The organism is Shumkonia mesophila, assembly GCF_026163695.1.
GTDB classification, from domain to species: domain Bacteria; phylum Pseudomonadota; class Alphaproteobacteria; order Rhodospirillales; family Shumkoniaceae; genus Shumkonia; species Shumkonia mesophila.
The window spans coordinates 1-111,512 of sequence record NZ_JAOTID010000015.1 but is presented as its reverse complement, the minus strand read 5'-3'; the positions used below and the strand labels follow the sequence as shown (position 1 = coordinate 111,512).

Genomic DNA, 111,512 nt, shown 5'->3' with positions numbered 1-111,512 from the left:
CCTCGGTGGTTACCGCATCGTCGGTGGCGTCGCGGTGCGGCAGGCCGAGGTCGTAATAAAGCAGGTTCACGTCGAGGTAGGGAAGAACCAGCGTCTCCTTGATCCAGCCCCACACCACGCGGGCCATCTCGTCGCCGTCCAGTTCGACGATCGGGTTTTCAACCTTGATGCGCTTCATGCGGCCCTCTTCCCCTCCGTGACCCGGGCGGCCGGTCGGTCGCCCGGGGGTGTGCCCGGCATCGGCGGCGGCGCCCTTCCTCAGGCGTCCTCCTCGGCAATCGGGTTGCGCATGACGCCCAGATCGCCGATCTCGGTCTCCATCACGTCGCCCGGCTCCATGAAGGTCGGCGGATTGCGGTCCTTGGCAAGCCCCCCGGGGGTTCCCGTCGCCACCACGTCGCCCGGCTCCAGCGTGAAGACCTGCGAGCAGAACGACAGCAGTTGCGGCACGTTGTGGACCAGCTCGCGGGTGTTCGAGCTTTGCAGCACCCGGCCGTTGACGCGAAGCTCGACCTTGAGGTCGTGCGGATCGGCCACCTCGTCGGCGGTGACCAGGCAGGGCCCCATCGGGGCGAAAGTGTCGAAGCCCTTGCCGCGGGTGTTCTGGACGTCGGACTTGGTGCAGTCGCTGGCGCTGATGTCGTTGAACGTCATATAGCCGGCGATGACATCGTAGGCCTTCTCCTCGGGCACGTTCTTGCAGCGCTTGCCGATGACGAAGGCCAATTCCGCCTCGTAGCCCAGCTGCCGGCTCATCTTCGGGCGGATGACGGGGTCGTCCCACGCGCACACCGCGTTGGCGAACTTCGAGAAGATGCGCGGAATCGGGTGCGGCTTCATCCCCAGCTCCTTGAGGAAGTCGTGGTAGTTGTGGGCCACGCAGATGATCTTCTCGGGCTTCATGACCGGCGCCAGCAGCTTGACGTCCTTCAGCGGCCGCACCACCGGCGTGTTCCTGACCTTCAGCATGGCGCCGTTCCGCGCCGCCGCCCACGTCAGCGCGGCCTGCGCCGCCGCCAGCGAATCGTCGCCGCCGCGCAGGAAGGCGACGGTTTCGGCCGGGACCACGGCATCGGCCTTGGCGCGCGCCCGAAGGTCGCCCTTGGCGGTCAGCATCGCTTCGTAGGCCAGGTTGAGGTCGACGACGGCCTCCCCCTCAACGGCGCCCAGCCGCGGGTCGCCCTGACCCTGGAACATGGCAAGTCTCATTCGCTTTTCCTCGCTCTTTCTGATCTGCGGGCGCCGTCAGGCCACCGGGTTTTCCAAAACGCCCAGGCCGGTGATGGCGATGCGCACGACATCGCCCTTCTTCAGGAACTTGGGCGGCGTGAAGCCGATGCCGACGCCGGCCGGCGTGCCGGTGGCGATGACGTCGCCGGGCTCCAGCGTCATGGTCCGGGAAATCGTCTCGATGATGGTGGGAATGTCGAAGATGAGGTCGGAGACCACACCCTTCTGGCGCTCCTCTCCGTTGACCTCGGTGGTCAGTACCAGCTTGGTCACGTCGCCCACCTCGTCGGCGGTCACCAGATAGGGACCCATCGGGCAGAAGCCGTCGACGCTTTTGCCCAGGAACCACTGCTTGTGCTGGCTTTGCAGCTTGCGCGCGGTGACGTCGTTGAGGATGACGTAGCCGAAGACGTGGCCATATGCCGCCGCCTTGGCGATGCCGCGCCCGCCGCGCCCGATGACAACGCCAAGCTCGCCCTCGTAGTCGGTCGACTGGCTGGGATCGAGATAGGACGGAATCTCGGCGCCGGGGGCGGAGACGGAAGACGGCGCCTTGGTGAAGATCACCGGCGCGTCGGGAACGGCCTGGCCGCCCGAGGTCGAATCGAAGCCGCTCTTCTCGAACTCCTTGGAATGTTCGAAGTAGTTCTTGCCGACGCACATGATGTTGCGCCGGGGCCTGGGGATCGGCGCGCCGAGCGCGGCCTCGGCCAGCGGCACCTTCCGCTTGGGCTGCTCGAGTGCCCGGCGGGCGGTTTGAAGCCCGGCCTCGCCCTGCAGGATGAGGGCGTTGAGGTCGGCAATCCCTTCCTCGCCGAGATCGACGATGGTCTGGCCGGCGGCATCGATGACGCCCGGCCGGTTTTTTGCCCCCGCATGGGAGAAAGTCACGAAACGCATGGTTCATCCTTCCGTCAGACAACCAAGAAAAGCTATACCAATGAAATATTGGTGTCAACCGGCGACGGCGGACCCGATCCGGCGATCTTTCGCCGCCGCATCGTCGGCGGCGCGGCCAGGGGTGGAGCCTCGCACCCCTTTCGCCGAAACGGCCGTGATGACCGGCTATATGCATCATAGATGTTGTATTTACAACGGGTTAAAAACATGCAAAAGTTGTCATATCGGATCGAAGGCAGGTATTTCCTGGTGCCTTCTGGAACCATCACGCCTCGACCAACATCTTTTCCACCGCCGGAACCGGCGATGGAAATACAAACCAAGTGTCAGATTGGTTTTGATTGCAGACCAATTATGGGATTGGTTTAATAGGACGATGACCCGCACGGACGATCTGCTGAACCGCCTGAACGAGCTTCTCGACTCGGGGCGCTTTCCCGCCCAGTCCCGCCTGCCGCCGGAACGCGAGCTGGCGGCCGAGCTGGGAACGACCCGGACCAACCTGCGTCAGGCCCTGGCCGTGCTGGAGGCCGAGGGCAAGATCTGGCGCCACGTCGGTCAGGGCACCTTCGTCGGCCATCGCTCGCCGGCCGAGGCGCCGGCGCTTTCGCTGCTGATGAAGGCGACCAACCCGAACGAGATCATGGAAACCCGCCTTATCATCGAGCCCAAGGTGGCCGGACTGGCCGCCCTGCGCGCCACCGCCGGCGACATCGCGCATCTCCAGCGCTGCCTGGAAAAGGGCGCCGCCGCCCTCGACCTCAAGACCTACGAACTGTGGGACGGCACCCTGCACGAGGCGGTCGCCGAGGCCTCGCACAGCGCGGTGCTGAACGCCATGCTGAAGGCCCTGACGGCACTGCGCGAAGACAAGCTGTGGGGCCGGCTCAAGGAGGCCTCGCTCACCCGCGAGCGCCAGAAGATCTATAACGGCCAGCACGCGCGCTGCGTCGAAACCATCGCCAACCGCGATCGCGCAGGGGCCGAGGCGGCCATGCGCGAACACCTCGATACCGTGCAGATGGACCTCTTCGGCCGCCCGTCGGACATCACCGAATGACCCCGAGACCGCCCGGGGTGTGGCTTGAAAAGTGCGCCAAATCTGGTATCTTGGCAGCCATGTTGAAGATGATCGCCCGTCGTGCGCAGCTCCTTCGCCATGGCCAACTCAAAGTTGGCCAGTGGCCCCGGGTCGATCTGTCGCCGCGTTCATAAGGCGACACCGGCCCGGGGAACCGGGCGGTATCAATCCGTCATCCTCGTCTGATGCCCATTGTTCGGAGTAGCGCTCCGATAGTCTGTGTGCGGCCATGGCGCCCACGGTGCCGCCGCCTGTTTGAGGATTGGAACATGCCACACGCTCTTCCACCCATCGTCATGACTTGGCACGAGCACGCCCGCCTGTCCAACCTTGCTCGCATCGTATGGTCGAGCTTCCCGGACTCCAGCGAGTACCTGGAGCGGGAACTGGATCGCGCCAAGCTCGTTGCCCCGGATCAGATCGCCCCCAATACGATCACCATGGGAAGCCGGGTCGAGTTCGCCTATGCCCATTCCGGCATCCGGCAGGTCGTTACCCTGGTCTACCCCCGCTACGAGGACATCGCCGCCGGCAAGATATCCGTTCTTTCGCCGGTCGGCGCCGCCCTGATCGGCCTCACCGAAGGGCAGTCGATAGATTTCCGCACGCTGCGCGGCGAGCAGAGGACGATCACCATACTCAAGGTTAATCGTTCAGTGGACGACAATGCGGCCGAGTAGTCCTCGGGCGCGGCCCCGGCATAGGCGCGCGCGATGGGAAAAATGCACCCAGATCGAACAGGCCGCCCAGCACCGGCCGGCAACCCTTCTGAGAGGTAGAGAATCATGACAGCGTCTCGCCGCCTCTATCGCCGGAAAGGAGCGCCCCGGGAGGCACTTCGCCAAGCCGGGCGGGGGCCTGCGCTCAATGGCCCCCAGCCCGGAGACGAATCGTAACCCTTCGGTCCATTCGATCTCCCGCCCGGAAGCGAGTGTCGTGAGCCTGTTTTCGCTTCCCCGGTATCGTACCCGCTGCGGCTGGCGGGACGAGCCCGAGGGCATGTTCCGATGGCGGGGCAAGGGCAGCCTTCGGGCTCCTCAGCCGTCGGCCATCTCCAGGGAATAGCCGGCCGAGCGGACGGTGCGGATGGGATCGGGTTCGCCGTCGATGTTGAGCGCCTTGCGCAGGCGCCGGATATGGACGTCGACGGTGCGCTCCTCGACATAGATGTCGCGGCCCCACACGGCGTCCAGCAGGTGCTCGCGCGACAGCACGCGACCGGCGTGCTCCAGGAAATAGCGCAGCAGGCGGAACTCGGTGGGCCCCAGTTTCAGCGAGCGGCCGCTGCGCCACACCTTGTGGGCGGCCAGATCCATCACCAGGTCGCCGCAGTTCAGCGTCTCGTGGGCCGAGGACGGCCTGGCCCGGCGCAAAAGCGCCCGGATGCGGGCCATCAGTTCGCTGGGCGAGAACGGCTTGGTCACGTAGTCGTCGGCGCCGGTGTCCAGGCCGCGCACGCGATCGGCCTCCTCGCCGCGCGCCGTCAGCATGATCACCGGCACGTCGCGCGTTTCGGGCCGGCGCCGGATGCGCCGGCAGACCTCGATGCCCGAGAGGCGGGGCAGCATCCAGTCGAGCAGGATGAGGTCGGGCGCCGCCTCCTCGACCTTGAGCAGCCCCTCCTCGCCGTCGGCCGCCTCTTCGACCTGGTAGCCTTCCTTTTCCAGGTTGTAGCGCAGCATGGCGACCAGCGCCGGCTCGTCCTCGACGATCAGAATTTGCGATGTCATGATCACAGCGGCCCCTCTCACTGCTCGAAGGAGTAGTCGCCCTTGGCGGCCTTCGGCCGCTTGCCGGCCGGCAACACGCCCAGCACCAGGAAGTGGACGTTCTCGGCGATGTTGGTGGCGAAATCGCCGACCCGCTCGATGTTCTTGGCGATGAACAGCAGGTGCATGCAGGCGTTGATGTTCTTCGGGTCCTCGGCCATCGCCGTCAAAAGCTCGCGGAAGAAGCTGGCGTACAGTTGGTCGAGATCCTGGTCGCGCCGCCAGACGGAAAGGGCCAGTTCGGGATCGCGCCTTGCATAGGCGCCAAGCACGTCGCCGATCAGGTCGCGCACCATCTTGCCCATGCGCCCGATCACCGCGACCCCGGGGGTTTCGCGGTCCTGCGCCAGCATGACGGCGCGCTTTCCGACGTGGGCCGCATAGTCGCCGACCCGCTCCAGGATGCCGACGATCTTGAGCGCCGCCAGAACCTGGCGAAGGTCGTCGGCCATCGGCTGGCGGCGGGCCAGCAGGCGCACCACCGCCTCGTCGATCTCGCGCTCCATGGCGTCGACCTGGGCGTCGCGCTGGTCGGTCTGGGCGCCAAGCTGGGCGTTGCGCTTGACCACCGCCTCGATGGCGTCGGCGAGCTGGGCCTCGACCAGACCGCCCATCTCGATGATGCGGGTACTGATGGACTGGAGCTCCTCGTCGTAGGACTTCACGATGTGCTGGGTCTCGCGCATGGACGACGCTCTGCCTCCTAGCCGAACCGGCCGGTGATGTAGTCCCGCGTCCGTTCGGCCCGCGGGTTGGTGAAGATCTGGTCGGTATCGCCGAATTCGATCAGCTTGCCGAGATGGAAGAAGGCGGTGCGCTGCGACACGCGGGCGGCCTGCTGCATGTTATGGGTGACGATGACGATGGTGTAGTTGGTCCGAAGCTCGTCGATCAGTTCCTCGATCCTGGCGGTGGCGATGGGGTCCAAGGCCGAGCACGGCTCGTCCATCAGGATCACCTCGGGCTCGACCGCAATGGCGCGCGCGATGCACAACCGCTGCTGCTGGCCGCCGGAAAGTCCGGTCCCCGGCTCGTGCAGGCGGTCCTTCACCTCCTCCCACAGGCCGGCCCGCTCCAGGCTGGTGCGCACGACCTCGTCCATGTCGGCCGGCGACGCCGCCAGGCCGTGGATGCGCGGCCCGTAGGCGACGTTCTCGTAGACCGACTTGGGGAACGGATTGGGCTTCTGGAATACCATGCCGACCCGCGCCCTGAGATGGACGACGTCGATGGCCCGGGCATAAACGTCTTCGCCGTCCAGAAGGATGCTGCCCGAAACCCGGCAGCCCTCAATGATGTCGTTCATGCGGTTGAGGCATCGCAGAAAGGTCGACTTGCCGCAGCCCGAGGGGCCGATCAGCGCCGTCACCTCGTTGGGCATGATGTCGATGTCGATCCCAAACAGCGCCTGCTTGGCGCCGTAAAACACGTCGACGCCGCGCGATACAAACTTGGCCGGCGGCTCGGCGCCGGCAATGCCGTCGGGGGTCTGCCCAAGGGGCTCGGAATCGTCGGTGCCGAAGCTCAAGCCACCCTCCCCATCCATGCCGATCATCGTCTGTTCCATCATACCGCCTCGCGTCACCACCGCACTTCAAACTTCTTCCGCAGATAGACCGCCGCCGCGTTCATGACGATCAGGAAGGCCAGCAGCACCATGATCGCCGCCGAGGTCTTCTCGACGAAGGCGCGCTCGGGGCTGTCGGCCCACAGATAGACCTGCACCGGCAGCACCGTGGAAGGGTCCCGGAAACCGTGCGGAATGTCGACGATGAAGGCGACCATGCCGATCATCAAAAGCGGCGCGGTTTCGCCGAGCGCGCGTGCCATGCCGATGATGGCGCCGGTCAGCATGCCGGGCATGGCCAGCGGCAGCACGTGATGGAACACCGCCTGCACCGGCGAGGCGCCCAACCCGTAGGCCGCTTCGCGGATGGAGGGCGGCACGCTGGTCAGCGCGGCGCGCCCGGCGATGATGATGGTGGGCAGCGTCATGATGGCCAGCACCAGGCCGCCGACCAGCGGCGCCGAGCGGGGCAGGCCGAAAAAGTTGAGGAAGACGGCGAGCCCCAGCAGCCCGAAGACGATGGAGGGCACCGCCGCCAGGTTGTTGATGTTGACCTCGATCAGGTCGGTCCAGCGGTTCTTGCGGGCGAATTCTTCCAGGTAGACGGCGCTCGCCACCCCCAGCGGGAAGGAGATGGCGATGGTGACCAGCATGGTCATGAGGGAACCCACCGTGGCGCCCCAGATGCCGGCCAGCTCGGGCTCGCGCGAATCGCCGCTGGTGAAGAAGCGGACGTTGAACTTCCTCTCCACCTCGCCCTGGGCGGCCAGATCGTCCAGCCAGGCGATCTCCTGGTCCGAAACCCGGCGGTTGGCCTGCGGGACGTCGCGGGGAATATGGCCCTTGATCAGCATGTCGGCGTCGTCCGACAGCGGCAGCCAGACGGAAATCGTGCGCCCGACCAGGCTGGGGTCATTCGTCACCATGCGGGCCAGGTCGTAGGCGCCGCCCTGGCTGACCAGCCCGGAAAGCTTGCGCCTGGCGTCGCGGCCGGAGACACCGGGAAAGCGCTCGCCGAGCGCCCCTTTGATGAGGCCGGCATAGTCGGCGGTGGCCAGTTTCTCCGGAGCACGGGTGCCGTCGGGATCGACGGTGGTGGCATCGAGCGTGACGTCGAGGCGCACGTTGGCCTGCCAGAAGGCGGAATACCCGTTGCCGATGATGCTGGTGAACAGCACGACAAGAAAGCCGAGGGCGACGGCGATGGCCACGATGCCATAGGCGCGGAAGCGGCGCTCCGCCCGGTAGCGCCGGGCCAAGCTGGCCTTGACCCGCGCGGAGGTCGGCGTCGGCGCCACCCCGCGGGGAAGGACGGCGGAGGGGACGGCGTTACTCATATTGCTCCCGGTATTTCTTGACGACGGTCAGCGCCACGATGTTGAGCGCCAGGGTGACGAAGAAGAGGACGAGGCCGAGGGCGAAGGCGGCCAGCGTCTTGGCGCTGTCGAATTCCTGGTCGCCGACCAGCAGCGTCACGATCTGCACGGTCACCGTGGTCACCGCCTGCAGGGGGTTGACCGTCAGGTTGGCGGACAACCCCGCCGCCATGACGACGATCATGGTTTCGCCGATGGCGCGCGACACCGCCAGCAGGATGCCGCCGACGATGCCCGGCAGGGCGGCCGGGATGATCACGCGGCGGATGGTCTCGGACTTGGTGGCGCCAAGGCCCAGCGAGCCTTCGCGCATCGACTGCGGCACCGCCGTGATGACGTCGTCGGAGATCGAGGAGATGAAGGGAATGATCATGATGCCCATCACCAGGCCGGCCGCCAGCGCGCTTTCCGACGAGATGTTGAGGCCGATCTGGCTGCCCCAGTCGCGCAGGAACGGCGCCACGGTCAGCGCCGCGAAGAAGCCGTAGACGACGGTGGGGATGCCGGCCAGGATTTCGAGGGCCGGTTTGACGGCGGAGCGCACCCGGGGCGGCGCGTATTCCGCCATGTAGATGGCCGACAGCAGGCCGACCGGCACCGCCACGCACATGGCGATGAAGGAAATCAGCGCGGTGCCCACCAGCAGCGGGATCGAGCCGAAGCTGCCGGAACTGCCCACCTGGTCGGCGCGCAGCGCCGTCTGCGGGCTCCATTCGAGGCCGAACAGGAATTCCACCGGCGACACCCGCTGGAAGAAGCGGAGGGCCTCGAAGAGCAGCGACAGCACGATGCCGATGGTGACCAGGATGGCGACGGTCGAGCTGATGATCAGGAAAACCATCAGCACGCCCTCGACCCGGTTACGGGCCCGGAGATCCGGGTGGATGGCGCGCCGGCTGTATGCCAGCCCGCCGGCGGCGATGGCGAGCGCGGCCACCGCCATCGCGGCGAAGCCGGCGTCGCGCATGAAGGCGTAGTATTCGGCGGCGGCCAGCAATTCGGGGTCGACGTCGCGGCTGACGATGTTGCCGCCGGCCAGGTTGCGGATGTCGTTCAGCATCAGCGCCATGGTGCTGTCCGACCAGGTGCCGGTGACGTCGGGCAGGGCGGCGACCAGCAAGGCCTTGATGATCTCGGGTTCCAGCGTCAGCCACAGCACGACGACGGAAACCGCAGGGATGCCGCACCAGGCGGCGACGTAGAGGCCGTAATAGCCGGGCAGCGAATTGAGGTGGCGCGTGCCGTGACCGCCCACCGCCACCGCCCGCGACCGCCCCATGTAGTACCCGGCGACGGTGAGGCCGATGAGGGTGGCGAGGAGAACGACGATCGGCATGGGGGGCCTTGCTGCGCGGCTCGGAAGCGGGAAAGGGAACGCCCGGGGGCGGCAGGCCCCCGGGCGCCGGTGGGATCGGTCTTACATCATCACGTTGTTGGCGAGGCTCGCGGCCGCGTCGTGGAACTTCTTACGCTCGGCGTCGGGCATCGGGATCAGGCCCTTGTCGGCCAGATAGCCGTCCATGCCCCAGGCCTTCTCGCTGGTGAATTCGGTCACGAACTCCTTCATGCCGGGGATGGTCCCGACGTGGGCCTTCTTGACGTAGAAGAACAGCGGCCGGGACACCGGATAGGATCCCTTGGCGATGTTCTCGAAGGCCGGCTCGACGCCCTCGACGAGGGAGCCCTGGATCTTGTCGGCGTTCTGGTCGAGGAAGCTGAAGCCGAAGACGCCGAAGGCGTTCTTGTTGGCTTCGAGCTTGCGCACGATCAGCACGTCGTTCTCGCCCGCCTCGACATAGCCGCCGTCTTCGCGGATGGCGCCGCAAGCCTTGCCCGTCAGGCCGGCTTCCTTGGCGCCCTTGATCTTGGCGCAACCCTCGTCCATGACCAGTTCGACGAAGGCGTCGCGGGTACCGGAGGTGGGCGGCGGGCCCAACACCTCGATCTTGATGTCGGGCAGGCTCTTCTCGATGTCGCTCCACTTCTGGTAGGGGTTGGCGACCATCTTGCCGTCCACCACCACGTTCTTGGCCAGCGCCAGGAAGATCTGCTCGCGGGTCAGCTTGGCCTGCGGGGCGGCCTTGGAGTTGGCGACGACGATGCCGTCATAGCCGATCTTGACCTCGGTGATGTCGGTGACGCCGTTCTTCTGGCAGGTCTCGAGTTCGGATTTCTTGATGGCGCGCGACGCGTTCGTCACGTCGGGGTGCTCGACGCCGACGCCGGCGCAGAACAGCTTGAAGCCGCCGCCGGTCCCCGTGCTCTCGATGACCGGGGTCTTGAACTTGGCGGTCTTGCCGAACTGCTCGGCCACCACGGTGGTGAAGGGGTACACGGTCGACGACCCGACGATGCGGATCTGATCGCGCGCTTCCGCCGTACCGGTGACCGCGAGGGCGGCGAGGACGGCGAGCGCTAGCGTCTTTTGCATGATGAAACTCTCCTGAAGCAAGGGCTCAACAAAGCGCAGAGGCAGGGGGTCGGTCCCAAGTGTCCCCCTTGCGTCGGCTCGCCGACTCTATGACCGGGACACGACGGTTATATGACTATTAGATTGCCGTTTTATGACAACGACGCCTGATTCTCAGTCGCGCGCGATGCCTTCGCGCTTAACCGGCAGCGACACCGTGAAGGTGCTGCCGACGCCGATCTCGCTCTCGATCGCGAGGCGTCCCTGGTGACGGGTGACGATATGCTTGACGATGGCCAGGCCGAGGCCGGTGCCCCCCAGGGATCGGCTGCGCGCCTTGTCGACCCGATAGAAACGCTCGGTCAGGCGCGGCAGGTGCTGCTCGGGGATGCCCTCGCCCTGGTCGATCACCGAAACGGCGATGCCGTCCCCGCCTTCCCGGCGGGCGACCACGCGAATGACGCTGCCGTCGCGCCCGTACTTGACGGCGTTGTGCATGAGGTTCTGGAAGGCCTGCTGGAGCTGGTCGGCATCGCCCAGTACCGCCGGCAGGTCGGAGTCCGCCTCGATGGCGAACGCGACCTTCTTCTTCTCGGCATGCGGTTCCAGCATCCGGGCCACCGTCGGCAGAATGTCCTGGATGCGCACCGAGTCGGTCGGGCGCGTGTGCTCGTTGGCCTGGATCTGCGACAGCGACAGCAGGTCGCCGACCAGACGGGTCATGCGGCTGCCCTGCTCTTCCATCATTGCGAGGAAGCGCTCGCGGGCCTCCGCGTCCTTCTTGGCCGGGCCGCGCAGGGTTTCGATCATGCCGACGATGGCGGTCAACGGCGTACGCAGTTCGTGGCTGACGTTGGCGACGAAGTCGGCGCGCATTTCCATGGCCTTGCGGATGAGCGTCAGGTCGTGCAGCACGAGAACCGCCGCCGGCCCGTCGGTGCGGCCTTTCGGCAGGCCGACCAAACGGGCGACCAAAGACTGTTCGATGGCGCCGCCGCGCTGGAATTCGATGGTCCGCGCCTCGACCTGCCCGGCCAGCACGGCCGCGGTCGCGGCGATCACTTCGGGATGGCGGATCGCCGCCGTCAGGTCGGCGTCGATGGGGTCGTGGCCGAGCAGATCGACGATGGCCCGATTGGCGTGCAACACGCGCCGGTCGCGCCTCAGCACCAGCAGCGGCTCGGGGATGGCATCGAGGATCATCTCGTAGGACTCGGCCAGCCGCGACTGACGCACGAACTCTTCGTGCAGTTCGGCCTCGTTCAGGCTTTCGATTTGCCTGGCCTCGGCCAGCCGCCCGCGCAGCCTGGCCACCCCCAGGGCGATGCCGCCCAAGGCCGAAAGGGCGCCGATCGCCGCCGGGCCGGCGGCCAGCGCGTCGGTCCCGACAAGGATGGCGAGCACGGCCGGAACCGGCAGCAACAACAGGCCGATGGCAGTCCGATCTAAAGGGGACATCCTTTACATACCGTCCGTCTGGGATCGCCTTCGGAAGTTAGCCGTGATCCCCGGCCGGACGTCAAGGGAAGCCGGGAAGGGGGGGCTGGTCCGGCAGATTCTCCATCTCCATCCCCGCCCCCTTAAGCATATGTAATATTCCACAGCATAAGTTCTGCTTTTTTGACGAACATGTTACACTTTTGTGACACACGGAGAGTAATCCCAGCGTGCATTGCTGCCGATTACCGGCCAAAAGCCGACCGCGGCGCGCCTACGGTCGGGATAGTGGGCGAGGCGTGGGTTGCAGCGACCGTTTGACTTCGCGGCCAATCCAAGATTTACTTGCCCCCGCAACAGCCAGAAAGCCGCAACCATGAACGCCGACAAAACCGCTTCCAAGGAAAAGGTCAAACCCGAGAAGGAAATCCGCGATATCCTCAAGCGCATCAACCCGGATTTGAAGCGGCTTCTCGAATTGACCGAGGACCCTGGGGACACGGAATCGGTTCTTTACGAATCCATCCGTTCGGGGGCGCGCAGCCTGCGGATCGCCCGGCGGATCGTCAAGAAGGACGACTGACGGCCGGTTCCGCGCCGTCCCTGCCGCCGCACGGCGGAACGGGTTTCCCTTTTCCCGACGGAAGCCGGCATCGACTATTCATGTAAAACAACTCAAATAGTGTTGACACCCCCTCCCCCGCTTTCTACCGTTTTTTTTCAAGGTGGGCGGAGCCCGCTTACCAGGGCCGGCGGCTTCACAAGGACGCCCCGGCCACCTGTTTATTTGGGCCCCGCAAGCCGGACACGACGTCGCACCGGGCCAATCGTTTCCTGACGGTGTTGCGCCCTCCTGGGGAAAATTGCTTGGGGAAGAGGTGTTGTCGATGGCATTGAGCTCAAAAACCGCCCTGTTCGGCCGGACACGGGCGCTGGAGCGCCAGATCGAGGAGTTCCTCGATTCCGTGTCGGAAGCCGGCCTGCTGTTCCTGCGCGGGCTCAAGATCTACATGACCGACGGCGTTTCGGAGGAATTCGCGGAGACCGTGCGGGATGTCAGCGAAACCGAATCGCGGGGCGACGAACTCCGGCGCACCGTCGAAGCCGAGCTCTACGAGCAGACGCTGATTCCGGATCTTCGGGCCGATGTGCTGAGCCTGCTCGAACACATGGACCGGATTACCGGTACCTTCCAGGCCAACTGCTACCGCTTTTCCATCGAGAAGCCCGACATTCCCGAGGAGTTCAAGCGCGATTTCATCAGCCTCGGCGAAACGGCCGTCGTCTGCACCGACTCCCTGGTGATGGCGGCGCGCGCCTTCTTCCGCAACATCGAGGCGGTGCGCGACCACAACCACAAGGTCCTCTTCTACGAGGGCGAGTGCGACAAGATCAGCACCAAGCTGAAGACCGCCATCTTCGACTCGGACCTGCCGCTCGACCGCAAGCTGCACCTGCGCTACTTCACCGAGCGGGTCGACGCCGCCGCCAACGAAGCCGAGGACGTGGCCGACGAACTGGCCATCTTCACCATCAAGCGGAGCCTCTAGGGCAGCGCGGCTCGGCCGATGGAAATTTCGGTCCCTCTGTTTCTGATCAGCGGCCTGTTCCTCGGCTGGGCGCTGGGCGCCAACCACTTGGCCAACGTGTTCGGCACCGCCATCGGCACGCGGATGATCACGTGGATGACGGCGGCCCTGACGTGCGGCGTCTTCGTCGTGCTGGGCGCCGTGATCAGCGGGGCCGGCCCCTCGGGCACCCTGGGCAAGCTGGGCGCCGTCAATGCCATCGGCGGCGCCTTCATGGTGGCGCTGGCCGCCGGCATCGCGGTGTTCTGGATGACCCGGCTGGGATTGCCCGTGTCGACGACCCAGGCCATCGTCGGGGCGATCGTCGGCTGGAACGTCTTTACCGCGTCGGTGACCGATCCCGGAACCCTGACCCACATCCTGGGTGCCTGGATCGCCGGCCCGGTTATCGCCGCCGGCTTCGCCATCCTGCTTCTGAAGCTGGTTTCCAAGGTGAAGCGCCACTACCGCCCGCACCTGCTGCGCGCCGACGCCTACACGCGGGCCGGGCTGTGGGTGGCCGGCGCCTTCGGCGCCTACAGCCTGGGCGCCAACAACATCGCCAACGTCATGGGCGTGTTCGTGCCGGTGTCGCCCTTCACCACCCTCTCGATGGGCGGGCTGTTTTCCCTGAGCCCGGTCGAGCAGCTGTTCCTCCTGGGCGGCATCGCCATGGCCGTCGGCGTGCTGACCTATTCGCGCCGGGTCGTCCATACCGTCGGCTCCGAGCTGCTCGACATGTCGCCGACCGCAGCGTGGATCGTCGTCATGGCGCATTCCCTGGTTCTATTGATGTTTTCCTCGGAAGGCCTGGAGCACTTCCTGGCCAGCCATGGGCTGCCCACCCTGCCCCTGGTGCCGGTCTCCAGTTCCGAGGTGGTGGTGGGCGCCGTGATCGGCATCGGCCTTTATCATTCGGGCCGCCAGATCCGCTGGCGCTCGATCGGCCGCATCGCCGCCGGGTGGGTGATGAGCCCGCTCATTTCGGGGACCATCTGCCTGCTCGGCCTTTTCGTGCTGCAGAACCTTTTCCACGTCCCCGTTTATCGGGAAATCTCGTTCGCCATCACCCCGCCGGTCGAGGCGCGGATGGTCACGGCCGGCCTGCCGACGGCGCCACTGGCCGACCTGCAGGAAAAGACGTTTTCCTCCTCGGTGCGTTTTCGTGACGCCCTGCGCGCCCGGGTGAACCTGACCGGGGAACAGGAGGGAGAGGTGCTGCGCCTAGCCGAGATCAACCCCATCCACTTCGACCCGCAGAAGGTCGAGACCCTGTCGATCTCGTGGCTGACCCCCGCCCAGCAAAAGGCCATCCAGCAGTTATCCGGAAGACGCTTTCCAAGCAAATGGGCTGTCGCCGAGGCGCTGGCCGGCCTGACCGAGGACTGGAAGCCGCTGCCCCGCACCACGGTGAACAAGCTTCACAACCGGCAGATCGAGGAGGGGCTCGCCATCGTCTACCAAACCTTCGCCGCGCCCACGCCCGCCCAAATGCCCAACGCCTGCCCGTGCACGCCCGAATTGGGCCCCCGCCCACCGGGGCCACGCGGATAATCCGCCGGCGGCGCAACCGGTTGAACAGTCGGAGTCCGAACCCGTGGACGTCACCGTTCTTCTGTTCCTGACCAGCGGCCTGTTCCTGGGCTGGTCGCTTGGCGCCAACGACGCCGCCAACATCTTCGGCACCGCGGTGGGCACCGGCATGGTGCGTTTCACCCAGGCCGCCATCGTGTGCAGCATCTTCGTCATCCTGGGCGCCGTGATCAGCGGCGCCGGCGCCGCCCAGACCCTGGAGCGGCTGGGCGAAATCAACGCCCTGGCCGGCTCGTTCGCGGCGGCCCTGGCGGCGGCGATCACCGTCTATTGGATGACCGTCGCCGGCCTGCCGGTATCCACGTCTCAGGCCATCGTAGGCGCCATCATCGGCTGGAACTGGTTCACCGAATCGGTCACCGACGCCGCCGCGCTGACCAAGATTCTGTCCACCTGGGTGCTCTGCCCCCTGCTGGCCGGGCTGGTCGCCGCGCTGCTCTTCAAGCTGGTTGCCTTCGTCCTCGGCCGCGTGCGGCTCCATCTGCTCAGGCTCGACGCCTACACCCGCCTCGCCCTGATCGTGGCCGGCGCCTTCGGCGCCTACAGCCTTGGCGCCAACAACATCGCCAACGTCATGGGCGTATTCGTGCCGGTGTCGCCGTTCACCGAATTCAGGGTCCAGGATCTCTTCACCGTCACCTCCGTCGAGCAGCTGTTCCTGCTGGGCGGCATCGCCATCGCCGTTGGCGTCTTCACGTACTCCAAGCGCGTGATGCTGACGGTGGGCGCCGAACTGGTGCCGCTGTCGCCGGTGGCGGCCTGGGTCGTCGTCGTCGCCCAATCCATCGTGCTGTTCCTGTTCGCCTCCGAAGGATTGGAGCACCTGTTGGCCACATCCGGCCTGCCGACCATTCCACTGGTGCCGGTCTCCAGTTCGCAGGCGGTGGTCGGCGCCGTGCTGGGCATCGGCCTGTTGCGCGGTGGCCGGAACATCCACTGGCGGGTCCTGGGCCACATCGGAATCGGCTGGGTAGCCACGCCGATCATTGCCGCCCTGATCTGCTTCGTCTCGCTCTTCTTCCTGCAGAACGTCTTCAACCAGAAGGTCCACACCGAGACCGGCTACAGCCTGTCGCGGACCGTGATCGATCACCTGGCGGCGCAGGGCATCGCGACAACTCCCCTCGACGACGTCGTCGGCGAGGAGTTCGCCTCGGCCGTCCGCCTGCGCGACGCCCTGCGCGCCCGGCGCGCCTTCACAGAGGGAGAGCAGGCCGCCGTGCTGGAGACCGCGCGCGTGTTCCGCATCTCCTTCGCCCCCCTCAGGCTGACCGCCTTCAGGGCCAACGGACTGAGCGACGGGCAGGCGGCGGCGGTGGCGGCGCTCGAAGGACGCAGCTTCCGCCACAAATGGCAGGTCGCCGAGGCCCTGGCCGGGCTCAGTCCGGAATGGCGGATCGTCGAGGAGACGAAGGTTACCAAGCTCGACAACAAGCGCATCCGCCAGCGGCTCGACCTCGTCTACCGGTCCTTCCACGTCGAATAGGGCCGGGCCACCAGGTTGGCGTTGAAATAGCGGGCCTCGCCGGTCACCTCGCGACCGATCCAGTCGGGCCGGTCGAAGGCTTGCCCCTCGTGGGTGAGCTCGAGCTCGGCGACGATCAGGCCGGCGTTGGCGCCGCCGAACTCGTCGACCTCCCAGGTCCGACCGGCGAAGGGAATGCGATAGCGGATCTTCTCGACGATCGGCCGTTCGCACAGGGCATCCAGCATCGCCTCGGCGTCGGCCGGCGGGATGGCGTATTCGAACTCGGCCCGCGTCGCCCCCACCGCCAGGCCCTTGACGGTGAGGAAGGCCTTCTCGCCCGCCACGCGCACGCGAACCGTCCGCTCCTTCACCGTCGACAGGTATCCCTGGCGGTAGCGGGTGCCGGGAACCAAGCCCCGCCAGGCGTCGCCGACCACCAGGAACTTCCGCTCGATTTCCTTGCCCATGGCACCCCGTCCGTCGCCAAGGCGCCCCGCCGGCGCCTGGCCGATCATGGGCAAAACATCCGCCGCCGTCAAACCGGCCGTCAGGCCGGCGCGCTCGGCTCGCCGACGGCCTTGACGGCCATCCGGAAGGTCGTCTCGCCCGGCCGGCTGGCCTGAAGGGCAAGCTGGCCGCCGAAGGATTCGGCGATCGAGCGGCAGATCGGCAGTCCCATGCCCATGCCGCTCGCCTTGGTGGTGAAGAACGGGTCGAAGATGCTCTTCTGCACGACGTCGTCGATGCCCGGTCCGCTGTCGGTCACCAGGATCTCGACCTGCTCCGGCGGGGAGAGGCGCGTGGCCAGGCGAAGCCGCCCCCCCTGTTCCGCCGTTTCGCCGATCGCCTCGATGGCATTGCGGGCGAGGTTGAGGATCACCTGCTGAAGTTGCACGGGATCGGCCTCGACCGCCGGCAGGCCGTCGGCAAGGTCGAGACGGATGTCCACGTCGTGGCGCAGCGCTTCGCCGCCGACCAGCCCGACCGCCTCGCGGATCGCCGCGTTGACGTCGATGGCGCGGATTTCCTGGGGCTCCTTCTGCACGAACCGGCGGATTCGCCGGATGATGTCGCCGGCGCGATGGGCCTGCGCCACGATCAGCTCGGTGACGCGCACGAAATCGTCTCCGGAGATGGCCCCCGAGCGGTGGCGGCGCAGGCAACCCTGGGCATAGTTGACGATGGCGGCCAGCGGCTGGTTGAGCTCGTGGGCGAATCCGGTCGCCATCTGTCCCATGGTGCTGACCCGCGTCACGTGGGCCAGTTCGTCCTGCAGTCGCTGGGTGGCCTCCTCGCGGGCCTTTATGGCGGTGATCTCGGTGGCGATCTGGGCGACGCCGCCGGCGGTGGTACGCTTTTCGATGAACCGCCACCAGCGCCCGTTCGGGAATATCCGTTCGATCGGTCCCCGCTCATTCCAGAAGATATCCATTCGCCAGCGCATCCAGCCATCCGGGTCGTCGGGGAAATCGTGGATCAGGCCCCGTCGGCCGCGTTCGCGCAGAATGTCTTCGTAGGTATCGCCTACACGAAGCAGGTCGGACGACTCCGCGAACAGGGTTTCCCAGGCCCGGTTGAAGGCGATCAGCCGGCCGCGGTCGTCGAACAGCGCGAAGGAGTCCGACAGGCTGGCCAGCGCGTCCTGCAGCAGGGCTTTGGAAGCCTCGGCCTCGGTTTTGGCCTCCGCCAGCGCCTTCTCGCGCGCCTTGATGGCGGTGATGTCGGTGGCAATCTGCGCGATGCCGCCGTTGGCGGTGCGCTGCTCGTTCACCTTCCACCAGGTGCCGCCGGGGAAGGCGCGCTCGATGGAGCCCGAGGCCCTGAGGAAGGTTTGAAGCCGCCACTGGACCCACGTCTCGCCGTCGCCCTCAAGGTCGGGGACCATGTTTTGCCGAAGGCGGTCGCGCAGGATCGTTTCGAAGCTGACGCCGGGCGTCAACAGTTCCGGCGAATGCCGGTATAGCTCCCGGTAGGCCCTGTTGAAGATCGCCAGCCGGCCCTCGCTGTCATAAAGGGCGAAGGCCTCGGTGGTGCTTTCCAGGGCATCCTGCAAAAGGGCTCGCGCCGCCTCGGCCTCGGTCTTCGCCGCCTCCAGGGCGGCGTTGATCCGCTGCAATTGGGTGACGTCGGCAAAGGTCAGCGCGGTCCCCCCGTCCGCCGTCCGGCTTTCCTTGATCAGCGATACCGAACCGTCGGCAAAGGTACGCAGGATCGACCCCTGCGGATTGCGGTGGCGTTCGAGCCGCTCCTCGATGAACGCTTCCTCCTGCCCCAACGCCTCCACCAGGCGGCCGGCCTCGACGTCGGCACGCAGCAGCGTCTCGTAGTCCCAACCCTCCCTGAGGGCCTGGTCGGCCGCCGGATGGCGGCGCCGAAAGGCGCTGTTGCACAGCACCAGGCGATCCTCGGCGTCGAACAGCGCGAATTCCTCCTGCAGGCTCTCCACCGCGCCCCGCAGCCGTTCGCCGCTGTCGCGCAGGGCTTTCTCGTGGCGGGCCCGGCGGATCGCGGTGCCCAGCGCGCCGGCTACCACCCGCAGCGCCTGGACGTCGATGTCGTTCCAGGTCCTCTCGCCGCGGGCATCGACGAAACCGATGGCGCCCCACCACGTCTCGTCGACCAGAATGGGCACCATGAGGATCGCCCGCACGTCGAGCGCCACGGCCAGCTCCCGCTCGGCCTCGGGCATCTCGCAGGCCCGCGCGTGCAGGGTCTCGCCGCTGCTCAGCGCCGTGACCCAGCGTTCGGTGGCGGGCGAGTCGAGCGGAAGTTCCCGCGCCAGCGCATTGCCCATCTGCGGCGCCACGCCGGAGGCCGTCCATTCGAACCGCAATCGGCCGGCCCAGCCACCGTTCGAGCCCCGGCCGGCTTCGTAGACATGGATGCGATCGGCGGCCACCACCTCGCCCATCGCATCGAGGACGTCGCCGACGATGGCCGTCCAGTCGGACGCCGCGAACAGCCGGACCGTCGTCTCGGTGAGCGTGCGCTGAACGGCGTCCCGCCGCCGCAGCTCGGCTTCGATCTCCCTGCGTTCGGCGACCTCGCGGGTCAGCGCGGCGGTCCGTTCCTCGACCCGGCGTTCGAGTTCGCCCACGTCCTCGGTCGTTCTCATCGCACGCCACCAGGCAATTGTCGCGTCCTCCGACAGACGGGCAACACACCACCCGCCACGGTTCGCACGCGCGCCGCACTGCCTCCCGAAGTCGTTATTCCCCCTCACGTACGGAAGCGATTCTACCAGGAAAGCGCGCGGGATCGAACCTGAAAGCGAAAGAGGCCGCCGCACGCATCCCCCGGAAGAGGAACGCCAAGACGTTTTCCGCCCCCCTCCGGCCGGTCCGGACTGCCCCCGACGGTCCGTTCGGCGTATAATGGCGTGCGAACAGATCCTGGCCAATGCAGCGATTGCGGGAGGATCGTCATGACCCATTATCTCATCCAATGGACCTACAAGGACCCCCAGGTCAAAGCCCTGGTCGACACGCCCCACGACCGGGCCGCCGAGCTGGACAAGGCGGTGGCGGCGTTCGGCGGACGGCTCGATGACTTCTATTACTCCATCGGCGAATTCGACGGCATGGCCGTCGTCGAGTTCCCCGACACCGAAAGCTGCGAGGCATGCCTGATGGTGCTGGCCAGCGAAGGCGCCAACACCCGCCTGAAGACCACCCTGCTGATCACCCGCGACGAGGGCGAACGGGCGATGGTGCGGGCGGGATCGGTGATGTCGGGCTATCGGCCGCCGGTCGGCTACGCCAGCTACGGCTGAGCGGCCGGGGCGACGAGTTGAGGTGCGACGACGAGGCGGCAGGGATGCGTCTGCTTCGGAGGCCGGTTAGGGGTGTGCGTAACGTGGGTGCCCCGCCTTCAGGCCGTCATCAGCCGCAGCGCGGCGGCGCTCACTACCGCGGCTCCGATGGCGATACAACCTTCGTCGAGATCGAAGTCGCTGCGGTGCAGCATGGTGTCCAGGCCGTCCCGTTTCGATCCCAGCCTCAGATGGGCGGCCGGTACCCGGCTTGAGTATTCGGCGAAATCCTCGCTGCCCATCGAACCCTGCGGCAGGCAGATGACCCGCTCCTCGCCCAGCCGGTCCTGCGCCGCCGCCAGTACGACGGGCAGCACGGCGGGATCGTTGCGCACCGCCGCAACGCCGGGAACGAACGTCACCTCACAGACGACGCGATGCCCCTCGGCGGTGCCGCGTGCGACGCGTTCAAGGGCCGCCATCACATGATCGCGCGTTTCCGGAAGCAGGGTCCGGATGGTCCCCTCGAGGTGGACCGAATCAGGGATCTGGTTGCGGGCGGTGCCGCCCTGGACCCGGCCGACCGTGACCACGGCCGCCGCCAACGGGGCAATCTCGCGGCTGACGATCATCTGGATCTCGTTGATGAAATGCGCCATGGCAACAACGGGATCGACGGCCAGATGGGGGTGGGCGCCGTGGCCCGACTTGCCGGTGATCGTCACGTCGAAACCGTCGGACGAGGCGAAGGCCACGTCGGGGTGCCAACCGACGGTGCCGGCGGGCAGAAGCGGCCAGTTGTGGTAGCCCAGCATGACGTCGGGCTTCGTGCCGTCGAACAGACCGTCGGCCAGCATCGCCCGGGCGCCGTTCAGGCTTTCCTCGGCCGGCTGGAAGATCATCATGGCCCGCCCCGGCAAGTCGTCGCCCAGACGGGCCATGACCGCGGCGACACCCAAGGCAATCGCCGTATGGGCATCGTGGCCGCAGGCATGCATGACGCCCGGCCGGCGCGACGCATAGGGCGCGCCAGAGCGCTCCTCGATGGGCAGGGCGTCCATGTCGCCGCGGATGCCGACAGTCCTGCCGGGACCGGAACCGACCAGGGCGGCGATGCCGGTCTTGCCGATACCGGCCCGATATTCGATGCCGAGATCGGCAAGAAACGAGGCCACCAGGGCGGCGGTTTCGTGCTCCGCGAACGCCAGTTCGGGATTGGCATGCAGGGTGCGGCGGATGGCGACGAGGCGGTCCTCGATTTCGGCCACGATCTCGCCCACGCGGCGTTCGAGGGCATCGATGGAACGGGTCATGGGAAACCTTCGAAAGAGAGATGGCGCAGGCACGGAGAGACGCTCCTCGCCCCTCCGTGCCCTTGAAACGGCGGGTTCAGAGGTCCTGTTGGCCGATCTTGACGATCTCGGCGTAGGCTTCCTTGCCCCACGACTTGAGGCCCAGTTCATCGCGCACCGATTGGGTCGCGGCGACGAACTCCTTCTTGTCGGGATAGGTGAAGGTGATGCCGGCCGCCTTCATCTCTTTGATGTACTGCTCCTGCTGCTTGGGCATCGCCGCCACGATCGCCACATTGGAAGCGTCGTTGGCGCGTTGCAGCAGCTTCTGGTCGTCCGCCGACAGGCTCGACCAGAACAGTTCGCTGATCACCACGTAGGCCGGTTTGTCGATGTAGTCGACCATGGCGATGCATTTCTGCACTTCGTAGAACTTCTGGGCGTAGATGGTCTCGATCGGATTTTCCTGGCCGTCCACGATGCCGGTCTGCAGGCCGGTGTACACCTCGCCGAAGGCCATCGGCGTCGGGTTGGCGCCGAGGGCGGCGAGCGACTTCACATAGTAGTCGCGCTCGGGCGAACGCAGCTTCAGCCCCTTGAGATCGGCCATTGTATTGATGACCTTGTTGGCGCTGATCTGGCGCGGGTTGCGCGGCATAAAGCCGAGGATGCGCAGCCGGCGCTCCTTGGTCAGCTTCTCGTTCAGCTTCTGGCCGTACGGCGTGTCCATGAAGGCCACATAATTCTTGATGCCCTTCATCAGATAGGGCAGCGCCAGGTATTCGATTTCCTTGAGCCCCGGATCGCCGCTGGCCGAGATCTGGGTGGTGTTGACAGCGAGTTGGGCGAACAGTTCGCGCGGCGTCCCCAACTGGTCGCCGGGATAGAGCGTCACCTTGAGGCGTCCCTTGGACCCTTCCTCGACGACGCGCTTGAATTCCACCGCGCCGTCGTACTGGGCCTCCCCCGGCTGTGCCCACAGGCTGTAGCGGATTTCCTGAGCCTGGGCCGGGGCCGAGACGGCGAAAGCGGCGACGGCGGCGAGCGCCGTAAGCGTGGCAATTCCCTTCATGTCAGAACTCCCCATTGCCGGTGGTTGGATCGATCGTCGCGAAATGGCGAACGAAGGCGGTGCAGTACTCGACGATGTAGTCGGTGATCTGGCGGCCGATTTCAGCGCTCGAACGGGTCGGATCGCCGCCGGCGATGCCATTGGTGCAGCGATCCGTAATGTCGACCGGCGCCGCCACCTCGACATCGCGAAAGCGCACGCCGGCCAAGCCGACGGTGGGCAGGCCGATCATTTTGCCCTTGCCCTCTTCTCGGGTGATGAGATCCATCCGCATCAGCTCGGGCACCAGATGCAGCGACACCGAGGTGATCGGATCGCCGCCGTGGGCGAAAGCGGCCGGGCCGAAATCGCCGTGCAGTTCGTGCCACATGGCCGGCGTCATCAGCCGCCACAGGTTGACGCAGGGCACGATGACGCCGCGCGTGCGCTTGACCTGGCGGATCGTCTGGTCGATCAACGGATAATTGCCGCTGTGGCCGTTGAGGATGACGAGTCGGTTCAAGTCGTGGTCGAGGAAATTTTCCAGGATGTCCATGAGCACGGCGCGGAACGTCTCGGGCTTCAACTGGATGCCGCCGGGTATCGGCCGGAAGTAGTCGGCATAGCCGAACGGCAGGATCGGCGCGGCAATCGCCTCGGCGGCCTCGGCGACGCGCCCGGCGATCGCCTGGGTCAGCATGAAATCGCCCATCGGCGCCATCGGCCCCTGCTCTTCCTGCGAACCGAGGGGGATCAGAATCACCGGGTCGCCGGCGATGCGCTCCCGGAACTCGACGAACGTCATCTCGGCCAGTTGATGCTTCTGCTTCGGCGAGGCGGCTTGGGATTTGTTCATGGCGTCATTCAGCCCTGTATCAGGATGGGGTGGGGTCAGGACCCGAACACGAGTCTGGGAAGGAAAAGGGTGATCTGCGGGAAGATGGCCAGGATGGCCAGCGCCCCGAACAGCGGGACGTAATAGGGCAGCATGGCCCTCACCATCTGCCCGTGCGAGATCTTGGCAATGTCCTGGGCGATGAACATCAGGATGCCGACCGGCGGCGTGCCGCCGCCGATGATCAGGGTGAACACCATCAGGATGCCGAAATGGACCGGGTCGATGCCGAACTGCACCACGACCGGCACCAGCAGCGGCGTCAGGACGATTTCCGCCGACGAGGCGACCATCAGCAGGCCGACCAGAACCAGCATGGCCAGGATGATCGCCAGCACCACGATGGGTTCGGTGGAAACCGTCGAAATCGCCGTGGCGACGGTATGCGGCACCTTCTCGCGCACCATGATCCAGCTGAAGGTCGAGGCGACGGCGATGATGAGCAGGATACGCGCCGTGCCGATGGCCACCGTTTCGATGGTCTTCCAGAATGTCCGGGCGCTGACGTTGCGATAGAGGACGCCCAGGATCAGGCCATAGAGGACGGCGACCGCCGCCGCCTCGGTCGGCGAAAAGATGCCGAGCAGAATGCCGCCGACGATGATGACCGGAAACAGGATCGCCGGACCGCCGCGCCACACCGCCACGCCCAACTCCGGCAGCGTCGCCCGCGTGTAGCGGGGAAATTTGCGGGCCCGGGCGACGAAATAGGTGAAGACCATCTGGGCGGCGATGATCACCAGCCCGGGCGCGACGCCGGCCAGCAGCAGGCGGCCGATCGACACGTTGGCCAGGGTGCCGTAGATGACCAGCGCCACGCTGGGCGGGATGATCGGCCCGACCATCGAGGAGGCCACCGTCACGGCGGCGCTGAAGGGGGCCGGATAGCCCTCGCGCTTCATCGCCGGAATGAGGACGGAGCCCAGCGCCGTGGCATCCGCCGTGGCCGAGCCGGACATCCCCGAGAAGATCATGCTGGCGAAGATGTTGACCTGGGCGAGGCCGCCGTGGATATGGCCGACGATGGCCTTCGACAAATCGACGATGCGGTCGGTCAGGCGGCAGGCGTTCATCAACTCGCCGGCCAGATAGAAGAACGGAATGGCGAGAATGAGGAAACTGTCGAGCGAGGCGGTCGAGCGTTGGGCCAGCAACCCCAGATCGATATGGGCGAAGTAGACGTAGACGGCCGAAACGGCGCCCATGGCGAAAACCAGCGGCATGCCGGCCAACAGCAGAACCAGAAGCAGGCAAAGAATGGCGGCGACCAGCATAGTGGTTCCTTCACATGGGATCGTTCAGCCCGAAATCGGGATCGCGACGGCGTTCGCAGCGAAAGCGGTAAAGCGCACGGGCGACGATGGCGATCGCCATCAGGGCGCCGCCAACTGTCGCCGCCAGCCGCACGACGCCGGCGGGCAAGGGCAGCACGCTCATGTCCTGGAAATTCTCGAACCGAACGATCGGGATGCTGGCATGGACCAGCACGCCGAGAAACGCCAAGGCGACGACGATGTTGAAGATCCGCACGACGTCGCGCAACCGGCGGGGAAAGCGGTTGAAGGCGACATCGACGTTGAGGTGGCGGCCATCCCAGCACACCACGGCGCCGCCGACGAAAGCGACCCAGACGATAAGAAGGCGGGAAAGTTCCTCGCTCCAGATCAAGGGCTGGCCGAGAACGTAGCGAAAAAACACCTGCGCCAGGGTGACGGCAAGAACCGCGAGAAAACCGAGCGTCACGACGATCCGCAGGGGACCGGCAAGATCAATGATCGGGGAGTCCGCGCGCTGGGGATCGTCGTTCATCGCAACCGCTGACTCCATTGCCCAAAAAACGCACAAATCCCCATGTCGCCCCCCACCTCAGGGCCGATAATGAACAATGCGCAGCCTCGATCATGTTGTCTAATATATTTATTTTGGATATTTATATGAAATGAATATCAATCAGATCGAGCTTCGCCACCTGCGCTATTTCACCCGTGTCGCCGCGGAAAGGCATTTCGGACGGGCGGCCGAACGCTTGGGCATCGCCCAACCGCCGCTCAGCCAGCAGATCCGGCAATTGGAGGAACGGCTGGGGGTTCGCCTTTTCGACCGGACCACCCGCACCGTGAAACTGACCGAAGCCGGCGAGGCCTTTCTGGAGCATGCGCTGGCCGCGCTGGCCAACGTCGGCGAGGGCGTGGTGGCCGCCCAGAACGCGGTCGGCAAGAACGCCGGCCGGCTGGTGATCGGCGCCGTCCATCTGGGACCGGTTCTGTTCCTGCCCGAGATCATCCGCCGTTTTCTGCGCCACTATCCCAATGTTTCCATCGACATCCGCATCCTGACCACCGACGAGCAGGTCGAGGCGCTGGCCGCGCGCAAGATGAACATCGGCTTCGTGCGCCCGCCCCGCAGCCTGGGCGGCCTGTCGATGGTGAAACTGTCGTCCGAGGGATTCGTGGCGGTACTGGCCAAGGACAATCCGCTGGCCGCCAAGAATGGCCTGACGCTGGGCGACCTGCGCGACGAGCCCTTTCTGGCGCTCTCGCCACTGGTCGGCGTCGGCTATCAGGACGTGACCATGCAGCATTGCCGGCTCCTGGGTTTTCATCCCCGCATCGTCCAGGAGGTCAGCCACAACCTGGCGATCGTCACGCTGGCCGCCGCCGGCATCGGGGTCGGCGTGGTCCCGGCCTGGGTCACCCGCATGCCTCATCCCGACGTCGCCTATCGGCCGCTTCCCGAACTGCCGGACGCTGTCGAACTGGCCCTTGTCTGGCCCGCCGACGATCTGTCGCCGTTCATCCGGCATTTCGTCGCCACCACGCGCGAGGTCGTGGCGGAAGGACAGCGGCCCTGATCGAAGCGGCGATCCCACCTGCGGACGGCAAACCGGTCGCATGACGGCCGAGATGAACCGAACCACGTTCGGCAACGGCGAGCGTCGGAAAGGAGCGAAAGAAGATGGTGCGGGCGGGATCGGGGATGTCGGGCTATCGGCCGCCGGTCGGCTGCGCCAGCTACGGCTGAGAGGCCAAGCGACAAAAAAAGTGCCCGTTAAGGACGCCTCGTAACCTATTGAAAAGAAATGGTGCCCAGGGGCGGCATGCGATAAATTTTCCAAGCGGTTGATCCACAAGGAAAACTTTTTGTCCCGGGCCCGGGTCAGCCGACAGAGATACCAATGCACCATCCTTGTGGCGCGGTTCGGGCCTTGTGGCGCGGTTCGGGTTCCAAATCGCCTCGTCAACCCGTTGGTAGGCTTCTTCCCGGAACTGCCGAACCCCTCAATGGGCTTCCGTCGGAGAATTTGCACCGGCGAATTTTTCAGGGGAGTTTGAAGCCTCGATCGCCGAGCCCGAGGGAGCGTCATATCGATCGATACGCCCGCATCGCATTTTCCCTCTTCGGTCAGGCATTGGCCTTTCGCTCCAGGCTCCGACAGCGCTCGATCAGCATTTCGAAAGCCTCCTCGTCGTTGAGCAGCAGCCCGTCATCGACCATGCGCCGATAGTCGTCGGCCAGCGCCTCTTGCGCGGCTCCTTCAGGAACGAGACAGATATTCCCGGTGACTGCCGCGGTGTAGTCGATGGCTCGGCCCTCGGCGTCCTTCTCCGCGAAAAACATCGCCTTGTGCCGCGCCACCGCCAGGGCGAGCTCGCGATCCCGCAACGCCGCGTCGGCGTAGCCGGCATCATCCAGGCGAACGAGGTCATGCCAGTGCCGGACGACCCGATCGCCTCGCAGCCGACGCTGGAGACAAAAGAGGAGACAAAAGACATGAACGGCCGTGGCCTTCTCCCAGAAGGTTCGCTCGGCGCGCATGACGCGCGGCGACGCCTCGGGGAAGGTCAGGGTCTTGAGGTGATCGGCGGCATCGCAGCCGATCCTGTGAACTTCGGCAGGCTCCCCCGTCGACCTCGCCCCGAATTCGAGCATGACCGACGGGCCGACATAACCCGAGCCGGCCGCCAACGGTTCATAGTCGATGAAGACCTTCTCTTCCTCGGAACGCACGGTCACAGGCAGATGTTCGCGCTCGATCGCCTTGTGCAGTTCGGGAACGATGGTCTCGGCGATCCATTGGGGGAGGCGGGCGCGCACTTCGCGGGTCCACCTCTTCTCCTGGCTTCGGTTGGGCGGGAGCGCCTCGGCGCGATCGACGACCAAGTCCGGGATCAGTTCTCGGATGTCGTAGGTGAGGTCGACGTCTTCGGAAAACCGGCGGATCGCCGCGTAAACCTTGGAGAGCGAGGTCCCGCCCTTGAAGACCAGATGCTCGGCGATCGGCGAGGAGAAGAGCGTGGCGAGCGCCCAGACGACCCAGACATCCTTCTCAAGCAGGTGCGCCGGCCGCCCGCTGGCCGACGCCGCAAACTCCAGCGCGTCCCGCCGGTCCCGAACGGAGAGCTGGAAGAACGCCTCAGCCATTCACGACGATCTTGCCGATCTGTTCGGCGAGCCGCGTGGGCAGGATGGATCGCACCGAGGCGATCTCCTCCAGCTCCGCCTTAGGCAGCTTGCGTTTGAGCATGGCAAGAGCCTCGCCGGCCCGTTCCGGCCCCAGCCACGCCAGGACGCGGAGAACTTCGCCGGCCCGGCGGCCGGCAAGCGCCAGCTGCCAACGCGGCGCATGGCGAAGCTCGACCGTCTGGGAGCCGACAGTCAGACGCCGGCTCGGCCCGGACGTGAGATAGACCGCGCGGATCGGCACCTGCGACGTCAGGCCGAGCCGGTTCGCGGCCGCGGCGCCGTGCGGAACAATCGTCTCGCCCTTGAGACCGGCAAAGGCCTCGATCACCTGCGAGGTCGATGGCGGGCGCGTGCCGAACCGACTCTCCACCGGCCGCACATAGACGCCACGCCCGACCCGCAGCAGATGCCCTCGCTTGACCAGGCGGGACAGCGCCTGGTCCACGGCGGCCCGGCTGCCCAGATGCAGCAACCCCTTGGCGCAGATCGGCGCCCCTTCCGGACGTTTCTCGGTGTGCGCGAGGATTGTCTTGGCCAGCGTGTTCATGATGAGTCTCCGATTGTCAGAAACATAAGCTAATTTCTGACATATTTCAACCGTCGGCAGGCTGCTTCGATAGGAACACCTCCGCGCTTGGCCGCAAAGGCGCGGCCGAACCGACGTTGGGAATTTGGCTCGCTCACTGATACAAGGCCTCGGAATACGGGACCCATAGCTCATGGATGGCGATGCGAGAGAAAATCAGGGGGATGGTCGAGAAGTTCTTTTACGACACGAAAGCTGGGCGCTGGTTGATGCTCCTCGGCATAGGCTTCTTCGCGATGCCCACCCATGTGGAAAGCGACCCACGCATCGCGAAGTTCGCGAACTACGTAATCCCACCTATTGCAGCCGCATGGTTATTTGCCCCTGCATTTGCAACCTTCGGGGAGGCCATACTCACCGCCGCAGCAGTGGGCGAGACCATGAGCAAGCAGGGCTATCACCACTTTTTGAAAGAAGTCTATACATGCAATTACATTGTCAGCTTTGTAATTTCCTTAATACTGATATACGCCATCTCCACCATCAGATGGATCGACCATCGTCTCTGGGTGTTAATTTTCCGCGCATTTGATCTTCCGACACGCGCAATAGTGCTGAGATACTTCATCCTGACGACAAGCTATCCAGCACTAATCATGGCTGTATTATTCTTTGTAGTGGCCATGCTCCTGCCGGCCTTCGTACAGCAGAACGGAGCGCCAATCTTCAACTTCATGGGCGAACACCCCGGACTAACTCTTGGGGCGATGGCTGCCGTGGGATTGCTTGGCAATCTGAAAGAACGGGTCGATGTCCTTAGGGACCGGCAGATGTACGGCTCGCCCTGGGCGGGTGTGGTCAAAAGGATGGTAACAACAGCGGCGCTTCTCGGGGCAATGTATGCCCTTCCCCGATTGCTTCTATAGCTGAGGCTGGAGCAACTCCTGTAACAGGAGCTTCTGCTTGCCGCCGAAGCGATACGCCAGGCGCCACAGGCGCCCGCCGGTCGGCTGGACCCAGAACTGGTGTCCACCCCCATCGGAAAGCTTGCGGAGCTTGGGGCCCGGCCGGGCATTCCGGCACGTCACATCCGAGAGCGGCATCGGTTCGATTCCATACCAACAAAAGTACCCACAGGAACCGCCGTTGGACCAACTGCGACCACCTGTCTCCGCCGATGCTCCAACGCGACGAACTGCCTGAAAATCAAGAAATTTCAGGCGGCTGTGGAGATCACAGCGAACGGGGTACGGCAGAAGGGAATGTAGGGAGGGAAGGGAATGGTGCCAGGGGCGGCATGCCATAAATTTTCCAACCGGTTGATCTATAAAGAAAATTTTTTGACCTCCGCCTGGGCACAACCAACAGAGATACCAACGCCCTCGTCTGGCGAGGTGGTCCGAAATCGCCGCAACCACCCAGTCCTATGGCTCCGGTCGGCAAGTGGCGAACGATTTCAGCCGCTATCTGCTTCTCGACAGGCCCACCACAATCTTGCTATCGGCCATCAGCAGGCGAGATGCTGATCACTGCGAAGCGGTTTGCCGCGCACTGTGCCAAATCCTCGTTTACCTGCTTACAAAAATGGCGCGCCTTGAATTAATGCGAAGGGTCGTCCTGCCTTGAGCTATCACATTCCAGCCTATTTGGCCGGTTCCAGGCAGGCCCGGCCCTCTCTGGCGATGTCTGCGACGCGGCGGTGATCGAGCAGGAGAACAACCTGATGCGGGTGACGGGCCTCCTCGCTCAGGGGACGGATGCGTTGCCCATAGGACTCGAGATCAGTGATCGCCTCCTTCAAGGCATGGAGCCGCTCGCCGCGTCCGTTTGTTGACGTGCGAGCGAGAAGGCAGACCCGGGCACATTTCTCGAAGCCTTCGACATAGGTGACGAACAGGTCAGCCTGCGCCACAAGCTGCTCGTGGAAATCGGGCGGAACCGATGGGTCACCGACGCGAACCCGCTCGGCGTAAGCATGGACCCGGGCCACCGCCTCCGCCTTCTCTGCGAGCATGGCGTGCAGCCGCTCCGGGCTCAGCCGCAGATCGTCTGCCCGAGAAGGATCCCAAGCGGAAAGGCTGTGCTTGGTTTCCATCGTCCACCACGCGCGCCCGATGCTGCGGGGGAAAAAACTGCTGTCTGCAAACATGAAGTCCTGGATGTACAAGGCGCGCCGGACGATCGGCCAGGCTTCCCGCAGGATCGTCGATAGCCATCCGGCACAGCCACGCGCCCAGCCATGGTCGTCCAGCCATCGCCGACACACTTCGTTGGTGTCTACCGCCTCTCCTCGCGCCATCAAGGCCGCGGCGATCAGATTGACCTCATTCAGAGTCCCCAGGCACCACCAGTCGTTCACCCGCTCCCATTCGGCACGGAAGACGGCCCCGGTCGCGCCTTTCGATCGGGCATGGTCGAGCCGACGCCGGAGATCGTCGTACACGAAGCAGGGCACGACGCCCAGACCGTAGAATTGCCCCATCACGTCGTATTCCACCCACTGTTCCCGGTCCAGGCGCCCGAACGCCGGATTGTCGGGGAAGGTCGGATAGAAATCGTGCGGCGTCGCCTTGATAGAGAAGATGATGTCACGCGGAGCCTTGCCGACGGCGGCAATCAGCGGTTCGTGGTCGGCGGGCTTATAGGCGAAGTCCCGGATGGCCAGACGTTTGCCGTGCCTTCCCACCGGTCTCCACATGGCCATGATCAACTGGTGGTACCAGTCTTCGAGCGAGGTCCTTTCGCACAAGGCACAGTGACACTTGTTCTGGGCGCGTGAGGCCCGCCCCTCCGGCGAGCCGGCGCTGACGATGAGCCCGGCGATATCAGGAAAGTCGGTGAAGAGCTCGTCGGTCAAGGTTCCGATAAACTCGCCCCAGAAGGGATCGGACGGGCAGATGTGGCCGTCCTTGATCAGATCGGGCCGCATTTCGACGACCTCGTCGGGAAAGCCCAATTCCTTGATCTCCAGCCAGACCGCGATGTGGCGGCTGCCGGCGAGTTTCAGGACATGGTCAAGATAGACACGGTTGTTCTGGATGGCGTTCTCGCCCCGCCGCGTCGGCGCACTTTTCCACTGCGCGTAGGGGTCGAAATAGGCCCGCGGAAAAAGAACCTCATGTAGGAGGTCGGTTTCATGCAGGATCAGGGCGTTCATCCCGTGACGCTCGATAAAGCCCAGCGCTTCGAGAATGCACTCCCTCTCCCACATGCGGCGGCCATGGAGTTCCAACCCGCGAAGAGCGAAGGTCATCGTCCCCCTCCTATTTCACGGCGCCTGCGGTCAGGCCCCGCAGCAGGAACTTGTGGAGAAGCAGCGAAAAAATCAGGATCGGCAGGATAGTCAGGAAGCCGCCGGTGGCGATGATGCCCCAGATGAGGGCTTCCTCGCTCTGCATGTAGGAAAGGATGGCGACCGGGGCGGTCACCGCGTCGAAATTGGTCAGCACGAGCGGCACCAGAAAGGCATTCCAGGTGTCGATGAACGTGATGATGCCGACCGCCACCAAGCCGGGGGCGACCAACGGCAGCACAATCTGGAAGAACGTGCGAGTGAGTGTGCAGCCGTCGAGCATGGCGGCTTCGACCAGTTCATTGGGGACATTGCGCAGGAAGCCGCGCATCACCCACACGACCAGCGGCAGGCGGACGGCCGCTTCGAAGAGCACCAGGGTGAAGATCTGATCCATCATGCCGAGAGCCCGCACGGCGAAAAATACCGGGATGATGGTTGTCACCGGCGGAAAACTGCGGGGCACCAGGATGAGGAAGAAGAGCAACTTGCGAAGGCGGAACTGCACGCGATTGAAGGCAAACGCCATCATCGTGCCAATGAACACGGCGATCAGCGACGACCAAAAGGCCACCTCGATGCTATTCAGGTAGTACCGCGAAAACTGACCATCGACCAGCAGTTGGACATAATTGTCCAGCGTCGGCGTGAACAGGAAACTGGGTGGTTCCGCCAAGAGGTCGGTCGATCCCTTGAGGGACGTCAGCAGCATGTAGTAGACCGGAAAGAGAGAGACGACGACCAAGGTCACGACCCCGGCAGCCACGCCCAACCGTCCGATCCAGCTTCGTTTGCGTATGGCCATTCGCCGCCTCAATCGAACTTGATGAACCGCCAGTAAAACGAGTAGACGGAAACCAGGATGGCGATGGAAATCACCACCATCGCGCCGGCGTATCCCATCTCGAAAAACAGGAACGCCGCCTTATAGATGTGAAGGCTGAGCGTCTCGGTGGCGTCGCCCGGCCCGCCACCGGTCATCACGAAGGGCTCAGCAAAGATCTCAAACGCCTCCATGGATCGCAGGATCACGGCCACCACCAAGGTATCGCGGATCATCGGCAGGGTGATGTGAACCAGCATCTGCCCGCGGGAGGCGCCGTCGACCTCGGCGCTCTCGTAAAGTTCCTCGGGGATCATCTGCATCGCCGACAGGCACAACAGGAACATGAACGGCGTCCAGTGCCAGACATCGGTGATGATGAGAGAAAGCAGGGCGACATTCGGATCGTTCAGCCATTCCACCGTGGGAAGACCCAATAGCGTCAGGAACCAATTCAGCGGTCCGATACGGGAATGGAAAAGTACGTACCAGATGACCCCGACGATGGCCGGCGTGATGACCATCGGCGTCAAAATGGAGGCGCGGACCGCGTTTTTGCCGAGGAAATCCCGGTGGACGAAAAGGGCGATCAGGAAGCCAAGAACAAGCTCGATTCCGGTTGCGGCCACGGTGAAGAACAAGGTCCGGCCCACCGAATACAGGAATGGCTGATCGTGCAGGATCTCAATGTAATTTCTGAGCCCGATGAATTCAGGCCCGCTCCTTTCGGTCAGATCCCAGCGAGTGAAACTCAGAAAGAAGGTAAAGAACGCCGGGACGATCCGAACGATAACGAGGTAAGCCATCCCCGGCAGCAGGAAGAAGAGCAGGAATATCCGGCGCTGTTGCGGAATGGTCATGACGATCTCTTGTGCTGTCTATACCGTTACCGACCGAGGATTCGCGGCCTTGGAAAGCCTCGCCTTGAGATCGTCGTGGAGGACTTCCAAGCGGTCGGGACCAAGCAGCAGGTAGGTCGTGTAGCGGGCATCCGAGACGTCGCGGAAGGCACGGAATTCCCTGGCCAGCGTGAGGAGGCCTTCAAGGCGGTCGGCCAGCATGCCTTCCGCTTCGGCTCGGTAGGTGGACGGCGACGGGTTCTCGACAATGTACTTGGTCAGGATGCAGGCATGACCGATCTCGCGGAAGCCCCGGACGTAGCGCTGGAAGACATCGATGCGCGCGGCGAATTCGCGGTATGACGCATCGGTCAGGGCGGCGGGCCGGCGCGCCAGGACCTCGCTCAGCGCCTCGACCCGCTGCACGGCCTCGTCCTTCTCGGCGAGGATGCGCCTGACGTTGGGTTCGTCGGCGTCCATGGCGTGTTGCTTGGTTGGATCCCAGTCCCTGAGGCTGTTCTTCTCCTCAGCCAGCCACCAGGCATGGTCCAGGCTGACCGGATAGGTGCTTGAGTCCGAGAACACGCAGTCGTTGGTATAAAGACTGCGCCGAATGATCTCCCAGGAATCGCCCAGAAGGTCGATGAACCACGCGACCGCCTCTTCGATGTCCTTTTCGCCGGCGTCGGCCTTCAGGTATCCCTGCTCGCTCAGCCACTCGCGATAGATCTTCTCCTTCCGCGCGGCGCGGTCGATCGACAACGCCGCCGCGGCATGAAGATTGAGCAGATTCGGCGTGTGGAAGCAGGAGTGGGATTCCAACGCCTCCCAATCCGTGCGGATAAGGACACCGTCGATCCCGTGGTCGCGGGCCACCCCCATACGGTAGCGCATGTCGTCCACCATATGGCTGGGTCCCACCCCCCAACCGAAATACTGGGCCATGGTGTCGAACTCGACCCACTGGCGGTGTTGTCCCACCTTACCGATGCGGGGATTGTCGGGAAATGTCGGGTAGTAGTCATGGGGCGTATTCTTCAGGGCGATCACGACGTCCTCGGGTTGCTGTTCCATCACCGCGGCGATCTCGGATTGGGTCTTGAGGTCAAAGACGAAGTCGCGGACGACCAACGTCTTTCCAGCGGCATGGATAGGCTCGTACATGGCCGACAGCAGGTTGCGATACCAATCCTGCGGAGCCATGGCGCGGCATATCTCGCAGGAGCAACGATGGCCGGAGATCGACAGCCGGCTTTCGCGCGTCGCTGGCGCCGTGATGATGCCGTCAATCCCGGAAATATCGGAGAACAGCTCGGTATATTTGGCGCGGATGAAATCCCACCACGCGGGTTCGCTAGGACATAGGGTGCCGTTCTTGAACACCTGCGGGTTGAATTCGACGAAGACGTCATGAAACCACAGTTCCTTGTTTTCTAACCACACCTCGGTTCCCTGACGGGCGGCGAGATCGATGACCCGGAGCATGTAGTCGCGGCGCTGGACGGGCGTACTGCGGCCATGAGCGACATATTTGTAGAGGTCCAGGTGGGTACCGCGGTAGCGATCGACGATATTCTTGAAGGTTTGCCCCCGCCCGAACACGGTCGCCGGATAGGTCAGCATATCCACGATGTCATTGCGGTGGAGGACGAGAGCCGTCATCCCATGGTCCTTGATGAAGGCGAGCGCCTTGCGGACCCAATCAAAATCCCATGCATAGCTGCTGTGGATCTCAAGCGCCCTGACGCGAAATTCAGGCATGGGCTTTCCTTTCCTGGAGACGAGAGGTCGTGGCGAACGGGCCTTCGCAGCGGCGTTCTGCCGCGGCAAAGGCCACGTCGGTGGGGTCAGTTTTTCTTCAGAGAGGCCAAAGCCCTATCGAGCTTTTCGTTGGCTTTGGTGAGTTCCGCCTTGACGCCGCCCCCGACCAGAATGGCCGAGATGGAGTCGCTGATCGCATCACCAATTTCCGACGATTTCAGGATGCAGGGATAGGGCATCAATTGGGCGTCGGAAAGTGCGTCGGCAGCACCGTTGGCGACATCGATAAGGTACTGGACGACGGGCATTTCCTTGGCCAGGTCCACCATCGTGGCCGTCCGGGTCGGCATGTAGCCCGGCTTCTTTCGCGCCATGTCGAGCTGGTTTTCGGCCGAAACCGCCGCCTCCAGCAGTTTGTAGGCGGCTTCCTTGTTCTTGGAGAGACTGTAGAGCGAGACCACCGCTGGACCCGAGCGGAACGGGTGCTTTACGCCCAACGGGTTGCCCTCGACCGTCGGCGGTACGACGTAGCCCACCTTCTCGGCGGTGATGGGGGTTTCCTTCTTACCTACCGTGAAGATGACGCGGTCGAAGTACTCGAACTGCATGGCGACGCGGCCGGTGGCGAACAACGTGGTCGCCTCGCCGCTACTCATGTTGATGTGGTTCGCCGGCCAGAAGGGAACCAGCGATTTGTAGTATTCGGCAGCCGCGATGCTGGCCGGGCTCATCAGGCCGGCCTTGAGCGTCTTGGGGTCGCAGGCGTGGGCGCCGAAGGCGATCAGCTGGTTCTCATAGTCGTGCCAAAGGAAGGTACCCTTCTTGTTGGAGTTGATGATGCCGTAGAAGTCGTTGTCCAACACCTGCCCGGCCAGTGTTTCGCCTTTCTTGCGGGTGAAGAACTGGGCGATGTCGTAATACTGCTTGTATGTTGCCGGCGGCATCAGGTCGTAGCCGTACTTGGCTTTGAACGCCGCCTTCTCGTCGGCGTTGTCGAAGACGTCCTTGCGGTAGGCGACCGCTTGGTCGCTGGTCGCCATCGCGATGCCCAGGATGTGCTTATCGAACGTCACGGCCCCACGGGCGGATTCGGTAAATCCTTGCCAGTCCAGAAGCGACTTGTCACCATGCTTCTCCATGTACGGGGCGAGATCGTCGATGATTCCCCCATCGAACCACTCGAAGGTCCTTTGGACGCCGCCTGTATAGACCAGATCCCACGTATCGGCCTTGCCGACGAAATCCAGAACCACCTTCTTCTGCAGTTCGTCGGTGGTCACCATGCGAACTTCGACTTTCATCCCCCATTCCTTACCGATTTCCTTGAGCTTGTCGGCGAAGGCTTCCTGGTGGACGTTGCTGGAACTCAAAAAACGGATGGTTTTTCCCTTGTAGGAACTGTCGGCCGCCTGCACGGCTGTCACGACGCCCCCTAGGAGGAAGAGGCCGGCCACGCCGGCCATCCATCCGCGTCGCATCATCATCTGCACGGACATGGCTGCTCTCCTATCGAAGCCTGTTGTTGTCGTTCGGGTTTTCCCTGTTCTTGGAGACGTTCACGGGTCGCACTGGGCCGTCGCGGCCTGAATTCACACCCGCCGCCCCGTCTGTTCGTCGAAAAGATGAACCGCCTGGGGCTCGAACCCGAACCAAACGTCATCCCCGGCCGTGACCTTGTTCGACCGATCAAGGATCGCGCAGACCTGCTGGCTACCGACCTTTGCAAACACCTGGAGATTGGCCCCGACCAGTTCGACAAGATCCACCCGCGTGCGCACGCTTCCCTTAGAACCCACCGCGACAGTCTCGGGACGCACGCCGTAAAGGACGGACTGGCCGTCGAGACCATCCGCTTGCGGCGATACGGGCAGGCGGAGATTTTGCCCCGTCTCGACCCAAGCTTGGCTTCCCGCCCGCCGCAGACGTCCAGGAATCATGTTGATGGAGGGCGAACCGATGAATTCGGCCACGAAGGTATTGGCGGGCTGGTCGTAAAGCTCGAGGGGCGTTCCGACCTGTTCGACGATCCCATCATGCATGACGGCGATGCGGTCGGCCATGGTCATGGCCTCGATCTGGTCATGCGTCACGTAGACAGTGGTAGTCCGCAATTGCTGGTGACGAAGCTTGATCTCGATCCGCATCTGCACGCGAAGACGGGCGTCAAGATTGGACAAGGGTTCGTCGAACAGGAACACCTGGGGCGCTCTGACGATGGCGCGGCCCATGGCGACCCTTTGCCGCTGACCTCCAGAGAGCTCTTTGGGGAGTCGCTGGAGGTAGTCCTGCAAGCCAAGAATGGAGGCCGCCCCATTTACCCGTTGATCGATCGTCGCTCTCGGGCTGCGCCGCATGCGTAGGCCGAACGCCATGTTGTCGAACACGTTTTTCAGTGGGTAGAGCGCATAGCTCTGGAACACCATTGCGACGTCGCGGTCCCGGGGCAACAGCTCGTCGACCCGCCGATCGCCTATGTGGATTTCTCCTGCCGTGACTTCCTCGAGCCCCGCAATCATCCGGAGAAGGGTTGACTTGCCACATCCCGATGGCCCCACGAGGACAACGAATTCGCCATCGGCGATGTCCAGCGACACGCCGTGGATGACCTTCACGGGGCCAAATGACTTGTGAACGTCGCGAATGCTGACCGTCGCCATCGACCTCTCCCTCTCGCGCCTTTCCTGCTGCTACGACGCGCAATTAGTGAGTCTTTTTTGGCAGACATCTCGCAATAGAGTGCTATCAAACATCCATCATTTCTAATAAGATTTCTTTCACCCCCCATAACCCCCATTTATGATGGGATGATGAATTTCCGCGAACTGGAGATATTCCGGGCCATCATGCGGGGCGGCACGATCACCGAAGCGGCCCGCATGCTGCGCATTTCCCAGCCGGCCGTCAGCACGGCCCTGCGCCATGCCGAAGATCAGCTTGGCATGAAGCTGTTCCGGCGCGAGCAGGGCCGGATTCACCCGACGGCCGAAGCGATAACCCTTTATCCCGAGGTCGAGAGCCTGTTCGAGAAGCTCGGCGCCATCCAGCGCTTCGCCGACGATCTGCGGACCGCCCATTCCGGATTGATCAGCATTGCGGCCACGCCGACCCTGACCTATGCCTTCCTGACGGATGCCATGAACCGGTTCCGTCAACGTCGACCCAACGTGCGCTTCCTGATCGATGTCACACATACTCAAAGAATTGTTGATCTTGCGGCTTCACGGCAGATTGACCTTGGTCTCATCTTCACGCCTTCGCAGAATCCGGGGCTCACCATTGAGGACCTGGGAGCTACGGAGCTGGTTTGCGTGATACGGAAGGATCACCCCTTACGCGACCTTCCCTTCATCGGCCCCACCGATATTGGCGATTTTCCACTCATTACCAATGCGCGAAACCCATTCTTCCATCGCATCGAGCAGGCGTTCCGTCGCTGCAGGATGGAACTCGACATCACGGTGGCCGTCAATCACACCATCACTTCCTATCTGCTGGTGAATGCTGGGGTCGGCATTGCCCTGGTCGATCCCTGGGTGCATCCCACCCTTTTTCCCGGATTGATTCGCAAACGCTTTCGACCGCGGGTCGAAATAAGGCCTCGGATTGTGTTCGCGCGTGCCCAACCTTTGTCCCGACTTGCCGCACTTTTTGTCGGCGATCTACGCGAGACCGCGGAAACCCTGTGGTCGGAGTTCGTCCCCGGCAGAGACTGAAGCCATCCGGCAAATAGGGAACGATGTTAGTGCCGGCGGTGCCGAGTTGTATTCCGAGGAAATCCCAGGACGATACGCCGAGTCTGCCGCCCGTCGTGGTATGAACTGGACGCGACATCCGCTCGCCTTCCTCCAGGCTGCCATTGACTGATCGACGTTTTACACCCTTGCCGACATCCCGTTGGCTCGCCTGCCACGAGCCGTTCGCCACACGCCCCAGGCCAGCAGCAAGAATGTGATGGTCATGATCGTGCCGCTGATCGGCCGTTCGATGAAGGTCGCAGGCTCGCCGCGCGCCAAGATCATCGCACGACGGAAGTTCTCCTCCACCAGCGGGCCCAGCACAAACCCCAGCAACAAGGGCGCGGACGGAAGGTCGGCCAGGCGCATGGCATAGCCGACTGCGCCAAAGAACAGGACCACCCACACATCAAAGCTGTCGTTGTTGACCGAATAGACGCCGATGCAGATGAACATCAGGATGGCAGGATAAAGCAGGTGATAGGGGATCGTCAGAAGCCGAACCCAGATCCCGATCAAGGGGATGTTGAGGAGCAGCAGCATGATGTTGCCGATCCAAAAGCTCATGATCAGCCCCCAGAACAGGTCGGGGTGGCTGCTCATCATCATTGGTCCCGGCGCAATTCCCTGAATCATCATCGCGCCCAGCATAATTGCCATCGTCGGACTGCCGGGGATGCCCAGAGTCATCGTGGGGATGAAGGCCGTCTGATCGGCGGCATTGTTGGCGGACTCGGGCGCGGCGATGCCTTCGATGGCTCCCTTTCCGAAGCGTTCCGGGTGGCGCGTGACCTTTTTTTCGATCGCGTACGCCATGAACGAGGCGACCGTCGGGCCGGTGCCGGGAAGTATGCCGAAGAAGGATCCGATGCCCGTTCCACGGATCATCGGCAGCCATGATCGGCGGATGTCCTCGCGCGTCGGGATCATCGCGCGCAGTTTGACGCTGCTGCGATCCACCTCCCCTCCCCGCACCGTCCGGACACTCGCGATCACCTCGGATACGCCGAATACGCCCATGGCGAGGGCGACCAGGCTGATCCCGTCGCGCAACGGCATGATGCCGAAAGTCATTCGGCTTTGGCCGGTAAAGATATCCATTCCCACGGTGCCGAGGATGAGACCGAGGAGGACCATGGCGAAGCTCTTGAGCGGCGCGCCGGTGCCGATGGTCGAAGCCGCCACAAGGCCAAGCAGCATCAGAGAGAAGTATTCGGCGGCGCCGAAGCTCAGCCCGTAACTGACGAAATAGGGCGACAGCAGCATCGTCATCACGATGCCCGAGGTGGCGCCAAAGAAGGATGCCACCGCGCTCATGAACAACGCGACCCCGGCCCGTCCCTGCTTGGCCATCGGATAGCCTTCGATGCAGATGACGACGGTGGAGGGCGTCCCCGGGACATTGAGAAGGACGCTGGCGACCGAGCCGCCATAGAGCGTGCCGTACCAGATGCCGGAAAGCATGATCAGCGCGGTCGTCGCCGGCAGGTGGAAGGTCAGGGGGAAAACCAGCGAGAGGGCGGCAAGCGTGCCGATCCCCGGCAGCACCCCGACGAGGGTTCCGACCAGAACGCCGACGAAGCAGTAAAACAAGTTGACCGGGAGAAGCGCCGTATCGAGGCCGAGCGAGACGCTCTGGAGAAACGTGCCGAAGTATTCCATTACACGGGCCACCGAATGACGTCGACCGGAAGGTCAAGGCCGACGCGGAAGATGAGGGTGCCAACCAGGCTAAGAACGGCGGCCAGAAGAATGGCCTTCGTCGCCCCCAGGGTGCTGTTTCCAAGGCTGGCGATAAGGGTGAGAAGGGCGATCGCCGGGACCAGCCCCGCCAGGTCGACGCCTGCCGCGAATGCCGCGACGCTAGCCATGACGGCCAAGGCCGGACGCCCCTCGACGGAAACCCGCGGGCCGCTTCGGAAGACGGCAAGGGCGGCGATCGTCACACCCATGACCGCCAAAAGGACCCCAAGTGCCGTCGGCAGCATCCCCGGTCCCACCCGGGTCAGCGATCCCAGGCTGTAATTGGCGGAACAGTAAAGAGCCACGAACATCCCGAGCGCACACAACGTCGCCCCGGCGACCATATCGCGATAATCGCGCTGTAACACGATTCAACCTTTCCAGTTGCTCGGGACCGGCCCCTCCTCAGGGCCAGTCCCGAACCTGCTCGGCGTTTAGGGCCGCTCTACTTGACCGTGATGTTGTTCTCGGTCGCGACCTTGTCCCACATCACGACCTGATCCTTGAGGAAGGTCGCGAATTCGGCACTGGCGCTGCCGATTGCCGTCGTGCCGGCGGCCCCGAGCTTGTCGGCGATTTTGGGGTCCTTCATCGACACCGCGACCTGCTTGTTGAGGACATCCACGATCTCCGTCGACAGCCCCTTCGGGGCGAACAGGCCGTACCATTGCTGGGCCATGAAATCCGGAAAGCCCAGTTCTGCAAAAGTCGGGATACTTGGCGCGGCCTGCAGGCGGTTTGGGGCGCCGATGGCCAGGGCCCGCAGAGAGCCCGCCTTGAAAAGAGCCTCACCGCCCTGAAGGCTGATGAAGATGGCGTCGACATGGCCACCGATGACGTCGGCCATGGCCGGTCCGGACCCCGGGAACGGCACGTGCAACGGTTGGAACTTTGCCATGGAAGCGATTGATTCCATGGCCATGTGCTGAATGCCGCCCACCCCGTTCGAGGCGTAGGATATCGCATCGGGAGCGGCCTGCGCCGCCTTGACAAAGGCGTCCAGCGTGTCGGTCTTGACTGCGGGGCCGACCGCGAGAGCGAGCGGCTGCGTCGCCAGAAGGGAAATCGGTTCGAAATCGTTGATGGGATGGTAGGGGAGGTTCTTGTTGACGGCAGGACCGATGGCGTGCGTATCGGCGATGCCGATCAGCACGGTATAGCCGTCGGGCTTGGCGCGCGCCACCGCCTCGCTGCCAATCGCCCCCGAGGCACCGCCCCGGTTCTCGACGATCACCGTTTGGCGCATCCTTTCGGTCAACTGATCCGCCAGCATCCTGCCAATGAGGTCGGCAGAGCCGCCGGGCGGATAGGGAACGATGAGTCTGATGGTGCGGCTTGGATAGTCCTGGGCGACGGCCGGTGCGGCTCCCAGAAGCGTCGGCGCCAACAGTCCGACAAGGGCGAGTGCGAGTTTACGCATCATTCTGTGTCCTCCTTTGCCCGGGCAGCCCCTTGGCTGCTCTATGTTATTCAAGATCGATCACCGCTTTTTGTTTTCGCAATACATCCCGAACGTCGGCGATCGAAAGCTGGGATGGCGGAATGTCTTTTATGGCCGACATCGCGGCGATGGTACCGGCGGCATGGCCGGTCGCCATGCAAACCGGCTGTCCACGCGCCGAGGCAGCGGCGGCATGGGTGGCTGACAGGGTTCTTCCCGCGACGGTGAGATTGTCGATGCCCAGAGGCACCAGGCAGCGCGCCGGAATACCGTATGAACGATTGATCTTCGAGAGATCCGTCCCGCCGCCATCCACCTTGCTTTGCGATTCCTTATCGTCTTTTCCGACGTCGTGGATATCCAACGGATAGGCGCCCCGCGCCACCTGATCGTGAAAGTCGCGGCCCTGGCGCACGTCATCGCCAGTCAGTACGTAGGCCCCCTGGATATGGCGGGTTTCGCGGATACCGACCTGAAAGGGGCTGGAAACGACATAGCAATCCCGGAAACCGGGAACATACTTTCGAAGGAAACGGACGCCTTCGAGGGTCTGCAGTTGGGATTCTATTTCCGCCCGGGTGAGATCGTCGGGGTCCGTACCGTCGACGCCGTGCACGCGGGTGAGGTTGATGGTCACCTCGCGACGCCCCGGCATCGGGTTGAAACCCATGTCGTCCCGGGGGATATGATAATCGCCCGCCTCGCGCGCCTTGCGGATGAGATTTTTGAAGCCAGCCGCACCCGTTCCCGGCACGTTGCGGAACTTCCCGACGGTATACTCGCCGCCGACCTGCCCATCGGGCGCCTCGAAGTCTTCCGGATGCTCCTCCAGATAGGCCCACGTCTGATCCAAGTCGACCCCGCCCACGCGAAAGATAGCCGATACCGGTTGCATCGCCTGATCGCTCTCTCTTCCGCGCCAAAAGGCCGCGCCAGATCTGGCAGCAAGATCACCATCTCCGGTGCAATCGACGAAGCATTTGGCGGGAATAATCTCGATACCAGCCTTGTTGGCGACGCGGATCGCTTGAATCCCGCTCTTTTCCATCAAGGCGTCGATAAGGAAACTGTGAAGCAAGAGATGCACGCCGGACGTGCCAACCATTTCAAGAAGCTTGAGTTTCACGGCTTCCGGGTCCTGCCCCATAACGGAACCGTGGCGCGGATGGTGGGCGACATCCGTGGCGCCGTCCATCGCCCTTGCCCCTTCGATCAATTCTTCGCCGATGCCCCCGAGGGCCTTTCGGCCCTGCCCGTCCCAAACGCCCTTAAGAGACATGCCTAACGTCAGCACACCGCCCAGACTGCCATACTGCTCAACGACCAGCGTCCGTGCACCCGTCCTTGCTGCGGCGATGCCGGCGATGGCGCCTGCCGTACCGCCACCGACCACAATCACGTCGTAGCCCGGCCTCAACTTCATCGGATTCTCTTTCCTCTAGGCAAAGCCCGGTGCAATATGTCCGTGAGCTTCGTTATCATGTCGACATGTTGTCATAACAACTTTGGACGTGCAATGGCCTTGATCGACAAGCCCACTGGCAGCTTGGTCCCGCTCTACAGACAGATCTCCGACAAGCTCGGTGACCGCATAGCCGCAGGCGAGTTCAAGCCCGGCGCCCCCATGCCCAGCGAACATGCCCTCTGCAAAATGTTTGGCGTCAGCCGGATCACTGTGCGGAGAGCGCTCGATGAACTGGTCGGACGCCATCTGGTGGTGCGTCGACAGGGGAGTGGCACCTTCGTCTCGGAGGATCGACATCGACACTGGTCGGTGACGCTCACTGGCGTCATCGAGGACGTGCTGATGCCGTATTATTTCCGGGTGACGCGCGAAGCCGACATCGTGCCTCCGGCGGACGTTCTGGAATTCGCGGAGATCTCGGAGCGCAGGCGGCACAAGATGATCGAAGGCATCAACTATTCCTCGGACGGTGGGCCGCTCGTCCACATCCGGTACTATTTCCCGCCGGAGGTTGGCAGCTTGCTGTCGGCCGACACCCTGATCAAGGCAAAAGGAGCGATCCATGCGGTCGAGGCCGTGTCCCGCCGCAGGATCGATCATGCCAAGCAGGTCGTCGAGCCGATCATCGCGGACAAGGCCCTCGCGGCGCACCTTGACGTTGCCGAGGGGACGGCCTTGCTAAGAATCACACGGATTTTTTACGACTCGTCGCTAGTGCCCCTGGAACTATACCAGGGCGCCTACCACCCAACCCACTACAGATACACGGCTGTTCTCTATCCGCGATCTTCCGGTCCCTGATTCATCTTCGTTATGCATGAAGGTCAGCCACTCAAAGCCTCTTCCATTCTTTTTTGCGGCCTCCGGCGGTGCGAAGCTTACTGTCGATCGCCAAATCGAACATCGCATGGTCATGCAGTCTGCGCCCTCGATCCAACCAGAACCTGATAGCCCAGACTTGCTGGGGCTTCAGCGCACGCTTGGCGCCAATCTTTCGGCATACATTCCAGGGCCGCCGATCTTGTGCGCCCGGATCATATTCGGAATGCCCCATAGCCTTTCTCCTCCTGGTCCAATAGTGGCAAGGAGGATGGTACGGTGTTATTCAACTCGAACTGAAGAGAGCGGACGGAGAACGAACGCGCTGCGCGGGAGGGGTGCGAGCAGTGAGGTAGCGGCTGGCGGTCGATCACAGGTCAGGGCTGCTGTTTCCCAACACCGGACCTCGCACGGAATAACTGAGCGGACTGTTGTGCGCCACTTCTGGAATCGGTAACCCGTCCAACGGGAACATGCTGCGAGCTGGACCGAAAGGCAAGACGGTTGCAAGCTCATCCCGCCGAAACCTCCTATGCCGGTGAATAGCCGATCAACGGCCAATAGTACAGAGCCGCGAGAACGATGGCCAGGGCCAGCAGCCCGGTGACGCCAAGACCGGCGCGGCGCAGGTCACGCATGCCGAAATGGCGCATGCCGTAGCTGGCCAGCGTGGCGATCGACTGGCTGGGCAGCAGGAAGGCGAGGCAGCTGCCGGCGATCGCCACCATGCCCAGCCATACCGGGCTGACGCCGAGGCCCGGCGCCAGCGAGAACACCACCGGCAAGGCTACGGCCAGGGCTGAGGTGATGTTATTGAGGCCGAGGCGGACTAGGGCCATCAGGAGGGCGACCCCGGCGGCGGCGGCCCACAGCGGGGCGCCGTCGAGCAGGCTGGCGAGATGCAGCGCCAACGTCTTGGCCAGCCCCGTCGCCGCCATGGCGTCGGCCAGCGCCAGCCCGCAGGCAAACAGCACCAGGCTGCCCCAGTTGACCGCCTTGGCCGTTTCCCGCCAGCGGATGATCTCGATGCCGGGCAGGAAGAAAAGTACGGCCGCCACCAGGGCGACGGTGGCGGTGTCCAGGCCGTACAGGTCGTGGGACATCCAGCCGCCCAGCATGAGGAACAGGATCGCCAGGACCTTCCATTCCCCGGGCGTCACTTTGCCCAGGTCGGCGCGCTGCCGGCGGAGACCCTCGGCCAACGCCGCCTCCTCGCCCCGCTGCGGGGGAAAAAGCCACAGCAGGAGGACCCAGGAAAGGGCGAGGGTGACGAGCGCGATCGGCGTGAAGGCGGCGAGCCAGGCCATGTAGCTCCAGGAGAAGCCGAGCTGGCCTGCGAAGAGGCCGGCCGCGTAGACCATGCCCGAGGCGCCGGTGATGGTCGCGCTGCTGGCCAGCAGCGAGACGTAGGGGATGCCGATGAACACCCCCTTGAGCAGGTTGCGATCGGTCATCCCGCCGGCGCCGGTCAGGCCGCCGGCCACCGACAGCAGGATGGCGGCGCGGCCCATCGCCGTCGGGATGAAGAAGGCGAAGACGTAGGTGGTGGCCATGACGGCGAGCAGGACCAGCCCGGCCCGCCCGCCGGCCGCCGCGATGATGGCGAGCGCGATGCGCCGGTCCAGCCCGCTCTTCTTCACCGCGAAGGCGACGACGTAGACGGCGACGATGAGGCCGAGGATGGGATCGCCCATTTCGCCCCACACCCTGGACAGCGGGGCGATGCCGTTCAGCACCATGGCCACCATGACCAGCAGCGCGCTGACCGCGGCGTCCAGCACCTCCAACGACCACAGCAGGATGGCCGAGGCCAGGATGCCGATGAGGACGAGCTTCGCCCGGTCGAAGTCCGCCGTTTCGGGAACGAGATGGGCGCCGCCGATCATCAGCAGCACGGCACCCAGGCAGAAGTGGCTCTTGAGATCCGTCAAGGCCTCGGCACCGATGTCAGGCTTGTTTTCTGGATTCATGCACCATTCGATAGATCGATACCGAGACGAAGACGAAGGAGAGCGTCAAGAGGATGATGCTCACCGGATCGCCGAGGAAAATGCCGTAGTCGCCCTGTGAGATCTGCAGCGAGCGGCGGAAGTTGGTCTCAACCATGAAGCCGAGTACGACCCCCAGCACCATCGGCAGCGGCGACAGGCCGATGTAGCGCAGCAGGTAGCCGACCACGCCCATGATCAGCACCACGGTCGGCTCGAACAGGCTGTGGTTGAGCGAGTAGGCGCCCGAGAAGATGAGCACGTAGACGACGGCCAGCACGTAAGGTTTCGGCCGGTTGACCAGCCACAGGGCGCCGCGCACCGAGACGAGACCGATGACCAGCAGGAAGAGGTTGGCGAAGAACAGGCCGCCGTACAGGCCGTACACCACCTCCGGGTTCTGCACGAAAATCATTGGCCCGGGCCGGAGCCCGTGCAGCAGCATGCCGCCGAGCAGGATGGCCGAGGAGTTGGACCCCGGGATGCCGAAGGACAGCAGCGGAATGAGCGACGTCGAGGTGACCACGTTGTTTGAGCACTCGGGTGCGGCCACGCCCTCGACGCTGCCGTGGTCGAACTCCTCCTTGTGGCGCGACCAGCGCTTGGCCTCGTTGCGCGAGATGAAGGCGGCGACGGTGCCGCCGGCGCCCGGTACGATGCCCTCGATGGTGCCGACGATCACCCCGATGAGGTGGGGGATGGCCAAGCGCTTGCGCCACAGGGTGAAGCTGGGAAGCTTGATCTTCGTTGCCGCCTGCGCCTTGGGCCACGAGGCCTGGCCGCTCTCCTTGAACAGCTCGCTGACGGCGAACAGGCCGACCATGATGAGGATCGGACCGAACCCGCAGATCAGGTCGACCGAGCCGAACGTGAAGCGGTTGACGCCCGAGATCGGGTCGTTGCCGACGGTGGCGATCATCAGGCCGAGGATGCCGGAGATCAGGCCCTTGACGAGCGATCCCTCGGACAGGCTGGCGATCACCGAAAGGCCCAGGATGCCGATGGCGAAATAGGAGGCTGGCCGGAACAGCAGTGCCGCGTCCGCCAGCCAGCCGGTCAGGGTGACCAGCAGGACCAAGCCGACCAGGCCGCCGATCACGCCACTGACCAGCGAGATGCCGAGGGCCTCGCCGCCCCGGCCCTTGAGCTGCATCTGGTAGCCGTCGATGACGGTGGCGCCGGCCGCATTTGTGCCCGGCGTGCTGATGAGGATCGCCGGAATCGAACCGCCGTATTCGGCGCCGCAGTAGACCGCGGCCAGCGTGATGATGCCGACCACCGGCTGCATGGTGTAGGTCAGCGGCAGGATGAGCGCCATCGAGATGGATGGCGAGATGCCTGGCAGGGCGCCGCCGATGATGCCCCAGGTGATGCCGATGGCGGCGCCAATCAGGGCCGGCGTGCCGGTCATGACGTCGAAGATGATCGAGAAGATCTGTTCCATGGCCTCGTCCTCAGATTCCGAACAGTTTCGGCCAGATTCCGGCCGGTACCGCGCCGTCGAAGACGACGCCGAACAGCAGCCAGAAGCCGCCGCCGCCGGCCGCCGCGAAAAGGACCATGCGCCATCCGGGCTTCATGTGGTTGTAGAGAAGCATGGCGGCGAGCAGCAGGGCCACCGTCACCGCGTAGCCGACCCAGTTGATGATCAGCAGGAAACCGATGCCAAGCGCCAGTGTGCCGCCCGCCCGGTAGAACCCTCGCAGGTCCTTGGCCGCCCGCTCCTTGCGCGTTGCCTCGGACGCCGCCGCGGGCTTGGCGGCGAGGCCGGCCAGCACGAGAAGCACGGCGAGCCCGCCCAGGCACACCGCCAGGAGCTTGGGATAGGACGCGGCGCCGACAACGTCACTCAATTGGCTCCGCGGGATGTCATCGGCGAAGACGTAATATGCGACCGCGAGCCCCAGAAAGACCAGTCCGGCGATCCAATCCCTGCGCATGGTGCAACTCCTGCTCCTGCTCTTGTCCCCCATCGGCGAGCCCGGCGAAGGTTCCAGCGGGGCGGGGAAGACTCCCCCCGCCCCCTTGAAAACGGCCCTTCCGCCGGCTATTTGATGACGCCCATCTTGGTGAGGTAGGTCTTGAGGTCGACCTCGGTCTTGGCCAGATAGGCCTGGAAGGCCTTCTGGTCCTTGAAGGCCGGAATCAGGCTGTCCTCGTCGTAGGCCTTCTTGTATTCCGGGTTGGCCAACAGCTTGGGGATGGCCTCTTCCCAAGCCTTGACGACGTCGGTCGGCAGGCCCTTCGGCCCGGTCAGGCCGCGGAACTTGGTCAGCACCAGGTCGACGCCCTGCTCCTTGGCGGTCGGGACGTCGGGATAGGTGGCGAGGCGCTGCTCGGTGAACGCCGCCAGCAGGCGGATCTTGCCGGCTTCCAACTGCGCCGAAACCTCGCCCGGCTCGCCGACCGCGATGTCCATGCTGCCGTTCAGCACGGCCATCATGGCGTCGCCGCCGCCCTCGAAGGAGACGATCGGCAGGTCGACGCCGACAATCTCCTTGAGCCGTTCGAGAACCTGGCGGCCGAGTTCGGTCGCCGTACCGCCGCCCCACTTGGCGTTCTTGGGGTCCTTCTTGGCCGCCGCCATGACATCCTTGAGGCTCTTCAGCGGGCTGTCCTTGCGGGTGTAGATGACCTCGGGGTCCTCAAAGACATTCACCACGGGTTCGAGGTCGTGAATGGTGTATTCGACCTTGCCGAACATCGGGGTCTGGATGCAGGTGTCGGTCGTCGCGTAGAAGGCCGAGCCGTCGGGCGGCAGCTTGGCCAGTTCGGCCAACGCCTTGGCGCCGCCGCCGCCGCGGACGTTCTTCACCACGAAGGTGACGCCCATTTGCGGGCCCAGGTACTTGATCATCTGCCTGAGGAACAGGTCGCTGCCGCCGCCTGGGCTGGAATGGGTGATCAGCGTGACCGTCTTCACCGGATAGGCTGGTGTGTCGGCGGCCAATACCCCCGAGGTCGAGGCGACAAGAAGGCCGGCGGCGCACAGCGTGCCGGTCAGTTGCGAAAGATGCCGTCTCCTTACGTTCATAGTCTCCTCCCGTTCGTTGTTGGACAGTTCGTTGAGACGATGACGATGGTGGTCGGCCGCCGGGCGGCCGCTTGCCGGATCGCCTTTCCGGCTACTGGGCGGTGCTCCTCTGCTTTTCCAGAAGCTCGGCGCACCGCTTGGTATTGAAAATCCCGCACGGGCAGGGGCGCGCCAGCGTCCGCGCGCCCTGCTCCGGCGTCAGCTTGCCCTTCTTCACCTTGTCGATGACCTCGCGGGCCAGCGCGGCGCTAACCAGCGAGTGCCCGCACATGGTCGTCACCGCCAGCACGTCGTCGGCCGGCAGCAGCGAGCGCTTGCCGTAGATGCCGAGCGACAGGAGCGCGGTGTGGGGCCTGAGTCCCACCTCGTAGGCGATCTGCTTGACCTCGTCGATCAGGCCGCTGACGACGACCGAGATGCCGAGCGCCACCTCCTTCAGCTGGGCGAGCACGCCCTTGACCGCATTGCGGTCGGCGAAGGTGGCGATGATGCCATAGGAATTGTCCAGCGTTTTGGCGTACTCATCGGGCTTGAGTCCCGAGAGGTAGTTTCGCCCGGCATGGCTGGAGCCGAAGTTGACGACGTCGTTTTTGAGGTAGATCTCCAGCGTGCGGCGCAGCTTGTCGCCGCAGTCGTCGCGGTTGATGCCCTTGGCGGCGCGCGAATAGATGCAGAAGTCGTTCTTCAGGTCTTCGGGCTTGCCGAAGCGATGCAGGGAATGGCTCATGTCCGGTTCCTCGGCTATTCGACGATCGGCCGGCCGAGGCCGACGTTGATCTTGGCGTTGGGTCTGGGCGTGATGCCGAGCGAGCGCAGCGCGCCGATCACCGGCAGTTCGTCGTTGTCGTCGAAGCGGCTGACCAGCCCGACGGAAACCACCGTGTCGACGTCGTCGAGAAGCGGAATGACCTTGTCCACGACGGCCGCCAGCTGGCTATCGTCGATGCGGATTTCGAGGATCGCCGAGAGGATCTTCTCGTCCCGGAACTCCGGCCTGATTGTGCCGGTCGTCTTGTCGGCGATGAGGCCGGAAATCGGGTTGTCCTCGAGAATGTCGATCCCCATGGCGCAGATCGCCGTGGTGATCTTCTCGATTTCCCGGAATCGCGCTCCCGTTCCCGGTCGGCCGAACTCGAAGAGCATGCCGTAGTCGCCCTTGCCGAACTTGCCGGTCACGTCGTTGGTCTTGGCCTCCTCGGTGCCACGGCCCCAGGCCTTCAGGTTGGGGTGCTGCACGCTGGGGTCGCTGAATTGCATGCGGATGGCGCGCGGATACTCGAACGCCTCGGCGGGCATGTAGATCGCCTCTTCCGGGCAGACCTCGACGTTGCGGCACACGCCGCAGTCCACACACTCGTCCTCGTCGATCGCCGTGCCGTCGTCCCCTTCGGCGATGCAGTTCATTGGGCAGTAGGGAATGCACGACAGGCAGGACGTGCACTTGTCGGGATCTATTTTCATGTCGTCCCCTTTTTTTCTTCCAGGTGTTGCTCCAGGAGGGCGATGTTCTCGAGGATGGATTCCTTGCGCAGCGCCTCCGCCCGTTCGGCGTCGCCGAGCTCGATGGAGCGGATGAGCGCGCCGTGCTTCTTCACCGACTCCTCAAGCTTGCCCGGCATCGAAAGGACTTGCAGGCGGTAACGGGCGGTGTGCTTGCCGAAGACGTCCAGCATGTCGATCAGTTGCTCGTTGCCGCAGGCGCGGATGACCGCCGAGTGGAACTCGGCGTTCAGGCGGTAGTAGGTCTTGCGGTCGTCCTTCCCGGCGACCTGGACCATCTTTTCGTGAAGCTCCTTGAGCACCCGGACGAGCCCGGGGTCGTTGCGCCTGACCGCGAGGTGGGTGGCCAGGCTCTCCAGGTTGGCGCGGATCACGTAGACGTCGATGGCTTCCTTGAGCGAGGCCTGGGCCACAGTGACGCCGCGGCGCGCCTCCTTCTTGACGAAGCCCCGGTTCTCCAGCAGGCGGAAGGCCTCGCGCAGCGGAGAGCGGCTCACCCCCATCTGCTCGCACAGCGTCTGCTCGACCAGGCGTTCCCCCGGCTTCAACTCACCCGAGATGATCCGCGATTCGAGCTGCTCGACGATCTCGGTGACCAGGCTCTTGTGTTGCGAGCCGAGTCTTCCCAACGTTCCCGGTGTCATGGTCAAGGACGCTCCGTTGTCCGGTCGACTGTATACAATCGACTATATACGAAATAGCCACATAGTCAAGAAGGTCATTCCGCTGACGGCTCGCCAGCAGTGCCGTGCAGAAAGTGGACAGGACATCGCTATAGGGGTGATAAAAGCGGGAACTCAGAAAATTTTAAGATAACTCCTAAAAAACAAATACTTAGCACAATATTGCCTGATCGCCCGAACCCACTCCGGCCCAAATCAGATTTGACGGGACGTCGCGCTGGCTGGCTTGGCCACGACCGTGCGTCCCACCGCATGGGCAGGGCCGCATTTCCGGGCGATCATCGCGTTTGGAAATTCCAGAACGTGATCGCCGCCACTACGCCGATCAGATCCTTGATGACGATCAGGCATTGTCGTTCTGGGACTGTGGAATGATATTACCGTAAATGCGCCGGGCTTCCTCGGCGTACCATTCCACGAAGGAGGCTCCGAACGCCACTTCGGCCCACTCACCATTCGGCGTAGGTGCCGTCGGCGTGGGTCCAGTCGGCGTCGGGCAGCCGCCATTCCCCATCCCGCGACGTTACGGTTTTCTCGTCCAGCGCGATGCCCAGACCCGGTGCCGGGTTGGCCTGGAACGCCCCGTCGACCACGCTCAGCGGCCCGGGATCGACGACGTAGTCGAGGAGATCGCCGGGGGGAAGGCCGGCATAGCCGGCGTGATAGTGAAGGCCGAGGCTCTGCTCCTGGATGACGATGTTGGCGCAGCAGAACCCGACCTGCAGCGAGGCGGCCAGCGATATGGGGCCGTTGGGACAATGCGGCGCCACCGCGACGTCGTAGATTTCCGCCAACCGGGCGATCTTCTCCATCTCGAACAGGCCGGTCATCGAAACGTCGGGCTGGATGATGTCGACGGCGCCGCTGTCGAGAACGCGCTTGAACTCCCATCGGGAGGTCAGACGTTCGCCGGTGGCAATCGGGATCGACCTTGCCGCCTGGGCCAGCACCTTGAACGTATCCTCGTTTTCCGGCGTCAGGGGTTCCTCGATCCACATCGGGCGGTAGGGCTCCAATTCAGCCAGCAGCGGCTTCAAGGCCGACCGGGGAACGCGGCCGTGAAAATCGAGGGCGACATCGAGGTCGTTGCCGAAGGCGTCCCGCAAGGCGGCCATGCGGGCCACCGCCGCATCGATCGCGGCTAGGTCGCCGATGCGCTCGATGACGCCGGTGGCGTTCATCTTCACCGCCGTGAAGCCCTGCTCGGTGCGCGTCCGCGCGTGCCCGACGACATCGGCGGGGCTGTCGCCGCCGATCCACGCATAGGCGCGCAGCCGATTCCGGACACTGCCGCCCAGGAATTCGTGGACGGGAAGCCCGTTGGCCTTGCCCTTGATGTCCCACAGCGCCTGTTCGATGCCGGCCGCCGCGGTCGCCAGGACCGGTCCGTGGCGGAAAAACGCCCCTTTGCGCAGCCGCAGGGCAATATCCTCGATGCGGTTCGCATCCATTCCCTTCAGGTTCGCCGCCATATCGGCGATGGCCGCGACGACGGCGCCCGCCCGTTTGGGGATAATGGACTCGCCCCATCCAGTGCGGCCGTCATCGGTCGACACCTTGACGAAGATCCATCGCGGCGGAACGCGGAAGGTGGTGATCTCGGAAATGCGGGGCATCGGCGAACTCGCAACAAGGTCTCGGGCTGGTGGGGACGAATCTAGAAGAGCGTCACACCAGTATGGTCATCGAACAGGAACAGATGGGGGCATGTCGTCGCGAAGGCGACGGGCTGGCCGACCTTGATATGCTGTTCCCTGGGCACCCGGGCGTTGAGCGTCGCATCGCCCGACACGAAATGCACATATTGCTCGGCGCCGAGCATCTCGACCATGTCCACGGTGCCGCGAACGACGACGGCGTGATCCTTTTCATCGCCGTCGACAAGGGTCATGCGCTCGGGACGGATGCCGACGGTGACCGATGGCGACGCCGTCCGTTCCAGGGCCTTCATCTTTTTCGCGTCGAGGCGGATGCGCGCCAGATCGGCGTCGAGCACCACCCCATCGCCCGATCGTTCGATCCGGCACGACAGGAAACGCATGGCCGGCGTCCCGATGAACGAGGCGACGAACCGATTGACCGGCAGATCGTAGAGTTCGTCCGGCGTTCCCACCTGCTGGATGCGCCCCTCGTGCATGACGACGATGCGATCGCCCATGGTCAGGGCCTCGACCTGGTCGTGGGTCACGTAGATCGCCGTCGCCCCGACGGCCCGATGGACCTTCAGGATCTCGGAACGCATCTGGACCCTAAGGTGGGCATCGAGATTGGAAAGCGGCTCGTCGAGCAGGAACACCGCGGGGTCGCGGACGATGGCGCGGCCAAGGGCGACGCGCTGTCGCTGTCCGCCCGAGAGTTGCCGTGGCCGGCGGTCCAGATACGGCGCGATATTGAGCATATCCGCGGCACGCCTGACGCGGCCGTCGATCTCGGCCTTGGGCAGATTGCGCCGGCGCAGGCCAAAGGCCATGTTGTCGTAGACCGACATGTGCGGATAGAGGCCGTAGTTCTGGAAGACCATGGCGATGTCGCGATCGCCGACGTCGACGTCGTTGACGCGGACGTCGTCGAAATGGATGTCACCTTCGGAAATCGACTCCAGACCGGCGACGATGCGCAGCAGCGTGGTTTTCCCGGATCCCGACGGTCCGACCAGAACGATGAATTCGCGGTCGGAGATGTCGAGACTGCAGTCCTTGAGAACGGTCACCGAGCCGAAACGCTTTTCGATACTGCGGAGGGAAATCTTGGCCATCAGGAATGTCCATCGCTTGTACTGGCGGGTTCGCCGTATTCGACCTGGAACGGATCGAGGCGGCGGCTGATGCTGCGCCCGCCGTCGACGGTTAGCACCGCCCCGGTCACGAAGGAGGCCTCGGGCGAAGCCATGAAGGCGACCGCCGCCGCCAACTCATCCGCCGTGCCGTGCCGCCCGAGCAACGCCGCGGTCGTTCCGGCTTGGTGGCGGGCATTGGCCAGATTGGCCAGAAAGGCGTCGGTGGCGATGACGCCGGGCGTCACCATGTTCACCCGGATTCCATGCGGCGCCAGTTCGACGGCCAGGGTGCGCGTCAGGGTCAGGATGGCGCCCTTGCTGGCCACGTAGGCCGAGTAGGTGGGCACCGGCAGATCCGCCTGGACCGAACCGACGTTGACAATGGCCCCCATGCCACGGAGAGCCATGTCGCGCGCCGCGGCACGCGAAAGAGCCGCCGCAGCCGTCACATTGGTGGCAAACACGCGTTCCCATTCCGCGTCATCGGTTTTCAGAAAGGGAACCCGCGAGCCGTGATCGGCGGCATTGTTGATCAGGACATCGATGCGGCCCCAGCGTTGGACGACGGCCGGCACTAGGGCGTCGCGGTCGGCCGCGTTGGTCAGATCGGTCTTGAGGGCGGCGACGTCGGAAAAGGCCGACAGCACCTTCGCCGCCTCGTCCAATCCAGCCCCGTTGCGGCCGGTCAACATGACCCGGCAGCCTTCGCGCGCCAGACGGCCGGCGACGGCGCGTCCGATGCCGCCGGCGGCGCCGGTGACGAGGGCCGTCATGCCGTCGAAGCGTCGGGCCCCCTGAACTGATGAATGAGGATCAGGCACCGGCGACCGCTCCCGCCGTCAGGCCGCGCACCATCGAGCGTTGCACGGCGAAGAAGGCTATCATGAGGGGCAGTGTCGTCACGGTCGCGGCGGCCATCATGCCACCCCAGTCCGTCTTGAACTGCCCGGTGAAGGTGAGCACCAGGGCGGCCGGAAGGGTCTGCTTATCGAGCGTCGTCATGAAGGTCAGGGGGTAGATCAGGTTGTTCCAGGCATCCATGAACACGAAGGTGCCGGTGGTCAGCAGGCCGGGGACGATGAGCGGGACGACGACGCGCAGAACGACCTGCCAACGCGGATAGCCGTCGACGCGCGCCGCTTCCTCGATTTCGATGGGAACGGCATCGATGAAGCTCTTGATCATCCATACGGCGAACGGCAGGCCGAACGTCGTGAACCCCACGATGAGGCCGAAATGGGTGTCGAGAAGGCGCGCGTGCAGCAGCATCAGATAGAGCGGCGCCAGCAGGACGACCATCGGCAACATCCTGAAGATCAGCACCGTATAGCCGAACGGCTTCCGCAAACGGAATTTCGCCCGCGACAGCGCATAGGCCGCCGGGGTGCCGATGACCACCGCGATCACCGCCGTCAGCAGGCAGTCCACCATCGTGTTCAGGAAGAACTGTGGGAACGGCAGGCTGGTCCCGGCAAGCCCGATGTAGTTGGCCAGCGTCGGGTCGTGGGGCCAAAGCGTCGGATCGAGCCGCGTCGCTTCAAGCTCGGACTTGAACGACGTCGCCAGCATCCAATAGACCGGTGCCAGCGTCCAGAGAAGCGCGAAGCCGATGGCCACGAACTGGACGACGCGCGCGGAGTGCCGCCAGAATCCTTTTTGGCCGTTTTCCTGTTTCGTCATGATCAATCCGTCCGCAAAGCGCGCATGTACGCGAGCGCGAAGATGAACAGCAATGCCAGCCACAGGACGCCGAGCGCCGAGGCATAGCCGAATTCGAAGTTCTCGAAGGCGACCCGGTAGACGTAGATCACCAGGGTCGACGTGCTGTAGCCCGGGCCGCCTTGGGTCATCGCCCAGATCTTCGCGAAATCGTTGAAGTTGGCGATGATCATCAGCAGGCTGCCGATCAGCAGCGGATTGCGCAGGTACGGAAGCTTGATGTGGTAGATCATGCTCCAGGTCCGCGTCCGGTCGACCCGTGCCGACTCGATCACCTCGACGGGGATACCGGCCAGCGTCGCGCTGAGCAGCAGGAAGAAGAACGGGGCCATCGCCCAGATGTTGGCGACCATCACCGAAGGCATGGCGAGCGACGCCACGTTGAGCCACGATATGGGATCGTCGATGATGCCGAGCCCGGTCAGCATCGCGTTGATGATGCCGCCCTTCTGCGCATACATGTAGCGGAACAGGAAGGCGACGACGACGAACGGCACCGCCCACGGCGTCACCAGCAGGGCCCGGATGACACGGAAACCGGCGCCGCCGAGGTTCTCCATGAGCAGGGCCATGGCGAGGCCGATCAGCGTCGCGATCCCCACGCTGCCGAAGGTATAGACCGCCGTATTGGCGAGCGATTGCCAGAAAATCCTGTCGGTCAGGATGTTCCGGTAATTCTCGGCGCCCACGAAGACCGCCGGGTCGATGTTCAGCAGGTTGTAGTCCTGAACCGACAGGACGAGGGTGTAGATGATCGGATAGCCGACGACGATGGCGAGCACCAGGATCGTGGGCAAGATCATCCAGTCGAGCCAGGGGAGCTGCCCGGCTTTGCGCCGGGCAGTTTCTGGAATCTGGGCCGGTCCCGTGGATGTCATCGACGGTCCAGCTGTTCCTGGATGGACTGCGCGATGTCGTCGATTGGCTTGGTGCCGGTCACCGCCTCCTGGACGCCGGCCATCACCGCCGTCGCCGCCGCGGCGAACTTCGCCCCGTAGGGCTGCGGCGTCAGCGTCGGGATGATCTTGTCGCGGTAGGCGTTGAAGATCGGCGTGTCGAGCTGGGCGCGAAGCGGGGCGTCGGTCACGTTGGCCAGTGGCGGCAGCGATGCGTTATAGCTGACCGTATAGTTGCGGATGGCTTCCGGCGACGTCGCCAGGTACTTCATGAATGCCCAGGCCGCGTCCTTGTTCTTGCTGTTGGCGAACATGACGAGCTGGTGGCCGCCCTCGAAGGAAGCCGGCTTGCCGCTCGGCCCGGCCGGCATAACCGTGACGCCGTAGGTCTTGTAGAAATCGGCGTCGGACATCTTGTTGGTGCTCTGGATCACGCCCTGCACCAGGACCTGATCCCACAGGAAGGCTACCTTGCCCTGGGCGATCAGCGGACGGAATTCGCCGATCTTGCGGCCGGGGTCGATATAGCCCTTTTGCGCGATCTCACGCATCCACGACAGATACGCCTTCATCTCCTTCGAGGTGGCGCCGGTGGCATCCGCGCCGATCGGCTTTGCGCCGAAGGTGCGCATCCACGGCCAGTTGGAGCTCATCGAGAAGGCGCGATTGGTCGTATCGACGCCCAGCGGGATGACGTCCGGGTGGCTCTTCTTGATGGCGGCCATGGCCGCCATCAGCGCGTCGATGGTCGCCGGCGGGTTGTCGGGATCCAGCCCGGCCTGTTTCAGGATCGTCTTGTTGTACCAGAGGCCGGCCGGCGCCTGATTCCAGGGCAGGGCGATCAGTTTGCCGTCGACCGTAAGCCCGTTCAGGGCGTCGGGCTTCAGCGTCGACTTGAACTCGGTGCCGACGTAGGCATCGAGCGGCTCGACGCCGCCGGTGGTCGCCACCAGGATGGTGTCGTTGCCCGCAACCTGGGCGACATCGGGCGGATTGCCCGAGCGCACCCGCAGAACCAGCTGGCGGGCGATTTCCGAGAACGAAATCGCCTCGCTGTTGATCTTGACGTTGGGGTTGGCGGCCTCGAAGTCGGCAATGACTTTTTCGATCCCCGGCCGGGTGGCCCCTTCGGCCGACGCCCAGTTGGCGAAGGTCAGGGTGATCTTTCCGCTCTGGGCATGGGCCGTCGTGGCGGCCAGGGCGAGAAGGGATGCCGCCGCCATTCCGAACAAATGCTCGTGCTTGCTGAATCCAAACATGGTTCTCCCCTTTGTGAGACGACCGCGTGGCGCGGCCGGATCGCCTTTCTCCCGTGTGTGACCGGCTTCATATGACCGGCTTCGCTATTTACAATATCTGATATGTTAGATACTGTCTAGCCAGTGCTATCGCTTTATCGGACGAGGAATTAGGCTGGGCGGAAACCCGCCACGGAAAGGGATGCCGGACTTGGACCTGGAAAGACTCAACCGACCGGTGTCACTGACCGAGATGGCGCTCCGCGAGCTGCGCAACGCCATCATCGACGGCCGGCTGAAACTGGGTGACCGCTTTTCCGAGGCGCGGCTCTCGAAGATGCTCGGCATCAGCAAGACGCCGGTACGCGAGGCGTTGCAGGAGCTTCGCCGCGAAGGCCTGGTGCAGATCGATCCGCAGCGCGGCACGACGATCTTCCGCATCGAGGATTCGGAGGTCGACCAGATCACGGAATTCCGCCAAATCCTGGAAATCACCGCGGCGAGGCGGATTCTCGCCGGCGACCGCGCGCCGACCTGCCGCAAGTTGCGCGCCATCGTCGAGGCCATGGGCAAGGCGCTCGAGCGCAAGGAAATCATGGCCTACCGCCTGCTCGACGCCGAGCTTCACCAGGTCCTGATCGACGACTGCGGCAACAATTACATCGTCAATGCCTACGGATTGATTTCGGCGAAGGTCGGCGCCCTGCGCACGCGGGCCCACGACGACCGCGAGGTGGTCGACCGGTCGGCCGGCATGCACGCGCTCATCGTCGAGAAAATGGAAGCGGGCGACACGGAGACCTTTTGCCGGCTTCTCGTGCAGCACATCCAGAACGCCGGGCGCGACTACCGATCCTGGCTTGACAGGCGGCGGGCCGAGGAGGGCGCCACCGACCAGGCCGCGATCGAAGCCGAAACGCCGGGAGCCTAGACGAAATGATATCGGATGCGATCACACCTGGCGCCGGAGTCCGCTCGATGCCCCTGCCGATAAACGCTTTCAAGAAAGGCCTGACCGCCCGCAACAAGATGCTCGGCGTGTGGGCAATAAGCGGAAGCGCCGTCGTCGCGGAAGCGCTTGGCTTCTGCGGCTATGATTTCGTGGTGCTCGACATGGAGCACGCACCGAACGACGTGCCGCGCATCCTGGCCCTGCTTCAGGCGGTCGCCGGGACGCCCGCCGCGTCGGTCGTCCGCTTGCCGTGGAACGACGCGGTCGTCGTCAAGCAAGTGCTCGACTGCGGCGTCCAAACCATCATGTTTCCGTACATCCAGACGGCCGACGACGCGCGGCGCGCCGTCGCTGCCACCCGCTATCCGCCGGACGGCGTGCGCGGCGTCGCCGGCATGAGCCGCGCGACACGCTATGGCAGCGTGCCCGATTACTTCCGGGTCGCCGCCGGCGAACTGTGCGTCGTGGTCCAGATCGAAACGGCCGAAGCGGTCGGCAACCTGCAGGCGATCGCCGACGTGGACGGCGTCGACTGCCTGTTCGTCGGCCCCAACGACCTGTCGGCGAGCCTGGGCCGCGCCGGCCAGACCGATCACCCCGAGGTCCGGGCCAAGCTGGCCGAGGCTGTCGGGATGTGCGCGGATTTGGGGAAACCCTGCGGGATCCTGGCGGCGAACGCCGCCCGCGCGGACGAGTATCTCGACATGGGCTACAACTGGGTTGCAGCCGGCTCGGACCTCGGCCTGCTGCTGACCACCGCCCGGCAGAACCTCAAGGATCTGCGGGCGGGGGCGTGAACCATGAGGGTGCTGACACCCGACGTCGAGACCATCGGCGAGGCGCGCGCCCTTTTGGGCGAAGGCGTCATCTGGCAACCCGAGACGAAGACGGTCCTTTGGGTCGACATCGTCGGCCGGCGGGTCATCGAGACCGATCCGGCGACCGGTGCGGCAAAGGAGTGGCCGTTTCCCGAACAAACGGCCTTCGTGCAACCGGCCGCCGACGGGACCTGGCTGGTCGGCCAGCAAAGGGGAATCGTGCGGTTCGATCCGGCGAGCGGGCGGACGACGCCCTTCGTCGACATCGAGGCCGACGACCCGGCGACGCGGACCAACGATGCGGCCTGCGACCCGGCGGGCCGCCTCGTCGTCGGAACCATGCGCCTGCCGGAAGCCGGCCTGGCCCCCGTCGGCAGTCTCTATCGCGTCACCGGAGACGGCAACGTCACGGTGCTGGACTCGGGCCTCTACGTTCCCAACGGCATCGCCTTCAGTCCGGACGGCCGCATCGCCTATTGGGCCGATACCTATAAGACGCGGCGCCAGATCTGGTCCGCCGACCACGACCCGGACAGCGGCCGCCTGGGACCGAAGCGGCCCTTCGCGACGATCGCCGAGGCCGATGGACGGCCCGACGGCGCGGCCGTCGATGCCGCCGGATGCTATTGGGTGGCCGCCGTCTGGGGATGGCAACTCCTGCGCTTCACGCCAAAGGGAACGGTCGATCTCGCCGTCCGCCTTCCCGTCCAGCGGCCGACCAAGCTGGCCTTCGGCGGACCGGATCTGACGACCATCTTCGTCGTATCGATCGCCGACGATGACGGCGCGGGACCGGCAAAAGCGAACCCATCCATGGCTGGCCGCCTTCTTGCGCTGAACCTGGGGATCGCCGGCCTTCCGCCGGTTCGTTTCCGAGGTGTCGGAAGGTCAAACTGATATCCGGCGTTTGGGCCGCTTCCTGTCCTGTAAGAAATCGAGGTATATGCGCCCGGGGTTGCGTGCCCGAAACCTGCAGGAAGGAGTTTGCCGAGGCAAGCACTCTTGAGGGACGGAGACAAAAAGCCCTGGCCCAGGACTTGCCTCGATCCTCGACGAGGCAACGAAGCTGCTCCAAGAATTCGACGGAACACAGTTCGCGAGCACCATAGAGACCTGCCGCGCTCGAAGGTCTCGACGATGGTCATGTGGCCGCCGCAACAGGGGCATGGCGGGCGACGGTCGGCGGTGACGACGCTGTCGGTTGGCTGCATAGCCGGCGGCAGGGGTGGCATGCGATAAATTTTCCAAGCGATTGATCCGCAAGGAAAACTTTTCGCCTCGGCCTCGGGCCAGCCAACAGAGATACCAACACCCCCGTCTTGTGGCGCGGTTCGGGTTCCAAATCGCCTTGCCAACCCGTTGGTACGCTTTCCCCGGGACCGTCAAATCCATCAGATGGGTTCCCGCCGGAAATTTGCACCTCAGATTTTTTCGAGAGAATTCGAAGCCTCGATCGCCGTGCCCGAGGGAGAGCGGCATCTCGTTCAATACGCGCGTTGCATTCTCTCCCTGTTAGGCATTGGCCTTTCGCTCCAGGCTCCGACAGCGCTCGATCAGGACTTCGAAAGCCTCCTCATCGTCGAGCAGCAACCCGTCGTCGACCATGCGCCGGTAGTCGTCGGCCAGCGCCTCTTGCGCGGCTCCTTCAGGAACAAGACAGATATTCCCGGTTACGGCCGCGGTGTAGTCGATGGCTCGGCCCTCGGCGTCCTTCTCCGCGAAAAACATCGCCTTGTGCCGCGCCACCGCCAGGGCGAGTTCGCGGTCCCGTAACGCTGCGTCGGCGTAGCCGGCATCGTCCAGGCGAATGAGGTCATGCCAGTGCCGGGCGACCCGATCGCCTCGCAGCCGGCGCTGGAGACAAAAGACATGAACGGCCGTGGCCTTCTCCCAGAAGGTTCGCTCGGCGCGCATGACGCGCGGCGACGCCTCGGGGAAGGTCAGGGTCTTGAGGTGATCGGCAGCATCGCAGCCGATCCTGCGAACCTCAGAAGGCTCGCCGGTCGACCTTGCGCCAAATTCGAGCATGACCGACGGGCTGACATAGCCCGAGCCGGCCACCAACCGTTCATAGTCGATGAACACCTTTTCTTCCTCGGAGCGCAGGGTTGCCGGCAGGTGCTCGCGATCAATCGCCTTGCGCAGTTCGGGAACAACGGTCTCGGCGATCCACTGCGGGAGGCGGGCGCGGACTTCGTGGGTCCACCTCTTCTCCTGGCTTCGGTTGGGCGGGAGCGCCTCGCCGCGATCGCCGATCAGGTCCGGGATCAGTTCCCGGATGTCGTAGGTGAGGTCTATGTCTTCGGAGAACCGGCGGATCGCCGCGTAAACCTTGGAGAGCGAGGTTCCGCCTTTGAAGACCAGATGCTTGGCGATTGGCGAGGAGAAGAGCGTGGCAAGCGCCCAGACGACCCAGACATCCTTCTCAAGCAGGTGCACCGGCCGCCCGCCGGCCGCAGCGGCAAACTCCAGGGCGTCCCGCTGGTCCCGAACAGAGAGCTGGAGGAACGCCTCAGCCATTCACGATGATCTCGCTGACCTCTTCGGCGAGCCAAGTCGGAAGGATGGATCGCACCGAGGCGATTTCCTCCCACTCCGATCTGGGCAGCTTGCGCTTGAGTACGGCGAGAGCCTCGCCGACCCGCTCCGGTCCGAGCCATGCCAAGGCGTGAAGAACCTCGCCGGACCGACGGCCGGCAAGCACAAACTGCCAGCGGGGCGCATGGCGAAGCTCGATGGTCTGGGAACCGACAGTCAGTCGCCGGCTCGGCCCGGACGTGAGATAGACTGCGCGAATGGGCACCTGCGACGTCAGGCCGAGCCGGTTCGCGGCTGCGGCGCCGTGAGGAACCACCGTCTCCCCCTTGAGACCGGCAAAGGCCTCGACGACCTGCGAGGTCGACGGCGGGCGTGCGCCGAACCGGCCCTCCACCGGCCGCACATAGACGCCACGCCCGACCCGCAGCAGATGGCCGCGCTTGACCAGGCGGGACAGCGCCTGATCCACGGCGGCCCGGCCGCCCAGATGCAGCAACTCCTTGGCGCAGATTGGCGCCCCTTCCGGAAGTTTCTCGGTGTGCGCGAGGATTGTCGTGGCCAGCGTGTTCATGATGAGTCTCCGACTGTCAGAAATATAAGCTAGTTTCTGACAGTTTTCAACCGCCAACAGGCTGCTTCAATGGGAACACCTCCGCGCTCGGCCACAAAGGCGCAACCGAACTGACGTTGGGAGTTTGGCTCGCTCATTGATACAACACCTCGGAATACAGGTCTCACAGTCCGAGGATTTGCATCAGAACAGTCGCATGGACATTTGATCGTCGGGGCCTTGGCTGTCGGTGGTTGCGGGGCGCGAAGCCACCGAATCAGACTCGATGGTCGTCGCTGTATAGATTGCAGGACCGTAGCCTTCTCGATAGCCTTACAGAATGGTTATTCCCAGCTATCCGGGCGACATCTCTCTCATGTCTCGAGCCGCCATCGAGGCCGCCCTCCGGTTCCCTATCCACGTAAAATTTAGACAAACTCGTCATGAGCGTTGCCAGATTCAACGACTTCATGGCTGCGCGCCAATTCGCCGTCGGTTTGGCCATCTCGGAATGTATGCGACAGTTGAGTCGCTGCTTCCGGTTTGCCGTACCATTCCATTCTCATTGCCGTCGATACCATGAGCACACCGCTGACGATCGCCACCAGTCCCAGCAAAACCTGGAAAACCCGCCGCACGGTATGCGAGTTGGTCCCTACTCCATAGCCGTCTGCCGCTACGAAGCCTCTCGGGTGAAAGTCCTTCAACCAAATCAAATACTCGCCCATAATGTAGCGCAGGCGAGCGAGAACAACGATTAGCCCCACATTGCCGACACAGGCCAGAAACAAGAGACAGGTTTGAAAGAGCGGCGTGTCATCGACCTTTGATACGCCAAACCAAAGTCCACCAGTCAGCGTCATAGCAATGATCGGGATCTGCCACATCAGCTGATTTAGAGATCGGAACATCTGATGATTCTGATCGAACGCTGTGAGGTCTCGATCGTGGTCAATCTGCGCTTGATCAAGCATCGTTTACCCCCGTTCTACATTTGCGCAGGTAGTATAACGCCCTGGTAGATCGTAAGATGATTAGTAGCTCTGTCTTGAGGGGATCACGCCACGAACGCCACCCCGGGGGTCCAGCACGTCGCCATCACGCCTGGGAATGACATGTACATGGCAATGGAAAACGGTCTGGCCCGCAGATATTCCTGAGTTAGTGCCTATATTGAAGCCGGAGATAGTCGGATCGCCGTCGCGAAGGTGCCGGACCAAACGGAGTTCAAGATCCCGAACAGCATTCAGCTCTGGCTGCCAAAGGCCGAGGTAGTCGCTTACATGCCTGCGCGGCACGATTAGGGTGTGGCCCGACGTCACCGGAAACCGGTCCTTGATAGCGAACGCCAACTCGTTCTCCACAACAACTAGGCTGCGATCGACAGTGCAAAACAGGCACCCCGGATCACGAAGCTGATAGGCTTCGTGTGCACTGTGAAAATCTGTAATGTCGCGATCTAGTTTTTGAGCATTGCAAGTGCTGCAAAGTGCCTGCAGATTGGACAGATCATTGGAGCCCCCTTGCGTTCGCGGCAGGATATGATCGACCTGTAGCGCACGCTCTTGGTTGCTGACACCACAAGCCTCACATCGCCCTTTCGCCCGCATTAGAACCTTATAGCGAAGCGTCCCCGGAATCGGATCGAAATTTTGTGCGCGATGACGCCAAATAGCGGCTTGTCGGAGAGCAACGTATTCGGCGACCCTGGCGTCACACATTGCCACCAACGATGCGCGCTCCCACTCATTCAGTCGCGCGAGTTCCTCAGGAAGTCGATACACACCTTGGCGGTGTTCAATGATTCCATGCCGCTTTAGTGTATGGGTCGGATAGTTCTTCGCGATCTGCTCGTAATATTCGAGCTGACTGAGGTCTGCAGCGAGAAACGCCGCAGCTATCTGGCGACGTGTCGCTGCGCCTCCTCCCACAAGGATCGTCTTTATCATCAGGGGTTGGTAGACATGGCTCATCGACATCCCCTCGGTGAGGAACGATCTAAGCCGATCATAGGCCGTCATTCCAGCCGCGGCATCGTTGGGTTCATCTGCACCAGTCATGCGCATACACCGAACTCGGCCGGCTGAAGGTTGACCAGCTTTCCTCATGCTTCGCTCCCCGGTACCATCAACAACTCCTTGCCTCGGGGCCCCACCCTTACGTAGCGTGCGCCTTGATCTTACAAAGCTCGATGCGATTTTGGGTCGCCTAGCCTCAGTCAAGGAGATGGCACGAATCTGGCTCCCTTGGACAACAGGAGGATGAGCATCCGATGGTGCGACAGTGGTGGCACTAGAGGGTTTATTTCAAGCAATATGGGCATCTGCAATCAGAAGGCACCATACATTGACGCTGCCATGCCGTCCTGCTGATATCCGCTTCCTACAGTAGCCCAAAAAATTTGACGTCCAAACTGAATATTTTGACTTCCATGCCGCCTTGTAATAACTTCCATCCTTGGAGGCTGGCGATGGAAAGCAACAGTTACGATTTCACCGCGATCCGCGGAATTCAAGCTGGTACGGCGTATTATGTAATCATGGTACCGCTGAAAGTCGTTCCACGGCTTTTTCGGTTCGATGACGAAGCGGTGCCTGCGGCACTCCGTGCACAGCGCGTGCTCAATAAGGCGCGTGTGCCGATGATAGCACGCTACATCACGGAAAATCCGTCCGAGTATATTCTGTCATCGCTCTGTGCGTCCGTTGATGGAGAGATGGTGTTCGAGCCTGCGGCGATGGATGGGCCGCTCCGTACCGTTGGGAAACTGCGAATCGCAATGTCGGCAACCATCTTGATCAACGACGGACAACACCGCCGTGCCGCGATAGAGGAAGCGATCCGGGACAGGCCGCTTATCGGAGATGAAACCATTTCGGTGGTGGTGTTCGCAGATAGGGGTTTGGCGCGTTCACAACAAATGTTCGCCGACCTCAACATCCATGCCGTACGGCCGACAAAATCAATCAAGCTTCTATACAATCACCGAGACACACTGGCCGGGCTGTCGAGGGATATCGTCAACCAGATTCCCTTGTTTCGGGATTTTACGGATCTGGAGAAAACGAGCATCTCAAATCGATCGCTGAAGCTGTTCACGTTGAGTAGCATCCATCAAGCCACAGCAGAGCTGATTGGAAAAGCGCGTGGTAACGCAGTCGCCCCCACGGATCGCGACCTCACTGTCGCTTTCTGGACGGAAGTGATCCGGAACATGCCAGATTGGCAACGGGTTGGCTCGCGCGAGGTTGCCGCCGCGGAGCTTCGTCGTGACTACATCCACGCGCACGGGATTGCCGTGCAGGCGATCGCAATCGCCGGGGCTCAACTCATCAAGGCACGACCAGAAGACTGGGCCACGCATCTCGCAAAGCTCCGTCAGATTGATTGGTCACGGGCCAACCGGGAGCTCTGGGACGGCCGCGCCCTCATAGCCGGCAAGATCAATAAATCGAAGAACAATGTCAGGCTGGTTGCCAATGTCGTGACTCGGGCGCTGGATCTACCGCTGTCTTCTGATGCAAAATACGTCGAAGAGCTATTCGGAGCGGCGCCGAATGTCCCGCTGAAAGCAGCGAGCTAATTTATGGCGAACCGTTTCATTTTCGACCGCGCGGCTCTCGCCGAACGATATCGCGAAATCCAAGAGGTCTACCTCTCTGATAGTCGCCCGTGGGTCGTTGGTTTCAGCGGCGGCAAGGATTCAACCTGTGCCCTGCAGATGGTGTGGTTGGCGCTGCTTGAGCTGCCTCCTGAACAACGGCGGAAGCCGATTTATGTAATCAGCTCTGACACGTTGGTTGAGACGCCCGTGATTGTCCGGCACATCGATGCGACTTTGGAGCGCATCGAAGAGGCCGCCAAAGCGCAAGGCTTGCCGATCACGACGAAGAAGGTGATGCCGAATATCGATCGAAGCTTTTGGGTCAACCTGATCGGGCGCGGCTATCCTGCTCCATCGAGACGTTTTCGCTGGTGTACGGAACGGCTGAAGATTGAACCAGCCAACGACTTCATCAAAGAACGCGTCGCCGAGTTCGGCGAGGTGGTTATGGTATTGGGGGTGCGGGCATCGGAAAGCGCCACACGGGCCCAGGTCATGTCCTTCCACCGGATCAAGGACTCGGCCCTCTCCAGGCATTCGTCACTCCTCAACGCCTTTGTTTATGGGCCAATTGAGGCGCTATCGACCGACGATGTTTGGACCTATTTGCTGCAAACCCCGTCGCCGTGGGGCAACGACAATCGCGAGCTCGTCGCCATGTACCGCAGCGCCCAGGCAGGAGAATGTCCCCTCGTCGTCGACAAAACAACGCCGAGTTGTGGGAATTCTCGATTCGGTTGCTGGGTTTGCACAGTTGTAGAGCGAGACCGGTCTATGGAAGCGATGATCGACTCCGGCGAAGGCTGGTTGGAACCGCTTCTCGAGTTCAGGGATCTGCTCGCCGAAACGCAGATACCGGAAAAGAAAAAGCTCTATCGTGATTTCCGCCGCCGTAGCGGTCATGTCGCCTTTATCCGCGATACGGACACGCCGGTACCAGGGCCTTATACATTCGATTTCTGCAAGCAACTCCTGCGGCAGTTACTTGAAACGCAGATTGAAGTTCAGCGCAATGCACCTCCAGGTGAGGCACCCCTTATCATTCATGATGCGGAGCTGCATGAAATTCGACGTATTTGGCGTGCCGAACGCGGAGATTGGGCGGATACCGTCCCCCTTATCGTACGTGACGTCCTGGGGCGCGATCTCGACTGGGTGATGGAGGATGCGGTCACGTTTACCGCTGATGATGGGAAACTGCTAGATGACATTTGCGGCGCCCACGACGTTCCAACAGAACTTGTGGTGCGTTTACTTGAAATTGAGCGCTCCGCTCACGGCTTGAAACGTCGGCATTCAGTCCACACCCGGATCGAAGAAGTGTTCCGCCAAGAATGGCGCGATATCGATGAGATTGTCGCTGAACGCCGCACCAACCGCGGCGATAACACCACGATTGAGGTAGACTTGGAAGACGATGCGGAACATTCGCTCCTTTCTCAGGCCTCGCCGGGACAGGTCGACCAATGATTTTGCGCAGTCTTGAGCTAGAAAACTTTGGACTCTATGCCGGCCTGAATCGGATAGACCTTATCCCCCGTCGGCGAAAAGGCGGCGACGGCTCAATCGTGCTGATCGGAGGAAAGAATGGCACGGGTAAGACGACCCTACTCGAGGCTGTTCGCCTAGCACTCTATGGTCGGCGTGCACTTGGTGCCCGCGTCGCGCAATCCGAATACAGGGAGTATCTTCAGGGTCGCGTGCATCGTTCATCTGGCGCGGGATCCGCGGCAGTCGGGATAGAGTTCGATTACGCCGAGGCCGGAAGTGTCCACCGGTACCGCGTACGTCGCGAATGGGCGACACGGGGAAAAACTGTCATCGAGAGTTTGCTGCTCGATAAGGATGGAGCAGCGGTCACAGCAGTGCCGCGGGACGAGTGGCATCACTTTCTCCAGGAGCTAATTCCCCCGGGGGTGTCACAGCTGTTCTTCTTTGATGGTGAGAAGATCAGGGAGATCGCTGACGGCGAGGAGGACAACGAACATTTAGCAGAGGCTGTGCGAGGGCTCTTAGGTATCGAGCTCGTCAGCAGCATGCGTACAGACCTTGGCCTGTATCTGGCCCGCCACCAGAGGGAAAGCGACAATGGAACGGCCGCCAGGCTGGAAGCCGTGGTCCGAGATGCCGGTGTGCTGGAACGTCGTGCCATCGAGCTTGCGGAAGATGTCGCTGAGCTATCATCTGAACGCGAGTCCCAGGCCCGCGCTGCCGAGCAAATCAGACGGCGGTTCATCGCCGAGGGCGGAGAGGCGGCGACACTGAAAGGCCGTTTGGAGGGAGAACGGGAAGAGATCTGTCGGGCGATTACCCTTCGCGAACATGAATTACGTGAGCTCGCCAACGGACTGTTACCGTTTGCGCTCGCTCCCCGACTCATTGCGGATTTTCACAGTGCTTTGATTAGAGCGGGCACGGGTGAGGATCGCCAGGGGTCAGCTGCCAGTTTACAAAAGACACTGTCCGTGTGGAGGCGGAAGGCTGGCACTTCATCAGATCGGAAAGCATTTTGGACCGATGAGCACTGGGCTGATCTGGAGCGATTTCTTAATGCGTGGTCGCATAGCGACAAAGAGCAAGCGCTGGCGCCACCGGCATTTCGAGAGTTAGGGGACGGAGCGACCGCGCTCGCGAGGCTGGCCGAAATCGAAACTACAATCCGTCCAAGGGCCTTTGCGATGCGGGCTGAACTGGACGTGCTTACACAACGGCTAGGCGAATTGGAAACAGCTCTGGCGAGGGCCGAGAATGCCGCGGCCGGCGTTCTATTGGATGAACTACGCCTCGCAGAGCAGCGCGTAGGTTCTACGGAGACAGTACTGCGAGCTAAGCAGGACGACTATAAGAGCATAAAGGGCCAGCTGGTTACGCTGGAGCGCGAAAGGCGCCACCTCCTAGATGAGCAGGCCGCGACAGCCGCCGCAGCCAATCGAGCAGCCATGGCTGCGAAGGTGGCAAATGCGCTTGCAGAGTATGAACAGCGATTATTGGATCACAAGCTGGTACAGCTTAGGACGGAATTCGTCAGGTGTTTTAACCATCTTGCCCGTAAGCACGATTTGATTGCGGACGTACACCTGTCGGACTCATTTGTGGCAACATTGGTTGATTCAAATGGCCGAAACGTACCGAAAGCAGCGCTGTCTGCTGGCGAGAAACAGGTGTATGCAATCGCCATGCTCTGGGCACTAGCCCGCACAAGCGGGCAGCCCTTGCCGATGATTATCGACACGCCTTTGGCTCGGCTTGACTCCGAGCATCGTAGTAATCTTATAGAACGGTACTTTCCTGTTGCGAGCCATCAAGTGATCCTGCTGGCCACTGACACTGAGATCGACGATGCACTCCTCCGCACCTTAGGCACTAGCGTCTCACATACTTATCGCCTTGATTACCACGCAGAGGATGGCTGCACGACAGCTTCGCCCGGGTACTTCGGGCAGGTGTCAGAACTGCGGGGAGAGCGCCTTGCACTACAGCAAGCTTAGGATTTCATCCGACGCTACCAGTAAGCTGCGCTCCTTACGGCAACGGACGGGGCTGACACCTAATCTTCTTTGTCGAATGGCAATTATGCTGTCTCTAGAAGAGGGGCCAATTGGTACAGCAACACCTCCAGATGAGGATGGTTCGGAGTTCAACGCTTATACGCTCACTGGAGAATTTGGGGCCCTTTTCGGCGCACTATTGCGGTGGGTCGAGGAGGGACCGTCATCGGATATCCCTCTCGAAGACGAAGCCTTATTGGCAAGACTAAGAGGCCACCTCCATCGTGGAGTGGGAACCCTTTCTGTAAGGGCGAAGTCGGCCTCTGACGTTCTTCATCTTGTCCCTATAGCCAATGGTGAAATCTAACATGAGCGTACCGGAGGCGATAACGTCGGCGATCTACCTCGACCATAATGCAACGACCCCGATTGACCCACGGGTCTTCGCGGCAATGGAGCCTTATCTTAAGGCTCTGTTTGGCAATCCGTCCAGCGTTGAGCATGAGCATGGAAACTCGGCGGCATTGGCAGTGGACCGTGCGCGCGAACAGGTCGCTCAAGCCATCGGCTGTCGGCCGCAAGAGATAATCTTCACCGGAAGTTGTACAGAGGCGAACAACCTTGCCATATTAGGCATCGCTCGCGGGGCACCCGAGAAGCGACACATAGTCACGACACGGATTGAACATCCGGCGGTACTGGAACCTGTTCGCGCATTAGAGTGCGAGGGATGGTGTATCACCTATCTCGATGTCGACAATAACGGCCGTGTTTCGGCCGATGCCATTGCCGACACTCTGAGGGAAGACACAGCCTTGGTCTCGGTGATGGCTGCAAACAACGAAGTTGGCACACTGCAGCCGTTAGCTGCCATTGGAGCTTTATGTGCAGCGCGAGGAGTGTTGTTTCACAGCGACCTAGCTCAACTGACAGCCTACGGAGATGTCAACGTAGAGCGCGACAACATTCATTTGGCCAGTCTGTCGGCGCATAAGGCTTACGGCCCCAAAGGGGTCGGCGCCCTTTATATCCGCTCGCGTCGACCGCGACCGCGGCTTGTCCCAATTATGTACGGAGGTGGTCACGAGCGAGGCCTTCGCCCAGGAACGCTCAACACCGCTGCGATCGTAGGCATGGGAGAGGCCTTGCAGCTTGCACACGTCCAGGCACAAGAGGACGCCATCCGATTGCGCGCCTTGTGTAATGTCTTTCGTGACGAACTGATTGCGGCTTTACCAGGGGCTCTCTTAAATGGCGATCCGACGGAGCGTCTAGCCAACAACCTCTCGTTCTCGATTGATGGAGTAGAACCGCTTGCGCTGATCAGAGCATTGCGAGGTCAACTAAGTTTTTCCGCCTCAAGCGCATGCACGACCGACAAAATAGAAACATCGCACGTGTTACTAGCGATGTTTGGCGATACGAGCCGAGCTCGTACGGCCTTTCGGATCGCTCCAGGTCGCTTCACGACTACGGCTGATATGGAGAAGGCGCTGGATGCGATTGTCCGAGAGGCGCACCGACTGCGCGAAATGGCACGACCCGCCGCCTGACGGCTCCGCGCCAGGGTCTGTCGAGCAAGAATAGTAAATGACTATGATTTATATGGCCGGCTCCACAGAACCAGTATGCCAATAGCTGTGATAGGCAACAATAAATTCATCGAGACTAGCCGGGGGCATCATTCGATCTTGTAGAATCTTAAAACCCGCTGCGGCGTAAAGATTAAGCAGTTTGTTGCCGTTCTCGCTCAGCCGGGTAGCCGAGGTTGGGTTCACGAGTTGGATCATCTCGTTTTCGATACTCGCTTTGTCATCAGCCTTGATCCCCTTGCGATCCAACTCAGCATCTATCAACAGACCGGCGAGAATATCTGCTTGATCTTTATAGTCATCAGGATACCCATTGACGAAGACATCACCTTCTAAGTCCCCGTCGTTGCCGATTTTTCGCACGTCAAGACCAGCCATTAAGCAACAATAATAGGCATCAAACATTATAAATTTTGTAAATCCGTCTCGATGTGCTTCCACCAACTTGAAAAACGTCCGTCCTCCTAGCGGGAATACAAAGCTCATTGAACCGCCTCCAACTGATGAAATGTACGGAAGAACGGCAGTCCTTCTCTAACTTCCGTCCCACTGTGACCGTCGCGCCAGACGGTCAGATACTTCACACCCTCGCGATCATAAAAGGCGTCCGCAAAGCCTTCCCGCTCGCTGGATATAACGAATATAATCATCTGGTCAAAAAGATCCGGAATAAGGTCGCCTACTTCACGACGCACTTTTGTATCTAACGAAACCGCCGGGCTGTCGACGATGAAAGGCAACTTATAGGTCGCGTCAGTCAGCAAGGACGTTAGGAACGCATAAGCAACAGCAAGGCTTTGTCCTTCACTTACGCCTGGTTTGGAAGCTATGCCACCTGACTCCAACTCCAACGCGCCCCCAATCTTGGCGATGCGAAGCTTCTCGCTTGGTACAAGTTGAGCCAATTTTTCATTCGTAGAGAGCCGAACCCTTTCACGAAGCTTATCGAGAGCCTCAACTGTAATGGATGAAAGGATCTCTTTCATGCATTCCGACTGCATGACAAATCGACGTGTTTTGGTGGCCGTAGCATGCTTCTCCCGGCATCGCTTCAGCTCAATTTCGCAAAGGGGTAAGTTGCTTTCTGCGGTCACGCCGAGCGCCCGCTGTCGCGATGTATCGCGGGTCGTAAGCCGCTCAAGTGCTGCGTCAATTTTTTCAAGGTCGGTCTCAACGCGGCGAACTTCATTGCGCAGGCGCTCTACCTCGGTATCACCCGCCTCTATGCGGTCAAGTTCGAGCTGGTCTAGCGCCATTTTGTTTTGACGGAGCTCGCGCTGTCGTGCTGTCAGAGCCGTAGCTACGGCGTTGATTTGGGTGACGTCGGCCGAGCTCTCCCGCAACGCCAGTTTCATCTTGTTTATGACTAAGATTTGGTCTTCAGCAAGATAGGAATCAGCGCGATCAAGAATGGCCTGTTTGACCGGCGGGGTGATTGACCGACCACACACGCATTCTGTCTGTTCCGCTAATTCTTTAAAAAACTCAGCGGAAATGGTCTTTGGCAATTTGAGGTGAGTTAACCTGCCGCCGAGCCCGCGTAGGCGATCGAGGATGCGAGGATGGAGCTTCGCAGGCGCTCGAAGCACACTCATGCCCTGTGCAGTCAGCTCAAAAATTGCGCGATCGATTCTCTCCCGCTCCTCATCAAGCTGCTGCTTCCGCTTCTTCAAAGTCTCGTCTTGTTGAATCCGGCCACTTATTTGAGCGGTGAGACTTGATCCGCGCGCTTCAAGATCCCGGTGTTGCTTCTGGAAATCCAGGTGCTGTTGGGTCAGCCTCTCCTTGTTTGCGACAGCAGCATCGTATGCGTTTCGCCACCGGCGTACGCCTTTCAACTCACTAGCCGTTGACACTGCGGCCGCCCGCTGCTGTGTCTCGCCTACGAGGCGGTCGATCTGCCGGCTAAGGTCAGCTAGCCGATCAAGACCGTACAGTGTACGAATAGCGTCGGCGGCTCGCTCCTTGCCAACCGTTCGAATTTCCTTGGCTAGTTCGCCATCGAAGATGAACAACCGGCTGAACTCGGGCGTCAACAACCGACGTAATTCCGTGGGGAGCGATAACCCTTCATCGAGGCCACCGCTGCGAACCTCCGACCGCGCTGTCCAATAAGAGTGGCTTCCGTCGCGATAATCCAACTTAAGCTGGAGCCTAAATGGTCTGCCATCGACCGTAAGCCGGACTTCAAATAGGCCAGTATCGGCGTTGTCAGCCGCTCGAAAATTGCGGACCGCCTGTGGAGTGAGGGCCTCGCCGGCGAAGATGGCCCGAAAAAGTGACATCGTGGTCGTCTTGCCAGTTCCGTTAGGCATCTGAATAAGCGTCCAACGGTTTGGCGTTAATGCAAGGTCGATTTCGATATCTCGCAGGTCACCGCGAATATTTTCATAGCGCCAGCCTAGGACTCGGACATCCATGTTAGTCCTCCAAATTCTCATCGACGACCGCGAGTTCAATCACCTCCCGGACATCATTATCGACGAGATTTCCGATCGTGGCATTCTCAATGAGCTTGCGTAAACGACGCTTGAATTCGGGCGTCTGATCCACAGCGCCGGCAAGGATATCCTCGATAGCGGCATCAATATCGGGATGAAGATCAGCCATAAACGTATTCCCCCGCACAAAACCCATCATTAATCGTGCTCGGACGTTCGCCTAATTGTTGCAAGTTCGCGGAACCAATCTCGACGTTCGATATCCGCACTAAGCTCACCAGTCGGATCGTCCTCGTCAATGTCGTCAGTCCGGATGAAATCAATGACAGTCGCCCGCTTATTGGTGTTGTTCGGGTCAACTCTTAAGCAGCGCCCAAGTCGCTGCACCGTCTCCAACCGCGCCCGCGCCGATGCGAACAGCACAATATTGTTCACCGAACGAATATCGATCCCCTCGGAGATCCGATGGCAGGTGATTAAACAAGCTAAATCTCCGCGAGCGAAGCGGGTGAGATTCTCCCGATCGTCGTCGCCGTAGTATGTGTGAAAGTCGATCCTCAGGTTCATGAGGATGTCTTGCACGAGAAAGCCATATTCGGCTGTTTCCACGAATATCAAGCAACGATTCAAAAGTTCTGGAAGTCTAGAGACGCATTCCCGGAATGGTGAGATCTTTTCCTTTGACAACTTCCGAATGCGCGCAATTTCCTGATAGAGAACCTCAAGTGCCGGTGCTTCCCCCACGCGCACCTTCGCATGGTAACGGCGAATTGCTTGTCGAACTGCGGCTCTATCTTCATCCGAAAAGGCGTACTCGAGGGCAACGTAGTCGAAGCCACAAAGAATCCCGCGTTGAATGGCATCCTTCAGGGTGAACCGAAAGATCACGGGACCGATCTCTTCTTCGATGAAGCGATTTCCCTCGCCGTCGTATTCCCGTTCTGGAGTTGCACTGAGGCCGAGCCGATAGGTGAAGGGTTTCAGAAGACCGGCTAACGCGGCGACTAGCGCCGGCGATCCCATCCCATGTACCTCGTCGCAGATGAGCAGGCCTTGGCGGAAGATAGTGGGAGAAAGCTTGGGGAGGATCTCAGCGAGCGTTTGACGAGAGGTCAACAATACCGCTGAGGCAGGATCGTTCAGGAAGGATTGCCCTTCGCGGTGCCGCTCATACGCTCGAAATACAGCAACGCTGGCATGGCGAAGCAGCTCCCTGTGCCACTGATCTAGAAGATCAGTTCCATAGGCAGCTACAATAGTGGTTTGTACAACGCCACGCTCACGGAGTTCATTAAGTATGGATAGCGCGGTCCGTGTCTTTCCGGTGCCTGTCGCCATCTCAAGAATACCGGCTTTATGCTTCAGAAACTCGGCCAAAGCATCACGCTGATGACGCCATTGCTGATATTTTACGTCAGCTGGACCATTACGCGTAGGGGGTGTTGGATACGGTCGTTCAGAGCTAGCCGTAAACTCGATTAGATTACGGCGGATTGCATCAGGAAGCTCATATACGCGAAGGCTAGCATCTCCATTTCCCCATATTAGGTCGAACCGATCCTGCTGACTCTGAACGCGTGCGGCTTCGCGAGCATCCACCCAAGAGTAGTAAACACTGATGGACTCGTAGTTCCGAAAGGCCTTCTCACTGTCATTGGGGGAGCCATGAAAGGCGATTGAATCTCCATTTGCGTCCCGAAAGATGCCGAACTTGTCATGGAAATCGCCGTCGAGTTCACCTGTTGGGATGGCGATGCGAAACTCCAGCAGACCATCCGCCACCATCCAGGCTATCGCCGCAAGAGTGTCGTATGCGAGGTCATGGCTCAGATCTTCAAGCGCTCTTTCGAGTGCGGCTCGAAGAGTTGGATCATTGCGCGCATCGGCGCCCTCGTTAAGCGCGGCGCAGTCTCGTGGATCGAGTTTCGGGCTTGCGATAATGCGAACTTTGCCGCCACCAGAGGCGAGCCCAGTGATGCCAGACGCAGCGAGCCGGAGCCAGTTCGAGGTGAAGTACCCAACTCCACGATCATATGACGTCGATCTGCCCAACGCCGGAATATAAAATTGTTCTAGCAGCTTGTCGGTCGAGGTCGTGAGGTCAGGGACTGTCGGAAGTTCACGAAGGCCCATCGTTTGGCGCCATCCCCCCATTACCTTGATTCTTATGGCTCTTATAACACACGAGCATGCAAGATTCTGATGAAAAAGCTGCGACCACTCGCTGTAGTAGGAAGAGCTGTGGCAATGGCCGTGCTAGAAATAGAAAAATCTGCTGCTATGTGTCAGCTTAACCTCCGCCGACTCCACACGAGCTGAGCCTTTTTGCCGTCTGCGTCTTCAAACATGGCGGCCGAAAGCGACTCAAGCAGGCTGGGATCGTCGAGCCGCACGCTGAGATATTTCCGCGGATTTTCTTCACTCGTACGCTCGCACCAAGCCGCCCCCACTTCCGAGCGCCCAGCGAACACCCGAAAGGCCGGCGCCCGATCGCTGTCCCGGTTGTCATTGGGCACGAGGCGTACCTTCACGTCGATCATGAGGGTGCGGATTACCCCAACCCAGCCCCCCTCCTTGGTGGGGGTGAAGGTGCCAATGATGGCCATGGGTCTTGCTCCTTTGTTGGTGGGTCAATTCCGTTTAGAGGGTGACCGCTCGCGTTGCGCTTTGGTGAATCCGCGATCGGCCGCCAGAAAACTCTCCAGCATGTAGGGGATGAGCTCGGCCACGGGCTCGGCCTCGCCGTACGTCTCGCGATAGAGCTCGGCATAAGCCTGGAGCGCCCGGTTGAGTTCGGGCGTCACGGTGACGGTGATCTTGGCCGGCGCCCGGTCGGGCAGCTTCGCAAGCTTCAGGTCGGGCATCGTTCTCTCCCTTGTCAGCCCCGGTACGGCAGCAGGATCAGGTCCTTATGGACGATGACCCGGAATGGCCAGCCGGGGCGGATGGTAAGGGTCGGCTGGATGTCGAGATTGCGCTCGGTGATGCGCTGGCCGGCGCGATTGACGTCCCGCTGGGCAGACTCGCGGAACGCACGGACAAGGTCGCTCTCGTCCTGACCAAAGGTCAGCTCGGTGCCGACGCCGAGCAACGTCGAGAGCGCCACGCCGGTGATGAGCCGCCAGGTGTGGTAGTCGACCTCGTCCTCAAGCCCGGCGTAGCCGGCGGTGTCGGTCGCCGGCAGGTTGTCGATGACGACCGACGAGCCGTCCGGCATAACGATACGGTTCCAGATGACGAGCGCCCGGCGTTGGCCGAAGGCGATGACGCTGTCGTACTGGCCGATCAGGCGGGCCCCCTGCGGGATCAGGAGGTAGCGGCCGGTCGGCGTGTCGTAGACGTTCCCGGTGACCTGGGCGATCACCAGGCCCGGCTGGTCGGATTTGATGCCGGTGACGAGGCTCGCCGGGATCACCGTCCCCGCCATTACCTCGTGCGGCGAGGCCGGCTCCTGAAGCGGATGCGGGTTATAGACCTCGCGGTCGGTGCGCTGATCCATGAACGCCAGCTTACGGCCCTGGGCGTTCTGATCATGCTCGGGATCGAACTGGAGACGATGGACGTCAGCTTGCGCCACGCCTGTTGAAGGACTTGGCACCGCCCCCTGCCCAGCCGCCGGCTGGGTCGGCACCTTCCCGTTCCCCTGCCCGGCGGAGATCCGGAAGAACACGCCGGACTCTCGGGCCTGCCGGGCCTGGCGTGCCACCCGGAGGCGCTCGGCCCGAGCGGCATCCTCCTCAGGGTTAGGCCTGAAGGTGGTGCCGGTGGTTGCCGGCGGCTTCACGCCGAAATCCCTCTCCATGCTGACCATGGGCGGCCCGACGTCCCCCGGCAGGGGCGGTCCGAGCTTCGGGGCCGACTTCGGGATCTCCCCGTAATTGCGCGGTAGCTCGGCAAGCCCCTCGGCGGTAGGCCTTTGGCCGGTGTTGTAGAGTTCGTCACCGGTCTGGCTCTTCCGGAAGCTCGACGGATTGAGAGCCAGTAGGGTGGCGCCGAAGATCGCGGCGGAGCCGACGGTGGCGCCGACGATCAGGACCTTGCGGTTGAAGCGCCGGACCGGACGCGGCCGGGTGCGTAGCGCCAGCGCTTCCGGATCGGCCTTCGGCGGAGAAGCGGCGGGATCGGCCATCGTCAATGCTCCGCTGAAGAGGAAGGCTGCGGCGATGTGGTGCCCGCCGGACGCCCGTCGGTGCGGCTGATGCGGACCACCTGCTGGGGATCCTCGCCGAGACGCAGCTCGGCGGCACCGAACAGCTGGTCGACGATGTAGTAGTTCCCGCGCACTCGGTAGTTGACGAGCTCGGCGCCACCCTTGGGACCGACCACGAAGAGCGGCGGCGACTCGCCCTGGTCAATCCGCTGCGGGAACTCGATGTAAACCTTATGGGTGTCGTCGAACGCCCGCACCGGTCGCCAAGGTGGATCGTCGCCGGTGATGGCGTAGCGGAAGCGCAGTTCGTCGAGTGCAAGTCCATGATCGACGACACTGGCCTCCGCCTCGCCCGCCCGCTCGTTCTGCCGGCGCAATGTGATCAGCTCGTCGTAGGGATAGTGCCAGGAGACCGAGGCCATGTAGGTGTGGCGGGTGCTCTCCATCTCCAGGTGATAGGTCCGCCGGTCGGTTGCGATGACGAGGTTGGTATCGAGATCCGGGGCGATCGGCTTGACGAGGATATGGACCTGCTTCTGCGCGCCGCTGCCGCTGGTGGTGTCGCCGACCACCCAGCGCACCGTGTCGCCGGCCGAGACCGCGACCAGCTTCTCGCCGGGCTGGAGCGCGATGTCACTCACCTGCTCGGGCGCGGCATAAAGGCGATAGAGTGCCCCTTCGGTAAAGGGATAAACCTGGACGGCATTGACGTAGCCCTCCCTGGTCGGTTCCAGCCGTGCCACTTCGTTGGCGGCGTCAACGCTCGCCGTGGGCGGCCGCTTGTCGGGCTTGGCCGGCGTCTCGTGCGGTACCGGCTTCAACTGGCCGGGGAGCGGCAGCGGCTCGGGCACGGCGACGATCTTGACCGGCCTGGGCGGCTCGGGCGCGGCAACGGCCGGGGTGAAGTCGCCGCTGTCATAAGTGATGACCGGCGGCTCGCCCTTGGTGGTACAGGCACTGAGCGCCAGGGCCGATACGCCGATAAGCAGGCTGCGGATCGAGGTCATGGGGTCTCTCCGGGATTGAGTTCGCGCGACCAGTCGAGGCCGCGCACATAGATGCCGAGGGGGTTTTGCATGAGCGTCGCCGCATCGCGCGGCGGACGGAGGACGATGGTGAGGATGCTGGTCCAGGGCTCGGTTTTGGCGAGGCGGCCCTCCTCCCAGCTCTGTTCGGTCCATTTGACCTGGAACGAGTCCTCCGAGATGCGCACCACGCTGGTGACTTCGACGGAGACGCTGCGCCTGCCGATCGCCTTGAAGGGATCGTCGGCGCGGGCGAAGGCGTTCAGCACTTGCGCCGCCTTGCCGGTGACGTAGCCGTAGGCCTCGAGCCAGGCCTTACGCACAACGATGGGGTCGACGGAAAGCGAGCGAACGTCCCGGATGAAGCGGGCCAGGTGATAGGCGATCTCGGCATCGGTGGGCTCGTAAGGCTTGATGGCCGGACCCACCGCCTGCACGCCGCCCAGCCTGTCGACCTCGACCACGTAGGGCGTGATGCGGTTTTGCGCCGACTGCCAGAGGAGGCCTCCTGCGAGACCAGTGGCGAGCCCCAGGCAAACAAAGGCCATGAGGCGCCAGTTACGGGCCTGGACACGGGCGGAGCCGAGCCGCTCGTCCCAGACCTGCTGCGCCTTCTGATAGGGCGTGACGGGCTCGGGGGTATCGCCGTAGCGGTTGGTCGCGCGCCGGAACATGACTACTCCTTCTCCGACAGGTCAGGATTGGCGCCGGCGCCGGGCTTGTCGCCTTCGCGGATCGCCTGCTCGGTGGTGTGGATGCGGGCACGGCGAAGCTGCTCGGCGCGCAGGCGCCGGGCCCAGTCGGGAGCCCCGGCCTGCCGGCGAGAATCCATGGTGGCCGGGCTATCGCCCGCTCGTTTTCCGCCGGTTGCCTGCCAGGCCGCCTCGCGGCCATGCCGGGCGCTCTCGCCGAGACCCTCGAACAGGCGTGCGCCCGAGGAACGAGCGGCACCCGCCGCCGCACCGGCTCCGGCCCGCGCAACACCGGCAAGGCCAGCCGCAATACCGGCGGCGTTGGTCGCTCCTGAGGCGGCTTGAGCGAGGCCATAGGCGGTGACCGTGCCGGCGGAGAGGGCGGTGCCGGCCCGGACCGTGGAAAGAGCCGCCGATCCGCCGACGCGGGCCAGGCCAAGGGCTGCGGCTCCTCCGGCAAGGGTACCGGCGGCCACGGCACCGGCCGTGCCGATGGCCGCGCCGGCGCCGAGCTGGGGCGCGCCCGAGACCAGGCCGGCGGCGATGCCCGGGCCGAAGATGCCGAGCCCGAACAGGGCGAGCGAGGCCAACACCAGCGACATCGCCTGTTCGAGGCTGGGCTCGGCGCCCTTGAGCGCATCGATGAACTGACCGAACAGCGTGGTACCGATGCCGATGATAACGGCGAGCACCATGACCTTGATACCGGAGGCGATGACGTTGCCGAGAATCCGCTCGGCCAGGAAGGCCGTCTTGCTCCAGAGGGCGAAGGGAACCAGCACGAAGCCGGCGAGCGTGGTCAGCTTGTATTCGATGAGGGTGATGAAGAGCTGGACCGCGAGCATGAAGAAGGCGAGCACGACCACCAGCCAGGCGAACACCAGCACCAGGATGGTCACCGCGTTGTCGAAGAAGGTGGTGAAGCCGAGAAGCTGGCCCGCCTGCCTGAGCAGCGGATAGGCGGCCTCGAACCCGGTGCCGGCGACGAAGCCGGGACGAAGGAGGTCGCCGGGCCCCAGGTTGTTGTCGGTCGCCTGCAATCCCAGCCCGGAGAACGAGTTGAAAACGATGTCGGCGAACAGCTGCCAGTTATCGAGGATCAGCGCGAAGGCGCCGACATAGAGCACCTTGCGGATCAGGCGGGCCATGACGTTACCGCCTTCGCCCAGGGCCCACCAGAGGCCGGCCAGGGTGATGTCGATGGCGACCAGAGTAGTGGTGAGGAACGCGACGTCGTCGGTCAGCAGGCCGAACCCGGAATCGATGTACGTGATGAAGGTCCGAGTGAATTGGTCGATAACGTTGAGGTCTTGCATGGTGTCTCGCCTTCGGCCCCTCGCTCAATGCAACGGCGTGTAGGCGTTGCCGTCGCCAAGGAAGCGGTCGAGCTGGGCGCGGGCCTGCTCCTGGGCGGCGGCCGTGCGGGCGCGCTCCAGCGCCTCGGCCCGATACTGGGCGGCGAGCAGTTCCTGGGTCTGAAGCTGCTGCTTGGCGGAGAGTGCCAGGATCTGGCTGTTCGCCTGCAAGGCCTGGAGGTTGCCGATGGCGGCCTGAGACTGGGTGAGGAGGCTGGCGAGCTCGCCGCTGTCGTCATCGACGTTGTGCACCACCTGGGACTGGACCAGCAGGGTCTGGCGCAGGGCATCCATCGAATGTTTCCAGCGGCCGCGGGCGTCGCGGGCAAGATCGTCCGTAGTGACGGTCGTCGCATATTCCTTCGGGTAGAGCCTCGCGAACTCCTGTTCGGTCCGGCCGATCTGAAACGCGATGCCCTGCGCGCGCGCCATCAGCCCGTTGATATCGCGAAGCGTCGTCTCGATGGCGCCGAGCGAGGAATAGTCGAGGGACCGCAGGTTTGCGGCCATGTTCTCCAGCATCAGCACCTGGTTCTGGAGGCCCTGGACCTGGTTGGCGATCTGCTCCAGCGCACGGGCCGCCTGTAGAACGTTCTCGGCATAGTTCGACGGGTCGAACACCACGTCGCCGGCCCCGAACAGGGCGTGAGCAGGCCGAACCGGCAAAAGGGCAAGGCCGGCTGCCAGACCGGCGGCGGCAAGAATACATCTCATGGCTGGTCTCCCAAGTTGGGGGGAAAGTCGTTCAATAGCTCGGCGGCCCAATCGAGGCCCTTTGCCTTGAGCCAGGCCGCGGCGAAGTTCTCGGCGCCATGCTCCTTGAGCACGCGATCGATCTGCGCTTGGTCGGCGGCCGCGGAGACGCCGCAGAAGACGAGCGCCACCGGGCCAAGGCCGAGATCGAAGAGCCGGTTGCCGCGCCGGGATTGCAGGTAGTAGTCGCGCTTCGGCTGCGCCGCGGCGATCAGGTCGACCTGTCGCGCGTTGAGGCCGAAGCGTGTGTAGGCTTCCCGGCTTTGCGGCTCCAGCGCGCGGTCGTTGGGCAGAAATATGCGCTGCGGGCAGGACTCGATCAGGGCCGGAGCGATGGCGCTGCCGGCGATATCGGCAAGCGACTGGGTGGCGAAGACGACGGCGACGTTCTTCTTCCGCAGCGTCTTCAGCCAATCGCGGATGCGTTCGGCGAACAGCGGGTTGTCGAGGAAGAGCCAGGCCTCGTCGAGGATAAGCAGCGTTGGCCGCCCATCGAAGCGTGCCTCCAGGCGATGGAAGAGATAGGTCAGCACGGGAAGTACCGCGCCCGGCTGCGCCATCAGCTCCTCCATCTCGAAGCCCTGCACGTCGCCCAAGGCAAGCCGGTCCTCGGCCCCGTCAAGCAGCCGGCCGAATGGCCCTTCGAGGGTGTAGGGGGCGAGCGCCGAGCGGAGCGCATTCGACTGCAAGACGACAGCAAGGCCGGTGAGCGTCCGCTCCCCAGCCGGCGCCGCCGCCAGGTTGCCGAGCGCCGACCACACCGCTTCCTTGACCTCCGGAGTAAGGGGGATGGCCTCATGGGCCAACAGGCCGGCGATCCACTCGGCCGCCCAGCTTCGCTCCACGGGATCTTCGATATGCCGCAGGGGTTGGAACGACAGGGACCCACCGATGCCGAGCGCATGGACCTGCCCGCCCATGGCGAGGATTGCGGCGCGGGCGGAGCCGCCCTTGTCGAAGAGGGTGACCTGGGCATTGGGATAGCGTCGGAACTGCAGGGCCATCAGTCCCAGCAGCACCGACTTGCCGGCCCCGGTGGGACCGACGATCAGCATATGCCCGACGTCGCCGACATGGGTCGAGAGACGGAACGGCGTGGTGCCCACGGTCTCGGCCATGAGCAGCGGCGGGCCGTCAAGGTGGTCGTTGCGCGCCGGTCCAGCCCACACCGCCGACAGCGGGACCTGGTGGGCGAGGTTGAGGGTGTGGACCAGCGGCTGGCGGACGTTGGCGTAGACATGCCCGGGCAGGCTGCCGAGCCAGGCATCGACGGCATTGACCGTCTCGCGGATGGTGGTGAAGCCGTGGCCGTTGATGACGCGCTCGACCGCCCGGACCCTCTCCTCGGCCCGGGTCCGGCTCTCGTCCGAGACCGTCACGGTGGCGGTCAGGTGGCCGAAGGCGACGTGATCGCCGCCCAGCTCCTGGAGCGCCTCATCGGCGTCGAGGGCCTTGTTGTCGGCATCGGAATCGAGGAGTGGCGCCGGCTCGTTGTAGAGGACTTCGCGGAGGATCGCGACGATCGACTTGCGCTTGGCGAACCACTGGCGCCGGAGGCGGGTTAGCGCACGGGTAGCCTCGGTCTTGTCGAGCGGGATGAAGCGCACGACCCAGCGATAGGCGAAGCCGAAAAGATTGAGGTCATCGAGCAGCCCCGGCCGGGTCGTGTTGGGAAAGCCGAGGACGGTTATCGTACGGAGATGCCGGTCGCCCAGCATCGGCTCGAGCCCGCCGGCAAGTGGCGTGTCGGCCAGGACGGCATCGAGGTACATGGGCGTCTCGGGAACAGCCACCGGGTGACGCCGGGTCGAGATGGTGCCGTGCAGGTAGGTCAGGGTCTCTCCGTCATCGAGCGCCGTGCACTCCGGCATAATCCCGGCCAGCAGGTCGAACGCCCGGTCGGTCTCGGCCAGGAAGGTCTTGAGATGATCTCGCCGATTGAGCCCGCGATCCTCGGCCGGCCCTTCGAGCAGCGTCCGCTCGGCCCGGCTCACCGGGTCGGGGGGCGGCAGATAGAGGACCGTCAGCATATAGGTGCTCTCGAAGTGCGGGCGTCGAAGCATCCTGGCTTCGGGATTGAGCTCTCCTTGATCCTGCTCGAAGGCGGCCCGCCGCTCCTGATCGACCAGCCAGGAGGTCGGGTCCGGAAAGGCGGATACCGGATAGCCGGGCGCCGCGTGGCGCTCGGCCTCGAAGAAGAGAGCCCAGCCGGAGCCGAAGCGGCGCAACACATTGTTGAGCCGGGCACAGGTGGCGATGAGCTCGGGCTCGGTCGCGCTTTCCAGGTCGGGGCCCCGGAAGCGGAAGCTGCGCTGGAAGCTGCCGTCCTTGTTGAGGACTACGCCGGGCGCCACCAGCGCCGCCCATGGCAGATGGTCGGCGAGCAGCGCCGGCTTGCGGCGGTATTCGGCGAGATTCAGCATCCGAGCCAGCCCTTGTGGCGGAGGTGGCGACCCAGCACTTTGGGGAACTGCGGGTCGCGTTTGGCAGCGAGCACTGCCAGCGTATGGCCGATGGCCCAGACAAGGACGCCGGCGATCCACAGCCGCAGTCCCAGGCCCAGCGCCGCCGCCAGGGTGCCGTTGACGATGGCGATCGCCCTCGGCGCGCCGGCCAGCAGGATCGGCTCGGTGAGGGCGCGGTGCAGCGGCACCTCGAAGCCTTCGACGTGCCTCGTCATGTAACCAGCGCCCCGCCGCCGAAGGAAAAGAAGGTGAGGAAGAAGCTGGTCGCCGCGAAGGCGATGGTGAGGCCGAAGACAATCTGCAGCAGGCGCCGGAATCCGCCTGAGGTGTCGCCGAAGGCGAGCGATAGGCCGGTAATGATGATGATGATCACGGCAATGATGCGGGCCACCGGCCCCTCAATCGACTGCAGGATCGATTCCAGCGGCGCCTCCCACGGCATGCCGGAGCCGGCGGCAAGGGCGGGCGACGCCATACCCGCCACAAGGACGGCGGTGAGCGCCGGAAGACCAAGAGGTCGGTAGAAAGACAGGCGCATGGGGATCTCCTTCAAAAGGCTTGCAGGCGGGCCGGCGTGAGCTCGACCAGACGGTAATCGCCGTCGGCGTCGAGCCGGTCGTCGATCTCGGCGAGGGTCTCGACCCGGCGCGCCTCGCCGCGGCCGCGGATGAAGACGACGAGGTCGATGGCCTGGGCGATCAGCCGGCGCGGCACGGTGACCACCGCCTCCTGGATGAGCTGCTCCAGCCGGTAGAGGGCGGCGTGGGCCGAGTTGGCGTGGACCGTGGCGACGCCGCCGGGATGGCCGGTGTTCCAGGCCTTGAGCATGTCCAGCGCCTCCGGCCCCCGCACCTCGCCGACGATGATGCGATCGGGCCGGAGCCGCATGGTCGAACGCACCAGGTCGGCAAGACCGACGACGCCGGGCCTGGTCCTGAGCGTCACGCAATCGGGCGCCGCGCATTGCAGCTCGCGGGTATCCTCGATCAGGATCACCCGCTCGTCGGCCTCGGTGATCTCGGCCAGCAGCGCGTTGGCGAGCGTCGTCTTGCCGGAGCTGGTGGCGCCAGCGATCAGGATGTTGCGACGCTCGCGGACTGCCTTCCGCAAGGCTTCCGCCTGCAAAGGCGTCATCACCTGGTCGGCCACATAGTCCGCGAGCGTATAGATCCGGGCCGCCGGCTTGCGGATCGCGAAGCAGGGGGCGAGCGAGACCGGCGGCAGCAGGCCCTCGAACCGCTCGCCGGTCTCCGGCAGTTCGGCGCTCACAATCGGATTGTCGGCGTGGACCTCGACCCGAACGTGCGAGGCGACCAGGCGGATGATGCGCTCGACCTCGGCCGCCTGGAGCCGTTCGCCGGTATCGACCCGGCCTTCACCGAGCCGGTCGAGACGCAGGCTGCCGTCGGGGTTGACCATCACCTCGATCACCGAGGGATCGGCGAGCGCGGCGCCGATCGCCGGGCCCATGGCGGTGCGCAGCATGGTCCGCCGCCGCTCGCGGCTCTCGGGATGGCTGTCCCAGGTCATGGGTTGTCCTCCTCCGCCGATGCTCGGGAGAGCAGCTCGTTCAAAAGCGTGCGGCCGCCGGCGAGGCGCCGGCCCACCTGGTCGATGAAGGCCTGGAAGCGCTCCTGACCGAGGGCCCGGGCCGCCGCCTGGTCCGCCTCGGGAAGCGGCGCCGTCACCGTGAGCTGATAGCGGATGAAAAGGGCCAGGCTCTCCAGCAGGATCTGCTGGTCGCGCTCGATGCGGCCGAGCTGCCGGTTGATCCGGTCGAGCCGGATCTTGAGCAGGTCGTCGAGCTCGCGCGCGCCGCGCCGCGCGAGGAATGCGCGCAAGGCGTCGGCGACGATCGCCGACTTGGAGGAGCCGGGCTTGGCGGCAAGGGCCTCGAGCTGCTCCGTGAGCTCGTCGTCGAGATAGAGGTGATGGCGCGGCTTCATGGTGTCCCCTCAGAACCCCGGCAGCAGGTCGTCGTCGCACCGGCCCGGATCGCCGTCGATGCCGTAGGCACGCGTGACAGCGGAGAGCCGCCGCACCTGATCCATGGTTTTGCCCTGGGCCGGCGCATCGGCCTCATCGTCGAGAAGATCGAGGTCACTTTGGCGTGCCGGTTCGACCGGCTTCGTCACCTCGGCCTCGGGCAGGCCGGGATGGCGCTGTTGCTGCAGGCCGCCCTCGTCGTCCTCTTCGGTGAGGCCAAGCTCACGTTCGGCAGCCACGATCAGACGCGTATCGGTGCCACGAACCTGTCCGGTCCAGTCATCGGGACAGGCGGGCGGCCGGTCGCGGTAGCCGTCCCCGGTCAGTGCCGGCGTCGCCGCGACACGCCCCGCGAAATTGCGGTCCTCGTAATAGCGGAGCTTCTTCGCCCGGATCGGCGGCAGGCCCGAGACCAGCACCAGCTCATCGGCCGCGGAAAGCTGCATGACCTCGCCCGGGGTCAGCAGCGGCCGCGCCGTTTCCTGGCGCGAGACCATGACGTGGCTGAGCCAGGGAGCGAGGCGATGGCCCGCGTAGTTACGCTGGGCCCTGAGCTCGGTCGCCGTGCCGAGGGCGTCGGAGATTCGCTTGGCGGTGCGCTCGTCGTTGGACGAGAAGGCGATGCGGACGTGGCAGTTATCCAGGATCGCATTGTTCTCGCCGTAGGCCTTGGAGATCTGGTTCAGGGACTGGGCGATCAGGTAGGCGCGGATGCCGTAGCCGGCCATGAAGGCGAGCGCCGTCTCGAAGAAGTCGAGGCGTCCCAGAGCCGGGAACTCGTCCAGCATCATGAGAAGCGGGTGCCGGCGCCGCTTGGCGGGATCGCCCTCCAGGCGCTCGGTCAGCCGCCGGCCGATCTGGTTCAGCACCAGGCGCACCAGGGGCTTGGTCCGCGAGATGTCCGAGGGCGGGATGACGAGGTAGAGCGAGGCTGGCCGTTCGCCGTCCACCAGGTCGGCGATGCGCCAATCGCAGGCGGCCGTGGTCGCCGCCACCGTCGGGTCCCGGTAGAGCCCGAGGAAGCTCACCGCCGTCGACAGCACGCCGGAGCGCTCGTTGTCCGACTTGTTGAGCACCTCCCTGGCCGCCTGGGCGACCACCGGATGCACCACCGGCTCCCGTGGCGTCCCCAGGTGATTGGTCGCCATCATGGCCCTGAGGGTATGCTCGAAGGAGCGGCGTGGGTCGGAGAGGAAGCTCGCGACGCGTGCCAGCGTCTTCTCCTCCTCCGCGTAGAGGACGTGCAGGATAGTGCCGACCAGGAGCGCGTGACTGGTCTTTTCCCAGTGATTCCGGCGCTCCAGCGCCCCCTCGGGGTCGACCAGGATGTCGGCGATGTTCTGGACGTCGCGGACCTCGTGCGGTCCCTTGCGCACCTCGAGGAGCGGGTTGTAGCGGGCCGAGCGCGGATCGGTCGGGTTGAACAGCAGGCAGTGCGAGAACCGGGATCGCCAGCCGGCGGTAAGCTGCCAGTTCTCGCCCTTGATGTCATGGATGACGGTCGAGCCGATCCAGGTGAGGAGCGTCGGAATGACGAGGCCGACGCCCTTGCCGGAGCGCGTCGGCGCGAAGGCCATCACGTGCTCCGGCCCGTCGTGGCGCAAATAAGCTCGCCCCAGCCGGCCGAGGAAGACGCCGCGCGGCTCGAACAGGCCGGCCCGATCGGCTTCCTTCCGCGTCGCCCAGCGCGACGAGCCGTAGGTAGCGACGAAGCGGTTCTGCCTGGCCCGCCACAGCGAGCCGATCACCGCAACCACGGTACCGGCAAGCCCGCTCGCCGCGGCCAGCAGGCCGGCTCGGCGGAAAAGCTCGGGCGCGTAGGCCTCGTAGGCGTACCACCACTCGAAGAGCCGCCAGGGGTAGTAGACCGGCCAGCCCAGCGGCGAAAACCACGGCGCGCCGAGACCGGGCTGATAGCCCAGCATCGCCGCGGTCCACTGCGTCGCCACCCATACACCGCCGATGACGATGGCGAAGACAATGAGGGCCTGGCCGATGAGGAGCTTGGTGGGGGTCATTGCCTTGGGTTCCGAAGTTCGACGCGACACGCCCGTCGCATCGGGTCCCCAAGGGATTCATCAGAACCGGAAAATCGGCAATCGCCGTTATTTGCGCTTGGTTACGATCTCGTTCGCCGGCCCAAAATAGAGACAGCTAGGTCGAACATGGCGCGGTTCCACATCGAACGGGAACTGAACATCACCGAGGCTGGTGGTAACCATGGCAAAGGGCATTTGATGCTAGATGCATCGTATCCGCGTAGGCCGCTTAGCCCGAAACCGCGAGAACCCTCATTTCAGGGCGAAGGTAGACCCCGAGGGTGAGCGCATCATAGCGGTTATAGAAAGTCTCGAAGATAAAGCGATGTTGATCGCCGTTGTCGTCGGTCAGGATCAGTTCGGCGGTACCAAGAGGACCCCCGCTCTGGCCACCGCAATAACCTGCAACCGCTTCGAAGAGATCGATTTCAGGCATGCGACGAAAGTGCGCAGCAAAAGCCGGCGATTGGATGAAATGCCGACAAGGCTTGGTCGGATCATAGTCGACGCCCCTGCGTGTGACATGCGGATGCCCGGTGATCAGGCCGACGATCGGGCGTTCGTTGCCGGCACACTCGATAAAGCGATAGAGCGTCGTCGACATTGTATTACCGAATATGCCGTGCAATTGCCGAACCGAAGCGATTGACGGGTCTCGGCTCAGCGCCTCGGTGACAAATCGCTCGCGCAGGAAAAGCATACGACCAGCCGCAAAATTAGCTTCGGCTTCGACCTGCTCTCGACAATCAGGCGAGAGGGTCTGCGTATTGTCGCCCAGCATGGTATCTTCATGCCAGGGGATCAGGCTATGGCCTATTTCATGCGCTTCGTTCCAGCGATGTTTCTTGATCGGTAGTGAGCCGTCGAGAAGGATGCGCTTGCGATCCGGCAGATAAAGGGCTTTGAGCGAGAGCTTGCGGATCGCATCGATGATCAACGTCGGTCGGTGGTAGACCTGGATAGTCGCAACGCGAATCCGGCTAATAGCTTCGCGGGTGATGCCCGGATCATCGGCGGTGTAGAAGGCCCGATCAAGCTTCAGCAATTCTCGGGCATCTTTCAGGCACAGCGGAGGCTCGGGATTGCCGAGCCCCCGCAGAACCCGCTCGACCCGCTGGTCGATGTCGTGGGCGGTCTTGGAAGAAAGAATATAATTTTTTGCCAATGGACCACCCCGCCCTTACTTCTGCTCACTTAACACAGCAATAAAAGCTTCCAGCGCCGCGTTTTCCTCTGGCGTGAGTGCGGCAACGGTTTCGGAACGGGCCGCGAAGCGGACCGCTTCCTCCTGCAGCCGCGAATCTCTCGGCACGGTCAGTCCCGCTATCTGCTGCAGCTTGGTTTGCGGCACTCGAAAGTAGTTCGCGAGTTGATAGACCGTCCGCAATTTCGGCTTATGGCGCGCATCGTCCTCGATCTCCACCAACTCTACGATCTCGACATCGGTGTCCTCGGCAAGCTTCTCGAGCGTCAGCCCGCGTTGGCGCCGCATCAGATGAACAAACCGTCCAAAAGCAATGCTCGGCTCTTCCTCGGTTTCGATTACGGACGATGTCTCGCCGTCAAAAACCGGATCGAGCGCGAACAGGCCGGCTCCGATCTCGGCGTCAGCTTCGCGCTGCGCCATACGGAGGCACCATTCCTTCGTGATCTCGATCTTCATGAAAGGCTCCCTTTCGCGATGAAAGCCTCCGCTTGCTCGGGTGTCATCTCGAAGTAGCGAAGGCCCTCGTATTCGGGATCGACACCCAAATCCGTCATGGCGCAGGTGTTGGCATAAAAGCCGTTGGCCTGCGGCAGTGAATGAAGGCCGATCCGTCCTTTGAACTCCTCCTCCTGACTCAGAGCGATCGCGGCGCGGATGAGGATGCTTCCGATTCCACGATAGCGCGGTGGGGTGACCATTTCCGGCCGATTCCACGGCGCGTTTTCAATAAACTCAACATAGACCAGATGCTGGCCTTTCTGGCGGTCGATACGGCAACGCTTCGTCGTCGTATCGACGATCATCATACCCTGCGTAACGCCCTCACAAACGACGCAGAATCCAGGATGAGCCAGCATGCCCTGCAGGGCCTTCACTTTCTGGCGCCAGTTCCAGTGTCGGCTCTGCGGCCACAGGCGCCGCTCAACCCCCGCACGGTGCAGACGCTGTATCGCCTTGAACAATTCCGGAAGCCACTCAGCTTCCCAATCAGCGAGTTGGCGCTCTGTGATTGAATCCCAGAGTTCGGCTACTACGGCTTCGCCGTTCTGAACGTCAAGGAGATAGATCGGACTGGTGGTAACCGTCATAGCATCATCACCTCGGCCTTCTCCTTGGTCCTGTCGTCCTCAAAGAACAGCTTGTCACCCTTCTCCAGCCGTGCCTCCACAACTTGGTAGAGGCGAAGCGCCTGACGCAGCAAGGCCGTCTTGCTTAGGTCTTTCTTGGCACACAGTTCCTCCAAGACCCGCATCTCGGCGTCCGTGAGGTTTAGCGTCATCGTCTTTTTGGTCATGCCATCTCTCTTGCCAGAGGCCGCCTTATAGAGCACGACGCCCTTTTTGTCAACACAAAACAGCCACCTTACGGCTATTGACTAGCTAAAAATTAGCTATTATATAATGATCACGGAGGCCAATAGGGCCAGTGTGGAAAGGGATTTGAATCATGACGACCCACGTTGATGAGATTATCGAGGACATTCAGGATGCAGTGCGGGCTGGGAAGGCTATTCGCCCTCATGGGCCATACCGTATCCAGATCGGCAATGAACAGATGGAGTTCCGACCGGCAGTGATTGAGGATCCGATACCGACCGGCCTCCAGATCCTGGAACTCGCGGACGCGCGCCTGACAGATGAGTATCTGGTGTTCCAGATGCTCAAGAACGGCCTCTTGGAAGAATTACGCCCGGATGAGACCACGGATCTGCGTGCAAACGGCGTCGAACGCTTCCTTGTGTTCCGAAACGACCGCTCGTTTCGGTTTGAACTCGACGGTCGCGTGTTCGAATGGGGTGGGACGCTGATCTCCGGCGTCACGTTGAAGAAGCTCGCGGGTGTTGATCCGACCACCTATGGCGTCTGGCTCGAAGTGCGGGGTGCCGATGATCGGCCGATCGCCAACTCCGAGTTGGTTGATCTATCGGCGGCGGGGATCGAGCGTTTCTTCACCGGCATCGTGCAGACTACGGAGGGTTGACCGATGGCCGTGCTGCCGATGAAGTGTCGCCGCTATCTGACTGAACGTGGTATTGCCTTCGAGGAAGTCGAAAATGCAGGCACCAAGGCACTCATCCTGCGGGGCTTTGCACTGCCGCCGGGACGATTCGATGTCCCGACGGCAGACATCCTGATAGTTCTACCGGCCGGCTATCCAGACACTCCTCCGGACATGTTCTATGCGTTGCCTTGGCTCAGGCTCGTGCCGGCGAACCGGTATCCGAAAGCCGCCAATCATCCGATATCCTTCGCTGGCCAGAACTGGCAGCGTTGGTCGCGTCACAACAACGCTTGGCGCGCTGGCGTAGACGGTATCTGGACCATGCTGAAGCGCATTGAGACGGCGCTGAAGGAGGCGGCATGACTCTCGTCGATCTGACGATTCAGGAAAGCCATCTCCAAACGCTGCGCGGGTTGATCCTACGCGACGACGATACGGAAGCTGCCGCGTATCTGCTGTGCGGTGAGAGTTGGATCGGCAGTGATCCCTGGGAGCGGCGCTCCCGGCGGCGCTTGACCTCCTACGCGGTCTTGCCGATCCCAGCAGAGGACACCATTTCGGCGAGCGACCAGCACGTAACATGGTCGACAGTCTCGTTCATCCGGCTACTCAAGCGGGCGAAGCAGGATGGCCTGGTCGCCGGCATCGTCCATGCCCATCCGCGCGGCCCTGCAACCTTCTCGCCACAGGATGATCGCAACGAGTTGGATCTGACACGCCTAGCCGTCAATCGTAATGGCGAGGGCACAGCACTCCTCAGCATCCTTCTGACTGGTACAGGAGAAATTCAGGCTCGGCTATGGCCCGACCTGCATGGTCCAGTCGATGCTACGCCAGTACGTATCATCGGCCGTCGATTAACGTTCCACGGTGCGTTCCCCCTCGCCCACGACCTCGACGCTTTCGCCCGCCAAGCGCTCGCATTCGGTCCGGAGTTGAATGCACGGCTACGGGGAATGCGGGTCGGAGTCGTGGGATGCGGTGGTACCGGCAGCGCCACGGCCTTGCTGCTGGCCCGGTTGGGCGTCGGTCAGCTTGTCCTGTTCGACGATGACATCGTCGAGATCACCAATCTCAATCGTTTATACGGCGCACGCCGTGCGGATGCCGACGCCATGCGGTCGAAAGTTGAGGTTGTCGCCCGAGAGATCACCGAATTGGGCCTCGGCACAAGGGTAGTCCCGGTGCGAGGTTGGATCGGCAATCCGGCGCATCGCGACGCGTTGAAGGCTTGCGACGTGATTTTCGGCTGCACCGACGATCACGATGGTCGACTGCTTCTCAACCGTCTCGCATATTTCTACCTTATCCCCGTGCTCGATATGGGTCTGGCCATCGATCTTGCGCCCGGAGGAACCGGACTTCGGGACCTGACAGGGCGGGTGACGGTACTGACCCCGAGTGCGCCCTGCCTCCTCTGTCGTGGCATCGTCGATCCGGTTTTGGCACGTGACGAGGAACTGCGTCGTCGGAATCCTGAGGAGTATGAAAGGCGGAAGCGGGAAGCTTACGTCCGCGGTGGTGGTAATCCGGCCCCGGCTGTTGTGACGTTCACAACGGCGACCGCGTGTCTCGCTATCGATGAGTTGCTTCAAGGATTGGTAGGTTTCCGCGGACCCGATGGATGGGCCTGGCAGCGGTCTCGCCGTTTTGATCTCTTGCAGGATCGGCGCCCTGGCGCAACCCAGGATCCACATTGTCCGATCTGTGTCGAGACGGACTATTGGGGTCGAGGAGACGTCGATCCATTCCTCGATCGTGCAGGGTAAGACGATGTGGCGCGATCTTCTTCGCCAAACGCTGGTGCTCCTACGCCTCATTCGCCGCCCAGATTTCGTCGCACATGTCAGCAAACGGCATCCCACGCCTGACGAAATGTTGACCGGGGTCATCGTGGTCGTACAGGACGGCCGGCACCAGAAATGGGCCTGCCTGCGCTGCCCCGGCGGTTGCGGCGAAAGATTACAGCTGTCACTCAATCCGACGCGACGCCCACATTGGGCGATCACCCTTGATTGGCTACGGCGGCCAAGCGTGACACCCTCGGTGCGTCAACTCACCGCCTGTCGCTGTCACTTCTGGATCAAAGACGGAATCGTGGAATGGTGCGCGGATAGCGGCCGGCAACCGTGACATGGAGAAGTGTGTCCAGCTTACCTAAGCAGCGTGGTCTTCACGCAAATTCTGTCGCCTACGCTGACAGAAGCCTGTCGAAGACAATGCAGTTCAAATGTCTGGGATTGTGGTGCGACATAGCTGTTCCCGCGCATCGTCCAAGCCTGATCGTCGATTCAGAAAGTCGAATTCTCACCGCCTATGAAATCCCCGGCCCACTCCGCTTCCTCCCCAGCGACCAGGAGATCGTGTCACCGCGGACGATACCGGAAACTGGCTTGTCAAGATTGCGCGCCAAGACCGGCCGCCATGGCACCAGCGTGAATTCGCGCGATCTCTCGATCACCGCGAACCGGCCACTTGCCAGATCGATCCGCCGGCGGTAGACGCCCTCAATCCAGTCGCCGGCCTTCGCCTCGGTATATTGGAGGCCGAGTTCGTCTGAGAGCAGCCCCGCGACACGGGCCAGTTCCCGCCGACGCAGCAGGCCGAGCAGGTTGGCACGATAGACGATCCGATCCTGCTCCTGGTGGGCAAGGTCCTGCTCGATGAGCCACTGCCGACGTCGGTCCAGGGCGCGTCGCAGCTCGCGCCCGAAGCCCGCGTCGCGGACGGCGATTGGTGCATCGGCGAGCAGCTCGCGGTCAAGCCACGTAGCGCCATCGGCCTCGACCTGTCGACCGAGCGGCAGCGCGGAAAGCGTCTCCACCGTGACCGAGCTTGCCTGCACACGGCCGCGCTCATAGGCCGCCGCATGATCCAGATGATCGGGCGCAATGATCCACGCGCCATCCGACTGCCGCTCGATACCGACACCCCGCCGCCGCATCGCCTCGAGCCGCCGGACGTGGGTCTCGGCGAACGCGGCTGTGGCGCTCGGATCATGGCGGAGATGGATGTCGACGCTGTAGCGCCCGCCGTTGGCGGCGGCGATCTGGGCAACGGTCCGGTCGACCGCCTTCGGCTCGGCGTGATTCGGCTCGATGGCGACAATCGCGCCCTCCGCCAACGGCTCGGCGGTATCCGCCTTGCCGATGTCGACGTAGTGGACCCGGCCGTCGACGCCGTCGACGATCAGGTAGTGGCGGTCGTTGATCTCGTCCGAGAGGCCACGCGCCCCGACCCGGCCGACGAGCCGCCGCGCGGCCGGATCGGCCGGATCGTAGATGGCGTAGTCGGAGGCCGGTTGCCCCTCGCCCTGGCGCGTCATCTCCCGGTGCATGGCCTTGATGATGTCGCCGCGCTCGCCCATCCGCCGCAACACCGACTCCAGGTCATCGGCCAGCCGCCATCGACCCGGTGCGCCCTCTTCGGCCAACCCGAGGCGCTTCAGCTTCTGCAGCCGCCCGGCCCGCAATATCTGGTGGAAGGCATCGTCGGCCGCGGTGCCGGAACGGACGAAGCCGTCATCGTCCACCTCGCGCAGCAGGCGGCGATCGAGGCTGGTGAGGCGCTCCTGCTCCACCTCCAGGCGCAGGCGGTCCTCGATCTCGATGTCGGTCCGTGGCTCCAGGTCGAAGGTGACGATCTCCGCTGCCCGCTCACGCATGCCAGTCGCCAGGTAGTCGCGGGCGATGACCAGATCCCGGCCCTCATCGTCGCGGCCGCGCAGCACGACGTGGGTATGCGGGTGGCCGGTGTTGTAATGGTCGACCGCCACCCAGTCGAGCTGGGTGCCGAGATCCTCCTCCATCCGGCTCATCAGCCGGCGGGTGAAGCCCTTGAGGTCGTCGTACTCGGCGCCGTCCTCGGCCGCTACGACGAAGCGGAACTGGTGCCGGTCGTCCTTCCCCCGATCCAGGAACGCTTTGCCGTCGGCCCGGTCGGACACAGCATCATAGAGCTCCCCCGGCAGGCCCTCGCGGGTGACGCCGTCGCGCTGGACGTAGCGCAGATGGAGCCGGGCCGCCTTCAGCCCCAGTCCCTTCAGCTTGACGATCCGCGACTTGACGACGACGCGGCGAACCCGGAAGGCGGCGTACCGGTCGCGCGACGCCAGCACACGGCCGACGCCGGACCCGCGGCCGATGCGGTTGCCGTGGAAGCGCCCCTGCCTCGCGGACGACCGGCTGCCGGCGAGCGCCACGGCCCGCAGCACCTGGTGGAGATAACGGCGCCCGCGTTTGCTGCCCCGCAAGCGGATCCTACCAAGCTTCGGCGTGAAGTCGTCATCCTGCGCCATCGTCACCTCCCATCGAACGGTGTCGTCACTGACGACTAGGCAGCAAGTTCGCGGGCAACAAGCCGGCGCCATGAAGTTCGCGGCAGATCAACGGTTAGCCGCCACCCTGGCGCCAGCCCGGCAGGGCATGGCGCCACGAAAAACGATGTGCAGACAACGACATAGGCGCCCCATGGTGCCGTCCTTTTATCTTGCCCTACCGCGGCCTCGAACGGCTCACCCCCTCATCTACGCCCATCTGCGATCTCATGCCGGATCCCGGTTCAGAGGTCGCCCCCGAAAGCAATGAGAGCGGCGCCCGAAGACACCGCTCCCGAAACATCCGGCGGGGTTATCCGACACTCACTAGGAACGCCCATTCCGCATCCTTGAAGCTGTCGAAATGCCGCAGTCCGAACAGCCATTGGACATGCCGATCGCCGTCGACCAAGCAGGTCGCGACATAATAACGGCTGCGGAAATAGCCGAGAATTGCCACCCGCTCGACCGCCTCATCCGCATCGTCGAGTTGCTCCCAGGCACCGAGATTCATCTCCGCGATGCGTCCATCCCAGTGAAAATCTGCACGCTCGGCGGCGATGAAATGTTCGGCGATGGCATCGATATTCTCGGAGCCGAACTCGGCGATCAGGTCACGGCGAAGCTGCGGAAAGCGGTCGAACGCGGTGTGCGGATGTGCGTGTAGATTGGTCATCGGAACCTCCAGGGTTGCCGTCCTCCTCATCGAGGACAGCCCCTGGCATCGGTCGGCGAAGCGCCGGTCAAGGACGCCGCAGGCGCCGCGCTAGCGGGGCGCGGGGGAGCCAAAATGCGCCAGCATTTTGGGGGGACCGCGCCTCCTTGACGGGCGCTTCGTCCCGGCTGGTACGATGGGAAGGCCGAGACGAGGCCCTCTCACTCTCCGGGTGTGCTCCCCATCCACAGAGGCAGGAGTGTCCCCAGGATGGCGGCGCGATGGACCGGCCCGAAATACCGCCCGTCGAAGGAGTCCGGGACGTTCGCCATCAGCAGGAAGACTTCATCGTCGGCGAGACGACGGCAGCCGTTCCAACGGGGCAGCGGCCGCCCGCGATGATCCTCCGCCAGCCGCTCGGTGACGGGCCAGCCGTTGATGAAGATTCTTGCCCTAACGACACAGACTGTATCACTGCCGAGTGCCGCGACGCGCTTCACCAGCGGCATACCCTCGGCCAGGTAGCCGCGCTCGGCGGCGAGCCAGCGGGCATGCGGCGGCAGCTCGGCCAGCACCAAGTCGCCGCGGGCGGACGCATCATGATCGACCCAGTAGAGGCCGATCGGTGCGCTGGCGCTGGCGTTCCAGATGAGACGCGGCACCGGATCGGCGAACGCGGCGAAGCCGAGCGCCGCGAGTCCGAGACCGGCCAAGACGAGTGGGATACGGGGGTGACGACACCGTCGCCGAGGCCGCGTCGGACGAAGGACGCCCGCCCGAACCAGCCGATCCTCATTCATCGGAGGTCGACTTCTTGCTGCGTGCCTCCGACCACGCGTCGAGGTCGTCGATGTGGTAGCGGACGTAGCGGCCGTGCTTGCGAAACTTGGGGCCGCCGCCCATGACCCGCATCTTCTCCAGCGTTCGGCTCGACAGGCCGACATAAAAGGCGGCCTGGGCGGTGTTGAGGAAAGGGCTTCCCTTTTTCGCACGGGCGGCGCGTTCGTTCTCGTCGTCGATCATGATTCATCCCTCGCTGTCTCGGGCGATCGACCGCAAAGGTCGCGCCCGTGACGGCGAGGATGGCCGCACGAGGGGCCGCTCCGGGACGGGCGAAAACCGGCGCAATGAGATTCGCCCCCCTCGAGATGACAGGGAAAAGGCCCCGCGCCGGGAGGGCGCGGGGCCGAAGGTGTGACTGTCAGTCGGCCGGGTTCCAGATGATCGCGAAGGCGTCGAGATCGTCCTGCCCGGCGGCGCGGCCGAGGTTGGCGTAGAGCTTGCGCGGCCCGAACTCCGGGGCGGCCAGGCTCAAGCTGACGTAGCTGTTGCCCGAGTTCTGGCCCACCCGCGTCCAGCCGGCGCCGAGTTCCACCCGGTCGCGGTCATCGGTGAAGAGCCGGTAGTCGGGCTGGTTGTCGCCGTCCTTGTCGCGGTTGGCCACGAGGACGACGCTGCGCCGGATGCTGAGGGTCTTGATGAAGCCCTTGTAGGAGCCGTCCGCCTGACGGGTGACGTAACCGATCGCTGCCATGATTTGATCCTCCTTTGATCGTGCGGGGCGCCCATCGCCCTGCTCACGGCGGACCGTTCATGGCGGGCACCGGGCCGGTGCACCCGCAGGGCCGGAGCACCGCGGAGGACCGGCGCCGGCGGCTATTTTGGAGCGCAGCGGCCGCGAGGAAGCCCGCCGAAGCGAAGCGCAGGCGGGCGGGGAAAATAGCCGCCGCCGCCGGTTTCACCGGGCCGGAGACTGCCATAGGTCTTCGAAGCCGGAGCAGGCGCATGGGCGCATGGGCGCTTGCAGCGACGGAGGATCGAGGCGAGGCAGCCGGTTCGCTCAGGCGGGGACGGCGGCTACAGGTGTTTCCTCTACCTCGCTCCATCGGCGCGCCCGCTCCTATATAAGCCCACGGACTGGCCGACAGGAGTCCTCCGAGACCACAGCGAGGGCTTGGCGTAGACTGGAAGCGAGCGGGACGCGTTATCGACGCGATCCAGAAACTCTATCTCCTGGACGCACGATTCGTTGATAAGGGCCACGGTCGTTGCCAGCACAACCAGTGTCGTGCTCTGCCGATAGCCGAGGACCGCCAATTCCGCGTCCTGTCGCTGGGATTCCATGACCCCGAACAAACTCGGCAGGATCTCCGACAAGGTACAGACGGCCTGCCAGGAGTGGTGCCGGTCTTTCATCGACTGAAGACTGATCAAGCAGGGCTTTGCCGTACATTGGACCTCCAGGAAGTCGGGATTTCCTGGGAATCACGACGAGTCCTCAGGTGGACGCCCCGCATTCAGGCAGTCGTCCTGACGCGAGACAAAAATTCCTTGTAAGTTTATAAATTATCTGTTACGTTTTAAACTATGTTTGATTATATGATATAATGGAGATGAAAAATGGTACAGAGCCCATTGGAGAGGCAAATCCAGGCTCTCGAGAAAAAGGCGAATACCCTTGAGAGAATCGTATCTGTGGCAAAAACGTCAGGAGGCAGGATTAGCGATGACGGAAAAAATTTATATTATATTTTGAGAAACGCGGGACTTAAAAAAAGCGAGATCGCCAAGATTCTCGACGTTACGCCGGCCGCGCTCACGAAGTACAAGTAAAGGAGAAGATTATTTTGAACGAAGATAGTAGTTTTCCAGAAGAAGAACTTGATGCTGAGGAGAGTGTTGCAGATCAAACCAAACGCACTCTTGCTGCTGTAGACGAGTACCGCGACGATATTATGGAGGATATTATCAATGATGGGGAAGATGAGAAGGAGTTTCTCCGTGATATCCATGAGTTAGAAGTAACATTAGAGGAATACGAGGATAGCAAAGAATATTTGACACCTGAGGGGTTCCAACAACGCTCAGATTGCGCCAAGAAGATGGCTGAACTTTTGCCGCAAATTCGGAAGCGTACTTCAGAAATCGAAAGCGAAATTGGATCAGGCTAACATCGAACTGAGATGAACTAGACTCACATAGAGTATTCCCAGAGGCACCCGGTGATTTATATGTCTGAGGCTAAGGGTACCTGAGAACATCGCGCCGAAGTGGCTGCAGCTTTGACCTTGCCGGGCTCAACTTGGTTGTAGGTGTCCTGCAATTGTTCCGCAAATTCCTTGCGCTACCCTCAGATCGAGAGGGTGAACGAATGCCACTCTCTGCCAGGGATGCTCCCGCAGCCAGTGACCGCTCCCTCCCGCTTCGACCATTCGTGACATCAGCGTGAAACACGTGCAGGCGAAGGAAGAAGGCGGGCGGCAACCTTCCGGTCGCCGCCCCGCGACTGATCATTCGGCATTGAACAGGCAACGCACCCGCGCCCATTCCTCGGCCGTTTTGAGGCTGCCGGTCTCGGTGCAAGCCCGCACCGGGAAGGCCATCCAGCCAGGACGCCAGCCCTCGACTTTGGCGCGGCCGTTGGAGCCGTCGAGGCAGTCTCGGATGATTTTCTTCTGCGTCTTCGCCTTCGCGGCGACGTTGCCGTCGGCGACCGCCTTGTCCGCGACCTCGGCCAGCATGGCGTTGATTACCGCCTTGTCGCGGATGAGGTCGAAGAAGGCGTCGTCGGGCTGCCAGTGCTGGCCGGCATCCACGTTCAGGTGGTTGCCGACCGCCTCGACCACGGCGCTCCCCGCCTCCATCGTCTCGGCCATGACGAAGGCTGCGATGCGCAGCACGTCCTCGTCGCAAAGCGTCAACAGCCGCGCGAACACCGCCGCCGTGAGATAGGCGTCGTAGCCCGGTTGCGCGACAGTGTGGTGATCCTCGGACCGGCCCAGCAGCGTGAGGGCTTCCCGCCGCTCGGTGGCGAAGGCCTGCTGCGCCGGGCTGGTTGCGATACTCTCGGCGATGGCCTCGGTCGGCGCCGCCTGCGGCTCGGGCTTCACCTGCCAGTGGCCGGACGAGGCGACGGCGTGCGCTACCAGGAGCCGGAACGCCGCGCCGGGATGGGCGACGAGTGCCAGCCGGACGGCGGCGTGGCGATGCAGGTCGAGATAGGTCTGCATCGCCTTGGTGACCTCGGGCCTGGGAACGGCGGGAGCCTCCCCCTCACCCGCCGTTCCGGCCGCCTGTCTGGCCGCGCGCCGCGCTTCCTTGCGGCTGAGCCAGCCCTCGTGGACCTCGACCTCGCCGCGATGGGAGACGGCGATATAGACCTTGCCACCCTTCTTTTTCGGGGTCTTCTCGTGCTCCCAACTGCGGAAGCCCTGGCCGGGCTCCAGGACCACGACCTCGCCCCATCCGGCGGCGAGCAGCGTGTCTCGCTTGGCGGCGATGGCCTCGTTCTGCTTCTGCCAGAACAGGTCAGTGTCGGCGAAGTAGGCGTCCTCGCCGAACAGGTCGGCGACGATCTGGCCCGGATAGTCTTCGACCGGGAACAGGGCGACGCCGGTCGGAATGGATTGCCCTCCGAACAGCCACTGCTTCAACTGATAGCCGCGCGGGGCATATTGCTCGGGGTCGTCGAAGAGCGCGAGCCAGTCCTTCTGCCGCGCCTTCGAGGCAAGCGTGAGATGGCGCACCGTCTCGGCGTCGATCTCGTCCTTGCGGTAGGCCGCCCTGATCCTCGGCAAGAGGTTCCCGAGGGCGAGACGGCGCTTTACCATGATCTCGGTGATGCCGAACGTCTCGGCGATCTCGGCAACCGACTTCCCTTCCCGGGTCAGCCGGACGAAGGTTTCGTACTGGCTCATCTCGTCGGCGTCGAGGCGGGCGACGTTCTCGATCAGCGAGGCTTCGAGCGCGCCCGCGTCGTCGCCCGGCTCCATGACGGCACACGGCAAGGGCTCGATTTCACCGCGTTCCTCGGCAACCGCCCTGGCCGCAAAGTAGCGGCGCCGCCCGGCGACGATCTCATAGTGATCGGGTTCACCGTTCGGGCGCACCAGAAGGGGTTGCAGGATGCCGCGCGCCCGAACGCTCGGCAGGATGTCGGCAACGTCCGGCGGGCGCTTGGCGTGACGCATGTTGAAGGCGGAGACATCGAGTTGGTCGAGGGGGATGTGTTGAAGCTGCATGGTCACTCTCCTTGGGTCTGGAATTGGCGATCCCGCCCGACAGGGGTATGGGCGGAACCGTGCGTCGCCTATCGGCGCTGTGGTCACGCCCCATTGGGCGGAAGCTCGGGGTTATGGGCACGCAACGCGGCGGCGGCCTGAGCGAGCAGGCGCTCGGACTCGGTGATCTGCCCGGCGAGGCGTGCCGCCTCGGCATAGACCGAGAGGGGAAAGCGGCCGACGAAATGAAGATCGCGCTCGATGCCGAAGCCGAGTGGTCCCCTGACGCCTTCAAGCTCGGCCAAGCTGACATAGCCAAGCTCCGGACAGCCGAAGCCGAGATCGCAGAGGCCGAACAGGATGTCGGGCTCGTGAGGCATCATCTCGGTGATCAGCCACGTGGCCGCGCCGGCGGGATCAAACAGCTTCACCACCGGCACGGGGTCGGCCTCGGGCTCGACCGCACCGTTGGCGAGAAGGCGTTCGCGAATGTCATCGGGAATCAGGATCATGGCGGCCTCCCTCCTTAGAACAGGCTCAACTGGTTGCGTGCGTCCTCGTCGAAAAGGCCGACGTTCAGCGGCTTCTGGGGGACGCGCGGGTGAAGCGGCGCGGCCATCCGGGCCTCGATGCGCTCGCGGAGGCTGATCGGCCGGACGCCGGGGATCAGGGTCTGCTCGCCTTCGGGCGTCGGCTCGCTGGCGAGGGGCAAGGGCGGGAGCGGTTTCATGCGGCGACTTCCCTGCCCTCGGCTTCTTCGCGGAAGGTCAGCAGGAAATCGGCGGCCTTGGAGGCGTGGCTGGCGGCGCGGAAGATGGCGCGGTTGTCCTCCCGCAGGACCTCGAGCCACGAACCGATGTAGTCGGCATGCCGCACGGTGGGCGTGATGCTCAGGCTGGCACAGACGAAGGCGGACGCCATCTCGGCCACCAGTTCCTCGCGGGCGTAGGTCTTGCAGCCGAACGAGCCTGACAGGTCGCGGGCCAGCCGCGAGGCATGGCCGGTCCAATGGCCGAACTCGTGAAAACAGGTGCGGTAATAGTTGATCGGCTCGAAGAAGGCGGGCTGCGGCGGCACCTGGATATAGTCGGCGGCCGGCACGTAGAAAGCGCGCTCGCCGCCGATGCGGAAGTCGGCGCCGGTCGCCGCAATCAACGCCTCGGCGCGCGGAACGACCTCACTTTCGGGGAGCGGCTCGGCCCCCTCACGGGCAGCTTCAGGAAGGTCGTCGCACTGCGCGACATTGAAGACTGTGAAGCGCTTGAGGAAGGGGACGGCGCGGGGCTCGTCGCCCTCCGCCTCGGCGCGGGCCTTCTCGTCCTTAGGCGTGAAGCGGTCGGCATAGACGACGGCAACGCCGCGCTCGCCCTTGCGCACATGGCCGCCCAGGGCGAGGGCCTGGCGGAAGGTGAGCCAGTTCTGCGAGGAATAGCCGCGCTCGATGACGGCACCCCACAGGATCAGGATGTTGATCCCGGAATAGGGGCGACCGCTGCCGGCATTGCGTGGCAGCCCTACCCCGGCCTTGGCCCGGCCCCAGGGCTGCGCCCAGGGCACCCGGCCCTGTTCCAGGTCGGCAATGATCCGCTCGGTGACCTCCTGATAGACACTCTCCCGCCTGGACTCCGTCATGGCAGACCTCCGCTCGCCAAAACTCGCCAGCCTTTCCCCGGAAGCGGGGGGGGGCGGCGAAAAGCGACCGGCAGGCCCGCCGCAAAGGCGGGCCGCACCCGGAGGGCCGGAACGAAGTGGAGGACCCGGAGCGTCAGCGGAGGGTTGCGGCCGGCCGCGGCTGGCCTACAAGGGAGCGCCGCCCTCCCCGCGAACCGGTGGAAAGGCAACATAAACAAGTTCGCCGCCCGTGTGAGGGCGGCGACCGTTGGGCAGCCCCGAAGGGCTGCCTAATGCGCAAGGGATCGAAGCCCGCAGGGCCGAGACGCTGTCAGGCGGCTCGGTTCACGAGAGCCCGGCGTCCGGCCTCAAAGCCGGACGGGCGCCCAAATCAAAATTGACTGAAGGAAATTAGGGAGGGCGAGGTGAAACCAGAGGATATCGGCACGGTTGCGGTCAGTCCGATTCATTTTTCTTTGATTCGAGGTGCTTTGTCGAAAACCACCTGTTGCCCATCTCTTCGAAATTCACGTCGATGCCAGTTACGCGATACGGCGCGCAGTTGATGGCTTCGGCATCGTCAACGTTGAACAGCGCGATGTTATAGCCCTTCTCCCCGAACTGGCTTCGATAAACGATGGCGTCGTATCCCGCGTCCATGAAGAGCTCGGCCAGGATTTGGGTCGGCACGTATTCCGCTGAATCATCGAAAAGTGTGATTGGCCTGGAAAATGCGCTATCGATATCGATCCAAACGGCCTTCTCTTTCGTTTCCGCGTCCGGTGCTTCTTCACCAAGGAGATGGGCAAATGTCATCTGCCCGAGCGCCATCTGACCGTGGCCAAAAGACAGGTTAACGGCTCTCAGGTCTCGTAGGATTTTGAACTGTGCAACGGAAATTTCCGAGCCGACCCACGGTCTGACTTCGGAGATGGCGGTCTTCTCGTTGGAGGCAAGGTAGAGAACGGGAATTCCCGCCGGGTTGACCCGCCCCTCTCGGGCGCGGTTGGTGATCGGCTTCATCCGAGCGGTGCCAAAGCCATGCGGCTCTTCTCCAACTTCGACTCCATCTTCGACGACGGGGTCGTAGTCGATCCCGCGTTGTGCACGGCACAAAATCGCGTCTTTCTGGATAATGACGTCGCGATCTCGAAGAGTGGCGAGCACCGTATCCAAGAACGCACGGACCTCGGCATCCCAAACGTAGCGACGAACGTGTCGCACCCGTCGGGCAAACTTTTCATAGCTCTGCCAAGAAGCAAATTCAGGCTTTTTCGGATCGTCCATGTCCACAGAACCACCTCCGTGGCCAGAGAATTCCCGTGTGGCGCTCAGCAGAGAATACATCGACACGCCGATGTATCGCATTCAAACCTAACAAGCGATCACTGCCAGCTTCACCGTTTACGGCGATCGCCCTTGCGATAAAGCGAATTATTCATGCGGGGCGACTAATCGAGTTCGTCTGGCTTTGGCGAAGCCTCGGTCGGTTGCCATAAAACGCTCGATCATTGGCACAATCAGCCGCGTGTTCTCCTCCACCAGATGACGCGGCTTCTGAACCTCGCTCGGCATCAGTCCACCGTTGAACTTCTTCCAACGGAAATAGGTCGCCTGGCTGATCCCCATCTTGCGGTACACCTCCTCAACCGGCATGCCGGCCTCCGCCTGCTGCAACGCAAATGCGATCTGCTGGTCCGTGAACTTCGACTTCTTCATCGGCTATGGTCCCCTCCCTTCATCTAACCATAGCCGGAAAACTCTCATCACTTCCGGTCCAATTTATTGAGAGGAGGACCAGTGCCATTGCCGATGTCCTGTAGCTCGACGATTACCTGCGAAGGCTCCGGGCGATGTCCCGACATGCCGCGAAAACGCCATGCTGAACGCGCTTGCCGAGCCGTAGCCGACGGACTGCGCAACCTCCGCTATCGCTAGGTTGCCCCGCAACAACAATTCCTTTGCCACCGCCATCCGCCAGGCCGCCACGTATTCCATGGGTGCGGTCCCGACTTCGCGGCGAAAGCGGTCGAAGAAGGTTGAGCGGGACATCGCCGCTGCGTCGGCCAGTCCCGCGACCGACAGACGTGCGCCGGGGTCGGCATGGATCCGCCGCAGCGCCAGGACCAGGTGGGGATCAGCAAGTCCGCGGAGCAGGCCGGGCTCTGCCATCGTGCTCTCGACGGAACGCAACGCTTCGACCAGAAGCAGCTCCAGAAGCCGCCGGAGCACGATGTCGCGAGCCTCACGATCGCTCTGCGTCTCCTCCTGGATCATCCGCATAAGCGTGATCAGGCGATCCTGCGCACGCACATGGATCACTTGCGGCAGAAGCGAGACGAGCAGATCCCGATCAGGCGAGGCAAAGGTGCAGTGGCCCACCAGGCAACGCACTTCGATCGGAGCGTCCGGTTCGCCAAGGCGGAATATGCCCGGCCCCGTCTCCAACGGCAGGCGTGGAGCGCCGCGGGGCGGTGGATCGATGCTCGACATAGTGAAGTCGAACACTTCGGGCACCAGCACAAAGTCACCCGCTTCGAGCATAAGGGGTGAACGGCCCCGGATGGTCAGCAGGCAGGTCCCCTCGACCATGGCGCAATAGAACGGGCTCCGCATGGTCCTGCGCTCAACCAGCCAAGGGCCGCCCCCGCTGACGAGCTTGGAGATCGAGGGTTCCGGCTTCAGCAGCGCGACAACACTGGCGAGCGGATCGGAGATCGGGTCGGGCAAGAATTCGGACTTTCACTCAATCAATATGGACTACTAAATATAGAAAGTCCGGGATGATGTGTCCATCTTCGTGTTCTGAAACCGACAGGAGATACATCAATGCCCAGAATTCTCATCACCGGCGCTTCGTCCGGCTTTGGCCTCGCCACGGCAGATCTCTTCCTCGCTCAGGGGTGGGAGGTCATCGCGACCATGCGAACCCCGGAGGCACATGGAATGCCTCGGGACGAACGCCTGCAAATCCTGCCGCTCGACGTCACGGATGCTGCGAGCATCGCGCGAGCCGTCGCAGACGCTGATCCTCTCGATGCGCTGGTCAACAATGCCGGGGTCGGCATGCTGAACGTGCTGGAGGGCGTGGATATCGCGAGGGCCCGCGAACTGTTCGAGACCAACGTCCTTGGCGCAATGGCTGTGACCCAGGCCGTTCTGCCCGGCATGCGCGCGCGCAAAGCGGGCGTGATCGTCAACATCAGCTCCAGCGTGACGCTGCGCCCGTTTCCAGCGCTATCGGTCTACAGCGCCAGCAAGGCCGCACTGAATGCTTTCACAGAGAGCCTCGCCCTCGAGACGGCGCAATTCGGCATCCGCACGCGGCTTGTCTTGCCCGGTTCGGCGCCGACGACCTCTTTCGGGAAGAACGCCGTGGCGCGGATGGGGATGGACGTCCCGCCGCCCTATGAGGCTTTCGTGCAGGACTATCTGGCGACGATGCGCAGTTCGACCGAAAAAACAGAAGCTGACGACGTGGCGCAGGCCGTGTGGCGGGCGGTGACGGAGCCGGAGACGCCGATGCGCCTGCCTGCGGGAGCCGACGCGGAGACGATCTTCAGGGAAACAGCCGCTCAGGCCAACCAATGAGCGGACTTGTCCCTGTGACCTGACGGATCGCCCAAGGCGAGGGCCTGGCGGAAGGTGAGCCAGCTTTGCACCGAATAGCCGCGCTCGATGACGGCACCCCACAGGATCAGGATGTTGATCCCGGAATAGGGGCGGCCGCTGCCGGCATTGCGTGGCAGCCCTACCCCGGCCTTGGCCTTGGCCCGGCCCCAGGGCTGCGCCCAGGGCACCCGGCCCTGTTCCAGGATCCGCTCGGTGACCTCCTGATAGACACTCTCCCGCCTGGACTCCGTCATGGCAGACCTCCGCTTGCCAAAACTCGCCAGCCTTTCCCCGGAAGCGGGGTGGGCGGCGAAAAGCGACCGGCAGGCCCGCCGCAAAGGCGGGCCGCACCCGAAGGGCCGGAACAGCGTGGAGGACCCGGAGCGTCAGCGGAGAGTTGCGGCCGGCCGCGGCGGGCCTACAAGGGATCCGACACTTCGCCCACGAGACAACGTGCGCCATCACGCACGGAGCCTCCGTCACAAAAATCAGGAAATGCCCCTAATCGGCCCTGTCTGCGCGTACCAGATCCACGTGGCTGACGCCGAGCGCGGTCGCCAACTCGTAAAGGGTGACGACCGTCGGATTGCGCCGTCCCTGCTCCAGGCCGCTGATGTACTGCTGGCTGAACCCGGAACGCTCGGCGAACTGCTCCTGGGTCAGGCCCTTCTTGAGCCTGAGGCGTCGTAGGTTTCGGCCGACCAGCTTGCGCATGTCCATGCGCCAAAGTCAGCCAATTACATACTATAAGTTTATCAACTATATTATGTATTGATATGTGGCAGCAAACATGGTGCGATGCCGGCAGAGGAGAGGAACGTCATGGCGAACGCCATCTCCGCCCCCGATATTGCCGATGAGGTCCCGTGGTCGGACACGCTCACGCCCTATGACGAAGCCCACTTCGTCACCTATGTTCGCCTCCTCGACGCCGAGGCGGAAGGCGCCGAATGGCCCGAGGTGGCCCGAGTCGTCCTGCACCGCGATCTGGACGCCAATCCGGTTTCGGCCCGCCGCTGCTGGGAGGACCATCTGGCGCGCGCCCACTGGATGACCCGCTCGGGCTACCGGCACTTGCTGGAAAGCGCCTGAGCGTCGTTTCACAACAACAACATTCGATAGCCGCCGGCCATGAGGGTGCGGCCGCGGCGGATGGCACGGCGCACCCGGTCGCGCAGGTGGTCGCGTGGATCGCGCCAGTCGGCCTCGACCGGGGATTCGCCGAACAGGGCGATGGCGATCTCACGGTAAGACGCGCCGATCAGCCAGCCGTCGAGGGCTTGCAGAACCTCGCGCAGACGCCGCCCTCGCGAATCGTCGGGGCGGCTCCGCGCGGGAAACTTGCCTTCGGCAAGAAGCTCATTGAGGCAACCGAGCGCGTCGAGCCGCGCCCGGAGACGACGGGGATCGACAACGGCGTCCGTCATCAGATGGACGGAATCGAAGATACTCGCCCCACTCACGCAAAGCTGGAGCGCCCGGCCGCCGTCCCGGAGCTCGAGATGCTGCATCCCATCAGGGGTCAGCAGAACCGTTGTCCGGCAGCCGAGTTCGGAGAGCCACAAGGGGATTCCGGCGTCTCCCGATCCCACCGGGATTGCCGCGACCGGCAGGACGTGCGGGCATGCGCACGGGTCCCAGAAGACGGCGGCCGTGGCCGAGTCCCGCTCGGGCGATTCAGCGAAAAAACAGGCCCCACGACGTCAGGACGCCGAACTCGCGGCGGGCGGTCAGCACGGTCAGGCGGTCACCACGCCTTTCCGCCGTGACCGAGGCCGAGGCATCAGCCCAGTCCCGCCGAAAGTCGCGATTGCGCCTCATGAACTCCCAGGCCCAGCCGCGCCGTGGCAGGGCGCGCGCGTAGGCATAGCTCGCCTCAAGGCGCCAGTCCGGCCGGTCCGGGGGTTCGCTCGCCACGACCATGCGGTGGGTGTCCCGCGATCGTCGCGAGGCCGATGGCCTCTACCTCCCGATTCTTTCTTTCAGCAATCGCCTCGCGTCAATCGGCGCCTCGTTGCAGTGGAGCTACGCGGCGACCAACACGGCCGGCGTTTCGAGTCCCAGGTCCTCGAGGCCGCCGCCGCGTAGCAGGCGCTGCAGGCTTTCCGTCGAAACGTCCAGGTAGCCCGCAACCGCCAGCGTCGAGCCGAGACGTCTCGGCTCGCCGAGGCGACTCAGCGGCCAGCCGGCGCGCCGCAGGATGCGCTCCATGCGGGCATCTGTGACGGTGACGATGGCGCTCAGGCGGCGGGACAGACCAAACTCCACCATGCCGGCGAAGAGTTCGTAGGTCGCCCGGGCGATTCCGCCGGCCGCCTTCGCCACATCGCGCCCGAGGTCAAGGGCAAAACGACTGCTCTCCCAGACATCGGGGCTCGCCGGCGCGGGGTGGCCAGCCAGCAGAACCGGAAAGGTATCGCGCAACATGGTCGGGCCGGTAGAGGGCAGCAGGCGCACGCAGCCCTGGATCCGGCCTTCAGCGCTGCGTTGCAGTAGATAGGATGGATGGAGGGCGTCGAACTCGTCGATCTCCATGCCGCCGCTGACCTCGACGTCCCAGCCGAGGCGCTCTTTGAAGACGCGGTAGCGCAAGCGGAACATCTCGGCGAGATCGGCAGTGAAGTCGCCGTATTTATCGGATGTGACCAGTTGGATCATCATTGCCTCCTACGCAAAGGAACCTTTGCGTAGGAAAGACGAATCCGCGAGCCAGGACATCCTGTACAACTACACAGGGTATCCGCATGGAATAAAATCAGTTGAGGGAAGACCGGGAGGCGGCCAGGCGGACGACGGCCTGGGCGATCGAGCGGACGCCCAGCTTGGCCTTGGCGTTCTCGAGATGGAAGGCCGCGGTGCGGCGCGAGATTCCGAGGATGCGCCCGATCTCCCAGGCCGACTTTCCCTGGGCAGCCCACGCCAGACATTCGTACTCGCGCGGCGACAGCGTCACACCGTCGACGAGCCGGTCGGCGGCGAGCTTTCGGCGGACGTGGACGTGGAAATACATGGCCATGAGTTGCAGCCCCTCGGCATGGGCGTCGATGGCGCGACGAAAGGCGGCATAGGGTTCGTTGGCAGCGAACGTGACGGCGGCCACCAAACCGCGGCTGTCGTGAATGGGAATCGTGAACCCGCAGCGGATGCCGAACTCGGCGGCCTCGTCGAAGAATTGCCGCTGTGCACCCGAAAGGTCGCGCTGACCCGTTGCCAGCCCCCAGTCGAAGGGCTCGGCATCCCGCCGTGCTCGAAGAACGACGGGATCGAGGCGCTCGTAATGGCTTTCGAGATAATGGGTGGTCCAGGCGGGGGGATAGGTCGAGATGACGAGGGCGTCGGCCCCGCGTTGCGGCGGGACCGAGAGATAGGCGAAGCGGCAAAGATCGAGAGCAGCCGCCGTGTCGGCCATGGTGGCGCGCAGGGCGAACGGATCGACGCTTTCCGAGATATGGTCGACGAAACTTTGGAATATGCGATGCATGGCCAGTGCCTTCATCGATCCGATCCCGACAACGGCCGTTCTGCTAAGAGGCCGTCATTCATCGATACGGGAACCGAGGTCCGCCGGGTTGCGTCGACGCCGTTAGGTTCGACACTCGTCTTCGGATCGTTTCTCAACGACGCCGAGATGGGTGGCGATTTGACTGATCTGGCCGCGCATCATTTCTGTCCCATAGATCATCTGGCAGCCGCATCGTTCGGCCAGAACCAGGAGGGGAGTCCTCTCCGGTTTTACGATGGCATCGAAGACAACGAGGCGTGACGGCAAGGCATCCAACCGCAGAGGCAGGCGGGCGTCGTCCAGCATGCCAACGGGCGTGGCGTTGAGCAGGATATCGCGCCCCTCCACCAGGGGCTCGCCGACCGTGACGCCGATCTTGGGGTCAATGCGTCGAATCTTCTCGGCCAAGGCCGCGTCACGGGTCCGGTCGATGTCAAACAGGCGGATCGAAGCCGGCCCCCCGAAGGCGATGGCCACCCCCATCGCCGTACCGGCGCCACCGGCCCCGATCAGCATGACGTGCTGCCCCGCAAAGCTGATGCCGCGGCGGCGGAAAGCCTCGACGCATCCAATCCCGTCGAATACCTCGCCCCGCCAGCGTCCGTCGGCGCCGCGGGCCAGCGCGTTGATGGCCCCGGCGACGCGAGCGTGCGGTCCCACCTCGTCGGCCAGCCGGAGGGCTTGGCTCTTGAATGGAATCGTGAAGACCAGTCCCCCCAGGTTCTCGACCTTCATCAAATTCGGAAGGACCGCGTCGAAATCTTCCGGCAGGACGTGGATAGGCAGCATCAGGGCATCCTGGCGTCGGCGGTGGAACTCGGCCGTAATCATCTCCGGCGAACGGACCTGGACGATCGGATGGCCGACGATTCCGAATAGCTTTGTCGCGCCGGAAATGAAGTCTACCTTGTCCACTTCAGGCATCTTTGACCTTCAATTTTCTGGAGGTGGGGCGGAGGATTTTCTGACGATGATTTCGGCTTCGCACTCGAAGGGGACGTCCTCGTGACGGCCCTCGATTTTGGCGATGAG

113 protein-coding genes (1 of these 113 running past the window's edge) are annotated in these 111,512 nt (G+C 63.3%); 26 read left to right on the top strand and 87 right to left on the bottom strand.

Annotated elements, in window-relative coordinates; all coding sequences use genetic code 11:
• The 3 genes from ODR01_RS20680 to ODR01_RS20670 form a co-directional block, all read right to left on the bottom strand.
• Nucleotides 1-178 carry the 5' end (the start) of an NADP-dependent isocitrate dehydrogenase gene (locus tag ODR01_RS20680; protein ID WP_316979602.1) on the bottom strand. It extends 1,034 nt beyond the left edge of the window, so 178 of the gene's 1,212 nt are visible here — the first part of the coding sequence; its start codon is at nt 176-178; its stop codon lies beyond the left edge, outside the window.
• 80 nt (nt 179-258) lie between these two features.
• Nucleotides 259-1,209 carry a fumarylacetoacetate hydrolase family protein gene (locus ODR01_RS20675; protein WP_316979601.1) on the bottom strand — a complete coding sequence of 317 codons (951 nt, stop codon included), beginning with the start codon at nt 1,207-1,209 and terminating at the stop codon, nt 259-261.
• 36 nt (nt 1,210-1,245) lie between these two features.
• A complete protein-coding gene (locus ODR01_RS20670; protein ID WP_316979600.1) occupies nt 1,246-2,130 on the bottom strand; it encodes a fumarylacetoacetate hydrolase family protein in 885 nt (294 codons plus the stop codon).
• A 376-nt stretch (nt 2,131-2,506) separates the two neighbouring features.
• Here ODR01_RS20670 and ODR01_RS20665 point away from each other — a divergent pair, with 376 nt between their 5' ends.
• Nucleotides 2,507-3,190, top strand: a complete 684-nt coding sequence (locus tag ODR01_RS20665) for a FadR/GntR family transcriptional regulator (RefSeq protein WP_316979599.1) — start codon at nt 2,507-2,509, stop codon at nt 3,188-3,190.
• A 290-nt stretch (nt 3,191-3,480) separates the two neighbouring features.
• A complete protein-coding gene (rnk, locus tag ODR01_RS20660) occupies nt 3,481-3,891 on the top strand; it encodes a nucleoside diphosphate kinase regulator (protein ID WP_316979598.1) in 411 nt (136 codons plus the stop codon).
• A gap of 357 nt (nt 3,892-4,248) precedes the next feature.
• Here rnk and phoB read toward each other — a convergent pair whose 3' ends face one another.
• The 7 genes from phoB to ODR01_RS20625 form a co-directional block, all read right to left on the bottom strand.
• Entirely contained in the window at nt 4,249-4,941 is a 693-nt protein-coding gene (gene phoB / locus ODR01_RS20655; protein ID WP_316979597.1) for a phosphate regulon transcriptional regulator PhoB, read from the bottom strand.
• Between the two features lie 17 nt (nt 4,942-4,958).
• Nucleotides 4,959-5,666: a phosphate signaling complex protein PhoU gene (phoU, locus tag ODR01_RS20650; RefSeq protein WP_316979596.1), complete on the bottom strand. Its 708-nt coding sequence runs from the start codon at nt 5,664-5,666 to the stop codon at nt 4,959-4,961.
• Between the two features lie 17 nt (nt 5,667-5,683).
• Entirely contained in the window at nt 5,684-6,550 is an 867-nt protein-coding gene (gene pstB / locus ODR01_RS20645; RefSeq protein WP_316979595.1) for a phosphate ABC transporter ATP-binding protein PstB, read from the bottom strand.
• Nucleotides 6,551-6,561: 11 nt separating this feature from the next.
• Nucleotides 6,562-7,884 carry a phosphate ABC transporter permease PstA gene (pstA, locus tag ODR01_RS20640; protein WP_316979594.1) on the bottom strand — a complete coding sequence of 441 codons (1,323 nt, stop codon included), beginning with the start codon at nt 7,882-7,884 and terminating at the stop codon, nt 6,562-6,564.
• The gene (gene pstC / locus ODR01_RS20635; protein WP_316979593.1) at nt 7,877-9,259 is read right to left on the bottom strand and encodes a phosphate ABC transporter permease subunit PstC; all 1,383 of its coding nucleotides are present in this window, start codon (nt 9,257-9,259) and stop codon (nt 7,877-7,879) included. Before pstC ends, pstA begins: the two co-directional genes overlap by 8 nt.
• 81 nt (nt 9,260-9,340) lie before the next feature.
• The gene (locus ODR01_RS20630) at nt 9,341-10,357 is read right to left on the bottom strand and encodes a PstS family phosphate ABC transporter substrate-binding protein (protein ID WP_316979637.1); all 1,017 of its coding nucleotides are present in this window, start codon (nt 10,355-10,357) and stop codon (nt 9,341-9,343) included.
• Between the two features lie 150 nt (nt 10,358-10,507).
• On the bottom strand, nt 10,508-11,791 hold the full coding sequence (locus ODR01_RS20625) for an ATP-binding protein (protein ID WP_316979592.1): 1,284 nt from the start codon (nt 11,789-11,791) through the stop codon (nt 10,508-10,510).
• Nucleotides 11,792-12,146: 355 nt separating this feature from the next.
• On the opposite strand from ODR01_RS20625, the gene ODR01_RS20620 reads away from it, so the two are divergent.
• The 4 genes from ODR01_RS20620 (at nt 12,147) to ODR01_RS20605 (ending at nt 16,417) form a co-directional block, all read left to right on the top strand.
• Nucleotides 12,147-12,353, top strand: coding sequence for a hypothetical protein (locus ODR01_RS20620; protein WP_316979591.1), 207 nt, complete (start codon nt 12,147-12,149; stop codon nt 12,351-12,353).
• Nucleotides 12,354-12,657: 304 nt separating this feature from the next.
• Nucleotides 12,658-13,320 carry a DUF47 domain-containing protein gene (locus ODR01_RS20615; protein ID WP_316979590.1) on the top strand — a complete coding sequence of 221 codons (663 nt, stop codon included), beginning with the start codon at nt 12,658-12,660 and terminating at the stop codon, nt 13,318-13,320.
• 18 nt (nt 13,321-13,338) lie between these two features.
• Complete coding sequence (locus ODR01_RS20610; protein WP_316979589.1) at nt 13,339-14,892, top strand: inorganic phosphate transporter; 1,554 nt, start codon at nt 13,339-13,341, stop codon at nt 14,890-14,892.
• Nucleotides 14,893-14,935: 43 nt separating this feature from the next.
• Entirely contained in the window at nt 14,936-16,417 is a 1,482-nt protein-coding gene (locus tag ODR01_RS20605) for an inorganic phosphate transporter (protein ID WP_316979588.1), read from the top strand.
• Here the strand turns inward: ODR01_RS20605 and ODR01_RS20600 are convergent.
• On the bottom strand, nt 16,393-16,914 hold the full coding sequence (locus ODR01_RS20600) for a CYTH domain-containing protein (RefSeq protein WP_316979587.1): 522 nt from the start codon (nt 16,912-16,914) through the stop codon (nt 16,393-16,395). The two genes, ODR01_RS20605 and ODR01_RS20600, sit on opposite strands and share 25 nt — an antisense overlap.
• Nucleotides 16,915-16,946: 32 nt before the next feature.
• The gene (locus tag ODR01_RS20595) at nt 16,947-19,514 is read right to left on the bottom strand and encodes a PAS-domain containing protein (RefSeq protein WP_316979586.1); all 2,568 of its coding nucleotides are present in this window, start codon (nt 19,512-19,514) and stop codon (nt 16,947-16,949) included.
• A gap of 309 nt (nt 19,515-19,823) precedes the next feature.
• Between ODR01_RS20595 and ODR01_RS20590 the strand changes: the two genes are divergently transcribed.
• Nucleotides 19,824-20,171 carry a GYD domain-containing protein gene (locus tag ODR01_RS20590; RefSeq protein ID WP_316979585.1) on the top strand — a complete coding sequence of 116 codons (348 nt, stop codon included), beginning with the start codon at nt 19,824-19,826 and terminating at the stop codon, nt 20,169-20,171.
• A gap of 98 nt (nt 20,172-20,269) precedes the next feature.
• Here the strand turns inward: ODR01_RS20590 and ODR01_RS20585 are convergent, their stop codons facing one another.
• The 5 genes from ODR01_RS20585 to ODR01_RS20565 all read right to left on the bottom strand — a co-directional run bounded on the left by ODR01_RS20585 (nt 20,270) and on the right by ODR01_RS20565 (nt 25,197).
• On the bottom strand, nt 20,270-21,463 hold the full coding sequence (locus ODR01_RS20585) for a M20 metallopeptidase family protein (RefSeq protein ID WP_316979584.1): 1,194 nt from the start codon (nt 21,461-21,463) through the stop codon (nt 20,270-20,272).
• 76 nt (nt 21,464-21,539) lie between these two features.
• Nucleotides 21,540-22,514, bottom strand: coding sequence for a TRAP transporter substrate-binding protein (locus ODR01_RS20580; protein WP_316979583.1), 975 nt, complete (start codon nt 22,512-22,514; stop codon nt 21,540-21,542).
• A 1-nt stretch (nt 22,515) separates the two neighbouring features.
• On the bottom strand, nt 22,516-23,349 hold the full coding sequence (locus ODR01_RS20575; RefSeq protein WP_316979582.1) for a creatininase family protein: 834 nt from the start codon (nt 23,347-23,349) through the stop codon (nt 22,516-22,518).
• A gap of 35 nt (nt 23,350-23,384) precedes the next feature.
• Nucleotides 23,385-24,662, bottom strand: coding sequence for a TRAP transporter large permease (locus ODR01_RS20570; RefSeq protein ID WP_316979581.1), 1,278 nt, complete (start codon nt 24,660-24,662; stop codon nt 23,385-23,387).
• Between the two features lie 10 nt (nt 24,663-24,672).
• Nucleotides 24,673-25,197, bottom strand: coding sequence for a TRAP transporter small permease (locus tag ODR01_RS20565; RefSeq protein WP_316979580.1), 525 nt, complete (start codon nt 25,195-25,197; stop codon nt 24,673-24,675).
• Between the two features lie 130 nt (nt 25,198-25,327).
• Between ODR01_RS20565 and ODR01_RS20560 the strand changes: the two genes are divergently transcribed.
• On the top strand, nt 25,328-26,239 hold the full coding sequence (locus tag ODR01_RS20560; protein ID WP_316979579.1) for a LysR family transcriptional regulator: 912 nt from the start codon (nt 25,328-25,330) through the stop codon (nt 26,237-26,239).
• A 551-nt stretch (nt 26,240-26,790) separates the two neighbouring features.
• On the opposite strand, the gene ODR01_RS20555 is transcribed toward ODR01_RS20560, so the two are convergent.
• Both ODR01_RS20555 and ODR01_RS20550 read right to left on the bottom strand, forming a co-directional pair.
• Nucleotides 26,791-27,810, bottom strand: a complete 1,020-nt coding sequence (locus tag ODR01_RS20555; RefSeq protein WP_316979578.1) for a nucleotidyl transferase AbiEii/AbiGii toxin family protein — start codon at nt 27,808-27,810, stop codon at nt 26,791-26,793.
• Nucleotides 27,803-28,399 (bottom strand): DUF6088 family protein, encoded by a 597-nt coding sequence (locus tag ODR01_RS20550; RefSeq protein WP_316979577.1) that lies wholly within the window; start codon nt 28,397-28,399, stop codon nt 27,803-27,805. The genes ODR01_RS20555 and ODR01_RS20550 overlap by 8 nt, the downstream gene beginning before the upstream one ends.
• Nucleotides 28,400-28,602: 203 nt before the next feature.
• On the opposite strand from ODR01_RS20550, the gene ODR01_RS20545 reads away from it, so the two are divergent.
• The gene (locus ODR01_RS20545) at nt 28,603-29,304 is read left to right on the top strand and encodes a hypothetical protein (RefSeq protein WP_316979576.1); all 702 of its coding nucleotides are present in this window, start codon (nt 28,603-28,605) and stop codon (nt 29,302-29,304) included.
• On the opposite strand, the gene ODR01_RS25300 is transcribed toward ODR01_RS20545, so the two are convergent.
• The 7 genes from ODR01_RS25300 to ODR01_RS20515 form a co-directional block, all read right to left on the bottom strand.
• Nucleotides 29,299-29,481, bottom strand: a complete 183-nt coding sequence (locus ODR01_RS25300; RefSeq protein ID WP_394356860.1) for an Arm DNA-binding domain-containing protein — start codon at nt 29,479-29,481, stop codon at nt 29,299-29,301. The two genes, ODR01_RS20545 and ODR01_RS25300, sit on opposite strands and share 6 nt — an antisense overlap.
• Before the next feature lie 539 nt (nt 29,482-30,020).
• On the bottom strand, nt 30,021-31,631 hold the full coding sequence (locus tag ODR01_RS20540; RefSeq protein WP_316979575.1) for a hypothetical protein: 1,611 nt from the start codon (nt 31,629-31,631) through the stop codon (nt 30,021-30,023).
• Nucleotides 31,632-31,641: 10 nt separating this feature from the next.
• Nucleotides 31,642-32,475 (bottom strand): carbohydrate ABC transporter permease, encoded by an 834-nt coding sequence (locus tag ODR01_RS20535; protein ID WP_316979574.1) that lies wholly within the window; start codon nt 32,473-32,475, stop codon nt 31,642-31,644.
• A gap of 8 nt (nt 32,476-32,483) precedes the next feature.
• Nucleotides 32,484-33,353 (bottom strand): carbohydrate ABC transporter permease, encoded by an 870-nt coding sequence (locus ODR01_RS20530; protein WP_316979573.1) that lies wholly within the window; start codon nt 33,351-33,353, stop codon nt 32,484-32,486.
• An 18-nt stretch (nt 33,354-33,371) separates the two neighbouring features.
• Nucleotides 33,372-35,093 (bottom strand): hypothetical protein, encoded by a 1,722-nt coding sequence (locus ODR01_RS20525; protein ID WP_316979572.1) that lies wholly within the window; start codon nt 35,091-35,093, stop codon nt 33,372-33,374.
• Between the two features lie 86 nt (nt 35,094-35,179).
• Nucleotides 35,180-36,589 carry an ABC transporter substrate-binding protein gene (locus ODR01_RS20520; protein ID WP_316979571.1) on the bottom strand — a complete coding sequence of 470 codons (1,410 nt, stop codon included), beginning with the start codon at nt 36,587-36,589 and terminating at the stop codon, nt 35,180-35,182.
• Between the two features lie 93 nt (nt 36,590-36,682).
• The gene (locus ODR01_RS20515; RefSeq protein WP_316979570.1) at nt 36,683-37,750 is read right to left on the bottom strand and encodes an ABC transporter ATP-binding protein; all 1,068 of its coding nucleotides are present in this window, start codon (nt 37,748-37,750) and stop codon (nt 36,683-36,685) included.
• A 147-nt stretch (nt 37,751-37,897) separates the two neighbouring features.
• Between ODR01_RS20515 and ODR01_RS20510 the strand changes: the two genes are divergently transcribed.
• Entirely contained in the window at nt 37,898-38,806 is a 909-nt protein-coding gene (locus ODR01_RS20510) for a LysR family transcriptional regulator (RefSeq protein ID WP_316979569.1), read from the top strand.
• A gap of 159 nt (nt 38,807-38,965) precedes the next feature.
• Here the strand turns inward: ODR01_RS20510 and ODR01_RS20505 are convergent, their stop codons facing one another.
• From ODR01_RS20505 to ODR01_RS20490, 4 genes are all read right to left on the bottom strand, one after another.
• The gene (locus ODR01_RS20505) at nt 38,966-40,489 is read right to left on the bottom strand and encodes a tripartite tricarboxylate transporter permease (RefSeq protein WP_316979568.1); all 1,524 of its coding nucleotides are present in this window, start codon (nt 40,487-40,489) and stop codon (nt 38,966-38,968) included.
• The gene (locus ODR01_RS20500) at nt 40,489-40,938 is read right to left on the bottom strand and encodes a tripartite tricarboxylate transporter TctB family protein (protein WP_316979567.1); all 450 of its coding nucleotides are present in this window, start codon (nt 40,936-40,938) and stop codon (nt 40,489-40,491) included. Before ODR01_RS20500 ends, ODR01_RS20505 begins: the two co-directional genes overlap by 1 nt.
• 77 nt (nt 40,939-41,015) lie before the next feature.
• On the bottom strand, nt 41,016-41,993 hold the full coding sequence (locus tag ODR01_RS20495; protein ID WP_316979566.1) for a Bug family tripartite tricarboxylate transporter substrate binding protein: 978 nt from the start codon (nt 41,991-41,993) through the stop codon (nt 41,016-41,018).
• Between the two features lie 43 nt (nt 41,994-42,036).
• Nucleotides 42,037-43,434 carry an FAD-dependent oxidoreductase gene (locus ODR01_RS20490; RefSeq protein WP_316979565.1) on the bottom strand — a complete coding sequence of 466 codons (1,398 nt, stop codon included), beginning with the start codon at nt 43,432-43,434 and terminating at the stop codon, nt 42,037-42,039.
• 93 nt (nt 43,435-43,527) lie between these two features.
• Here ODR01_RS20490 and ODR01_RS20485 point away from each other — a divergent pair, with 93 nt between their 5' ends.
• Complete coding sequence (locus ODR01_RS20485; RefSeq protein WP_316979564.1) at nt 43,528-44,277, top strand: GntR family transcriptional regulator; 750 nt, start codon at nt 43,528-43,530, stop codon at nt 44,275-44,277.
• A 548-nt stretch (nt 44,278-44,825) separates the two neighbouring features.
• Here ODR01_RS20485 and ODR01_RS20480 read toward each other — a convergent pair.
• The 13 genes from ODR01_RS20480 to ODR01_RS20420 form a co-directional block, all read right to left on the bottom strand.
• On the bottom strand, nt 44,826-46,265 hold the full coding sequence (locus ODR01_RS20480) for an SLC13 family permease (RefSeq protein ID WP_316979563.1): 1,440 nt from the start codon (nt 46,263-46,265) through the stop codon (nt 44,826-44,828).
• On the bottom strand, nt 46,243-47,727 hold the full coding sequence (locus ODR01_RS20475) for a tripartite tricarboxylate transporter permease (RefSeq protein WP_316979562.1): 1,485 nt from the start codon (nt 47,725-47,727) through the stop codon (nt 46,243-46,245). Before ODR01_RS20475 ends, ODR01_RS20480 begins: the two co-directional genes overlap by 23 nt.
• Nucleotides 47,728-47,737: 10 nt before the next feature.
• Nucleotides 47,738-48,223, bottom strand: a complete 486-nt coding sequence (locus ODR01_RS20470) for a tripartite tricarboxylate transporter TctB family protein (RefSeq protein ID WP_316979561.1) — start codon at nt 48,221-48,223, stop codon at nt 47,738-47,740.
• 107 nt (nt 48,224-48,330) lie between these two features.
• The gene (locus ODR01_RS20465; protein ID WP_316979560.1) at nt 48,331-49,317 is read right to left on the bottom strand and encodes a Bug family tripartite tricarboxylate transporter substrate binding protein; all 987 of its coding nucleotides are present in this window, start codon (nt 49,315-49,317) and stop codon (nt 48,331-48,333) included.
• A 91-nt stretch (nt 49,318-49,408) separates the two neighbouring features.
• Nucleotides 49,409-50,044 (bottom strand): hypothetical protein, encoded by a 636-nt coding sequence (locus ODR01_RS20460; protein WP_316979559.1) that lies wholly within the window; start codon nt 50,042-50,044, stop codon nt 49,409-49,411.
• Between the two features lie 14 nt (nt 50,045-50,058).
• The gene (locus ODR01_RS20455) at nt 50,059-50,778 is read right to left on the bottom strand and encodes an indolepyruvate ferredoxin oxidoreductase subunit alpha (protein ID WP_316979558.1); all 720 of its coding nucleotides are present in this window, start codon (nt 50,776-50,778) and stop codon (nt 50,059-50,061) included.
• A complete protein-coding gene (locus ODR01_RS20450) occupies nt 50,775-51,461 on the bottom strand; it encodes a GntR family transcriptional regulator (RefSeq protein WP_316979557.1) in 687 nt (228 codons plus the stop codon). The genes ODR01_RS20455 and ODR01_RS20450 overlap by 4 nt, the downstream gene beginning before the upstream one ends.
• A 488-nt stretch (nt 51,462-51,949) precedes the next feature.
• Complete coding sequence (gene dgoD, locus ODR01_RS20445; protein WP_316979556.1) at nt 51,950-53,116, bottom strand: galactonate dehydratase; 1,167 nt, start codon at nt 53,114-53,116, stop codon at nt 51,950-51,952.
• 41 nt (nt 53,117-53,157) lie between these two features.
• The gene (locus ODR01_RS20440) at nt 53,158-54,255 is read right to left on the bottom strand and encodes an ABC transporter ATP-binding protein (protein ID WP_316979555.1); all 1,098 of its coding nucleotides are present in this window, start codon (nt 54,253-54,255) and stop codon (nt 53,158-53,160) included.
• Nucleotides 54,255-55,097, bottom strand: a complete 843-nt coding sequence (locus ODR01_RS20435; RefSeq protein ID WP_316979554.1) for an SDR family NAD(P)-dependent oxidoreductase — start codon at nt 55,095-55,097, stop codon at nt 54,255-54,257. Before ODR01_RS20435 ends, ODR01_RS20440 begins: the two co-directional genes overlap by 1 nt.
• On the bottom strand, nt 55,090-55,956 hold the full coding sequence (locus ODR01_RS20430; RefSeq protein WP_316979553.1) for a carbohydrate ABC transporter permease: 867 nt from the start codon (nt 55,954-55,956) through the stop codon (nt 55,090-55,092). The genes ODR01_RS20435 and ODR01_RS20430 overlap by 8 nt, the downstream gene beginning before the upstream one ends.
• Before the next feature lie 2 nt (nt 55,957-55,958).
• Nucleotides 55,959-56,798 (bottom strand): carbohydrate ABC transporter permease, encoded by an 840-nt coding sequence (locus ODR01_RS20425; protein WP_316979552.1) that lies wholly within the window; start codon nt 56,796-56,798, stop codon nt 55,959-55,961.
• A gap of 71 nt (nt 56,799-56,869) precedes the next feature.
• Nucleotides 56,870-58,150 carry an ABC transporter substrate-binding protein gene (locus ODR01_RS20420; protein WP_316979551.1) on the bottom strand — a complete coding sequence of 427 codons (1,281 nt, stop codon included), beginning with the start codon at nt 58,148-58,150 and terminating at the stop codon, nt 56,870-56,872.
• Between the two features lie 190 nt (nt 58,151-58,340).
• Between ODR01_RS20420 and ODR01_RS20415 the strand changes: the two genes are divergently transcribed.
• The 3 genes from ODR01_RS20415 to ODR01_RS20405 are packed head-to-tail and all read left to right on the top strand — an operon-like array spanning nt 58,341 to nt 60,796.
• Complete coding sequence (locus tag ODR01_RS20415) at nt 58,341-59,060, top strand: GntR family transcriptional regulator (RefSeq protein ID WP_316979550.1); 720 nt, start codon at nt 58,341-58,343, stop codon at nt 59,058-59,060.
• A gap of 47 nt (nt 59,061-59,107) precedes the next feature.
• Nucleotides 59,108-59,878 (top strand): HpcH/HpaI aldolase family protein, encoded by a 771-nt coding sequence (locus ODR01_RS20410; protein WP_316979549.1) that lies wholly within the window; start codon nt 59,108-59,110, stop codon nt 59,876-59,878.
• A gap of 3 nt (nt 59,879-59,881) precedes the next feature.
• The gene (locus ODR01_RS20405; protein WP_316979548.1) at nt 59,882-60,796 is read left to right on the top strand and encodes an SMP-30/gluconolactonase/LRE family protein; all 915 of its coding nucleotides are present in this window, start codon (nt 59,882-59,884) and stop codon (nt 60,794-60,796) included.
• A gap of 615 nt (nt 60,797-61,411) precedes the next feature.
• On the opposite strand, the gene ODR01_RS20400 is transcribed toward ODR01_RS20405, so the two are convergent.
• The 4 genes from ODR01_RS20400 to ODR01_RS20385 all read right to left on the bottom strand — a co-directional run bounded on the left by ODR01_RS20400 (nt 61,412) and on the right by ODR01_RS20385 (nt 64,960).
• On the bottom strand, nt 61,412-62,419 hold the full coding sequence (locus ODR01_RS20400; protein ID WP_316979547.1) for a nucleotidyl transferase AbiEii/AbiGii toxin family protein: 1,008 nt from the start codon (nt 62,417-62,419) through the stop codon (nt 61,412-61,414).
• Complete coding sequence (locus ODR01_RS20395) at nt 62,412-63,008, bottom strand: DUF6088 family protein (protein ID WP_316979546.1); 597 nt, start codon at nt 63,006-63,008, stop codon at nt 62,412-62,414. The genes ODR01_RS20400 and ODR01_RS20395 overlap by 8 nt, the downstream gene beginning before the upstream one ends.
• A gap of 407 nt (nt 63,009-63,415) precedes the next feature.
• Nucleotides 63,416-63,961, bottom strand: coding sequence for a hypothetical protein (locus ODR01_RS20390; RefSeq protein ID WP_316979545.1), 546 nt, complete (start codon nt 63,959-63,961; stop codon nt 63,416-63,418).
• A 60-nt stretch (nt 63,962-64,021) separates the two neighbouring features.
• Nucleotides 64,022-64,960: an HIT domain-containing protein gene (locus tag ODR01_RS20385; RefSeq protein ID WP_316979544.1), complete on the bottom strand. Its 939-nt coding sequence runs from the start codon at nt 64,958-64,960 to the stop codon at nt 64,022-64,024.
• A gap of 497 nt (nt 64,961-65,457) precedes the next feature.
• On the opposite strand from ODR01_RS20385, the gene dndB reads away from it, so the two are divergent.
• The 5 genes from dndB to dndA are packed head-to-tail and all read left to right on the top strand — an operon-like array spanning nt 65,458 to nt 71,632.
• Entirely contained in the window at nt 65,458-66,570 is a 1,113-nt protein-coding gene (dndB, locus tag ODR01_RS20380) for a DNA sulfur modification protein DndB (RefSeq protein WP_316979543.1), read from the top strand.
• A 3-nt stretch (nt 66,571-66,573) separates the two neighbouring features.
• Nucleotides 66,574-68,061, top strand: coding sequence for a DNA phosphorothioation system sulfurtransferase DndC (gene dndC, locus ODR01_RS20375; protein WP_316979542.1), 1,488 nt, complete (start codon nt 66,574-66,576; stop codon nt 68,059-68,061).
• A complete protein-coding gene (gene dndD, locus ODR01_RS20370) occupies nt 68,058-70,079 on the top strand; it encodes a DNA sulfur modification protein DndD (protein ID WP_316979541.1) in 2,022 nt (673 codons plus the stop codon). Before dndC ends, dndD begins: the two co-directional genes overlap by 4 nt.
• Nucleotides 69,997-70,446, top strand: a complete 450-nt coding sequence (gene dndE, locus ODR01_RS25295; protein WP_394356859.1) for a DNA sulfur modification protein DndE — start codon at nt 69,997-69,999, stop codon at nt 70,444-70,446. Before dndD ends, dndE begins: the two co-directional genes overlap by 83 nt.
• A gap of 1 nt (nt 70,447) precedes the next feature.
• A complete protein-coding gene (dndA, locus tag ODR01_RS20365; protein WP_316979540.1) occupies nt 70,448-71,632 on the top strand; it encodes a cysteine desulfurase DndA in 1,185 nt (394 codons plus the stop codon).
• Nucleotides 71,633-71,680: 48 nt separating this feature from the next.
• Here the strand turns inward: dndA and ODR01_RS20360 are convergent, their stop codons facing one another.
• The 21 genes from ODR01_RS20360 to ODR01_RS20260 all read right to left on the bottom strand — a co-directional run bounded on the left by ODR01_RS20360 (nt 71,681) and on the right by ODR01_RS20260 (nt 91,078).
• Nucleotides 71,681-72,157 carry a hypothetical protein gene (locus ODR01_RS20360; RefSeq protein WP_316979539.1) on the bottom strand — a complete coding sequence of 159 codons (477 nt, stop codon included), beginning with the start codon at nt 72,155-72,157 and terminating at the stop codon, nt 71,681-71,683.
• On the bottom strand, nt 72,154-74,091 hold the full coding sequence (locus ODR01_RS20355) for an AAA family ATPase (RefSeq protein ID WP_316979538.1): 1,938 nt from the start codon (nt 74,089-74,091) through the stop codon (nt 72,154-72,156). The genes ODR01_RS20360 and ODR01_RS20355 overlap by 4 nt, the downstream gene beginning before the upstream one ends.
• A 1-nt stretch (nt 74,092) precedes the next feature.
• Nucleotides 74,093-74,281 (bottom strand): hypothetical protein, encoded by a 189-nt coding sequence (locus ODR01_RS20350; RefSeq protein ID WP_316979537.1) that lies wholly within the window; start codon nt 74,279-74,281, stop codon nt 74,093-74,095.
• Nucleotides 74,282-74,310: 29 nt separating this feature from the next.
• The gene (locus ODR01_RS20345; RefSeq protein WP_316979536.1) at nt 74,311-76,245 is read right to left on the bottom strand and encodes a DEAD/DEAH box helicase family protein; all 1,935 of its coding nucleotides are present in this window, start codon (nt 76,243-76,245) and stop codon (nt 74,311-74,313) included.
• Between the two features lie 152 nt (nt 76,246-76,397).
• A complete protein-coding gene (locus ODR01_RS20340; protein WP_316979535.1) occupies nt 76,398-76,718 on the bottom strand; it encodes a DUF736 domain-containing protein in 321 nt (106 codons plus the stop codon).
• A 24-nt stretch (nt 76,719-76,742) separates the two neighbouring features.
• Nucleotides 76,743-76,976: a DUF2274 domain-containing protein gene (locus ODR01_RS20335; RefSeq protein ID WP_316979534.1), complete on the bottom strand. Its 234-nt coding sequence runs from the start codon at nt 76,974-76,976 to the stop codon at nt 76,743-76,745.
• A 14-nt stretch (nt 76,977-76,990) separates the two neighbouring features.
• A complete protein-coding gene (locus ODR01_RS20330) occupies nt 76,991-78,241 on the bottom strand; it encodes a TrbI/VirB10 family protein (RefSeq protein WP_316979533.1) in 1,251 nt (416 codons plus the stop codon).
• A 2-nt stretch (nt 78,242-78,243) separates the two neighbouring features.
• Nucleotides 78,244-79,269 (bottom strand): P-type conjugative transfer protein TrbG, encoded by a 1,026-nt coding sequence (gene trbG, locus ODR01_RS20325; RefSeq protein ID WP_316979532.1) that lies wholly within the window; start codon nt 79,267-79,269, stop codon nt 78,244-78,246.
• The gene (gene trbF, locus ODR01_RS20320) at nt 79,266-79,961 is read right to left on the bottom strand and encodes a conjugal transfer protein TrbF (protein ID WP_316979531.1); all 696 of its coding nucleotides are present in this window, start codon (nt 79,959-79,961) and stop codon (nt 79,266-79,268) included. Before trbF ends, trbG begins: the two co-directional genes overlap by 4 nt.
• A gap of 2 nt (nt 79,962-79,963) precedes the next feature.
• Nucleotides 79,964-81,295 carry a P-type conjugative transfer protein TrbL gene (trbL, locus tag ODR01_RS20315; protein WP_316979530.1) on the bottom strand — a complete coding sequence of 444 codons (1,332 nt, stop codon included), beginning with the start codon at nt 81,293-81,295 and terminating at the stop codon, nt 79,964-79,966.
• Nucleotides 81,296-81,319: 24 nt separating this feature from the next.
• Nucleotides 81,320-82,048, bottom strand: a complete 729-nt coding sequence (gene trbJ / locus ODR01_RS20310; RefSeq protein ID WP_316979529.1) for a P-type conjugative transfer protein TrbJ — start codon at nt 82,046-82,048, stop codon at nt 81,320-81,322.
• Nucleotides 82,045-84,510 (bottom strand): conjugal transfer protein TrbE, encoded by a 2,466-nt coding sequence (gene trbE / locus ODR01_RS20305; protein ID WP_316979528.1) that lies wholly within the window; start codon nt 84,508-84,510, stop codon nt 82,045-82,047. Before trbE ends, trbJ begins: the two co-directional genes overlap by 4 nt.
• Nucleotides 84,504-84,767, bottom strand: coding sequence for a VirB3 family type IV secretion system protein (locus tag ODR01_RS20300; protein WP_316979527.1), 264 nt, complete (start codon nt 84,765-84,767; stop codon nt 84,504-84,506). The genes trbE and ODR01_RS20300 overlap by 7 nt, the downstream gene beginning before the upstream one ends.
• Nucleotides 84,764-85,027, bottom strand: coding sequence for a TrbC/VirB2 family protein (locus ODR01_RS20295; protein ID WP_449441459.1), 264 nt, complete (start codon nt 85,025-85,027; stop codon nt 84,764-84,766). Before ODR01_RS20295 ends, ODR01_RS20300 begins: the two co-directional genes overlap by 4 nt.
• Before the next feature lie 74 nt (nt 85,028-85,101).
• Nucleotides 85,102-86,082, bottom strand: a complete 981-nt coding sequence (trbB, locus tag ODR01_RS20290; RefSeq protein WP_316979525.1) for a P-type conjugative transfer ATPase TrbB — start codon at nt 86,080-86,082, stop codon at nt 85,102-85,104.
• Complete coding sequence (locus ODR01_RS20285; protein ID WP_316979524.1) at nt 86,079-86,498, bottom strand: ribbon-helix-helix domain-containing protein; 420 nt, start codon at nt 86,496-86,498, stop codon at nt 86,079-86,081. Before ODR01_RS20285 ends, trbB begins: the two co-directional genes overlap by 4 nt.
• A gap of 9 nt (nt 86,499-86,507) precedes the next feature.
• Complete coding sequence (locus ODR01_RS20280; protein ID WP_316979523.1) at nt 86,508-88,556, bottom strand: conjugal transfer protein TraG; 2,049 nt, start codon at nt 88,554-88,556, stop codon at nt 86,508-86,510.
• A 250-nt stretch (nt 88,557-88,806) separates the two neighbouring features.
• The gene (locus ODR01_RS20275) at nt 88,807-89,742 is read right to left on the bottom strand and encodes an ImmA/IrrE family metallo-endopeptidase (protein WP_316979522.1); all 936 of its coding nucleotides are present in this window, start codon (nt 89,740-89,742) and stop codon (nt 88,807-88,809) included.
• A gap of 15 nt (nt 89,743-89,757) precedes the next feature.
• Nucleotides 89,758-90,240 carry a helix-turn-helix domain-containing protein gene (locus ODR01_RS20270; RefSeq protein ID WP_316979521.1) on the bottom strand — a complete coding sequence of 161 codons (483 nt, stop codon included), beginning with the start codon at nt 90,238-90,240 and terminating at the stop codon, nt 89,758-89,760.
• A complete protein-coding gene (locus ODR01_RS20265) occupies nt 90,237-90,872 on the bottom strand; it encodes a hypothetical protein (protein ID WP_316979520.1) in 636 nt (211 codons plus the stop codon). Before ODR01_RS20265 ends, ODR01_RS20270 begins: the two co-directional genes overlap by 4 nt.
• Complete coding sequence (locus ODR01_RS20260) at nt 90,869-91,078, bottom strand: ribbon-helix-helix protein, CopG family (RefSeq protein ID WP_316979519.1); 210 nt, start codon at nt 91,076-91,078, stop codon at nt 90,869-90,871. Before ODR01_RS20260 ends, ODR01_RS20265 begins: the two co-directional genes overlap by 4 nt.
• Before the next feature lie 152 nt (nt 91,079-91,230).
• Here ODR01_RS20260 and ODR01_RS20255 point away from each other — a divergent pair, with 152 nt between their 5' ends.
• From ODR01_RS20255 to ODR01_RS25290, 4 genes are read left to right on the top strand one after another with little or no spacing between them, the layout of a single operon-like run.
• Nucleotides 91,231-91,764, top strand: a complete 534-nt coding sequence (locus tag ODR01_RS20255; protein ID WP_316979518.1) for a multiubiquitin domain-containing protein — start codon at nt 91,231-91,233, stop codon at nt 91,762-91,764.
• A 3-nt stretch (nt 91,765-91,767) separates the two neighbouring features.
• Complete coding sequence (locus ODR01_RS20250; RefSeq protein ID WP_316979517.1) at nt 91,768-92,148, top strand: E2/UBC family protein; 381 nt, start codon at nt 91,768-91,770, stop codon at nt 92,146-92,148.
• Nucleotides 92,145-93,554, top strand: coding sequence for a ThiF family adenylyltransferase (locus ODR01_RS20245; RefSeq protein WP_316979516.1), 1,410 nt, complete (start codon nt 92,145-92,147; stop codon nt 93,552-93,554). Before ODR01_RS20250 ends, ODR01_RS20245 begins: the two co-directional genes overlap by 4 nt.
• A 4-nt stretch (nt 93,555-93,558) precedes the next feature.
• Nucleotides 93,559-93,918, top strand: a complete 360-nt coding sequence (locus ODR01_RS25290; RefSeq protein ID WP_394356857.1) for a DUF6527 family protein — start codon at nt 93,559-93,561, stop codon at nt 93,916-93,918.
• 181 nt (nt 93,919-94,099) lie between these two features.
• On the opposite strand, the gene rlxS is transcribed toward ODR01_RS25290, so the two are convergent.
• The 5 genes from rlxS to ODR01_RS20220 form a co-directional block, all read right to left on the bottom strand.
• Nucleotides 94,100-96,082, bottom strand: a complete 1,983-nt coding sequence (gene rlxS, locus ODR01_RS20240; RefSeq protein WP_316979515.1) for a relaxase/mobilization nuclease RlxS — start codon at nt 96,080-96,082, stop codon at nt 94,100-94,102.
• 331 nt (nt 96,083-96,413) lie between these two features.
• Nucleotides 96,414-96,776, bottom strand: a complete 363-nt coding sequence (locus tag ODR01_RS20235; RefSeq protein ID WP_316979514.1) for a hypothetical protein — start codon at nt 96,774-96,776, stop codon at nt 96,414-96,416.
• A 200-nt stretch (nt 96,777-96,976) separates the two neighbouring features.
• Nucleotides 96,977-97,468 (bottom strand): S26 family signal peptidase, encoded by a 492-nt coding sequence (locus ODR01_RS20230; protein ID WP_316979513.1) that lies wholly within the window; start codon nt 97,466-97,468, stop codon nt 96,977-96,979.
• Nucleotides 97,469-97,547: 79 nt separating this feature from the next.
• Complete coding sequence (locus ODR01_RS20225; RefSeq protein ID WP_316979512.1) at nt 97,548-97,778, bottom strand: helix-turn-helix domain-containing protein; 231 nt, start codon at nt 97,776-97,778, stop codon at nt 97,548-97,550.
• Between the two features lie 178 nt (nt 97,779-97,956).
• On the bottom strand, nt 97,957-98,289 hold the full coding sequence (locus ODR01_RS20220) for a DUF736 domain-containing protein (RefSeq protein ID WP_316979511.1): 333 nt from the start codon (nt 98,287-98,289) through the stop codon (nt 97,957-97,959).
• 1,093 nt (nt 98,290-99,382) lie between these two features.
• On the opposite strand from ODR01_RS20220, the gene ODR01_RS20215 reads away from it, so the two are divergent.
• Nucleotides 99,383-99,706 (top strand): hypothetical protein, encoded by a 324-nt coding sequence (locus ODR01_RS20215; RefSeq protein WP_316979510.1) that lies wholly within the window; start codon nt 99,383-99,385, stop codon nt 99,704-99,706.
• A 339-nt stretch (nt 99,707-100,045) separates the two neighbouring features.
• On the opposite strand, the gene ODR01_RS20210 is transcribed toward ODR01_RS20215, so the two are convergent.
• The 7 genes from ODR01_RS20210 to ODR01_RS20180 all read right to left on the bottom strand — a co-directional run bounded on the left by ODR01_RS20210 (nt 100,046) and on the right by ODR01_RS20180 (nt 106,096).
• Nucleotides 100,046-101,776: a ParB/RepB/Spo0J family partition protein gene (locus ODR01_RS20210; RefSeq protein WP_316979509.1), complete on the bottom strand. Its 1,731-nt coding sequence runs from the start codon at nt 101,774-101,776 to the stop codon at nt 100,046-100,048.
• An 83-nt stretch (nt 101,777-101,859) separates the two neighbouring features.
• The gene (locus tag ODR01_RS20205; RefSeq protein ID WP_316979508.1) at nt 101,860-102,267 is read right to left on the bottom strand and encodes a DUF2958 domain-containing protein; all 408 of its coding nucleotides are present in this window, start codon (nt 102,265-102,267) and stop codon (nt 101,860-101,862) included.
• A gap of 14 nt (nt 102,268-102,281) precedes the next feature.
• On the bottom strand, nt 102,282-102,485 hold the full coding sequence (locus ODR01_RS20200; protein WP_316979507.1) for a hypothetical protein: 204 nt from the start codon (nt 102,483-102,485) through the stop codon (nt 102,282-102,284).
• A complete protein-coding gene (locus tag ODR01_RS20195) occupies nt 102,482-103,387 on the bottom strand; it encodes an ArdC family protein (RefSeq protein ID WP_316979506.1) in 906 nt (301 codons plus the stop codon). The genes ODR01_RS20200 and ODR01_RS20195 overlap by 4 nt, the downstream gene beginning before the upstream one ends.
• 435 nt (nt 103,388-103,822) lie before the next feature.
• On the bottom strand, nt 103,823-104,653 hold the full coding sequence (locus ODR01_RS20190) for an RES family NAD+ phosphorylase (protein WP_316979505.1): 831 nt from the start codon (nt 104,651-104,653) through the stop codon (nt 103,823-103,825).
• Nucleotides 104,654-104,800: 147 nt separating this feature from the next.
• Entirely contained in the window at nt 104,801-105,085 is a 285-nt protein-coding gene (locus ODR01_RS20185) for a transposase (protein ID WP_316979504.1), read from the bottom strand.
• Between the two features lie 63 nt (nt 105,086-105,148).
• The gene (locus ODR01_RS20180) at nt 105,149-106,096 is read right to left on the bottom strand and encodes a helix-turn-helix transcriptional regulator (RefSeq protein ID WP_316979503.1); all 948 of its coding nucleotides are present in this window, start codon (nt 106,094-106,096) and stop codon (nt 105,149-105,151) included.
• A gap of 99 nt (nt 106,097-106,195) precedes the next feature.
• Between ODR01_RS20180 and ODR01_RS20175 the strand changes: the two genes are divergently transcribed.
• Nucleotides 106,196-106,957, top strand: a complete 762-nt coding sequence (locus ODR01_RS20175; RefSeq protein ID WP_316979502.1) for an SDR family oxidoreductase — start codon at nt 106,196-106,198, stop codon at nt 106,955-106,957.
• Here ODR01_RS20175 and ODR01_RS20170 read toward each other — a convergent pair.
• Nucleotides 106,942-107,232, bottom strand: a complete 291-nt coding sequence (locus ODR01_RS20170) for an ArdC-like ssDNA-binding domain-containing protein (protein WP_394356856.1) — start codon at nt 107,230-107,232, stop codon at nt 106,942-106,944. The genes ODR01_RS20175 and ODR01_RS20170 overlap by 16 nt on opposite strands.
• 247 nt (nt 107,233-107,479) lie before the next feature.
• On the bottom strand, nt 107,480-107,698 hold the full coding sequence (locus ODR01_RS20165) for a helix-turn-helix domain-containing protein (protein WP_316979501.1): 219 nt from the start codon (nt 107,696-107,698) through the stop codon (nt 107,480-107,482).
• A gap of 102 nt (nt 107,699-107,800) precedes the next feature.
• Between ODR01_RS20165 and ODR01_RS20160 the strand changes: the two genes are divergently transcribed.
• On the top strand, nt 107,801-108,070 hold the full coding sequence (locus ODR01_RS20160; protein WP_316979500.1) for a DNA -binding domain-containing protein: 270 nt from the start codon (nt 107,801-107,803) through the stop codon (nt 108,068-108,070).
• 8 nt (nt 108,071-108,078) lie between these two features.
• Here the strand turns inward: ODR01_RS20160 and ODR01_RS20155 are convergent, their stop codons facing one another.
• The 5 genes from ODR01_RS20155 to ODR01_RS20135 form a co-directional block, all read right to left on the bottom strand.
• Entirely contained in the window at nt 108,079-108,543 is a 465-nt protein-coding gene (locus ODR01_RS20155; protein WP_316979499.1) for a DNA -binding domain-containing protein, read from the bottom strand.
• A 112-nt stretch (nt 108,544-108,655) separates the two neighbouring features.
• On the bottom strand, nt 108,656-108,895 hold the full coding sequence (locus ODR01_RS20150) for a transcriptional regulator domain-containing protein (RefSeq protein ID WP_316979498.1): 240 nt from the start codon (nt 108,893-108,895) through the stop codon (nt 108,656-108,658).
• 108 nt (nt 108,896-109,003) lie between these two features.
• Complete coding sequence (locus tag ODR01_RS20145; protein ID WP_316979497.1) at nt 109,004-109,639, bottom strand: acyl-homoserine-lactone synthase; 636 nt, start codon at nt 109,637-109,639, stop codon at nt 109,004-109,006.
• 94 nt (nt 109,640-109,733) lie between these two features.
• On the bottom strand, nt 109,734-110,459 hold the full coding sequence (locus tag ODR01_RS20140) for a LuxR family transcriptional regulator (protein ID WP_316979496.1): 726 nt from the start codon (nt 110,457-110,459) through the stop codon (nt 109,734-109,736).
• A gap of 102 nt (nt 110,460-110,561) precedes the next feature.
• Nucleotides 110,562-111,404 (bottom strand): shikimate dehydrogenase family protein, encoded by an 843-nt coding sequence (locus ODR01_RS20135; RefSeq protein WP_316979495.1) that lies wholly within the window; start codon nt 111,402-111,404, stop codon nt 110,562-110,564.
• Between the last annotated feature and the right edge of the window lie 108 nt (nt 111,405-111,512).

Bases quoted from the DNA above. Each gene is read 5' to 3' on its own strand.
- ODR01_RS20675 (WP_316979601.1), bottom strand. From the start codon at position 1,209: ATGAGACTTGCCATGTTCCAGGGTCAGGGCGACCCGCGGCTGGGCGCC.
- ODR01_RS20670 (WP_316979600.1), bottom strand. From the start codon at position 2,130: ATGCGTTTCGTGACTTTCTCCCATGCGGGGGCAAAAAACCGGCCGGGC.
- ODR01_RS20665 (WP_316979599.1), top strand. From the start codon at position 2,507: ATGACCCGCACGGACGATCTGCTGAACCGCCTGAACGAGCTTCTCGAC.
- rnk (WP_316979598.1), top strand. From the start codon at position 3,481: ATGCCACACGCTCTTCCACCCATCGTCATGACTTGGCACGAGCACGCC.
- phoB (WP_316979597.1), bottom strand. From the start codon at position 4,941: ATGACATCGCAAATTCTGATCGTCGAGGACGAGCCGGCGCTGGTCGCC.
- phoU (WP_316979596.1), bottom strand. From the start codon at position 5,666: ATGCGCGAGACCCAGCACATCGTGAAGTCCTACGACGAGGAGCTCCAG.
- pstB (WP_316979595.1), bottom strand. From the start codon at position 6,550: ATGATGGAACAGACGATGATCGGCATGGATGGGGAGGGTGGCTTGAGC.
- pstA (WP_316979594.1), bottom strand. From the start codon at position 7,884: ATGAGTAACGCCGTCCCCTCCGCCGTCCTTCCCCGCGGGGTGGCGCCG.
- pstC (WP_316979593.1), bottom strand. From the start codon at position 9,259: ATGCCGATCGTCGTTCTCCTCGCCACCCTCATCGGCCTCACCGTCGCC.
- ODR01_RS20625 (WP_316979592.1), bottom strand. From the start codon at position 11,791: ATGTCCCCTTTAGATCGGACTGCCATCGGCCTGTTGTTGCTGCCGGTT.
- ODR01_RS20620 (WP_316979591.1), top strand. From the start codon at position 12,147: ATGAACGCCGACAAAACCGCTTCCAAGGAAAAGGTCAAACCCGAGAAG.
- ODR01_RS20615 (WP_316979590.1), top strand. From the start codon at position 12,658: ATGGCATTGAGCTCAAAAACCGCCCTGTTCGGCCGGACACGGGCGCTG.
- ODR01_RS20610 (WP_316979589.1), top strand. From the start codon at position 13,339: ATGGAAATTTCGGTCCCTCTGTTTCTGATCAGCGGCCTGTTCCTCGGC.
- ODR01_RS20600 (WP_316979587.1), bottom strand. From the start codon at position 16,914: ATGATCGGCCAGGCGCCGGCGGGGCGCCTTGGCGACGGACGGGGTGCC.
- ODR01_RS20595 (WP_316979586.1), bottom strand. From the start codon at position 19,514: ATGAGAACGACCGAGGACGTGGGCGAACTCGAACGCCGGGTCGAGGAA.
- ODR01_RS20590 (WP_316979585.1), top strand. From the start codon at position 19,824: ATGACCCATTATCTCATCCAATGGACCTACAAGGACCCCCAGGTCAAA.
- ODR01_RS20585 (WP_316979584.1), bottom strand. From the start codon at position 21,463: ATGACCCGTTCCATCGATGCCCTCGAACGCCGCGTGGGCGAGATCGTG.
- ODR01_RS20580 (WP_316979583.1), bottom strand. From the start codon at position 22,514: ATGAAGGGAATTGCCACGCTTACGGCGCTCGCCGCCGTCGCCGCTTTC.
- ODR01_RS20575 (WP_316979582.1), bottom strand. From the start codon at position 23,349: ATGAACAAATCCCAAGCCGCCTCGCCGAAGCAGAAGCATCAACTGGCC.
- ODR01_RS20570 (WP_316979581.1), bottom strand. From the start codon at position 24,662: ATGCTGGTCGCCGCCATTCTTTGCCTGCTTCTGGTTCTGCTGTTGGCC.
- ODR01_RS20565 (WP_316979580.1), bottom strand. From the start codon at position 25,197: ATGAACGACGATCCCCAGCGCGCGGACTCCCCGATCATTGATCTTGCC.
- ODR01_RS20560 (WP_316979579.1), top strand. From the start codon at position 25,328: ATGAATATCAATCAGATCGAGCTTCGCCACCTGCGCTATTTCACCCGT.
- ODR01_RS20555 (WP_316979578.1), bottom strand. From the start codon at position 27,810: ATGGCTGAGGCGTTCTTCCAGCTCTCCGTTCGGGACCGGCGGGACGCG.
- ODR01_RS20550 (WP_316979577.1), bottom strand. From the start codon at position 28,399: ATGAACACGCTGGCCAAGACAATCCTCGCGCACACCGAGAAACGTCCG.
- ODR01_RS20545 (WP_316979576.1), top strand. From the start codon at position 28,603: ATGGTCGAGAAGTTCTTTTACGACACGAAAGCTGGGCGCTGGTTGATG.
- ODR01_RS25300 (WP_394356860.1), bottom strand. From the start codon at position 29,481: ATGCCGCTCTCGGATGTGACGTGCCGGAATGCCCGGCCGGGCCCCAAG.
- ODR01_RS20540 (WP_316979575.1), bottom strand. From the start codon at position 31,631: ATGACCTTCGCTCTTCGCGGGTTGGAACTCCATGGCCGCCGCATGTGG.
- ODR01_RS20535 (WP_316979574.1), bottom strand. From the start codon at position 32,475: ATGGCCATACGCAAACGAAGCTGGATCGGACGGTTGGGCGTGGCTGCC.
- ODR01_RS20530 (WP_316979573.1), bottom strand. From the start codon at position 33,353: ATGACCATTCCGCAACAGCGCCGGATATTCCTGCTCTTCTTCCTGCTG.
- ODR01_RS20525 (WP_316979572.1), bottom strand. From the start codon at position 35,093: ATGCCTGAATTTCGCGTCAGGGCGCTTGAGATCCACAGCAGCTATGCA.
- ODR01_RS20520 (WP_316979571.1), bottom strand. From the start codon at position 36,589: ATGTCCGTGCAGATGATGATGCGACGCGGATGGATGGCCGGCGTGGCC.
- ODR01_RS20515 (WP_316979570.1), bottom strand. From the start codon at position 37,750: ATGGCGACGGTCAGCATTCGCGACGTTCACAAGTCATTTGGCCCCGTG.
- ODR01_RS20510 (WP_316979569.1), top strand. From the start codon at position 37,898: ATGATGAATTTCCGCGAACTGGAGATATTCCGGGCCATCATGCGGGGC.
- ODR01_RS20505 (WP_316979568.1), bottom strand. From the start codon at position 40,489: ATGGAATACTTCGGCACGTTTCTCCAGAGCGTCTCGCTCGGCCTCGAT.
- ODR01_RS20495 (WP_316979566.1), bottom strand. From the start codon at position 41,993: ATGATGCGTAAACTCGCACTCGCCCTTGTCGGACTGTTGGCGCCGACG.
- ODR01_RS20490 (WP_316979565.1), bottom strand. From the start codon at position 43,434: ATGAAGTTGAGGCCGGGCTACGACGTGATTGTGGTCGGTGGCGGTACG.
- ODR01_RS20485 (WP_316979564.1), top strand. From the start codon at position 43,528: ATGGCCTTGATCGACAAGCCCACTGGCAGCTTGGTCCCGCTCTACAGA.
- ODR01_RS20480 (WP_316979563.1), bottom strand. From the start codon at position 46,265: ATGAATCCAGAAAACAAGCCTGACATCGGTGCCGAGGCCTTGACGGAT.
- ODR01_RS20475 (WP_316979562.1), bottom strand. From the start codon at position 47,727: ATGGAACAGATCTTCTCGATCATCTTCGACGTCATGACCGGCACGCCG.
- ODR01_RS20470 (WP_316979561.1), bottom strand. From the start codon at position 48,223: ATGCGCAGGGATTGGATCGCCGGACTGGTCTTTCTGGGGCTCGCGGTC.
- ODR01_RS20465 (WP_316979560.1), bottom strand. From the start codon at position 49,317: ATGAACGTAAGGAGACGGCATCTTTCGCAACTGACCGGCACGCTGTGC.
- ODR01_RS20460 (WP_316979559.1), bottom strand. From the start codon at position 50,044: ATGAGCCATTCCCTGCATCGCTTCGGCAAGCCCGAAGACCTGAAGAAC.
- ODR01_RS20455 (WP_316979558.1), bottom strand. From the start codon at position 50,778: ATGAAAATAGATCCCGACAAGTGCACGTCCTGCCTGTCGTGCATTCCC.
- ODR01_RS20450 (WP_316979557.1), bottom strand. From the start codon at position 51,461: ATGACACCGGGAACGTTGGGAAGACTCGGCTCGCAACACAAGAGCCTG.
- dgoD (WP_316979556.1), bottom strand. From the start codon at position 53,116: ATGCCCCGCATTTCCGAGATCACCACCTTCCGCGTTCCGCCGCGATGG.
- ODR01_RS20440 (WP_316979555.1), bottom strand. From the start codon at position 54,255: ATGGCCAAGATTTCCCTCCGCAGTATCGAAAAGCGTTTCGGCTCGGTG.
- ODR01_RS20430 (WP_316979553.1), bottom strand. From the start codon at position 55,956: ATGACGAAACAGGAAAACGGCCAAAAAGGATTCTGGCGGCACTCCGCG.
- ODR01_RS20425 (WP_316979552.1), bottom strand. From the start codon at position 56,798: ATGATCTTGCCCACGATCCTGGTGCTCGCCATCGTCGTCGGCTATCCG.
- ODR01_RS20420 (WP_316979551.1), bottom strand. From the start codon at position 58,150: ATGTTTGGATTCAGCAAGCACGAGCATTTGTTCGGAATGGCGGCGGCA.
- ODR01_RS20410 (WP_316979549.1), top strand. From the start codon at position 59,108: ATGCCCCTGCCGATAAACGCTTTCAAGAAAGGCCTGACCGCCCGCAAC.
- ODR01_RS20405 (WP_316979548.1), top strand. From the start codon at position 59,882: ATGAGGGTGCTGACACCCGACGTCGAGACCATCGGCGAGGCGCGCGCC.
- ODR01_RS20400 (WP_316979547.1), bottom strand. From the start codon at position 62,419: ATGGCTGAGGCGTTCCTCCAGCTCTCTGTTCGGGACCAGCGGGACGCC.
- ODR01_RS20395 (WP_316979546.1), bottom strand. From the start codon at position 63,008: ATGAACACGCTGGCCACGACAATCCTCGCGCACACCGAGAAACTTCCG.
- ODR01_RS20390 (WP_316979545.1), bottom strand. From the start codon at position 63,961: ATGCTTGATCAAGCGCAGATTGACCACGATCGAGACCTCACAGCGTTC.
- ODR01_RS20385 (WP_316979544.1), bottom strand. From the start codon at position 64,960: ATGAGCCATGTCTACCAACCCCTGATGATAAAGACGATCCTTGTGGGA.
- dndB (WP_316979543.1), top strand. From the start codon at position 65,458: ATGGAAAGCAACAGTTACGATTTCACCGCGATCCGCGGAATTCAAGCT.
- dndC (WP_316979542.1), top strand. From the start codon at position 66,574: ATGGCGAACCGTTTCATTTTCGACCGCGCGGCTCTCGCCGAACGATAT.
- dndD (WP_316979541.1), top strand. From the start codon at position 68,058: ATGATTTTGCGCAGTCTTGAGCTAGAAAACTTTGGACTCTATGCCGGC.
- dndE (WP_394356859.1), top strand. From the start codon at position 69,997: ATGGCTGCACGACAGCTTCGCCCGGGTACTTCGGGCAGGTGTCAGAAC.
- dndA (WP_316979540.1), top strand. From the start codon at position 70,448: ATGAGCGTACCGGAGGCGATAACGTCGGCGATCTACCTCGACCATAAT.
- ODR01_RS20360 (WP_316979539.1), bottom strand. From the start codon at position 72,157: ATGAGCTTTGTATTCCCGCTAGGAGGACGGACGTTTTTCAAGTTGGTG.
- ODR01_RS20355 (WP_316979538.1), bottom strand. From the start codon at position 74,091: ATGGATGTCCGAGTCCTAGGCTGGCGCTATGAAAATATTCGCGGTGAC.
- ODR01_RS20350 (WP_316979537.1), bottom strand. From the start codon at position 74,281: ATGGCTGATCTTCATCCCGATATTGATGCCGCTATCGAGGATATCCTT.
- ODR01_RS20345 (WP_316979536.1), bottom strand. From the start codon at position 76,245: ATGGGCCTTCGTGAACTTCCGACAGTCCCTGACCTCACGACCTCGACC.
- ODR01_RS20340 (WP_316979535.1), bottom strand. From the start codon at position 76,718: ATGGCCATCATTGGCACCTTCACCCCCACCAAGGAGGGGGGCTGGGTT.
- ODR01_RS20335 (WP_316979534.1), bottom strand. From the start codon at position 76,976: ATGCCCGACCTGAAGCTTGCGAAGCTGCCCGACCGGGCGCCGGCCAAG.
- ODR01_RS20330 (WP_316979533.1), bottom strand. From the start codon at position 78,241: ATGGCCGATCCCGCCGCTTCTCCGCCGAAGGCCGATCCGGAAGCGCTG.
- trbG (WP_316979532.1), bottom strand. From the start codon at position 79,269: ATGACCTCGATCCGCAGCCTGCTTATCGGCGTATCGGCCCTGGCGCTC.
- trbF (WP_316979531.1), bottom strand. From the start codon at position 79,961: ATGTTCCGGCGCGCGACCAACCGCTACGGCGATACCCCCGAGCCCGTC.
- trbL (WP_316979530.1), bottom strand. From the start codon at position 81,295: ATGCAAGACCTCAACGTTATCGACCAATTCACTCGGACCTTCATCACG.
- trbJ (WP_316979529.1), bottom strand. From the start codon at position 82,048: ATGAGATGTATTCTTGCCGCCGCCGGTCTGGCAGCCGGCCTTGCCCTT.
- trbE (WP_316979528.1), bottom strand. From the start codon at position 84,510: ATGCTGAATCTCGCCGAATACCGCCGCAAGCCGGCGCTGCTCGCCGAC.
- ODR01_RS20300 (WP_316979527.1), bottom strand. From the start codon at position 84,767: ATGACGAGGCACGTCGAAGGCTTCGAGGTGCCGCTGCACCGCGCCCTC.
- ODR01_RS20295 (WP_449441459.1), bottom strand. From the start codon at position 85,027: ATGGCGTCGCCCGCCCTTGCCGCCGGCTCCGGCATGCCGTGGGAGGCG.
- trbB (WP_316979525.1), bottom strand. From the start codon at position 86,082: ATGACCTGGGACAGCCATCCCGAGAGCCGCGAGCGGCGGCGGACCATG.
- ODR01_RS20285 (WP_316979524.1), bottom strand. From the start codon at position 86,498: ATGAAGCCGCGCCATCACCTCTATCTCGACGACGAGCTCACGGAGCAG.
- ODR01_RS20280 (WP_316979523.1), bottom strand. From the start codon at position 88,556: ATGACCCCCACCAAGCTCCTCATCGGCCAGGCCCTCATTGTCTTCGCC.
- ODR01_RS20270 (WP_316979521.1), bottom strand. From the start codon at position 90,240: ATGAAGATCGAGATCACGAAGGAATGGTGCCTCCGTATGGCGCAGCGC.
- ODR01_RS20265 (WP_316979520.1), bottom strand. From the start codon at position 90,872: ATGACGGTTACCACCAGTCCGATCTATCTCCTTGACGTTCAGAACGGC.
- ODR01_RS20260 (WP_316979519.1), bottom strand. From the start codon at position 91,078: ATGACCAAAAAGACGATGACGCTAAACCTCACGGACGCCGAGATGCGG.
- ODR01_RS20255 (WP_316979518.1), top strand. From the start codon at position 91,231: ATGACGACCCACGTTGATGAGATTATCGAGGACATTCAGGATGCAGTG.
- ODR01_RS20250 (WP_316979517.1), top strand. From the start codon at position 91,768: ATGGCCGTGCTGCCGATGAAGTGTCGCCGCTATCTGACTGAACGTGGT.
- ODR01_RS20245 (WP_316979516.1), top strand. From the start codon at position 92,145: ATGACTCTCGTCGATCTGACGATTCAGGAAAGCCATCTCCAAACGCTG.
- ODR01_RS25290 (WP_394356857.1), top strand. From the start codon at position 93,559: ATGTGGCGCGATCTTCTTCGCCAAACGCTGGTGCTCCTACGCCTCATT.
- rlxS (WP_316979515.1), bottom strand. From the start codon at position 96,082: ATGGCGCAGGATGACGACTTCACGCCGAAGCTTGGTAGGATCCGCTTG.
- ODR01_RS20235 (WP_316979514.1), bottom strand. From the start codon at position 96,776: ATGACCAATCTACACGCACATCCGCACACCGCGTTCGACCGCTTTCCG.
- ODR01_RS20225 (WP_316979512.1), bottom strand. From the start codon at position 97,778: ATGATCGACGACGAGAACGAACGCGCCGCCCGTGCGAAAAAGGGAAGC.
- ODR01_RS20220 (WP_316979511.1), bottom strand. From the start codon at position 98,289: ATGGCAGCGATCGGTTACGTCACCCGTCAGGCGGACGGCTCCTACAAG.
- ODR01_RS20210 (WP_316979509.1), bottom strand. From the start codon at position 101,776: ATGCAGCTTCAACACATCCCCCTCGACCAACTCGATGTCTCCGCCTTC.
- ODR01_RS20205 (WP_316979508.1), bottom strand. From the start codon at position 102,267: ATGATCCTGATTCCCGATGACATTCGCGAACGCCTTCTCGCCAACGGT.
- ODR01_RS20200 (WP_316979507.1), bottom strand. From the start codon at position 102,485: ATGAAACCGCTCCCGCCCTTGCCCCTCGCCAGCGAGCCGACGCCCGAA.
- ODR01_RS20195 (WP_316979506.1), bottom strand. From the start codon at position 103,387: ATGACGGAGTCCAGGCGGGAGAGTGTCTATCAGGAGGTCACCGAGCGG.
- ODR01_RS20190 (WP_316979505.1), bottom strand. From the start codon at position 104,653: ATGGACGATCCGAAAAAGCCTGAATTTGCTTCTTGGCAGAGCTATGAA.
- ODR01_RS20185 (WP_316979504.1), bottom strand. From the start codon at position 105,085: ATGAAGAAGTCGAAGTTCACGGACCAGCAGATCGCATTTGCGTTGCAG.
- ODR01_RS20175 (WP_316979502.1), top strand. From the start codon at position 106,196: ATGCCCAGAATTCTCATCACCGGCGCTTCGTCCGGCTTTGGCCTCGCC.
- ODR01_RS20170 (WP_394356856.1), bottom strand. From the start codon at position 107,232: ATGACGGAGTCCAGGCGGGAGAGTGTCTATCAGGAGGTCACCGAGCGG.
- ODR01_RS20165 (WP_316979501.1), bottom strand. From the start codon at position 107,698: ATGGACATGCGCAAGCTGGTCGGCCGAAACCTACGACGCCTCAGGCTC.
- ODR01_RS20160 (WP_316979500.1), top strand. From the start codon at position 107,801: ATGGCGAACGCCATCTCCGCCCCCGATATTGCCGATGAGGTCCCGTGG.
- ODR01_RS20145 (WP_316979497.1), bottom strand. From the start codon at position 109,639: ATGATGATCCAACTGGTCACATCCGATAAATACGGCGACTTCACTGCC.
- ODR01_RS20140 (WP_316979496.1), bottom strand. From the start codon at position 110,459: ATGCATCGCATATTCCAAAGTTTCGTCGACCATATCTCGGAAAGCGTC.
- ODR01_RS20135 (WP_316979495.1), bottom strand. From the start codon at position 111,404: ATGCCTGAAGTGGACAAGGTAGACTTCATTTCCGGCGCGACAAAGCTA.